This window comes from Corynebacterium sp. ACRPJ (assembly GCF_022347345.1).
GTDB classification, from domain to species: Bacteria; Actinomycetota; Actinomycetes; order Mycobacteriales; family Mycobacteriaceae; genus Corynebacterium; species Corynebacterium tuberculostearicum_D.
In genome coordinates, this window is record NZ_JAKRNC010000005.1 from 1 (window position 1) to 115,343 (window position 115,343).

General features: G+C 60.0%; 87 protein-coding genes, 1 tRNA gene and 1 pseudogene (1 of these 89 running past the window's edge). 43 read left to right on the top strand and 46 right to left on the bottom strand.

Features of this window, described 5'->3' with window-relative positions; all coding sequences use genetic code 11:
* Nucleotides 1-1,257, bottom strand: a pseudogene (locus tag MHY08_RS04775) (hypothetical protein); the annotation flags it as partial.
* Nucleotides 1,258-2,050: 793 nt separating this feature from the next.
* On the opposite strand from MHY08_RS04775, the gene MHY08_RS04780 reads away from it, so the two are divergent.
* Nucleotides 2,051-5,494 (top strand): bifunctional proline dehydrogenase/L-glutamate gamma-semialdehyde dehydrogenase, encoded by a 3,444-nt coding sequence (locus tag MHY08_RS04780; protein WP_239235592.1) that lies wholly within the window; start codon nucleotides 2,051-2,053, stop codon nucleotides 5,492-5,494.
* 119 nt (nucleotides 5,495-5,613) lie between these two features.
* The gene (locus MHY08_RS04785; RefSeq protein WP_239235595.1) at nucleotides 5,614-6,987 is read left to right on the top strand and encodes an AI-2E family transporter; all 1,374 of its coding nucleotides are present in this window, start codon (nucleotides 5,614-5,616) and stop codon (nucleotides 6,985-6,987) included.
* Nucleotides 6,988-7,039: 52 nt separating this feature from the next.
* On the opposite strand, the gene MHY08_RS04790 is transcribed toward MHY08_RS04785, so the two are convergent.
* Together MHY08_RS04790 and MHY08_RS04795 are read right to left on the bottom strand one after the other, a co-directional pair.
* Nucleotides 7,040-7,630: a nucleosidase gene (locus MHY08_RS04790; RefSeq protein WP_239235597.1), complete on the bottom strand. Its 591-nt coding sequence runs from the start codon at nucleotides 7,628-7,630 to the stop codon at nucleotides 7,040-7,042.
* 23 nt (nucleotides 7,631-7,653) lie between these two features.
* Nucleotides 7,654-8,637 (bottom strand): hypothetical protein, encoded by a 984-nt coding sequence (locus MHY08_RS04795; RefSeq protein ID WP_239235599.1) that lies wholly within the window; start codon nucleotides 8,635-8,637, stop codon nucleotides 7,654-7,656.
* 382 nt (nucleotides 8,638-9,019) lie between these two features.
* Between MHY08_RS04795 and MHY08_RS04800 the strand changes: the two genes are divergently transcribed.
* The 5 genes from MHY08_RS04800 (at nucleotide 9,020) to MHY08_RS04820 (ending at nucleotide 12,711) form a co-directional block, all read left to right on the top strand.
* The gene (locus MHY08_RS04800) at nucleotides 9,020-10,030 is read left to right on the top strand and encodes a hypothetical protein (protein ID WP_239235602.1); all 1,011 of its coding nucleotides are present in this window, start codon (nucleotides 9,020-9,022) and stop codon (nucleotides 10,028-10,030) included.
* Nucleotides 10,031-10,104: 74 nt separating this feature from the next.
* The gene (locus tag MHY08_RS04805) at nucleotides 10,105-10,863 is read left to right on the top strand and encodes a hypothetical protein (RefSeq protein WP_204610843.1); all 759 of its coding nucleotides are present in this window, start codon (nucleotides 10,105-10,107) and stop codon (nucleotides 10,861-10,863) included.
* Nucleotides 10,864-10,969: 106 nt separating this feature from the next.
* The gene (locus MHY08_RS04810) at nucleotides 10,970-11,515 is read left to right on the top strand and encodes an LppP/LprE family lipoprotein (protein ID WP_204610841.1); all 546 of its coding nucleotides are present in this window, start codon (nucleotides 10,970-10,972) and stop codon (nucleotides 11,513-11,515) included.
* Between the two features lie 102 nt (nucleotides 11,516-11,617).
* The gene (locus MHY08_RS04815; RefSeq protein ID WP_239191716.1) at nucleotides 11,618-12,319 is read left to right on the top strand and encodes an LppP/LprE family lipoprotein; all 702 of its coding nucleotides are present in this window, start codon (nucleotides 11,618-11,620) and stop codon (nucleotides 12,317-12,319) included.
* Nucleotides 12,320-12,522: 203 nt separating this feature from the next.
* Complete coding sequence (locus MHY08_RS04820; protein WP_239235603.1) at nucleotides 12,523-12,711, top strand: hypothetical protein; 189 nt, start codon at nucleotides 12,523-12,525, stop codon at nucleotides 12,709-12,711.
* Here MHY08_RS04820 and MHY08_RS04825 read toward each other — a convergent pair.
* From MHY08_RS04825 to MHY08_RS04835, 3 genes are read right to left on the bottom strand one after another with little or no spacing between them, the layout of a single operon-like run.
* The gene (locus MHY08_RS04825) at nucleotides 12,708-13,991 is read right to left on the bottom strand and encodes a sulfate adenylyltransferase subunit 1 (RefSeq protein ID WP_239235604.1); all 1,284 of its coding nucleotides are present in this window, start codon (nucleotides 13,989-13,991) and stop codon (nucleotides 12,708-12,710) included. The genes MHY08_RS04820 and MHY08_RS04825 overlap by 4 nt on opposite strands.
* Nucleotides 13,991-14,890: a sulfate adenylyltransferase subunit CysD gene (gene cysD / locus MHY08_RS04830; RefSeq protein WP_086588811.1), complete on the bottom strand. Its 900-nt coding sequence runs from the start codon at nucleotides 14,888-14,890 to the stop codon at nucleotides 13,991-13,993. The genes MHY08_RS04825 and cysD overlap by 1 nt, the downstream gene beginning before the upstream one ends.
* The gene (locus MHY08_RS04835) at nucleotides 14,890-15,675 is read right to left on the bottom strand and encodes a phosphoadenylyl-sulfate reductase (RefSeq protein ID WP_239235605.1); all 786 of its coding nucleotides are present in this window, start codon (nucleotides 15,673-15,675) and stop codon (nucleotides 14,890-14,892) included. The genes cysD and MHY08_RS04835 overlap by 1 nt, the downstream gene beginning before the upstream one ends.
* A gap of 172 nt (nucleotides 15,676-15,847) precedes the next feature.
* On the opposite strand from MHY08_RS04835, the gene MHY08_RS04840 reads away from it, so the two are divergent.
* The 3 genes from MHY08_RS04840 (at nucleotide 15,848) to MHY08_RS04850 (ending at nucleotide 20,032) form a co-directional block, all read left to right on the top strand.
* A complete protein-coding gene (locus MHY08_RS04840) occupies nucleotides 15,848-16,267 on the top strand; it encodes a methylenetetrahydrofolate--tRNA-(uracil-5-)-methyltransferase (protein ID WP_239235606.1) in 420 nt (139 codons plus the stop codon).
* A gap of 85 nt (nucleotides 16,268-16,352) precedes the next feature.
* Nucleotides 16,353-18,095 carry an ABC transporter ATP-binding protein gene (locus tag MHY08_RS04845; RefSeq protein WP_239235607.1) on the top strand — a complete coding sequence of 581 codons (1,743 nt, stop codon included), beginning with the start codon at nucleotides 16,353-16,355 and terminating at the stop codon, nucleotides 18,093-18,095.
* The gene (locus tag MHY08_RS04850; protein WP_301438114.1) at nucleotides 18,095-20,032 is read left to right on the top strand and encodes an ABC transporter ATP-binding protein; all 1,938 of its coding nucleotides are present in this window, start codon (nucleotides 18,095-18,097) and stop codon (nucleotides 20,030-20,032) included. Before MHY08_RS04845 ends, MHY08_RS04850 begins: the two co-directional genes overlap by 1 nt.
* Before the next feature lie 18 nt (nucleotides 20,033-20,050).
* On the opposite strand, the gene MHY08_RS04855 is transcribed toward MHY08_RS04850, so the two are convergent.
* From MHY08_RS04855 to MHY08_RS04865, 3 genes are read right to left on the bottom strand one after another with little or no spacing between them, the layout of a single operon-like run.
* Nucleotides 20,051-20,644 carry a hypothetical protein gene (locus MHY08_RS04855; protein WP_239235609.1) on the bottom strand — a complete coding sequence of 198 codons (594 nt, stop codon included), beginning with the start codon at nucleotides 20,642-20,644 and terminating at the stop codon, nucleotides 20,051-20,053.
* Entirely contained in the window at nucleotides 20,641-21,105 is a 465-nt protein-coding gene (locus MHY08_RS04860; protein ID WP_239235612.1) for a DUF6114 domain-containing protein, read from the bottom strand. The genes MHY08_RS04855 and MHY08_RS04860 overlap by 4 nt, the downstream gene beginning before the upstream one ends.
* Complete coding sequence (locus tag MHY08_RS04865; protein WP_239235614.1) at nucleotides 21,095-21,670, bottom strand: DUF6230 family protein; 576 nt, start codon at nucleotides 21,668-21,670, stop codon at nucleotides 21,095-21,097. Before MHY08_RS04865 ends, MHY08_RS04860 begins: the two co-directional genes overlap by 11 nt.
* A 250-nt stretch (nucleotides 21,671-21,920) precedes the next feature.
* Between MHY08_RS04865 and MHY08_RS04870 the strand changes: the two genes are divergently transcribed.
* The 5 genes from MHY08_RS04870 (at nucleotide 21,921) to MHY08_RS04890 (ending at nucleotide 29,328) form a co-directional block, all read left to right on the top strand.
* On the top strand, nucleotides 21,921-24,725 hold the full coding sequence (locus tag MHY08_RS04870; RefSeq protein WP_239235615.1) for a (Fe-S)-binding protein: 2,805 nt from the start codon (nucleotides 21,921-21,923) through the stop codon (nucleotides 24,723-24,725).
* 34 nt (nucleotides 24,726-24,759) lie between these two features.
* Nucleotides 24,760-26,037, top strand: coding sequence for a cation:proton antiporter (locus tag MHY08_RS04875; protein WP_239235616.1), 1,278 nt, complete (start codon nucleotides 24,760-24,762; stop codon nucleotides 26,035-26,037).
* 57 nt (nucleotides 26,038-26,094) lie between these two features.
* Nucleotides 26,095-26,736 carry a DUF1707 domain-containing protein gene (locus tag MHY08_RS04880; RefSeq protein WP_239228441.1) on the top strand — a complete coding sequence of 214 codons (642 nt, stop codon included), beginning with the start codon at nucleotides 26,095-26,097 and terminating at the stop codon, nucleotides 26,734-26,736.
* 54 nt (nucleotides 26,737-26,790) lie between these two features.
* Nucleotides 26,791-28,020, top strand: a complete 1,230-nt coding sequence (locus tag MHY08_RS04885) for a pyridoxal phosphate-dependent aminotransferase (protein ID WP_179387070.1) — start codon at nucleotides 26,791-26,793, stop codon at nucleotides 28,018-28,020.
* Between the two features lie 144 nt (nucleotides 28,021-28,164).
* Entirely contained in the window at nucleotides 28,165-29,328 is a 1,164-nt protein-coding gene (locus tag MHY08_RS04890) for a YibE/F family protein (RefSeq protein WP_239235617.1), read from the top strand.
* A gap of 71 nt (nucleotides 29,329-29,399) precedes the next feature.
* Here the strand turns inward: MHY08_RS04890 and MHY08_RS04895 are convergent, their stop codons facing one another.
* A complete protein-coding gene (locus MHY08_RS04895) occupies nucleotides 29,400-30,722 on the bottom strand; it encodes a UDP-glucose/GDP-mannose dehydrogenase family protein (protein ID WP_239235618.1) in 1,323 nt (440 codons plus the stop codon).
* Nucleotides 30,723-30,764: 42 nt separating this feature from the next.
* Nucleotides 30,765-31,328 (bottom strand): dCTP deaminase, encoded by a 564-nt coding sequence (dcd, locus tag MHY08_RS04900; protein ID WP_005329405.1) that lies wholly within the window; start codon nucleotides 31,326-31,328, stop codon nucleotides 30,765-30,767.
* 65 nt (nucleotides 31,329-31,393) lie between these two features.
* Between dcd and MHY08_RS04905 the strand changes: the two genes are divergently transcribed.
* From MHY08_RS04905 to MHY08_RS04915, 3 genes are all read left to right on the top strand, one after another.
* Nucleotides 31,394-31,467 (top strand) — tRNA-Gly (locus MHY08_RS04905).
* 47 nt (nucleotides 31,468-31,514) lie between these two features.
* The gene (locus MHY08_RS04910; protein ID WP_005325457.1) at nucleotides 31,515-31,703 is read left to right on the top strand and encodes a hypothetical protein; all 189 of its coding nucleotides are present in this window, start codon (nucleotides 31,515-31,517) and stop codon (nucleotides 31,701-31,703) included.
* 109 nt (nucleotides 31,704-31,812) lie between these two features.
* A complete protein-coding gene (locus MHY08_RS04915) occupies nucleotides 31,813-32,742 on the top strand; it encodes a class C sortase (RefSeq protein ID WP_049378965.1) in 930 nt (309 codons plus the stop codon).
* A 78-nt stretch (nucleotides 32,743-32,820) separates the two neighbouring features.
* Here the strand turns inward: MHY08_RS04915 and MHY08_RS04920 are convergent, their stop codons facing one another.
* From MHY08_RS04920 to MHY08_RS04950, 7 genes are all read right to left on the bottom strand, one after another.
* Nucleotides 32,821-36,324, bottom strand: coding sequence for a prealbumin-like fold domain-containing protein (locus MHY08_RS04920; protein WP_239235620.1), 3,504 nt, complete (start codon nucleotides 36,322-36,324; stop codon nucleotides 32,821-32,823).
* Nucleotides 36,324-37,166: a prealbumin-like fold domain-containing protein gene (locus MHY08_RS04925; protein WP_049378963.1), complete on the bottom strand. Its 843-nt coding sequence runs from the start codon at nucleotides 37,164-37,166 to the stop codon at nucleotides 36,324-36,326. Before MHY08_RS04925 ends, MHY08_RS04920 begins: the two co-directional genes overlap by 1 nt.
* Before the next feature lie 4 nt (nucleotides 37,167-37,170).
* Nucleotides 37,171-38,079, bottom strand: a complete 909-nt coding sequence (locus MHY08_RS04930) for a class C sortase (RefSeq protein WP_049378962.1) — start codon at nucleotides 38,077-38,079, stop codon at nucleotides 37,171-37,173.
* A 193-nt stretch (nucleotides 38,080-38,272) separates the two neighbouring features.
* The gene (locus MHY08_RS04935; RefSeq protein WP_239235623.1) at nucleotides 38,273-39,757 is read right to left on the bottom strand and encodes a SpaH/EbpB family LPXTG-anchored major pilin; all 1,485 of its coding nucleotides are present in this window, start codon (nucleotides 39,755-39,757) and stop codon (nucleotides 38,273-38,275) included.
* A 639-nt stretch (nucleotides 39,758-40,396) separates the two neighbouring features.
* A complete protein-coding gene (locus MHY08_RS04940) occupies nucleotides 40,397-42,178 on the bottom strand; it encodes an ABC transporter ATP-binding protein (protein ID WP_005325452.1) in 1,782 nt (593 codons plus the stop codon).
* A 3-nt stretch (nucleotides 42,179-42,181) separates the two neighbouring features.
* The gene (locus tag MHY08_RS04945) at nucleotides 42,182-43,867 is read right to left on the bottom strand and encodes a VanW family protein (RefSeq protein WP_239235625.1); all 1,686 of its coding nucleotides are present in this window, start codon (nucleotides 43,865-43,867) and stop codon (nucleotides 42,182-42,184) included.
* Nucleotides 43,868-43,901: 34 nt separating this feature from the next.
* Entirely contained in the window at nucleotides 43,902-45,062 is a 1,161-nt protein-coding gene (locus MHY08_RS04950) for a glycoside hydrolase family 3 N-terminal domain-containing protein (RefSeq protein WP_239235627.1), read from the bottom strand.
* 58 nt (nucleotides 45,063-45,120) lie between these two features.
* Here MHY08_RS04950 and MHY08_RS04955 point away from each other — a divergent pair, with 58 nt between their 5' ends.
* Genes MHY08_RS04955 through MHY08_RS04965 form a run of 3 tightly spaced genes read left to right on the top strand, consistent with a single transcriptional unit; the run spans nucleotide 45,121 to nucleotide 48,918 of the window.
* The gene (locus tag MHY08_RS04955; RefSeq protein WP_049359996.1) at nucleotides 45,121-45,627 is read left to right on the top strand and encodes a universal stress protein; all 507 of its coding nucleotides are present in this window, start codon (nucleotides 45,121-45,123) and stop codon (nucleotides 45,625-45,627) included.
* Between the two features lie 22 nt (nucleotides 45,628-45,649).
* Complete coding sequence (locus MHY08_RS04960; protein ID WP_005325448.1) at nucleotides 45,650-45,847, top strand: DUF2613 domain-containing protein; 198 nt, start codon at nucleotides 45,650-45,652, stop codon at nucleotides 45,845-45,847.
* A 2-nt stretch (nucleotides 45,848-45,849) separates the two neighbouring features.
* Nucleotides 45,850-48,918, top strand: coding sequence for an alpha-(1->3)-arabinofuranosyltransferase family protein (locus MHY08_RS04965; protein ID WP_239235630.1), 3,069 nt, complete (start codon nucleotides 45,850-45,852; stop codon nucleotides 48,916-48,918).
* On the opposite strand, the gene MHY08_RS04970 is transcribed toward MHY08_RS04965, so the two are convergent.
* On the bottom strand, nucleotides 48,839-49,999 hold the full coding sequence (locus MHY08_RS04970) for an acyltransferase (protein WP_239235632.1): 1,161 nt from the start codon (nucleotides 49,997-49,999) through the stop codon (nucleotides 48,839-48,841). The genes MHY08_RS04965 and MHY08_RS04970 overlap by 80 nt on opposite strands.
* Nucleotides 50,000-50,008: 9 nt before the next feature.
* On the opposite strand from MHY08_RS04970, the gene MHY08_RS04975 reads away from it, so the two are divergent.
* A complete protein-coding gene (locus MHY08_RS04975) occupies nucleotides 50,009-51,163 on the top strand; it encodes a DUF3068 domain-containing protein (protein WP_239235634.1) in 1,155 nt (384 codons plus the stop codon).
* Entirely contained in the window at nucleotides 51,153-52,571 is a 1,419-nt protein-coding gene (locus MHY08_RS04980) for a hypothetical protein (RefSeq protein ID WP_239235636.1), read from the top strand. The genes MHY08_RS04975 and MHY08_RS04980 overlap by 11 nt, the downstream gene beginning before the upstream one ends.
* Here MHY08_RS04980 and MHY08_RS04985 read toward each other — a convergent pair.
* Nucleotides 52,486-53,595, bottom strand: coding sequence for a glycosyltransferase family 4 protein (locus MHY08_RS04985; protein WP_239235638.1), 1,110 nt, complete (start codon nucleotides 53,593-53,595; stop codon nucleotides 52,486-52,488). The genes MHY08_RS04980 and MHY08_RS04985 overlap by 86 nt on opposite strands.
* Nucleotides 53,596-53,619: 24 nt before the next feature.
* Between MHY08_RS04985 and MHY08_RS04990 the strand changes: the two genes are divergently transcribed.
* A complete protein-coding gene (locus MHY08_RS04990; RefSeq protein WP_239191793.1) occupies nucleotides 53,620-54,363 on the top strand; it encodes a bifunctional 2-polyprenyl-6-hydroxyphenol methylase/3-demethylubiquinol 3-O-methyltransferase UbiG in 744 nt (247 codons plus the stop codon).
* A 44-nt stretch (nucleotides 54,364-54,407) separates the two neighbouring features.
* Here MHY08_RS04990 and MHY08_RS04995 read toward each other — a convergent pair whose 3' ends face one another.
* Nucleotides 54,408-56,231 carry a phosphoenolpyruvate carboxykinase (GTP) gene (locus MHY08_RS04995; protein ID WP_239191795.1) on the bottom strand — a complete coding sequence of 608 codons (1,824 nt, stop codon included), beginning with the start codon at nucleotides 56,229-56,231 and terminating at the stop codon, nucleotides 54,408-54,410.
* Nucleotides 56,232-56,580: 349 nt separating this feature from the next.
* On the opposite strand from MHY08_RS04995, the gene trmB reads away from it, so the two are divergent.
* Genes trmB through MHY08_RS05020 form a run of 5 tightly spaced genes read left to right on the top strand, consistent with a single transcriptional unit; the run spans nucleotide 56,581 to nucleotide 61,460 of the window.
* The gene (gene trmB / locus MHY08_RS05000) at nucleotides 56,581-57,357 is read left to right on the top strand and encodes a tRNA (guanosine(46)-N7)-methyltransferase TrmB (protein WP_239235640.1); all 777 of its coding nucleotides are present in this window, start codon (nucleotides 56,581-56,583) and stop codon (nucleotides 57,355-57,357) included.
* On the top strand, nucleotides 57,358-57,951 hold the full coding sequence (locus tag MHY08_RS05005; protein WP_005325427.1) for an NYN domain-containing protein: 594 nt from the start codon (nucleotides 57,358-57,360) through the stop codon (nucleotides 57,949-57,951). It begins immediately after the preceding gene.
* A 12-nt stretch (nucleotides 57,952-57,963) separates the two neighbouring features.
* On the top strand, nucleotides 57,964-60,117 hold the full coding sequence (locus tag MHY08_RS05010) for an MMPL family transporter (protein WP_239235641.1): 2,154 nt from the start codon (nucleotides 57,964-57,966) through the stop codon (nucleotides 60,115-60,117).
* On the top strand, nucleotides 60,118-61,134 hold the full coding sequence (locus MHY08_RS05015; protein ID WP_204610795.1) for a YbhN family protein: 1,017 nt from the start codon (nucleotides 60,118-60,120) through the stop codon (nucleotides 61,132-61,134).
* Nucleotides 61,131-61,460 carry a DUF3054 domain-containing protein gene (locus MHY08_RS05020; protein WP_204610794.1) on the top strand — a complete coding sequence of 110 codons (330 nt, stop codon included), beginning with the start codon at nucleotides 61,131-61,133 and terminating at the stop codon, nucleotides 61,458-61,460. The genes MHY08_RS05015 and MHY08_RS05020 overlap by 4 nt, the downstream gene beginning before the upstream one ends.
* Before the next feature lie 189 nt (nucleotides 61,461-61,649).
* On the opposite strand, the gene MHY08_RS05025 is transcribed toward MHY08_RS05020, so the two are convergent.
* The 13 genes from MHY08_RS05025 to MHY08_RS05085 form a co-directional block, all read right to left on the bottom strand.
* Nucleotides 61,650-63,206 carry an acyl-CoA carboxylase subunit beta gene (locus MHY08_RS05025; protein ID WP_239235642.1) on the bottom strand — a complete coding sequence of 519 codons (1,557 nt, stop codon included), beginning with the start codon at nucleotides 63,204-63,206 and terminating at the stop codon, nucleotides 61,650-61,652.
* The gene (locus MHY08_RS05030) at nucleotides 63,181-67,887 is read right to left on the bottom strand and encodes a type I polyketide synthase (protein ID WP_239235643.1); all 4,707 of its coding nucleotides are present in this window, start codon (nucleotides 67,885-67,887) and stop codon (nucleotides 63,181-63,183) included. Before MHY08_RS05030 ends, MHY08_RS05025 begins: the two co-directional genes overlap by 26 nt.
* 79 nt (nucleotides 67,888-67,966) lie before the next feature.
* Nucleotides 67,967-69,679, bottom strand: coding sequence for an AMP-binding protein (locus tag MHY08_RS05035; protein WP_239235644.1), 1,713 nt, complete (start codon nucleotides 69,677-69,679; stop codon nucleotides 67,967-67,969).
* A 59-nt stretch (nucleotides 69,680-69,738) separates the two neighbouring features.
* Nucleotides 69,739-70,653 carry a cutinase family protein gene (locus tag MHY08_RS05040; protein ID WP_204610790.1) on the bottom strand — a complete coding sequence of 305 codons (915 nt, stop codon included), beginning with the start codon at nucleotides 70,651-70,653 and terminating at the stop codon, nucleotides 69,739-69,741.
* 22 nt (nucleotides 70,654-70,675) lie between these two features.
* A complete protein-coding gene (locus MHY08_RS05045; RefSeq protein ID WP_204610789.1) occupies nucleotides 70,676-71,110 on the bottom strand; it encodes a hypothetical protein in 435 nt (144 codons plus the stop codon).
* 2 nt (nucleotides 71,111-71,112) lie between these two features.
* Complete coding sequence (locus MHY08_RS05050) at nucleotides 71,113-73,059, bottom strand: alpha/beta hydrolase-fold protein (RefSeq protein WP_239235647.1); 1,947 nt, start codon at nucleotides 73,057-73,059, stop codon at nucleotides 71,113-71,115.
* A gap of 137 nt (nucleotides 73,060-73,196) precedes the next feature.
* On the bottom strand, nucleotides 73,197-74,597 hold the full coding sequence (locus MHY08_RS05055) for an NAD-dependent succinate-semialdehyde dehydrogenase (protein WP_204610785.1): 1,401 nt from the start codon (nucleotides 74,595-74,597) through the stop codon (nucleotides 73,197-73,199).
* A gap of 21 nt (nucleotides 74,598-74,618) precedes the next feature.
* The gene (locus MHY08_RS05060) at nucleotides 74,619-75,764 is read right to left on the bottom strand and encodes an HNH endonuclease signature motif containing protein (RefSeq protein WP_239228421.1); all 1,146 of its coding nucleotides are present in this window, start codon (nucleotides 75,762-75,764) and stop codon (nucleotides 74,619-74,621) included.
* A 159-nt stretch (nucleotides 75,765-75,923) separates the two neighbouring features.
* A complete protein-coding gene (locus MHY08_RS05065) occupies nucleotides 75,924-76,937 on the bottom strand; it encodes an alpha/beta hydrolase family protein (protein WP_239235648.1) in 1,014 nt (337 codons plus the stop codon).
* A 137-nt stretch (nucleotides 76,938-77,074) separates the two neighbouring features.
* Nucleotides 77,075-78,769, bottom strand: coding sequence for a hypothetical protein (locus tag MHY08_RS05070; protein WP_239235649.1), 1,695 nt, complete (start codon nucleotides 78,767-78,769; stop codon nucleotides 77,075-77,077).
* A 53-nt stretch (nucleotides 78,770-78,822) separates the two neighbouring features.
* Nucleotides 78,823-79,803, bottom strand: coding sequence for a decaprenyl-phosphate phosphoribosyltransferase (locus MHY08_RS05075; protein WP_005327057.1), 981 nt, complete (start codon nucleotides 79,801-79,803; stop codon nucleotides 78,823-78,825).
* Nucleotides 79,796-80,311: a phosphatase PAP2 family protein gene (locus MHY08_RS05080; protein WP_239235650.1), complete on the bottom strand. Its 516-nt coding sequence runs from the start codon at nucleotides 80,309-80,311 to the stop codon at nucleotides 79,796-79,798. Before MHY08_RS05080 ends, MHY08_RS05075 begins: the two co-directional genes overlap by 8 nt.
* Nucleotides 80,301-82,253, bottom strand: a complete 1,953-nt coding sequence (locus MHY08_RS05085; protein WP_005327055.1) for a glycosyltransferase — start codon at nucleotides 82,251-82,253, stop codon at nucleotides 80,301-80,303. The genes MHY08_RS05080 and MHY08_RS05085 overlap by 11 nt, the downstream gene beginning before the upstream one ends.
* A gap of 106 nt (nucleotides 82,254-82,359) precedes the next feature.
* Between MHY08_RS05085 and MHY08_RS05090 the strand changes: the two genes are divergently transcribed.
* Together MHY08_RS05090 and MHY08_RS05095 are read left to right on the top strand one after the other, a co-directional pair.
* Nucleotides 82,360-82,722: a hypothetical protein gene (locus MHY08_RS05090; RefSeq protein WP_239235651.1), complete on the top strand. Its 363-nt coding sequence runs from the start codon at nucleotides 82,360-82,362 to the stop codon at nucleotides 82,720-82,722.
* A gap of 27 nt (nucleotides 82,723-82,749) precedes the next feature.
* The gene (locus MHY08_RS05095; RefSeq protein WP_239235652.1) at nucleotides 82,750-83,622 is read left to right on the top strand and encodes a hypothetical protein; all 873 of its coding nucleotides are present in this window, start codon (nucleotides 82,750-82,752) and stop codon (nucleotides 83,620-83,622) included.
* Here the strand turns inward: MHY08_RS05095 and MHY08_RS05100 are convergent.
* On the bottom strand, nucleotides 83,619-84,206 hold the full coding sequence (locus MHY08_RS05100; protein ID WP_239191834.1) for a three-helix bundle dimerization domain-containing protein: 588 nt from the start codon (nucleotides 84,204-84,206) through the stop codon (nucleotides 83,619-83,621). The two genes, MHY08_RS05095 and MHY08_RS05100, sit on opposite strands and share 4 nt — an antisense overlap.
* 65 nt (nucleotides 84,207-84,271) lie before the next feature.
* The gene (locus tag MHY08_RS05105; RefSeq protein WP_225746298.1) at nucleotides 84,272-84,472 is read right to left on the bottom strand and encodes a DEAD/DEAH box helicase; all 201 of its coding nucleotides are present in this window, start codon (nucleotides 84,470-84,472) and stop codon (nucleotides 84,272-84,274) included.
* A gap of 465 nt (nucleotides 84,473-84,937) precedes the next feature.
* Between MHY08_RS05105 and MHY08_RS05110 the strand changes: the two genes are divergently transcribed.
* Genes MHY08_RS05110 through MHY08_RS05125 form a run of 4 tightly spaced genes read left to right on the top strand, consistent with a single transcriptional unit; the run spans nucleotide 84,938 to nucleotide 92,980 of the window.
* The gene (locus MHY08_RS05110) at nucleotides 84,938-86,932 is read left to right on the top strand and encodes an AlpA family transcriptional regulator (protein ID WP_239235653.1); all 1,995 of its coding nucleotides are present in this window, start codon (nucleotides 84,938-84,940) and stop codon (nucleotides 86,930-86,932) included.
* Nucleotides 86,933-86,985: 53 nt separating this feature from the next.
* A complete protein-coding gene (locus tag MHY08_RS05115) occupies nucleotides 86,986-88,617 on the top strand; it encodes a class I SAM-dependent DNA methyltransferase (protein WP_239235654.1) in 1,632 nt (543 codons plus the stop codon).
* Nucleotides 88,617-89,726 carry a restriction endonuclease subunit S gene (locus tag MHY08_RS05120; protein ID WP_239235655.1) on the top strand — a complete coding sequence of 370 codons (1,110 nt, stop codon included), beginning with the start codon at nucleotides 88,617-88,619 and terminating at the stop codon, nucleotides 89,724-89,726. Before MHY08_RS05115 ends, MHY08_RS05120 begins: the two co-directional genes overlap by 1 nt.
* Nucleotides 89,727-89,761: 35 nt before the next feature.
* Nucleotides 89,762-92,980 (top strand): type I restriction endonuclease subunit R, encoded by a 3,219-nt coding sequence (locus MHY08_RS05125; RefSeq protein ID WP_239235656.1) that lies wholly within the window; start codon nucleotides 89,762-89,764, stop codon nucleotides 92,978-92,980.
* Here MHY08_RS05125 and MHY08_RS05130 read toward each other — a convergent pair.
* Together MHY08_RS05130 and glf are read right to left on the bottom strand one after the other, a co-directional pair.
* A complete protein-coding gene (locus MHY08_RS05130; protein WP_239235657.1) occupies nucleotides 92,977-94,473 on the bottom strand; it encodes an ATP-binding protein in 1,497 nt (498 codons plus the stop codon). The two genes, MHY08_RS05125 and MHY08_RS05130, sit on opposite strands and share 4 nt — an antisense overlap.
* A 261-nt stretch (nucleotides 94,474-94,734) precedes the next feature.
* Nucleotides 94,735-95,931 (bottom strand): UDP-galactopyranose mutase, encoded by a 1,197-nt coding sequence (gene glf, locus MHY08_RS05135; RefSeq protein WP_040425343.1) that lies wholly within the window; start codon nucleotides 95,929-95,931, stop codon nucleotides 94,735-94,737.
* 146 nt (nucleotides 95,932-96,077) lie between these two features.
* On the opposite strand from glf, the gene MHY08_RS05140 reads away from it, so the two are divergent.
* On the top strand, nucleotides 96,078-97,997 hold the full coding sequence (locus MHY08_RS05140; RefSeq protein WP_239235659.1) for an N-acetylmuramoyl-L-alanine amidase: 1,920 nt from the start codon (nucleotides 96,078-96,080) through the stop codon (nucleotides 97,995-97,997).
* Here MHY08_RS05140 and MHY08_RS05145 read toward each other — a convergent pair.
* The 6 genes from MHY08_RS05145 to serS all read right to left on the bottom strand — a co-directional run bounded on the left by MHY08_RS05145 (nucleotide 97,994) and on the right by serS (nucleotide 106,079).
* Nucleotides 97,994-98,824, bottom strand: coding sequence for a Cof-type HAD-IIB family hydrolase (locus tag MHY08_RS05145; protein WP_005327047.1), 831 nt, complete (start codon nucleotides 98,822-98,824; stop codon nucleotides 97,994-97,996). The genes MHY08_RS05140 and MHY08_RS05145 overlap by 4 nt on opposite strands.
* Nucleotides 98,825-98,846: 22 nt before the next feature.
* Nucleotides 98,847-100,394, bottom strand: coding sequence for a glycerol kinase GlpK (gene glpK / locus MHY08_RS05150; RefSeq protein ID WP_239228404.1), 1,548 nt, complete (start codon nucleotides 100,392-100,394; stop codon nucleotides 98,847-98,849).
* Between the two features lie 28 nt (nucleotides 100,395-100,422).
* A complete protein-coding gene (locus MHY08_RS05155) occupies nucleotides 100,423-101,160 on the bottom strand; it encodes an MIP/aquaporin family protein (protein WP_239228403.1) in 738 nt (245 codons plus the stop codon).
* 3 nt (nucleotides 101,161-101,163) lie between these two features.
* On the bottom strand, nucleotides 101,164-102,888 hold the full coding sequence (locus MHY08_RS05160; protein WP_239228402.1) for a glycerol-3-phosphate dehydrogenase/oxidase: 1,725 nt from the start codon (nucleotides 102,886-102,888) through the stop codon (nucleotides 101,164-101,166).
* 297 nt (nucleotides 102,889-103,185) lie between these two features.
* Nucleotides 103,186-104,799: a 1-acyl-sn-glycerol-3-phosphate acyltransferase gene (locus tag MHY08_RS05165; protein WP_239235661.1), complete on the bottom strand. Its 1,614-nt coding sequence runs from the start codon at nucleotides 104,797-104,799 to the stop codon at nucleotides 103,186-103,188.
* A gap of 23 nt (nucleotides 104,800-104,822) precedes the next feature.
* Nucleotides 104,823-106,079: a serine--tRNA ligase gene (serS, locus tag MHY08_RS05170; RefSeq protein ID WP_150850412.1), complete on the bottom strand. Its 1,257-nt coding sequence runs from the start codon at nucleotides 106,077-106,079 to the stop codon at nucleotides 104,823-104,825.
* A gap of 65 nt (nucleotides 106,080-106,144) precedes the next feature.
* Here serS and MHY08_RS05175 point away from each other — a divergent pair, with 65 nt between their 5' ends.
* The 3 genes from MHY08_RS05175 to MHY08_RS05185 are packed head-to-tail and all read left to right on the top strand — an operon-like array spanning nucleotide 106,145 to nucleotide 108,351.
* Nucleotides 106,145-106,894 carry a GntR family transcriptional regulator gene (locus MHY08_RS05175; RefSeq protein ID WP_005325388.1) on the top strand — a complete coding sequence of 250 codons (750 nt, stop codon included), beginning with the start codon at nucleotides 106,145-106,147 and terminating at the stop codon, nucleotides 106,892-106,894.
* 36 nt (nucleotides 106,895-106,930) lie between these two features.
* Nucleotides 106,931-108,004, top strand: a complete 1,074-nt coding sequence (locus MHY08_RS05180) for a septum formation family protein (protein ID WP_239228400.1) — start codon at nucleotides 106,931-106,933, stop codon at nucleotides 108,002-108,004.
* Nucleotides 108,004-108,351, top strand: a complete 348-nt coding sequence (locus MHY08_RS05185) for a metallopeptidase family protein (RefSeq protein ID WP_049377520.1) — start codon at nucleotides 108,004-108,006, stop codon at nucleotides 108,349-108,351. Before MHY08_RS05180 ends, MHY08_RS05185 begins: the two co-directional genes overlap by 1 nt.
* Here the strand turns inward: MHY08_RS05185 and MHY08_RS05190 are convergent.
* Both MHY08_RS05190 and pheA read right to left on the bottom strand, forming a co-directional pair.
* Nucleotides 108,348-109,001 carry a histidine phosphatase family protein gene (locus MHY08_RS05190; protein WP_239228399.1) on the bottom strand — a complete coding sequence of 218 codons (654 nt, stop codon included), beginning with the start codon at nucleotides 108,999-109,001 and terminating at the stop codon, nucleotides 108,348-108,350. The genes MHY08_RS05185 and MHY08_RS05190 overlap by 4 nt on opposite strands.
* A gap of 9 nt (nucleotides 109,002-109,010) precedes the next feature.
* Nucleotides 109,011-109,907 (bottom strand): prephenate dehydratase, encoded by an 897-nt coding sequence (gene pheA / locus MHY08_RS05195; RefSeq protein WP_239235663.1) that lies wholly within the window; start codon nucleotides 109,905-109,907, stop codon nucleotides 109,011-109,013.
* A 33-nt stretch (nucleotides 109,908-109,940) separates the two neighbouring features.
* Between pheA and MHY08_RS05200 the strand changes: the two genes are divergently transcribed.
* From MHY08_RS05200 to MHY08_RS05220, 4 genes are all read left to right on the top strand, one after another.
* On the top strand, nucleotides 109,941-111,077 hold the full coding sequence (locus MHY08_RS05200; protein WP_239228397.1) for an amidase: 1,137 nt from the start codon (nucleotides 109,941-109,943) through the stop codon (nucleotides 111,075-111,077).
* Complete coding sequence (locus tag MHY08_RS05205) at nucleotides 111,074-111,772, top strand: CPBP family intramembrane glutamic endopeptidase (protein ID WP_239235666.1); 699 nt, start codon at nucleotides 111,074-111,076, stop codon at nucleotides 111,770-111,772. The genes MHY08_RS05200 and MHY08_RS05205 overlap by 4 nt, the downstream gene beginning before the upstream one ends.
* 63 nt (nucleotides 111,773-111,835) lie before the next feature.
* Complete coding sequence (locus MHY08_RS05210) at nucleotides 111,836-113,080, top strand: LCP family protein (protein WP_239235668.1); 1,245 nt, start codon at nucleotides 111,836-111,838, stop codon at nucleotides 113,078-113,080.
* A gap of 1,041 nt (nucleotides 113,081-114,121) precedes the next feature.
* Nucleotides 114,122-115,343 carry the 5' portion of a hypothetical protein gene (locus tag MHY08_RS05220; protein ID WP_239235670.1) on the top strand. It continues 155 nt past the right edge of the window, so only the first 1,222 of its 1,377 coding nucleotides appear in the window; the start codon lies at nucleotides 114,122-114,124; its stop codon lies off the right edge, out of view.

Genomic DNA, 115,343 nt, shown 5'->3' on the forward strand with positions numbered 1-115,343 from the left:
CACCGTAACCACACCATCATCACCAGGAGTAGGCTCCACCGGCTCAGACGGCTGACCACCCTCAGACTCCGACGGCTTACACACCTTCTCCGTCTCCGTCACCGTAGACGAAGGAGAAGAAGACGAACCAGACGTCGTAGGCGACGGCTTCGACTCAGGCTCAGGATCCTTTTTGACAGTCAGCACTGCCTCATCGACATCTTGCCTATATAATGGGGCGTTTCGGCTTTCAACCTTGGCACCAAAGTCTTCTCGGTCCGGGTCAAAGGAACAACGAGAAGAGCGGACTAGCTGCTTCACGAAGATAGTCGAGCCCTCTGGGATCCACACATCGCCGGCCATGCCCTGTTCATTGATCTTCCATTCCGACTGGCTCAGCCAGCGGTAGTTAGAGAAGTCTTTACCATCAGCGCCTGTGAAAATTTTAGGCCTGTCGGTGGGGTTGTGCGTTACCTGCGGATAGGATGAATCTTGGAACACCTGATCGGTCATATCTTCACCGCCGGGACCGCGAACGGTGATCTCAGGCTGGCCCTCCAACTCGAAATACTCGGAATTAGTACCTAGCCAAAAATCAGCAAGCCAGGTTCCATATCGGCCTGGGTTATCAAAGGTCAGTTCACCAACCGCTTCACGCAGGCAGGGATCACCAGTGGATCTCATCTCCCAGTTGCTATAGGTCCAATCGAGGGTAGGTCGGAGATCAACCTCTGTAGCAACCTTCACTCCCAGTTCATCGCCGTCTTGTACATCGTCATTGACGGTCACGGGAATGTCGACAGTCATCTTCGGTTCTGGACCAAGAGGAACATCCGAGCTTGCAAATTCGAAGGCAATTACATTGTTTTCGGCGTCGGTTTGAACATTGAATGGTTTTCTCTCTTTGCCATCCGCCCACTTAAACTGCAGTTTGTCAACGTCATTTACAGTGAGCCGGGGATCGATCTGTAGTGAAAAGATGACCGCTGTAGCATCGGATTCGCCGTACCTCCATTGACCAACTTCTGGGAAGGGCACAGTGCCCTCAATTTCGACGTGCGCAGCTACGGTGTCGCCAGGCTTTACCTCTGTTTTATCGGTACCCAAAGTGATTTTCGCTTCTGGACCGGCGCCAAGATCATCCCCGTGCTGGGTAGTCAGGCTGTCATCTGGAATTGCAGCATCAGTAGGAGCAGGAATTATAATTCCCCCGACGGCGAGCAATGCGGCAGAGAGTAGCGCAATTGCTTTAGTCGAGGCGTTTCTGGAGAGCCTCATAAAAACCCCTGAAAATTAGATAGCTAAACACTGGAGAATCATTTAGATTCAACTGCAGACAGTAGCAGACCTTTGTCCACTAGACACGACTTCGCTCCTGCTCAGAGGCGTGAATTAGCCCATCCCGGTTCTTCAGCAACTATTTTTATTCAAAGGTGTCCGACTCTTCCAGCACAAACCAGCCGATGCCTATCAAGCACTTCGACTGTGGATTACTAAATACGATCACCCCCAAATGTGCCCCACCCCCTCTAAACCCCACATGCTGGGGTTTATTTTTTGTTTTTCTACCCCCGTCTGCCATTTACCGAAGGAGACTAGCATCACGTTTGGAGCTTCCCTATAATTACGACAACACAAAAGTTCATAATATTTCCTAGGCAACAATTGGAGCCTGAACCTGCAGGGTTGCCGCACGTCAGAGCGCTAAGCCGCTCACGTTTCTTCCTCTGCCCACCCATAGCCACGTCATAGAAAGCAGGTGAGAGTTGAACACCAACTTGGCGCGCGTTCGTCGCAGCAGCGATAGGCCTCCCGTCCGCATTCGGCCCGCATAATGGCCCGCTGACATCGCATTTCACCACGAATCTCTGCGACCCTCACTTTGCGTCGCGCGCACCCGCGTGTTCGCTCCTCACCCAGCTGCGCCCTGCAGCACCACATAGCTCACCGCTCATCATCCAGACGCCGTATCGGCCGGCAGTTTCAGACCGGCGCAGATATATCGCCCTTCACTCCCATGTGAAAAGTGGTTTCTAGGATGTGACCCGTTTGAAAAAGAGGTAGAACCCATATGACTTCTCCTGCCAATACCCGCTTGCCCATCTCTGATGATGTGGAAGCAGTCCTGCCTGCAGCTATCAGCCGCGCTGACGACTGGTTGAAATCCACTGCGGACGAAGAAGATAAGGCCACCGAACAACTCGCGGACCTGCTGCGCGATGAGGACGGAGTGAAGTTCACCATGGACTTCGTCGACCGCGTCATGCGCCCAGAAGATGACAAGGTTGCCGCACATGCGCTGAAGGATATTTCTTCTCACTATGACCCGTCGTTCCTCGGCAGCATCAATGGTGCGCTCGTTGGTGCCGGTGGCTTCTTCGGCCCAATCCTGCCCAACCTGGTCATGCCGGTTGCCCGCCTGTACATGCGCAAGATGGTTGGCCACCTCGTTCTCGACGCCGAGTCTGATGCTCTCAACAAGATCCTGGACAAGGCCGCCGAATCCGGCGAACAGCTCAACCTCAACCTGCTGGGTGAGGCCGTGCTCGGTGAGGAAGAGGCGAAGTCCCGCGCGGAGCGCACCCTCAAGCTCATCCGGAACCCACGCGTAACCTACGTTTCGGTCAAGGCTTCCTCCATGGTGGCCCAGCTTAACCACTGGGATATCGATGGCTCGGTAGAGCGCCTCAAGGAGCGCCTGCGCCCGCTGTACCAGGCTGCGGCGGACCGCACCGACAAGGTCTTTATCAACATGGACATGGAGGAGTACCACGACCTCCACCTGACCATCCGCCTGTTCAAGGAGCTGCTCAGCGAGCCGGAATTCCTCACTCTGGATGCCGGCATCGTGCTGCAGGCTTACCTGCCCGATACCTTTGATGCGCTCAAGGATATCGCTGACTTTGCTAAGGAGCGCGTGGCTAAGGGCGGCGGCAAGGTCAAGGTGCGCATCGTGAAGGGCGCGAACCTGTCCATGGAAAACGTGCAGAGCGAGGTCCACGATTGGCCGCTGGCTACCTACACCAACAAGCTCGACGTTGACGCCAACTACTACCGCCTGCTGGATTTCATCCTGCGCGAGGAGTACGCCGGCAGCATCCGCATCGGTGTAGCAACCCACAACCTATATACCGCCGCCATGGCCTACGAGCTGGGCAAGAAGCGCGGCGTGCTGCACATGATGGACTCGGAGATGCTGCAGGGCATGTCCCCAGCGCAACAAGCAGCGGTACGCAAGGTCTTTGAGGGCCGCCAGATCCTCTACACCCCGGTTGTCCACGCAGATGACTTCGACGTCGCCGTGTCCTACCTGGTGCGCCGCCTAGAGGAGAACTCCGCGCCACAGAACTTCCTCTACGCCCTCTTCGCCCCGGGTGAGGAGCCGTTGGCGGACCAGGAAGAGACGTTCCGTCGGGCCGTCGCCAAGCGCTGGGACACCTTCGCTGGTGCCCGTCGCACCCAGAACCGCCTTGAAGAAGACGGCCGCCAGGCACCGCGCACCGGCCGCTTTACCAACGAGGCAGATACTGACCCGGCGCTCGCGCCGAACCGCCAGTGGGCGCAGGAAGCGCTCAAGCACAATCCGGGCGAGCACGGCATCGCGGAGGTTACCGACCCTACCGCGGTCGAAGGCCACATCGCCCGCGCCAAGGAGCTGGGCACCGAGTGGGGCAAGCGCCCTGCCGCCGAGCGCGCCGCCGCATTGGAGGCCGTGGCGGATCAGATTGCCTCCCAGCGCGACAAGTTCATCTCCGTGGCTGCGTATGAGGCCAATAAGACTGTTACCCAGACCGACCCTGAGGTCTCTGAGGCGATTGACTTCTGCACCTACTACGGCCAGTCCGCGCGTCTACTGGAGGAGTCCTACTCCCAGTTCACCCCGCACACCGTCACCGTGGTGACCCCACCGTGGAACTTCCCCATTGCCATCCCGACTGGCGGCATTGCGGCATCCTTGGCGGCGGGTTCGGCGGTCATCGTCAAGCCTGCACCGCAGGTGGTTCACTGCGGCAAGCTCGTGGTGGAGGCCTTCCGCACCGCCCTCGAGGCACAGGGCCTAGATCCGGACCTGGTGCAGCTGGTGCTGACTGATGAAGCCGCGGCCGGAAAGGCACTGCTCTCCCACGATGACGTGGACAATGTCATCCTCACCGGCGCCTCCGATACCGGCGCGCTCTTCCGTTCCTGGAAGCCGAAGATGAACATTATGGCGGAGACGTCCGGCAAGAACGCGCTCATCATCACCCCTGCGGCCGACCCAGACCTGGCCATCGATGACCTCTACAACTCTGCCTTTGGCCACTCCGGCCAGAAGTGCTCGGCGGCATCCCTGGTTATCTTCGTCGGTGCGGCTGGTAAGTCCGAGCGCCTACGCACCCAGCTGCTAGATGCCGTCAAGACCCTTAAGCCAGGCCCGGGCTTCGATATCACCACCACCATGAACGGCCTAGCGGAAGAGCCGAGCGAGAAGCTCCTGCGCGGTTTGACCCAGCTCGAGCCGGGTGAGAAGTGGCTGCTCAAGCCGGAAAAGCTCAACCAGGAAGGCACCCTGTGGTCCCCGGGCATCCGCGATAATGTGCAGCCAGGCTCCTGGTACCACAAGAACGAGTGCTTCGGCCCCATCCTTGGCATCATGTACGCCGATACCTTGGAGGAGGCTATTGCCTGGCAGAACGACACCGGCTATGGCCTGACTGGCGGCATTCACTCGCTTGACGACGCCGAGATTGAGTACTGGATCGACAACGTTGAGGTGGGCAATGCCTACGTCAACCGCGGCATCACCGGTGCGATTGTCCAGCGCCAGTCCTTCGGCGGTTGGAAGAAGTCCGTCATGGGACCGGGCGCCAAGGCTGGCGGTCCGAACTACGTGGCACAGATGGGTGAGTGGGCCGATGGCGAGCTCAAGCCGCGCAACGTGGATATCGCCCCAGCAAGCCTCGCCGCGCTGCACCGCCTGCGTGATAACCTCTCTGGCAAGCTCACCGAGGAGGACATCACCTGGCTGTGGCGCGCCGCTGAGCTGGACCAGGTGGCTTGGCAAGAGGAGTTCGGCCGCAACCACGACCGCACCGGCCTGGTCTCTGAGGCCAATATCTTCCGCTACCGCCCGCTTCTGACCAAGCTGCGCGTGCGCGTGGGCGAAGGCTACGAACTGCGCGAGGTTGCTCGTCAGGTGCTGGCCGTCGCAATTACCGGCACCGCCACGGAAATCTCCGCCACCCCGGAGGTTGCCACCCAGCTGCAGGACCTCGACTTCGACGTCAAGGCCATCACCGACGAGGCTTTTGCTACCGACGTGGCCAATGACGCCTCCTCCCGCGTGCGCGCCCTGGGCACCGTGCCGGATTCCATCTACGAGGCCGCGGTACGCTCCAACTCCGTGGTGCTGGACCGGCCCGTGCTTGCCGACGGCCGCCGTGAGCTCATGCCTTACCTGCTTGAGCAGGCAGTTTCGGTTACCATGCACCGCTTCGGCATTATCCGCAACGTAGGTAACCTGCGTGACGAGTAACTCCCGGCCGCGTCAGCGGACGCGTTAAAGGTACTGAAGGGAGGTAGCGCCCCGCCCGTGGGCCGCTACCTCCTTTTTCGTATATGCGCTGCGAGTTTTATGTGGCATAGTGGTAGACAATGTCTACGTCACATAATTCGTCTTCCCGCGACGAGGCCAAGCACCCGTCTGCGCAGGAAAAAGGCAACGCAACACAGATCCAAAAGCCGGGCGAGGAAGATTCGCATACCCTCGTCGCTTATGATGATGCGCACCTTGGTGCAGAGGCTGCCAGCGAGCACCCTGCCGAGCGCGACGATAAATCCGCCGTCCTGGCCAAGGACTTCCGCACCATGGCCAAGGTCTCGGTGATCTTTATCCTTATCGTCGCCGGCCTAGCGCTGGCCGGCTACCTACTCAAGTTCATTTGGGTAGGCCTGCTGCCGGTCTTGCTCGCCGTCCTCGTCTCCACGGTGCTCTACCCCATCAGCGCGTGGCTGCGCAGTAAGGGATTCCTGCGCTCGCTCGCGGCGGTGAGCACCTTGCTCGGCCTCATCATTGTCTTCTGCGGCGTTTTTGCCGCCATGGCCCCGGTAGTCACCAGCCAGAGCCAAACGCTCATTAATCAGGCCGAAGACGGCATCAACCAAATTACCGAGATGGTGGAAAAGTCCCCCATCGATATCCAAAGCGACCAGCTACAGTCCGTGCTCGAAGACGTGGTTAAGTTTGCCAAGGGCCAAGCCTCTACCATCGCCACCGGCGTTATCTCTGGTTTCTCGATGGCCAGCTCCATCGTCGTGGCCGCGCTGATCATGCTCTTTGTCACCTTCTTCATCATTAAAGACGGCGACAAGTTCCTGCCGTGGCTGCGCAAGTACACCGGCAATTCCACCGGCTGGCACATCACCGAGCTGGGGGCGCGCATCTGGAAGACCTTGTCCGGCTTCATCCAGGCGCAGGCCGCCGTGGCCATGGTGGACGCAGTCCTCATTGGCCTTGGCCTGTGGGTTCTGCAAGTTCCGCTTGCGCTCGTCATCGCTGTGGTGACGTTCTTCGCCAGCTTCATCCCGATCATCGGTGCGGTCACCGCTGGCGCCCTCGCCGTCATCATCGCGCTGGTCTCCAATGGCCTGACCAACGCGCTGCTGGCGCTCGCACTTATCATCATCGTCCAGCAGGTGGAAGGCAATGTCCTCCAGCCGATGCTGCAGTCCAAGGCCATGGGCCTGCACGCGGCCGTTGTCCTGCTCTCCGTCACCGTCGGCTCTACCCTGGCCGGCATCGTCGGCGCCTTCCTCGCCGTCCCCGTGGCCGCAACCATCGCTGTTGTTGTGCGCTACCACGCCGAGATGGCCGCGCTGCGCTCCGGCGAAGTCGAGCCCTCCGATATAGACATCATCACCGGCTCCAAGGACGACCCCGAAGACTTCAGCGACGTCACCTACGAACACGATGAGACTCCGCGCGACAAGATAGAGCAGCTCTACCAGTCCATGAGTCCGCTGAGCTAAGACTCAGCCCCCACTAGCAGCGCGCCGGCCCTCTCCGGCGCGCTTTTAGTTTTTAGCGCAGGAAACCTAGGTCCGTAGCCGCCGAGGCGAGCTGGCGCGCACCGCGGTCCAGGACGTTGGCCCAGGTGCCCTTGGATTCCTCATTGGCGGAATCGGACACCTGCTTAAGCAGGGTGCAGGGCACATCGAAGCGCAGGCATACTGCGGCGATGGAATAGCCTTCCATGTCGCACAGCTGCGACTTCTTGGCCAGCTCGGTGCGCAGGGCGGTATCGGAGACAAACATGTCGCCCGTGGCCAGTCCGCGCACCGGAAGGCGGCCGGAGGTCTCGAGCTCGATGGCCTCTGGCAGCAGGTAGCGGTTGATATCGGTAAGCACTTCTAGCTTGAAGTCATGCTTGGTGACCTTATTGACTTCGAAGACGCCGGCCATGCCGTCGACAAGCGCGCCGGCCGTGCCAATGTTGACCACGCGATCGGGAAGGGCGCCGTTAGCGCGGGCGTCGGCAAGAGCTTCCGTCAGCGCAATGGCCGCCGGAACCGTACCGATTCCGGTAATGAGCAGGGGTTCGCCTTCCGGAATGTGGGCGGCTTCCGCATCCACGGCGGCGACGAAAAGGGTGCGTCCGTTGAGATTCTCCATGCCTGCGAGAATACCTGCCCGCCCTAGTCAAAGTTCAATGTGCGGTTCTTCTGGCGCAGGCGAATCGTAATATTTTTCTGTCCGGCGCCAAGGGCGATGATTTTCCCGCTCAGCACCCGGGCGACGGCCAGGTCTTCCTCCGTCGGTGCTTCGGCCGCGACCCGCGCCGTAGGCAGCCATGCATCGTGCGGGTCTGGCGCGCCGAGGTGAATGAGCCGTTCGCGCTCCACGTCGATCCAATAGCCTTCCGTGGCCATGAAGCGGTCGTGGCTTCCCTCGAAGGAATCGCGGCGCCACCCGCCCTCGGCCACGCGAAAGACAAAGGGGCAGTAGCCAAAACGCGAAGGCACGATATAGCGCGTCTGGGGGCTGACGCGCCAGTGGCCGCGCGCGGAACTCCAGACTTGGCGGTAGGTATCGGCCAGGCTCATGCCCAGACGCAGGCGCTGCTGCCTGTCTTCGTCCAACCCGGCACCTTCTACCTGAGTGTTTAGCTCGCCGAGCCGCGTGGCATCGGCCACGTACATGCCCAGCCATGCTTCCTCGGGCGTGGTGTACGGGCCGGTGATATCACGGTGGAAGGAATCCGGTACGGCCCGTTCCGCGTCCTTGGGAAGGCGCTGGCGGGCGGCAAAGGCCCACAGGCGCGGATGTCCCATGCGGTAGAGCATCACCGTAGCCCGCGGCAGGCGGTCGTGCACCTGCTGGCGCGTCAGATAATCACCCGCGCTGATGCGCCGCAGCAGCTGCTTAGCGATGTCCCCCTCTACCTGCTGTTCCATGCCCGGAGCGACCTCCATGTCCGGCAGCTGGCTCAGCAGCATCAAATCGATGATGTCTCCCAAATCAAAAACCTTGCTCAATTCCGTCTGCGCCTCTGGGCCAAAAGCCTCGATTGCGTGATATCCCAGCGCACCGCCCAAGCGGCGGATGAGATCCGGAGACACGCTCACTCGGTTGCGGGTCGCATGCAATTCCGCGGCGTTGAGATTGCGGTCCAGGCCCACGAGGGCTCCTTCCTCCCCCTCATCGGGGATTTAATTCTTGGTCATGCTTGGGATTAAGCCGGACATTGGTCTTTGCGTTGTAGAAGACCGACCTTTCCTGTGCGCCTTCTGAATGTTTCTTGACAACGTGATGAGGGCGTTTTCCAAACGGCAAAACCACTATTGTGCCCTCCATAGCTTATACGGATCCATGCAGAAATGTGCCCCTTAAGCCCTACGCATTACATTTCTCTCCTTTTGCATCCATTGAAACTACCCCTTCAGGGCATCATTCAGAAGAATTCATGCAACCCGTGCGTCTATAGTATGACGCGGATTGATTCTCAGCTTTCCGCTCTCGTTCGCATTCGTTTTCCACTCTGCGTGCATTGGAGTCCAAACCTTGACTAATAACAACGCTTGGGGTCAACCGGAGCCCTCCTCCCCAGACCCCGGCTCCTCGGGCAGCACCCAAACCTGGGGTGCGCCCTCCCCCGCATCCCCTACGCAGGAGCCAGATCCCAAATCCACTGGCAAGGGCAAACGCCTAGCCATAATTGTGGTAGCTGTCTTGGCGGCTCTCGCCCTTGTAGGCGCCGGCGCATGGGCGCTGCTAAATGAGCACGATTCCACAAACGACCCAGGCTCCACTCTTTCAGCCCCAGCTTCTACGCCTTCAGGTTCAGCGGCCTCCGAAGAGGCTTCTTCAACCGAGTCCGAAGAAGTTGCAGAAGAGAAATCAAAGAGTGAGGACAAGAACGCTGCCGCAGCGGATGCTCCTACCAAATACGAAAAGTGCAATGACTTCGCAGATAAGAAGCTCAGCTCGTTGACTAGACCAGTTAAGGAGTATTGCGATGACTCATGGCTTTTTGCCGCTGAAGACGGAACGTCACACTTCACGTTGTTCTATTGGACCGACAATGCGTGGCACAAATACAAAACGGATGGAACAGCTTGGCCTTCTGATATCGGATGCTATGACCAAGACAAGCTTGAAGAAGCAGGAGCACCGCTTCCCCTCCTTGACAAGGTCCTACTTTGCACCGATGAAGGCGACACTTCTACAGAAGCCGAAGAAGCCGAAGAAGACCCCGCAGCAGACGAGTTTGCGTGGGCCGGCGACTGGAACGGCAAATGCGATGGTCGCTATATCCTCATCGTTGAATCCGCACTGATCGATGGGCCAGAACCATATACTGAGACCTCTCGCGTCCAGGATAAATACCCCGGTTCCAAGATCCTTTACGGCGGGGCCTGCAGCTCTCTTCGCCAGACGGTAGACGGCAAATCCGTCTACGCCATTTACTATGACGCCGGCTACAGCGTAGACAAGGTCTGTTCCCTTAAGGCCCAATATGGCGGCAACGCTCGTTCGCTGAACAATGACGGAGATTTCTCCGATCCCTGTTAATCCCCCTATACCCCTCCCCTATCACTCTCCTTCCGGCATTTTCACGGCCTATTTACACCAGAAAGGACCCTGCTGTGGCTCACTACAATCTCTACAACTCCCTCTCCCTGGATCCTTCCGCTGAGTCTTCCCAGCTAGTCGCCGATGTCGAGGCCAAGCTAGCTCAGTTAAGTCCGGAAAACGCAGCAGCTCGAGACGAGCTCACCACTGCTCGTGAGATTTTCTCGGCTGAAAGTCGCCGCTCGCAATATGACAAAGAGCTGGCAGACCCGACCGGTCCAGAGGTAGATATCGCACGCATTCGCCAAATTGCAGCTTCCCCTGCTGGAACAGCTACAGGCATATCTACTCCCACGCATGAGGCCCCATCCCCTGAAGCCAATAGCGCATACACCCCTGCCCCCGGATATACCGCTGCACGTACGTCACAACACGGTTGGCCTACTCAAACCACTTCCCAGACCCCGGCTCCATCCAATAGCACCGGCTTCAGCAGCTCTAAAAAGCAGTTCACTGTTGACTTCAGCAATATGTCATTCCCGGTTGAACCTGCCCGCCAACGCTGCCAGTCCATAATGTGGTGCGTGGTGTGGGGAATCCTACTGTTGATGTGGCTCATCGCCGGTATCCGCGGGCTCTCCTTAGCCGGCACAGCCAACGATGCCACCGCAATGAGCCTGATTATGGGCTCTTCCGATCTCGAAGCAAAGACCGCAAACTTCACCGCCTCAATGATCAAGACTGTTATCGCTACCCCGCTTCTGCTTGTCCTGGCAGAGTTCATTTGGTCTATCCGCAAAACCCTCGGTCTAAAGGGCGCCAATAATGCATAGACTTCGCTTCACGGCAGGCATTGTGTTAGCGGGCTTAGTCGTGACCGCCTGCACTGAGAATTCCACGGACACCACAGGCCAAGAGCCTACGATTGAGACAGCGACTATGTCCGCTACAGAAGAAAACAGCGATGCCAAGCCGGAAGAATCGCCCACTGACTCTGCTGCGACGGAAGAAGAAACTACTCGGCCGGTGCCTCCGAACGTCGTGATGGATGACGAGCAGCCGAGTCCAGAAGCCGACACCACTTCGTCGTGTGGCGCAGCTGATGCCCAAACAGCATTCACCGAGGGAGTATCCCAAGTCGCTCCGTGGGGCACCATCGGATGGGAGCTCTTTGATTCCTCCGGCTATGACCCCTGCGCATCCCTATCGTGGGAAACCCTGATGATTGAGGGAGGAACTAGTTCTTCGCCTTTCCACATCATGCTGTTTAATCACGGCGAATACTTAGGCACCGCAACGGCAAAGCCCTATGGATTCGCCCCCACTATTGAGCGTGTGAGTGATTCCGAGATCGCGGTAACCTACCACTGGCCGCGCGAAGGTGAAGGCAATGCCAACCGCTCAGGCACAACCGACGCAGGCTTCCGGTGGGATGAAGGACAGCAAAAGGTCATCATGTCCGGCGACGTACCGCCAACGGGATAAGAAGTCTAGGATCGTCATTTCGGCTTGTCTTGGCCAGCGCTGTTGCTATTGTCGGGTTTGACTCGGCTTCCTGCTAATAGTCCCGCGAAAGGAAACTCGACCATGCTCAACAGCCTCGACCATTTCTTGCTTCAACTGCGTTCCGCAGCAGCAGTGGCTAGCGCCGGTGTTCTCTGCTTTTCCTTAACAGCCTGTGGAAGTGATTCTGCGGATCCAGAAGATTCGCCTTCTTTCTCTGCTGCAAAGGAAAGCGCTCCAGAAGCGAATCAAGCTCCCTCTTCCACCGACGGAAATACTGAAGAAAAGCCCGCGCAAAAGACCACTACCGTCGTCGAAACTCCTCCAGAGAAGAAGCAGGACGAGAGTGCACCTAGCCGGGGTCAAGACAATGGTGGCTCTTCTGAGTGCAGCTCCGACAATGACGAGAGTGCCTATGAAAAGGCAATCGCTCAGGTCGAACCATATCCAGGACTTAATAGGCCGTGGAGGCCTTTTGACTCCAATTTTGACCCGTGCGCAGATCTTTCGTGGATAACCGTCACGCTTGAAGGAGCGACCGCTTCCTCGCCATATCACATCCTGCTTTTCCACAATGGCGAATACCTAGGAACGGCCACTGCAAAGGCATACGGGTTTTCGCCAAAGGTCAGCCGAGTGGATGATTCCGAGATTGCAGTTACCTACCGCTGGCCAAAGGAGGGTGAGGGCAACGCTGAAGCATCGGGGACAACACAAGCCGGCTTCCGCTGGGATGAAGGTGCGCAAAAGGTAGTCATGTCCGGCGACGTTCCGCCTATGCAATAGTTCGATGTAAAACAAGCACGTTTCGCTAAAACTTCACCAGTTAGGCGGCGAAACGTGCTTGTTTTGTTTGCGGAGGCGGCCGCGGTGCGGCGGAGCGGCACCTAGAGGGGAGCGCAGAAGCCAAGAAATGGCCGCGTTCTAGGCTTTCGCGGGGAGCTAGGGGCGGTTATCGTGGCCGTAACGTAACCGAAGGAGAGATAGGAATGAGCGAGAAGACGTTTCAGCAGAAGTTCGGGGCTTTCGCGCTGGTGGCGGCGGTTGTCCTGCTGATCGTGAACTTGACCGTAGTAGGGCCTACGGTGTTCGGCATCTCCACGCCGCTGCTGCTCGGCATCACGGGCATCATAATGATGCACGGTGAGAGAAGCAGCAGCGGCGCACAGGATGATTAGCGCAGGCGGTGGCCTACGAAACCGGCGGCGAGGGTGTTGCCGGAAGACTGGTCGATGAGCAGGAAGTTGCCCACCGCGCCGCGGGCGGCATAGTCCTCGACGGGGAGCTCGGCTTGGGTCTGGATGGTGATGTGGGCGATGTCGTTCATGGCGACGGACTCGGGGTCCTCGACATCAGAAACGCCATCGAGATCCAGGGTGCGGGTGACGGCGGCGACGCGGGCCTTAACCAGGGAAGAGCCGTAGCGCAGCTTGAGCATCTGGCCGGGCTTAACGTCCTTTTCGGTCAGGCCGACAACGGTGGCGTCGAATTCGCGAGTGGCCGCGGGGCGCTGGGGGCCGGCGAGGAGATCGCCGCGGGCGAGATCGACGTCGTCGGCAAGCAGGAGCGTCACGGAGTCGCCGGTGGCGGCGGTGTCGGCCGGACCGTCAGCAGTGTCAATCTGGGTAATGGTGCTGGTACGGCCTTCAGGGAGGCGGACCTCGTCGCCCACGGAGATGGAACCCGCCTTCACACGGCCGGCGTAGCCGCGGTAATCGGAGGCGTGCTCGCGGATGACGTACTGGATGGGGAAACGGAAGTCCAGCTCATCGGCGCGGCCGGTGGCCACGGGGACGGTCTCGAGAACCTCGAGGACGGTCGGGCCGGTGTACCACGGCATAGTGGTGGAGCGCTCGACCACGTTATCGCCCTTGAGGGCGGAAATCGGCACCACGGTGGTATCGGTGATACCCAGGCGCGCGGCGATCTGGTTGAACTCGGACTCGATATCGCGGAAGACCTGCTCGTCGTAGTCCACTAGGTCGATCTTGTTCACCGCAAGGACCACGTGGCGCACGCCGAGGAGGGCGGCGACATTGAGGTGGCGGCGGGTTTGTTCGACAACGCCATGGCGGGCGTCGATAAGAAGCACCACCACCTGGGAGGTGGACATGCCAGTGACCGTATTGCGGGTGTACTGCACGTGGCCGGGGGTATCGGCGAGGATGAAGGTGCGCTTATCCGTAGCGAAGTAGCGGTAGGCCACGTCGATGGTGATGCCCTGCTCGCGCTCGGCACGCAGGCCGTCAACAAGCAGGGAAAGGTCCATGCCATCGAAGCCGCGGTCGGTGGAGGTGCGCTCCATGGACTCGACCTGGTCCGCGAGCACAGACTTAGTGTCATAGAGCAGGCGGCCGACGAAGGTGGACTTGCCGTCATCAACGGAGCCGGCGGTGCACAGGCGCAGGGTATCGCGCTGCTTGAGGGCGCCGACATTCGGCGTGAGTGTCGTGGTCATCAGAAGTAGCCTTCCTTCTTGCGGTCCTCCATGGCGGACTCGGAAAGTTTGTCATCGGCGCGGGTGGCGCCGCGCTCGGAAAGGGTGGAAATGGAGATCTCCGCGAGTACCTCGTCCGGGGTCGATGCGGTAGATTCCACGGCGCCGGTGCAGGACATATCACCCACGGTGCGGTAGCGCACGGTGCGGGTTTCCAGCTCCTCGCCTTCGGCCGGGCCGCCCCATTCGCCAGGAGCTAGCCACATGCCATTACGCTTGAATACCTCGCGCTCGTGGGAGTAGTAGATGGAGGGCAGCTCCAGTTCGCGGGCGCCGATGTATTCCCAAATATCGGACTCGGTCCAGTTGGAGATGGGGAAGACGCGGACGTTTTCGCCGGCCATCTTACCGCCGTTGTACAGGTCCCAGAGCTCAGGGCGCTGGCGGCGGGGATCCCACCCGCCGAAGGAATCGCGGATGGAGAAGATGCGCTCCTTGGCGCGGGCGCGCTCCTCATCGCGGCGAGCGCCACCGCATACGGCGTCATACTCGCGCTCGGCGATGGTCTCTACCAGCGGCACGGACTGCAGCGGGTTGCGGGTACCATCGGGACGCTCCTGGAGGTCGCCGCGGTCAATCCAGTCCTGGACGCGGGCGACGTGCAGGCGAGCACCGGATTCTTCCACGAGGCGGTCGCGGAAATCGATGACCTCGGGGAAGTTGTGGCCGGTATCGACGTGGAGCAGCTCAAACGGCACCGTGGCCGGGGCGAAGGCGCGGCGGGCTAGCTCGAAGACAACGACGGAGTCCTTGCCGCCGGAAAAGAGGATGCCTACCTTGTCGAACTGCCCGGCCACCTCGCGCAGGATGTGGATGGACTCGTTTTCTAGATCTTTTAAATGTGGAGAAAGTGTGCTCATTATTCGTGTAACCCGCATTCTGTCTTGCCGTCTGCAAATACGCGCCCGGACCGGGCATCTTCGCCTTCACCAACCGGAAAGGTCAGCGGGGCGCAGCCGATGGAGCGGTATCCCTGCAGGGTGAGTGGGTGGATGATGAGGTCGTTGTCCTCGATATAGCGGTCCGTATCGTCGAGATCCCAGGTAATGATGGGCGAGATCTTCAATCGGCCGGTGCGGTCGAGGCTCAGCGCCGGGGCGGTGGCGCGGTGCTCGGAATCGGCGCGGCGCAAGCCGGTAACCCAGCCGGCATAAGGGTCCATGGCCATGTTCAGCGGCTCGACCTTGCGCATGCGGTTATAGGCCGCGGTATCGCGGGCGTAGAGGCGCGGGCCGTACACCTCGTCTTGTTCCTCTGGGCTGAGCAGAGGCAGCACCCGCACTAGGGGCAGGTCCGGGTAGCGCTTTTCTACCTCGTCGGCTACCTGCAGTGTTTCCTGGAAGTGCCAGCCAGTATCGATGAACAGCAGGTCTGCATCGAGCCCGGCGCGGTGGGCGAGCTCGGCCAGGACCGTATTTTCCATGGACATGGTCACGGCCAGGCGGCCGGGTGCGTGCTCGGCGGCCCATTCGGTAATGGTTTCCGCTGAGGCGTCGTAAAGCTTATCCGCCCACTGGTCCACCAAGTGCTGGTTGCGCGCGGCTACCTCGGCGTCCAGCGGCGCGGTATCGCGCGTGCCTTCCGGGGAGATGCTGGGGTCGCGGTAGTTCTTGCCACCGTCCAGCAGGTTCGTCGTTGGGTTCATGCCGTCACACATTAGGCAAAACCCCGAGGCGGCGCAGCGGATTCTAGGCGAAAAGCCGCTGAGCTTGGCGGGAGGTGCGAATAAAAAGTTTCCAATCCGTACCAAGCGGACTAGATTTACAGACAAGACAGTCTATTGCGGGCGTCCGCGCCCAGCACAAGGAGGCACTTTCATGCAGCGTATAGCCATCATCGGGGAGGGCCCGGCAGCCCTATCCACCGCCGAGAAGCTTATCAGCGCTGGCATGTGTGTGGACCTCATTACCCAATGCACCGCACCATTCGGTCTACTTCGACGCTTTGCTGGCCTCGCAGGAGTGCTTTCCGACGCCGTCTCAGGATCCCACTGCGGCCCCGGCACCACTCCCCGCTTGCGCCTTATCGGCAACGTGCGGGTAGGCCCCGACGGCGATATCACGCATAACGAAATCCACCGCCTGGCCGACTCTGGCGACCGCGAGCTACTCGTATTGGAACTCAAGGCCCGCGGCGTGGCCGTCACCACGTGGGAAGGCCTATGCGCCCCACTGCAGGATTTTGAAGACTGGCGCAGCGTCATCACCCGCGCGCAGCTGGCTCACGTGGGGATTTAGCAGCAATTACCGACTAGCGCCCCACCCACCACCGGTATAAACTTGCACGGCTACCCAGCCACGGCAAGGAAAGGGGCGCGAGTCCATGGACCTGGTTCGCATTCTCGTTACACGGTCGGCGCCATATACGCCGTATTTCATCGCGGTACTCGTATTGCAGGCCTTATCTACGGCCGCCACGCTGTACCTTCCATCGCTTAATGCCAAGATCATCGATGAAGGTGTGTCTCAGGGCGATGTGGACTTCATCTGGCGCACCGGCGGCATCATGCTGGCCGTAGCCTTTGCCCAAGTCATCACCGCCATCGGCGCGGTATGGTGCGGCAGCCGCACCGCTATGGGCGTCGGCCGAGATCTACGCGGCGAGGTCTTCCGCCACGTTAATTCCCTGTCCACTGAGGACATGAGCCGTTTTGGCACACCTACGCTTATTACCCGCGGCACCAATGACGTCCAGCAGGTGCAAATGGTCTACATGATGATGCTGAACTTCATGGTGACCGCACCCATCATGTCCATCGGCGGCATCATCATGGCCGTGCGCGAAGACGCCGGAATGTCCTGGCTGGTGTGGGTATCTGTAGCGGTGTTGCTCGGCACCATCTCCATTATCATTTCCCGCCTCATGCCGCTCTTTCGATCCATGCAGGACAAGCTGGATTCCATCAATGGCACCCTGCGCGAGCAGATCACCGGCATCCGCGTGGTGCGTGCCTTCGTGCGCGAGGCCTATGAGTCCGAGCGCTTTACCGAGGAAAATAAAAACATCACCCGCCTGTCCTTGAACATCGGCCGGCTATTCGTGGTGATGTTCCCGCTCATTACGGTGATCCTCAACGTGGCCACCGGCGCGGTCCTGTGGTTCGGCGGCCACCGCGTAGATGAGGGCTTGGTCAACGTCGGCTCGCTCACCGCATTCCTGCAGTACCTGCTGCAGATTCTGGCGGCGGTCATGATGGGTACCTTCATGGCGATGATGCTGCCGCGCGCCATCATCTGTGCCCGCCGCATCACCGAGGTGCTCCAGCACGAGCCCTCCATTACCCCACCCAGCTCCACCACCTCTCCGGAGACCTGCGCGGGCACGGTGGAATTTCGCAACGTGGGCTTTTCTTATGCCGGTGCGGATGCGCCGGTGCTAGAAGACATTTCTTTTACCGCTCAGCCCGGCACCACCACCGCCATCATCGGTTCGACGGGCTCGGGCAAGACCACCCTGGTTTCCCTCATCCCACGCCTGTACGTGCCGACGGAAGGCCAGGTGCTTATCGACGCCACCCCTACCACCTCCCTGGCCCGCCAGGACATCGTCCAGCGCGTCTCCCTCGTCCCGCAGAAGGCTTACCTATTTAGCGGCACTGTGGCCTCCAACCTGCGCTTGGGCCGCCCCGAAGCCACCGATGACGAGCTCTGGGAGGCGCTGCGCGTGGCTCAGGCGGACTTCGTAGAAGACCTAGACATGCCCATCGCACAGGGCGGCACGAATGTCTCCGGTGGCCAGCGCCAGCGCCTGTCCATCGCGCGCATGCTTGTTGCCCGCCCGCTGATCTATCTCTTCGATGATTCCTTCTCCGCGCTGGACGTGGCCACCGATGCCAAGGTGCGCGCCGCAATGCACGCCTCCTTTGCCGAGCGCGAGCAGCCGGTGACCAGCATTATCGTCGCCCAGCGCGTGGCGTCAATCCGCGATGCCGACCAGATTCTGGTGCTGGATGCCGGCCGCATTGTTGACCGCGGCACGCACGAGGAGCTCCTTGGCCGCTGCGCGGTCTACCAAGAAATCGTTGATTCCCAAGAAACCGCCGGTGTTGCAGGAGGCGAAAACTAATGGCTGAAAACACCACCTCTACCACCGAGTCCACGGACGCCGGCCTTGATCCCATGGACGGCTCCGCACCCCGCCAAGCCAAGAATTTCTGGCCCTCCACCAAACGCCTTTTCTCCCTGCTTGCTCCCTTCAAGCGCAGTCTTTGGGCTGTCGCGGCGATGAATATCGTCTGCATCTTCTTAGCCGTGGTAGCCCCGAAGATCATGGGCAAAGCCATGGACGTCATCTTTGCCGGCGTCATTTCGCGCAACCTGCCCTCTAATATTTCCGCCGAGCAAGCCATTGCGGGCATGCGCGCTGGGGGCCAGGACCGCTTTGCGGATATGGCTTCCGCAATGGACTTCGTCCCCGGTGAAGGCATCGATTTTAACCACCTGGGCACGCTCATCATCACCGTAATCGCGATGTATATCGTCTCCTCAGGTTTCCAGTGGTGGCAGGGAGCCATCCTCAACAAGTTAAGCATGGATATCGTGTTTGACCTGCGCGAGCGTGTGCAGGCGAAGGTGAACTCGCTGCCGCTGAACTACTTTGATTCGCAGCAGCGCGGCGATATCCTCTCGCGCACCACCAATGACATCGACAACGTGCAACAGGCCCTGCAGCAGGCGCTATCGCAGCTGTTTTATGACGCGTTGCTGGTCATTGGCATCACCATCATGATGTTCAGCGTCTCCTGGCAACTCGCTCTCATCGCCCTGCTGTCCCTGCCGCTTACCGGTCTAGTTATCGGCGTCATCGGCACCCGCTCGCAGCGCCAATTCAAAACTCAATGGCGCTCCACCGGTCAGCTCAACGGCCAGGTAGAAGAATCCTTCTCCGGCCACGACCTAGCCATCGTCTTCGGCCGTACCGAGGCCATGACGGAGGAATTCGACAAGCGCAACGAGGAGCTCTACCGCTCCGCAGCTAAGGCTCAGTTCCTGTCCGGCATCATGATGCCCATCATGCAGTTCCTGTCCTACCTGTCTTATGTGGCCATTGCGGTCCTGGGTGGTCTGCGCGTGGCCAATGGCCACATGACTCTGGGCGCTGCCACTGCATTTATCCAGTACTCCCGCGAGTTCAACCAGCCGTTAGGCCAGCTCGGCGGCATGATGCAGCAGGTGCAATCCGGCGTGGCCTCGGCCGAGCGCGTCTTTGAGCTTCTCGACGCCGAAGAGCAAGCCCCCGACACCACCGACGAGGACCTTCCCGGCCGCGCCCAAGGACTCGTGGAGTTCCAGGACGTTGACTTCTCCTACGCGGAGGATAAGGAGCTCATCACCGGTCTCAACCTGCGCGTGGAGCCCGGCCAAACCGCGGCCATTGTCGGCCCCACCGGTGCCGGCAAGACCACCCTGGTCAACCTGCTCATGCGCTTCTATGAGCTCGATGGCGGTCAGATTCTCATTGATGGGCACGATATCGCCCGCATGCCGCGCCATACCCTGCGTTCCCAGGTGGGCATGGTGCTCCAGGACGCCGTGCTCTTTAAGGGCTCGATCATGGAGAATATCCGCTACGGCCGCTTGGACGCGACGGACGAAGAGGTCATCGCTGCGGCAAAGGCAACCTATGTGGACCGCTTCGTTCACGCGCTGCCCGATGGCTACGACACCATCATCGACCAAGACGGCGGCGCAATCTCCGCCGGCGAGCGCCAGCTCATCACCATCGCCCGCGCGTTCTTGGCCCAGCCCGCGTTGCTCATCCTCGATGAGGCCACCTCTTCGGTCGATACCCGTACCGAGGTCCTCGTCCAAGAGGCGATGAACGCGCTGCGCGCCGACCGCACCTCCTTCGTCATTGCCCACCGCTTGTCCACCATTCGCGATGCTGACCTCATCCTCGTCATGGAAAACGGCACCATCGTGGAACAAGGCTCGCACGACGATCTCCTTGCGGCCCAAGGCGCATACTGGCGCCTGCATCAATCCCAGTTCGCTCAAGGATAGGTCTTCGCCGGCAGTGAGCTAGTCCAGCCCTACCGTCACGGTCGGCGCGTTGAAGTGAGCACCCTTGAGGTTCACCAGCTCAAGGGTGACATCGCGCAGCTCGAGATGCTCCATGATTGCATCGGGCACCTCCGCATCGGGGACGGGGTGCGGCTCTGGAACACCAAGTTTATCCAACACGGCATTGATATCGTCGCGGCTTAAATCGATATCCGCCCGGGGAGCAGAAACCTGCCCCACCGCCGGGGTGGCTGTGAGCTCGGTAGCCATAATGGTCACCGGTCCGCCGCGTACCTCGGTGGTATCCCCTCCCGTAGTCAACATGCCATCGCCGTAGCGGCCAGGCAGCGTGATCCCAAGGTTTTCGATGTCGAGGTTGTCGCCTTTTAGCTCCAATACCCGCACATCGCCAGTGGCGGTGGGAAAGGTACCCAACGACACAGTGACATTCTTTCTCAACGTCACCGTATCCGCGAAGACGGTACTGAAGTACGGAGCCGCTGGAGCGTCTTGCGCATTAACCCGCTCTGAGCCGCTGGCACCAGCAACCACCAGCGCACAAGCCAGCACAATTAGGCAGCCGCGCGCCGCTCGAGGCAACGCCCTCATCATTGATCCGCTGCTTCCTTCGTACGGCGCTTCTTCTCCCCTGGCTGCCACGCAAAGGTAAAGGCCCCGCCAATAATGCCGAGCAGGGAGCCGATGACGAAGCCGCCCAAATTGGACGTCGGCAAGGCAATAATGGCCACGATGATGCCTAGCACACCGACATAATTCGAGGTTGCTGGCTGGAACCACGCGCCAAGGCCGAACATGGCTAGCAAGACTCCGATAAGCAGCGTAGATACGCCAGAGATGGTGGAAATCATGACCAAAAGGTCAGAGATGCGGATGGTGATATAGGCCGGCGCGGCGATAATAATTCCGGAAAGGATGAGCAACAACCCCGGAAAAAAGGGCCGGCCAGAACGCCAGCGGCGAAAGCGCTGCCACACGTCAGGCTTAGATTCTTCGCCCGATGCCTCTGCTGCTGGAAGGGACCGGGTTTCTTCCGCTGTAGGCTCAGCAGCCATTTTCGGAGCCCTTCCGCACCGTTACTCCCACATTCTTGGCGGAAAGGCGTTGCGCGCCCACGGAGGTGGCCTTCACATCATCCGCTTTGAGGGAGACCTGCTTCGAGTACAGGCCCCACGCACCGGGATCGGCGGTATCGCTCAGCTGGTTTGCATCAATGCCCACGTTGACGTCTTGCATTACTAACGAACCGTCCACGTCGGTAGTGCCTACCAGGAGGCTATCGGCTTCCGCACTGCCCTCGCCTTCCGCCTTGAGCGCGAGCGTCGCCTCACCCACGCCGGGAACCTTGGGGACGGTCACCGAAAGACAAAGGTCTGAGACCTTGGCATGGTCCAGTTTGATACGCGCGACGGGAAGGTGTTCATCGCCCTTTTGATCATCATCGACAAACAGCGAAAAGCCCTCGCCATCTAGATGCCCCATCGTGATTTTGAAGAAGCTACCCGAAAGCGCCAGGTTGGCAGTCAAGCCGCCTTGCGCCACGGCGAATCCGGTAACGCCAAAGGCGGCAAGGCCTGCGGTCAAGGCCACCGCGGCCTTGGTGATATTCGTTTTGCCCATGGCGGTTTGCCCTTTCTACGGCGGTTTAGGCTCTCTTCTTGCCAGGTTAGGCCACGCTGCAGGCACCGGCACTGGCTTTACTCTGCCGCCGTGTACAGCACGTTCAAAAGAATGTGACGGCCGAGTTTCTCATCTTGACAGTGTACAGTCCACCCCGCCGCGGCACCGCACTGAATGCAGACTCTGGGATTTTTGCCCCGAGGCTTTAAGGTAGATAACAACGTGGAGCATCAGTAATAAAGGAGCACGCATGACCACCGTGTTCGGTTGGATCGCTATAGCTGCATCGATTCCGGTGTGGCTGTACTTTTTCACCCGCGTATGGGCCCTCTTTAAGTTCATCCGCTCCGGCGGACCTAACCAGCTCAAGCGCACCGATAATATAGGCAAGCGTTTATGGCGCGTTATTGCAGAGGTCTTTGGCCACTCCCACTTCAAGGGTAAACCGCTGGTCAATGCCGCCCACTGGCTGGTAATGGTGGGCTTCCTCTTTGGCATTTTGGTGTGGTTTGAGGCCTATATCCAAACCTTCGCGCCGGATAAGGGCTGGCCGTGGCTCAGCCACTGGCCGGTTTACCACTTCGTCGAGGAAGTTTTGGGCATCGCGACGGTCCTAGGTATTGGCTTCCTTATCGGCGTGCGCTTCAAACTCGGCGATACTGAGCGGGGCAGCCGCTTCTTCAATTCTCAGACCGCCTCAGCACGCTGGGTAGAGTTCATTGTCTTTTCTGAGGGACTCGGCATGATCTTGGTGAAATCCACCAAGATCGCCACCTACGGCGGCGGTTCCGCCTGGGCGGATTTCTTGAGCATCCACTTGGCCAAGCTCTTCCCCGAATCCCCGGCATTGGTGAGCTTCTTCGCCTTGTTCAAGCTGCTGTCCGGCATGCTGTTTATCGTCTTCATTTCCCGCAATTTCCAATGGGGCGTGATGTGGCACCGCTTCACCAGCTTTTTCAATATCTTCTTCCAGCGCAACGCCACCGGTGAAAAGGCCCTACAATCCCTGCCCACCCCGGACTTGGAGGAAGACATCACCCCAGGTAGCTGGAAGATGCTGCTGGATTCCACCTCGTGTACCGAGTGCGGCCGCTGCCAAGAACTATGCCCGGCGTGGAATACCGAAAAGCCTCTGAGCCCCAAAAAGGTCATGATGGATCTGCGTCAGGGCGCACTGGATAATTACAACCCGCACGAAGGCCTGGATGTGCTGTCCATGGCCGGCGTCATCGACGATGACGTGCTGTGGTCTTGTACTAACTGCGGTGCCTGCGTGGATCAGTGCCCAACCGATATTGAACACATCGACCACATTGCGGACCTGCGCCGCTTCAAGGTGCTCGCAGAATCGGACTTCCCTTCCGAGCTCACCGGCTTGTTTAAGAATATGGAAAACAAGGGCAATCCATGGGGCCGGAATAATTCTGAGCGCCGCGCCTGGATCGATGAGGCCCGCGCCGATGGCATCGATGTCCCCATCATCGGTGAGGACGAGGCCGATTTCTCCGATATGGAATACCTGCTCTGGGTGGGCTGTGCTGGCGCTTATGATGACGATGGCCGCCGCACCACTCGTGCCGTAGTAGACCTGCTGCATACCGCAGGCGTAAAGTTTGGCGTGCTCTCCACGGGTGAGACCTGTACGGGTGATCCTGCCCGCCGCGCCGGCAACGAGTTCCTTTTCCAGATGATGGCGCAGCAAAACGTTGAAACCCTCAACAACGCCTTTGACGGCGTGCCGGAGGGCCAGCGCAAGATCATCACCACCTGCCCGCACTGCTTTAACACCATCCGCAATGAGTACCCGGACTTTGACGGGCACTTCGACGTCTTCCACCACACCCAGTTGCTCAACCGGCTGGTGCGCGAAGGCTTGCTCAAGCCAGTGCCACGCACGCCGGAAAACCGCAAGCCCATTACCTACCACGATCCTTGCTTCCTCGGCCGCCACAATAAGGTCTTCGATCCTCCACGCGAGCTGCTCGAGGCCACCGGCGTGGAGCTGCGCGAGATGGACAAGAACCGCGACGAGGCCTTCTGCTGTGGCGCCGGCGGCGCCCGCATGTTCATGGAGGAAAAGCTCGGCACCCGCATCAATGACTTCCGCACCGAGCAGGCTCTAGAGACCGGCGCGGAAGAAATCGCCACCGGCTGCCCCTTCTGCAATGTCATGATGACCGGCGGTGTGAAGTCCTTGGCTCAGGATTCCGCTCCCACCACGAAGGTCAATGACGTGGCAGTGATGCTGCGCAATTCCATTTCCCTCGACGAGTCCGGCACCCTGCCTGAGCCCCACCCCAAGGCGTTCCTTGCTACCCCGGTACGCAACCAGAAGTCCGCGGGCACCAATGACGCCCCGCTTGCCGACGCCCCCACTTCTACCACCCCAAACACCACCCACACCCCTGCCGCATCGGCACCAGCACCAGCCCCCTCCGCTCCTGCAGCGCCGGCCGCGCCCGCAGCACCGAGCGCTCCTACCCCGCCAAGTGCCCCAGCAGCACCTGCGCCCAAGGCACCAGCAGCTCCAACACCGCCTAGCGCACCTGCAACGCCTCCGGCACCGGCCGCACCAGCTGCGCCACAAGCTCCCCAAGCACCGGCAGCACCAGCTGCTCCAGCGGCACCGAGCGCACCTACCCCACCTAGTGCTCCAGCAGCACCTGCACCCAAGGCACCAGCAGCTCCAACACCGCCTAGCGCACCTGCAACGCCTCCGGCACCGGCCGCACCAGCTGCGCCACAAGCTCCCCAAGCACCAGCGGCACCAGCTGCTCCAGCGGCACCGAGCGCACCTACCCCACCTAGTGCTCCAGCAGCACCTGCACCCAAGGCACCAGCCGCGCCGACCCCGCCTAGCGCACCTGGAGCGCCAGCGGCGCCAGCAGCTCCGGCAGCGCCGACGCCGCCCGCAGCACCAAAACCGCCAGAGGCCCCTGCTGCGCCCACGCCGCCAAAGGCTGAGCCGCCAGCCGCACCGACCCCGCCAGCACCGCCGGCGGCTCCGGCACCACCGGCGTCGGAAAGCGTGCCCAAGCCACCTGAATCTGAGTAGGCACGCAGGGGCATTGGTGCGTACGCTGTAGTCCATGCATTTTAATGCGGGACTCGCCACCGATGCCCTGCTGCTGGCGGCAGGCGCAACTGAAAATACAAATTCCCTCGTCTCTTTCGCCTGGATTATGGCCGCGGCTCTACTCGCGCCGCTGGTCTCTTATATGTTGGGCTACCGCCTGCCGTCGGTGGCCCTCTTGCTGATTTTCGGCATGATTATTAGTCCTTCCGTACTCGACCTCGCGGCCGAGGACGAAGGCATCGCAATGCTCAAGGAGCTCGGCGTGGGCGCGCTGTTCCTCCTCGCGGGCTTTGAGATTCAAATCTCTACCCTCAAAACCAAAGAAGCCGGAACGGCACTATCTACCTGGATTATCTGTGCCCTCGCCTGTGGCGTGGGCGCCTACTTCTTGGTGGATAACGTGCCCGGTGCCATCGTCGTCGCCTTGGCGCTGACATCAACGGCGCTGGGCACGCTCACACCGATGTTGAAACAGGACCGCATTCTGGGCACGAAGGTGGGCAACTCCGTGATGATTCACGGTGCCATTGGTGAGGTGGCCCCCATTACCGCTATGGCGCTGTTGCTGGGTACTCGTTCCACGCTGACGACGATGATCATTTTGTTGTTCTTCATCACCATCGCTGTAGCCGTTGCCATCATGCCAGCGGCCATCGCCTCGACCATCCCCTGGGTGAAGACCGCCTTTATCTCCGGTGCGGGCTCCACCAACCAGACGATCTTGCGTCTTATCATCCTGATTCTGGCCATCCTCATGGCGGTTACGGCAGTCTTTGAACTCGATATCGTGCTCGGCGCCTTTGCCGCTGGCATTATTTTGAACCGCATCATCCCGGATGAATTCCACCGCCGCCTTGAACACCGCCTCGATGTGGTGTTTTATTCGATGCTTATCCCGGTCTTCTTTGTGGTCTCCGGCATGAGCATTAGCTGGGATACCATTGCCAATAATCCGTGGAAGGTGCTGGGCATTCCAGCCCTCATTCTGGTGACGCGTGGTCTACCGGTCTTCCTGCGCGAAAATGTAGCGCATACCGGATCCGATATTGAAACCATCCGCGAGCGCCTCCAAGTGGGCTTGTATTCCGCCACCGGTCTGCCGATCATCGTGGCGGTGACCACCTTGGCGGTGAACTCCAAGATTATGGAACCCGAAAATGCCTCCATTTTTGTCTCCGGCGGCGCACTTACTGTCGCCCTCTTCCCATTCCTCGCCAGCCTGGTGGGCGGCAAGAAGCAGCCCGAAAAGAAGGACGAGGCGAACTCTACCGCTGAGACCAAGGACCTATAGGCAGCGTTCGCTAAGAGCACGCCCCTAGCAGGGAGGAAATTTCCTAGACTGGGAAGCGTGAGTAATAGCTTTGGTTCTTCCCCTATCAATCGGACGATGCGCCTGTCCGATTCCGAGCGCAACGATGCCATCAATGACCTCGCCCGCGCCGTGGGTGAAGGCCGGTTAACCATGGAGGAGTTCGAAGACCGCTCGGACGACGTCATGCGCGCCCACACCCACCAAGACCTCGTGCCCGTCTTCCAAGACATTCCGGCGCGTGGTTCCCACGAGGTCAAGGTCTATTCCCGCGGTGAGGTCACGCGCGCCCATAATGCGGGCAAGAAGCCAAAGTTTGCGACCGCACTTTCCGGCTCGGTGGTGCTTGCCGTTGCCAGCCCAACGCTTATCGTGATGAGCGCGACCTTGAGCAGCCCATGGCTTTTGCTGGGAGGCGCGGTAGCAGCCGCGCTCATCCCTATCCTGTGGATTCTGCTCTACGTTGCCAAGGTGGGCCCTTCCTCGTGGCACGCCCCATCCGTGCGCCAAATTGAAAAAGAGCAATTGCGCGAGATTCGCGCGCTCACGGCGCATGAGCGCGCACAGCAAAAAATGATCGAAGAAAAGATGTGGGCCGATCGCCGCATGCAAGCCGGCGAAATTACCGGACAGGCTATGGATCTGGCCAAGCGCAAGTTCAGCGAGTGGAATAAAAAATAGTCATTGCCGCTGTTAAAGCGTTTTGTGTGGCTGTGATCGTGGCACAATATTCCCATGACTTCTCCGAAACACCGCATCTTTGACCAGTCCGACAAGCTCAAAGGCGTCGCGTATGACATTCGCGGCGAGGTCTCTGCGGAAGCGGAACGCATGGAGCTCGATGGGCACACCATCTTGAAACTCAACACCGGTAACCCAGCCGTCTTTGGCTTCGAGGCTCCCGATGTCATCATGCGCGATATGATCGCTGCCCTGCCTACTTCCCAGGGCTATTCCACCTCCAAAGGAATCATTTCTGCTCGTCGGTCCATTGTTACCCGCTACGAGCTTGAAGATTTCCCACCCTTTGATATCAACGATGTCTTCTTGGGCAATGGCGTCTCCGAGCTCATCAGCATGACCACCCAGGCGCTGCTCAATAATGGCGATGAGGTTCTCATCCCGGCGCCGGACTATCCACTGTGGACGGCAGCTACTTCCCTGGCAGGCGGCACCCCAGTGCACTACCTGTGCGATGAGGAGGACGACTGGAACCCATCGATCGAGGACATCGAGTCCAAGATCACGGATAAGACCAAGGCCATTGTGGTCATCAACCCGAATAACCCTACGGGTGCTGTCTACTCGCGCGAAGTTTTGCAGAAGATTGTCAACATCGCCCGCGAGCATAACCTGCTCATCTTGGCCGATGAGATCTATGACCGCATTCTTTACGACGGCGCGCAGCACATCTCCATTGCTTCGCTCGCCCCAGACCTGCTCACCATCACATTTAATGGCTTGTCCAAGGCCTACCGCGTGTGTGGCTACCGCGCTGGTTGGATGGTGCTCACCGGCCCTAAACACCACGCCCGTGGCTTCATCGAGGGATTGGAGCTTCTCGCCGGAACGCGCCTGTGCCCGAATGTGCCGGCGCAGCACGCTATCCAGGTGGCGCTAGGTGGCCGGCAGTCCATCTACGAGCTCACCGGTACCGGCGGGCGCCTTTTGCGCCAGCGCAATATTGCCTACGAAAAGCTCAACGAGATTCCGGGCGTTTCTGCGGTAAAGCCCATGGGCTCGCTCTACCTCTTCCCGCGCTTGGATCCGAACGTGTATGAGATTCATGATGATGCCAAGCTCATGCTGGATATTTTGAAGGCAGAAAAGATCCTCATGGTGCAAGGCACCGGCTTTAACTGGCCGAACCCGGATCACTTCCGCGTGGTGACGCTGCCGTGGGCATCCCAAATCGAAAACGCCATTGAGCGCCTAGGTAACTTCCTAGTGAGCTACAAGCAGTAGTTTCCCACCAGTTGCTAACGATAGTGATAATCCATAACAATATGGTGCATGGGAAGACATTCTGCGGGACCTAAATCTCAGCCGACCCCTAGTTCATGGCGTCGGCTCTCTGCTTCGATAACTCAGCATCCATGGCGATTAACTTTGCTCGGTGTGCTCGTCACAGCGCTTATTGCCACCATTGCGGGCATGGCATTGCTGTGGCCTCAGAGTCCAGCCTCCGAGCACACCTCCACCGATTTTCGGCAAACCTATGCCCTCAACCACCCACAGGTCGAGGGCACGGTCGATACGACAGACCACTCGGCTTGCCAATCGGAACTTACTGGGCAGGCCTTCGATACACCGCCACTTATTCCTGGGACTGAGGAAGTGCAGTGCGACCGTGCCCTGGTCAATATCACCTCCGGCGAGGACGAAGGTCGCATGACCCAATTGGTCACCTACGGCAATGCCGGCGATCCGCAGCTTAAACCGGGCGACAAAATTGTTCTTTCCAAAGCAGATGACCCTTCCGGCGCTGCGTCCTATGCTTTTGCTGATTATCAGCGCACCAGAAGCCTAGCTCTGTGGGCAGTTATCGTGGCCGTCGTCATTATCGCTTTTGCGGCCTGGCATGGCGTGCGCGCCCTTATCGGCTTGACGCTCAGCCTAGGCGTGATCTTTGCGTTCCTCGTCCCCGCTCTTATCGACGCCCATAACCCCCTCTGGTCCGCCCTTGTTGCCTGTTCCGCCATCATTCTGTTCGCCGTTCCTCTCGTCCATGGACTGAATTGGAAATCGGCATCGGCGGTGGGCGGCTCCCTTATCGCTCTCATTCTTGCAGCAGCGTTAGCGTGGGCCGCTATCGATAGTTCGCAGCTACAAGGCTATAGTTCCGAGGACAACCTGAAGCTACTTCTTTATATGCCCAACGTGTCCATCGTGGGCGTGCTCTTATGCGGTTTTGTGGTCGGTGCCTTGGGCAGCCTTGCCGACGCCGCCGTGGCCCAAGCATCCACCATTACCGAACTCCACGGAGCGGACCCTGATGCCCGCCCTGCACAGCTTTTCCTCTCCGCAATGAAGGTGGGCCGCGACCATATTGCCTCAATGGTTTATACGCTAATTCTGACCTATACCGGTGCGACCTTGCCACTGCTCATGCTGATCACCGCAGCGGAGCGCCCCGCAGGCCAGATTTTAAGCAGCGATCTCGTCGCAACGGAGCTGCTGCGTTCCGGAGTAGGTGCGATAGCATTGACCCTCGCGGTTCCCATCACTACAGCCATTGCAGCTTTCACAGTGCCACAGCGCGCACAAGCTTAGGGCCCTTATGCAGAAGGCTGAGCAGCGCAATAATCACGCTGCTCAGCCTTTGTATCTCAGATGTAGCGGACCTAGAGGGTGCGCCCCAAGGCTTCGACCTTCCAGCCCGCCTGTTGCCAGTCTGCAACAGGCAGCACATTGCGGCCATCGATAATGTGCTTATTGTCCACGAGCTGGCCCGCTTGCTGCGGATCCAATTCCTTGAACTGCTTCCACTCGGTTGCCAGAATAACTAGCTCAGCCTCACGCAGGGCATCGTCAGTGTCCGCGGCGTAATCCAAGGTGGGGAATACCTTCTTCGCGTTGTCCATGCCTTCTGGGTCATAGACGGTTACTGCCGCGCCAGCCAGCGACAGGGAACCGGCAACGGCAAGGGCAGGCGAATCGCGCACGTCATCGGAATTCGGCTTAAACGCACAGCCCAATACGGTCACGCGGTGGCCAAGCAGGGAGCCATTGAAGGCTTCCTTGGCAAGGTCCACCACGCGGTCACGGCGGCGCATATTGATAGCATCCACCTCACGCAGGAAGGTCAGCGCCTGGTCGGCGCCAAGCTCGCCAGCACGGGCCATGAAGGCGCGAATATCCTTGGGCAGGCAGCCGCCACCAAAGCCGAGGCCGGCGCCAAGGAACTTGCGGCCGATGCGCTCGTCGAGCCCAATGGCGTCGGCAAGAGCGGTAACGTCCGCGCCTGCAATCTCGCAGATCTCAGAAACGGCGTTGATAAAGGAAATCTTGGTGGCCAGGAACGCATTAGCGGAGACCTTGACCAGCTCGGCGGTCTGCCAATCCGTCACGATGAATGGGGTGTCCTGCGATAGCGGCTGAGCATAAACCTCGCGCGCTACCTCTTCGGCACGGCTTTCGCCCTCGCGCACACCGAGAACGATGCGGTCTGGGGTGATGGTGTCCTTGACGGCATACCCCTCACGCAGGAACTCCGGGTTCCATGCGATTTCCACGGTGGTGCCTTCTGGGGCAAGCTCATTGGCTAGCTCTTGGAGCTCCGCCGCGGTTCCTACCGGAACGGTGGACTTACCAAAGATGATGTGATCGCCCTTGAGCTTGGGCACCAGATCCGTGATCACGGCCTTCACGTAGGTCATATCGGCCGCATAGGAACCGCGGCGCTGCGGGGTACCTACGCCCAAAAAGTGCAGGTTGCCGAACGCGGCTGCTTCTTCATAGTCCGTGCTGAAGTCGAGGCGGCCGGCCTCGATATTGCGCTCGAGAACCTCCGGCAGGCCCGGTTCATAGAACGGAACCTTGCCCGATCTAAGAGCGGAAATTTTATTGTCATCTACGTCCACGCCTAGTACTTCATGGCCGAGCTCGGCCATGCAGGCAGCATGGGTTGCACCCAAGTATCCGGTGCCGATTACAGTCATACGCATAAAGCCCCATATTAGAGGCTCTATGTGAATGCCGGTTTAAGCCTATCGAAAATTCAGGTAAGACTTCGATGGCGTCGGGCCGCGCTGCCCCTGGTACTTCGAGCCCAGCGAGCCGGTGCCATATGGGCTTTCCGCTGGTGAAGTCATCTTGAAGATTGCCAGCTGACCCACCTTCATGCCCGGCCACAGGGCGATAGGCAGGTTGGCGGTATTAGAAAGCTCGAGCGTGATGTGGCCGGAAAAACCTGGATCAATAAAGCCCGCGGTGGAGTGGGTCAACAATCCCAGGCGGCCGAGGGACGACTTGCCCTCCAATCGACCGGCCAAGTCTGCCGGCAGGGTGAATTTTTCCAACGTAGCACCGAGCACGAACTCGCCTGGGTGGAGGATGAAGGACTGATCTTCTTCTACCTCCACCAAGGTGGTGAGGTCCGGCATTTCCTCTTTGGGGTCAATATGCGTGTACCGCGAGTTATTGAAGACTCGGAAATACTTATCCAGGCGCACATCTACGGACGAGGGCTGGATAAGTTCGCTGTCGAAGGGCTCGATGCCCAGTTCTTCGGCGTCAATGGCGGCACGGATATCACGATCTGAAAGAAGCACGGCCCCAATTCTACTCATGCCGAAGGCCGCGGTGTATAGTAGGCCGGAGCGTGCAAGCGCGCAGTGCCGACGTAGTTTAATGGTAGAACTGCAGCTTCCCAAGCTGCTGGCGCGGGTTCGATTCCCGTCGTCGGCTCCACTTGTTTTCCCATTTCATGGACTAATTTCATACCTACAGGATGGACCATGACAGCCCCTATCTTCACGCCTAAAACCACAGCGGATCTTCGCGCTGAGCGTGAGCATGTACTTCAAGATCTTGCGCCCCGCACAATCGATGAGCTCCACGAACAGCGCGCGGTTGATCAAATCTTGGTCATCGACGAGGCAACTCTGAATCGGTATGAAGCCCTGTGCTTTGTTATCGGCGACTAGACAGACACGTTTTCTCTCAGAGCTACATCTTCCCTAGCCTGAGATTCAAAAACTACCCCCACGCCAATACCAGGACGCACCGCAACAGACCCCACACAGGAAGGACACAATGGGCAAGCAGGAACCAGCGGAAAACACCGACGCAGCCAAGAAAAAAGGCACCAACCACAACGCCATCATCGCGTTGATCCTGATTCTCGTCGGCCTTGGCGTCCTGCTCTACCCCGTCGTAGCCACGCAATGGAATAACTACAACCAGTCCCGCGCCGCGGAAGAGTACGCAAAGCTCGAAAAACAAGCCCCGCCTGAGGTTCTGCACACCGCGTGGGAGGAAGCACAAGCCTACAACGCCGGGTTGGGCCAAATCAGCATTGGCGACGCGTGGACCACCACCGATAACGAAGACTCCCCCGAGTACCAGCGCTACCGCCAGTACCTGTCGGTATTGTCTGAGACCGATGCCATGGGTCGTATCGTCATCCCCTCTATCGATTCCGATCTGCCCATTTATCACGGCACTTCAGAAAAGGCGCTCTCCCGCGGCGCTGGCCACCTCTACGGCACGGACCTACCTGTCGGCGGCGTAGGTGATGGCGAGGGTCGGCACGCAGCACTTTCCGCCCACACAGGCCTACAAAATGCCACGCTGTGGGACAACCTCACCAAGGTCAAGAAGGGCGATGCTTTCTACATCGCCGCCGGCGGCGAGAAGCTCAAATACGAGGTACACGATATTCGGGTCGTCGAGCCTGCGGACACCAGCTTGCTCCACCGTGAGCCAGGCCAGGACCTCGTTACGCTCATTACCTGCACCCCCTACGGTGTAAATACCCACCGCTTGCTCGTCACCGGCCACCGAGTGCCAATGGATCCGGAAGACGAGGCCGCATTCAACAGCTCTGGTATTCACTGGCAGTGGTGGATGTGGGCCATCCTGGCTGCCACTGCCATCATCGTGCTTCTGCTCATCTACTGGTGGCGCAAATATGTCAGCAACGCCAAGGACACCGCGCTTGACGACGACCCGCAAGACTCCTAACCGCCAATGAACATGCAATAAGGCCCGCCCTTCCCTGGAAGAGCGGGCCTTTTCTAAAAGTAGCCGCAAGCGGTGGTTCTATACCCAGCGGCGTCGCAAAGCGAGGCACCCTGCCGCGACAATTGCGGCGCCAGCGAGAGCCCACAGGCCTACGCCCTCACCACCGGTCTTGGGCAGTGCACCCTTGGTGATGTCAGCGACCTGAAGGACGCCGATCTTCTTCACGCAATTAGCAGCGGTGTCAGACTCAGCGCACCTATTACTGGTGATCGCGGTCCCTCCGGAGAGCACCTTGATGACTGCATTGCCATTCTGATCCCACTCCGTCGAGAACTTGATCGGCGCGGGCAGCAGGTTATAGCCGTTCGGCGCCTTCGTCTCGATGAGGTAATAAACGCCAGGGGCATCCAAGCCTTCGAGCTTGACGCGGCCTGTGGTGGTGGTCGTGGACTGCTTCACCACGGGGTTAGCATCAACGTTGACGCTGCCATCCGCGTTTAGCTTCAGGTTGCCGTTAGCATCACTGCGGTGGACGGTGAACTGCGCGCCGCCAAGCAAACCGTCGGTTTGGATCTCGTCCGGGTTGTCCGGGTTATAGCTCGCCTTTTCGAGCAGGACGTCCATCGTTTCCTTGGTCCCCAGCGGGATACAGTCAGTATCCTTCCAGCCGCCCATTTCTGCCTCATTCATGAGGCCAAATTTAGGCTCGTACAGGCCACCCTTGGTGTAGCAGCGGGTGTTTCCTGAAGGTTGGCTCGGGTAGCCGGCGGGTACAGAGGTGCTGTCCAGTTTTGAACGATCCAGCTTGAAGCGCACCGTTACCTCGTAGACGTGCTGCCCAGTGCTTCCGTCAACACCCTTGGGTTTAATGATCTTCGGAGTGTCATTCTTGTTGAGCTCAAAGGGGCCGGCACCTTGGTACGCACGCGGCTGGCTGGTCTTGTTGAACTCGTCCTTGAAGATCACAGTGGCCCCAGTAACCGTGGCAGCACCAACAAACCTCGGGGTGTCCGTGAGCTTGCCGTAGATCACGTCGTTGGTGTCGAAGCCAGGTGCGTCCGGTGCCTCAACTACGACGTTGTACTTCGCGGTATATTCATTCGCTGCACCAGGAACAGGTTGCGGTGTGCTGTCGACGGCAACCTTATTGAAACAGGCTTCAGTAGCGACGTTGTCATCTTCAGCCGGGCTAGACTCCCCGTCCGTAGCCTGGAAAGCAACCTTGTTCGGACTACATACCGTCTTGAGGTTCCCGTATTCATCTGTTCGCACCGGCGCAGAGACGACATACTCTACCTTCGCATGCCCTGGAAGAGTACCAACATAGCCCATCATGTATCGGGACTCACCGTCCGCTCCGGATGGGACAATCATGCCTGCATAAATACCAGTTCCCGGCGCAATCTGATCAGGCCCGGGCTTTTGACCGTTGACCTCGGTAGATCCTGCTCCAAATCCCTCGAATTTCGCAGTGGGACCGGAAGCGTTCACTCCATAGTGAGTATCCGTTGGTAGGTATTCCCAGAATGTGCCGCCCGAACTGGTGTTATCCGTGGTGTTTTCCACGGAGATGGTCCAGAAAGTACGCACCTCGCCGTTTACCACCTTGGTCTCCGAGCGTTGCTTCTTCACCGCAATGTTTGATTGCAGCCCTGGCGGTGGCGGAACTAGGTCGGAGGCCGCGTCCGTGTTAAATGAAGCAGGCAGGTTGTTCATTATGTTGACCAGCTCGAACTTCGGGCTATCATCATCTGGGTTGGTGATCTTTAGCTCAAAGCCCAGCTGATTCGCATTCGCACTACCCGAGCCAAAGCCCAGGTTTCCATTGGAGTAGGTCCACGCCTTGCCCCAAGAAGCAGAGGGGTTCGAGATCGTGCGCCCATCGAAGGTCTTGATGCCGGTGAGATCCCAGGTCCTGATGTCGCCGGTCTGTGTGTCAATGCGTTCAAGGATAAGCTTGTCGCCTGCCTGAGCCTTACTCTGGAAACCCCACATATACTTCTGGGCCTGCGGGAGCACCGCCCAGTCCTCCGAGTAGGACTTCTGGCTTCCTAGCACGCGTTGAGCCGTGACTTTGTCGACGTCGACCTTATAAAGGTGATGGCTACCAGAAGTGGACGTGTTGGCCACAAAGAATCCCTCGCTGGTGTACACGCCAGCGTTGAGGACATCCCGGTCGCCGCTCGTTTCAAACGGGGTACCGGTACTTCCGGCCTTTAAAATAGGCCCAAGATTATATACTTCACCGGTTGCCGGATTGATCTGAAGGAGATTTCCTGCCGGGTAGCAAGGATCACCATTTCGGCCGCGACTCTGGCTCACCGCATAGAGCCAGTTATCACTCGAATCAAAGGCTAGAGCATTGTACACCCAGGGAGTGGACTCTCCCACCTGGCGAAAGTCTCGGCCTTGGTTGACTTGACGGCTCAGAATGGAAGTGTCTCGGCGAAGATCCTTAGGTTCACTGGTTACAACGTAGACAGGGCTACCGTCGGCAAATTCAGCTGGGGTGAGATCGCGCTTTGGCTGTCTGCTTGTAACCGGATCTTGGCACTCCTCTTTCGCAGGAACGGTGAAGGAAGCTGTAAACACTGTATTGGCTGGCCCGCGGTGAACACCCTTAAACTGAATCTGTGCGGTGCCACCAATAGTAATCTGCGGCAGGATGACTTGGTATTCCTTGGCGCTAATCCTTTTGTAGGTCACCTTCGCCTCATACCAACCTCCGTTGGCACCGGTGTAATAGATCGTCAGGTCATCAGGGTTAGTCGATAAATAACTGTTAACGCTGGATTTGAGGGTAACCACCGTGCCTTGCGGAATGGACAGCTGGCCGCCAAAAAGCTCACCGGCCGGAATCTTAAAGTTCGGGATATAGCGGCTTCCCTTGAGCACGTAACCATCGTTTTGCATCGTGATGGTTCGGTCGCCTGCAGCGTACGGGGTAATGTTCGGTGCTGCCATCAGGCGAGCTGGAGCCTCGTCAACGTCAGCAATTTCCAGCGGCTCAGTCACTTCCGAAGGAGCTTCTGGGGTTTCGCTGGATTCCGTTGAAGACGTGCTGGGCGTCTCCTCGGCTACTCCCCGCACATCGACGGACATCCCACTAAGTTCGGAATCCTCTGCGACCGCTGGGGTCTTCAATGAGAAAGCTGCTCCTGCTGGCACGTCAGTAGAAAGGCCAGTGATTCGGAAAGACACTGAAGAGCTGGTTGATTTTACAACGAGGTTGTCTCCTTCGCGGACGGGGATCTCTTCGCCGTCGATAGTCAGTGTGTAGGCCGAGCCTTCGAACTCCAGTCCTGCAGTCTCAACAGTGAACTCCAACTCCTCCACGGTTCCGGCGTCAACAAAGTGGCCTTCAAATGTTGCGGAGTCGCCAGCAGTCAGGCTCAGCTGGTCTGCAGAATCGAGCTCGGTGCGCAGAGCCGTGGTTTGTGCTTCGGCGACGGCACCAACGATTCCGGGCAGAGCAGCCGGTGCAGCAACACCAACAACGAGAGCCAGTGCAGCAATGAACGCCGCAAGAGCACGCCAGCGGTACACAACCGGCTCGACCGGATGAGAATCTGTCCAGGACATTAGCGTCCCTCGCTTTCTGAATTCTTCCTACGGCTAAAGGCAATCATCACGAAACCAGTGGCAATCAATGCCAACGCTGCGGCTACTACACCGATTACCTGTGCACCGGTCATCGCCAATGAGCCACCATTGCCCGACGACGTTACTGGGGTTGAGGTCTTACCGGCACTTGGAGTACCCGGCGGCGTTGTCTCGGGTTGGTGAGGTGGCTTCCCTGGTTTAGTCGGTGGATAGTTTGGAGTTGTTTGCGGCGTATTCGGATGCGACGGCGGAGTAGTCGGCGTCGTGGGCGGCGTTGGTGTTTCACCCGGTTTGTGAGTCTTGGCCACAATTACTCCTGGCACTGGTTTCGGATTGTCCGCCACAGTGTGGAATGGAACCGCTACCACAAATGGGTTGATCTCCCGGTAGGAGTTATCTGGCGCCGACGACGTCACTACGTAGAAGCCATCCGCTAGACCGTCAAAGGTCACTTCTCCATTGGCATCGGTGACCTGGTCCACGTGCACGTCGGTACGCCATTCACGAACCTCGGCCAGACCCGCGTCTTGCACGCGTGCTACATCGTCAGCGTTGTTTGGATCTAGGCCGGCGAGCCGGGCCAGATGTATCGTGACTCCCTGAATCTTTCCCGAAGGTGCCTGCCCATCGTCGTCGGGATTGCCCTGCGTAAGCCGAACAGTCACCGTATCCGTATCTACGGTGCGTTCCGCACCAGTAGTCTGTTGCCCGACAACCTGTACCGCACCCGCAGCAACGACGCCCGGCCCTGCGAACGCAACCGCACACGCTACTCCGACGGCAACCACTCGGGCCGACCATGCATTTGTCAACCTCTTCATCGCCTTACTCCCGCACGCTACTTTCCTTATTAATAACTTCTTGCACCCCGGTAGCCGCCTTCTGGCGACGCAGCCACCACACCAGCCAACACCCAATGACAATCACCGCAGCCAACAGCGCGTACATCCACCATTGCCAGCCCGGACCATGGGAATTTTCAAACACCGACTCCTCCCCAGGCTCCATAGGAACCTGATGGCCACGCACCAGCAAGCGATGCGTGTTGATCCCGTACGGGGTGCACGTAATCAGTGTGACGTAATCCTGATCAGCGACTGGCCGTAGGCCATCTACCTCGCTCGGCAGCACAACTTGAATGTCGTCTACGACGTACTTCAATTTGTGGCCAGCAACCTGGATATAGAACACATCTCCCTCGGTGGCAGAGTCGAGGTGATCAAACATCGTCGAATTTGCCAGACCCGTATGCCCCGTAATGACGGAATGGGTTCCTGATCCACCGACCGGCAGGTCAGAACCATACAAATGCCCCAAACCACGCTGCAGTGTCTTATCTGCGGTGCCATGAAACACCGGAAGATCAACGTCTACTGCTGGGAACACGAGGCGGGCCATCGCTTCGGTCTCACCCAACTGCTTCAAATAAGCCTCATAGTCGGGATTGTCTACCCCGATACGGTTCAGCCACGGATCCAAGATCGGACCCGACGTATGTTCTTCGTTGTATGCATGTGCAGCATCCCACACCGAATCCTGCACCTGCGCCGGTGTCTCTTTATCCAGTCGCGCATATTCCTGCGCCACTCTTGAGGCGTTCCAATTGTTCCATGCGGTCGAGACCACTGGGTACAGCATCACCAACAACCCAACGACAACGATTACCGCCGGAAGGACTAGGCCTCCACGGCGCCTGTGCCGTCGGCCTGCATTTTGGCCTACCACCGTAGTCAACGACCCGCACCACCCAAAACAATGCCCCACGCGCTAGCGCAGCGCGACCGGGATTACAACGAAAGAGAATGAAGGGGACTGAAGTCTATACCTAGCCCAGTCCCCTCACTGGGTCGAGCACCATATTTTGATTACCCGACCCGCAGCGCAGACCATCATGGACAGTCTGCGCCACCGGAACTACGCCCGGCTATTAGTTGCGCGCGGTACGACGAGCGAACCAAGCACCAGCAGCAACAATTGCTGCGCCAATAGCAGCCAGGATGCCCACACCGGCACCACCGGTCATCGGCAGGTTCGGGGTGTCGCGCTTGATGTTTTCAATTTCAGAAACAAGGGTGACGGCGTCGTCACCCTCGAGCTCACCAGTCTTCGCGATGTTCTCGCGGGTGAACTCAATTTCGGTAACAGGGTTTTCCGGCAGTGCGTAGCCCGCTGGAGCCTTGGTTTCCTTCAGACAGAACTTCTTGATGTCGGTGACCTGTGCGTTATCTGCGAAGTCGGTGACGTGCAGTCCGTCGATGGTGATGGTGCCGTCAGCACCGGTGGTCCACTTGTCCTGCTCCTTGACGGTCAACTTACCGCCCAGCTTATTTGCCGCGGTGCACTGGTATAGCTCGAACTCAGCACCTTCCAGGACCTTACCGTCCTCCTTGCCGTCCTTCTTCACAACCTTCAGCTTGCCGTGGTAGGTCACGACCTCATTGGTCTTGTTCTTGACCTCGTTGCCGGTGTTCGGGTTGTTGAAGATGACGTCAGCCTGGTTCTTCAGCTCAGTGGTGTCGCCCACTTCCTTGCGCTTGACCTCGAAGGTCAGAGACATCTTGTCACCGGACTTAACCTTGGCAAGGCCCTGGTCGGTCAGCTTAACGACGAGCTTGTTTCCGTTCTCAGCCGGATTGTTGACCTCGTAGTCACCGGCACCCAGAGCGGTCTCTCCAGCCTTGACCTCGGTGACCTTCTGGAAGTCCAAACGCTGGTCCAGCTGATCCTCGAAGCGGAAGGCGGTCAGGCTCTTACCCGCACCCCAGGTCGGAGCATCCGCGTTGATGGTGTAGGTGTACGCGTCCTGGATGTTCTGATCTGCATCCTTGACAGTCTTCTCGGTCTTGGTTTCCGTGTTCTTCGGGTACGCGATGACGTCGTAGTTCCAGGCATCCGATGCCTCGTTAACCATCGGCACCGACACGATGAACGGAGCACCGGCAACGATACCGTCCGGAGCGTTAGTTTCCTCTACCAAGTAGATGCCCAAAGGCAGATCAGTGAAAGCTGCCTTGCCATCAGTGCCGGTGGTTTCTTCCTTGGTTTCCGCAGTCTTCTTGTCGTCCTTGACGTCAGCAGCCGACTTCGGGAACGCCGCCCAATCATCCTTCTGCAGGTCGTAATCGAGCTTGGTGATCTTGTAGGTCACGCCAGACAGAGCCTCACCCGGAACGCCTGCCATTTCCTTACCGGTAGCCGCAGTACCAGACTCAGCACCCTTCTTCTTGAAGAGGGTGATAGAGCCCTTTTGGTTGAAATTGATGTTTGCCTTGTTCACGGCGCCCTGCTCAGCAGCAGGCTGTGCATCGACAGCACCGTCTTGCGCCAGGGCCCCCGGAGCGGAGATACCCATAGAGAGGCCAACGACGGCAGCGAAAGTAACCGAACGAGCGGTACGAGAGATCTTGTTCACGGAAACTGGTCCTTTACACGAGTTCTGAAATGAGGCACCGCGCCTCATTGGCTGTGTGCAATCCATTCCCCACGGTTCACGCACCATGACCTGACTCGTTGCTAAGAATCTTTCGCCTGCCGAGAGTAGTTTTCAGGTGGAAACGTCTACGCAGGCCCCAACCTTAACTAACGATAGCCTGTGGATTACATAACTAGATTCTACCCCAGCGTGTTGGGCAAAGTCCCCGACTAAAGCTCCTCCCCCGCAAAACCGGCTAAACTTCTCAAGAATCCGCACGGTCCACCCAAACGTGAAGACTCCTTCTGCAGTTCAACTAATGCTTTCGAGACGTCATCTAGTTTTGTGTGAAACTGAACACATTGCCCCTTTAAGGGGGTAAGCCTGCTCGATTTTACACCCGTTACATAGAATGCAAGCTTCACGCAGGAGAGTAGCTTCCCAGAGAGCACCTTCCAACGACGACGAAACGAACCATATATGCTGCCAATACCACCAGGTAGAACATCCCCTTTGATGACCCATAAAAGGAAGCGTCACCAAGAGCGCTCAAGGTACCCTGAACTCATTTAGATTCTCAGCCTTCAACAGCCCACGTACCAAAGAGTTAATAGCGTTAAGATTCCTGACAAGAGCTCTCTACGTACTCTGAGCCTCGTCGACAGCACGAAGAAGCGCCGCATAGGCACCGCCGCACGCAAGCAGCTCGGCGTGGGTGCCGCGCTCGACCACGCGGCCAGCGTCGAGGACGATGATCTGGTCGGCATCGCGGATAGTGGACAGGCGGTGGGCGATGACCAAGCGGGTAGCATCCGCGCCAAGCACTGCCTCCTGGATGGCGCGCTCCGTCTCGTTGTCGAGGGCGGAGGTGGCCTCATCCAAGATGAGCACCCGTGGTTGGCGCAGCAACGTGCGGGCAAGCGAAAGGCGCTGCTGCTCACCGCCGGAGAAGCGGTAGCCGCGCGAGCCCACCACTGTGTCCAGACCTTCCGGCAGCGCGGCGATGACCTCGTCCACGCGCGCGGCGTTAAGCGCCGCCCACATCTGTTCCTCACTCGCATTCGGCTGCGCGAAGAGGAGGTTCTCCCGCACCGTGCCGTGAATCAGGTAGGTCTCCTGGGAGACCACGCCAATGACCTCCGCGCGCTGCTCAGGTGGAATATCGCGCAGGTCGACCCCGCCCAGGTGCACGGTGCCTTCGGTCGGATCGGCAAGGCGCGCAAAAAGTGCGGCCACCGTGGACTTGCCGGACCCGGTATGCCCCACTAGCGCGGTGGTGGTGTGGGCGGGGATGGAAAGGGAGACGTCGGAAAGCGCGTCGGTGTCGGTGCCGGGGTAGCGGTAGGAGACGTGCTGGAGGGTGAGGGAGGCGTCGGCAAGCTGGGCGGGCTGGGTGGCCTCGGTGAGTTCGGGCTCCAGGTCCAGGTACTCGAAGATGCGGCTAAACAGCGCCATCGACGCCACCCACTGCGCGCCCACGTTGAGCAGGCCGGTAATGGGACGGAAGATCTGGGTCTGCAGGGTGGAAAAGGCGATGAGCGTGCCAATCGTAATGCCCGGGCGCAAGCCGGCCGCCAGGTAAATCAGGGCCGGCATCACGCCGAAGATGATTTGCGTCAGCGCCATGCGCCAGCGCCCGGCCAACTGCGATTCCAGCTCCAAACGGATGAGGGAGCGGGAGGTTTTCTCAAAGCCGTCATAGACGCGCTCCTGCGCACCCAGCGTGGCCGCCAGGCGCATGCCGGACACGGACAGGTTCTCCGAAATGGTCTGCTGCAGCGTCGCCTGCGCGCGGCTGTTTTTCTCCATGAGGCTGCGGCGCAGAACGGCGGCGCGGCGGGTCAGCCACACTGCAGGCGGCAGTACCACCAGGGACAAAAGCGAGAGGGTAGGCGAAAGCGCCACCATCGCCACCAACGTAGCCACAGTCATGGTGAGGTTGCTGGCCACGGATGTCGCGGTTGTGGTCACCATGCCGCGCATCGCCGCGATGTCATTGGTCAGGCGCGACTGAATCTCACCGCCGCGGTTATTGGTAAAGAACTGCAGCGACTGGCGCTGCAGGTTGGCAAAGACCTGCGTGCGCAGCTCGTGCATGATGGTGTGCCCCACCCGCGCCGACAGAAAGGACTGGATAACGCCGATGGCCTGGGAGACCACGGTGATGGCCAGCATGCCGCCGACGAGCCACAGCAGCAGCGCGGTGTCGTGTTCAGGAATGGCCTCATCCACGGTGCGGCGCACCAGGAAAGGCTGCACCACCGTCAGCCCGGAGGTGGCGATGATGAGTGCCACCACCAGCAACAGCGTGCCGCGGTGCGGGCGAAACAGGCCGGCGACGCGGCGGAAGGCAACCGGGTGCTGGGCCAGCTGATCGATGTCCGCCGGGTCCTTCACCGCGGTGTGCATCGGCCGGGTCATGGCTTAACCGCAGGTAACGATGGGCTGCGGGTCGTAGACCGTGGTGGTGGTCTCCCGGGAGATCTCCTTGCCGGAGAGGTCCTTGATCACGCGGGTATCCGAGGTGGTGAAGCCCGGCGCGCCAGACGACGGCGAGCAATCCTCGCTCACCGACTTGCGCTGCGGCTCCGTCTTGGCCCAGCGGCCGTTGTTCACAGACTCAACGTCGACGGTCTTAGTGCCCTTCAGGCGCACGGTGATCTTGCCGCCACCAAAGTCGGTCTCGATGCGGACCGGGGTATTGAAGGTATTAGTGAACTGCAGGTCGATGGCGCCCTCGTACACGGTGGCCTCGCGGCCGGCGGGGTAGCGGGAAATGTAGTACGAGTGCGGGGTGTGGGCAGTATCTTCCATGCCTGCAAAGTAGGCAGCGTTGTACAAGGTGGTGGCGAACTGGGAAATGCCGCCGCCCACGGCGGAGCCGGAGTGGCCATCAATAATGATGCCGGACTCAACGTAGCCTTGCGCCGTGCCGCGCGGGCCGGTGTGGCCGTTGAGGGAGAAGGTCTCGCCCGGGTTGACCACGGCGCCGTTGACCTGTTGGGCCACCAGCTCGATATTCTTGCCAGAGGCAGCGGAGTAGCCCTCGGTGGTGAACTCGCCCACGGTGTCGTTGAAGGTCGCCTTCTTAGCATCGTCGGTGGTGAACTCTGCCGGGTCCGGCTTGTAAGTAGCATCCCACTCGCGGTCATCGCCGGTCACGCGCTTGTCAAAGTCCTTCATGGTCGGCTCCCAGTCGATGATCTCGCCATCTTCGGACGGGGTGATCTGCTTGTCGTTACCGTTGAAGGAAATCTTGGCATTTACGCCCGGGACATCGGCGCCCTCGGAGCGCTCGGCCAGCAGCTCTTGCGCGCGGTTGGTATCCACGGCGAGCTTAAGCTTGCCGTCTTTCTTTTCAATGCTGGTGAACTGGGAGATTTCCGGCTTGTTCAGGGTAGCGCTGACATTATTCTTGGCCTTCAGGGTAATGGGATTATCCAGCGCCTTGGCGGCATCGCCGGTGCGCATGGCCTCGATAGCTTCATCATTGATGGCCGGCTCTACCTCTTCTGGGGCCACGTTTACGCCCTCGGAATCGAGCCAATTATCCGTAACCGCATTGTGCAGGGCGCCAGCATCCACGGTTTGGCCGAGCTTGGGGTCGGTGACCTTGAGCTCACCATTGTTGAGCTCCAGCATGCCATCGACTGGATCGGTGGAGAGTTCCTTCTTCACGCGGTCCAGAGCCGGTTGCAGCTGGGCCTCATCCACGTTGGTTTCTACCGGAATATCCCGGGTGGAGCGGAAGAAGCTATACAGGCGGGTAAAAGGATTGAGGGAAGGCTCCTCAATATTGTCCACGGCGCGCTGGTTATCCAGGGCGAGGCCCGACTCGGAGGGAACGAAATCGGTGTGCAGGTCGCCGGAGGTAACGTTCACGGGCTCGGTTTCTACGCCCGCAAGCTCGTCTTCGAGCTTCTCCACGGCGGCGGTGCGATCCATGGCGGAGATATCCACGCCGTTGACGGAAACGGCGCGCGGAATCTTGTCCTGGTTTGCTGCGACATCCCAGGCATAAGCAATGCCCGCGATTAGGACAAGGCCGACCAATACGCCGAGCGCGATGAGCCAGCCTTTAGCACCGTTTTTTCCTTCTGCCTTTTTCACGCCTTAAAGGTTAACGGTTTTAGTGGCATTTTTCCTAGTCCTGTGCGGGCTCGGGTGCAGCGCTGGCCGGGGGAGCGCTGACATGGCGGGCGGCATCTGCAAGGCGTTCGAGTGGCAGGCGGCCCTGGTCGACGGCGCCAACAACGGCGTCGATCACCGCATTAATGTCGCCTTCGGTGGACCACAGGGGCATGTCGGCACCGGCATTGAGGGAGGCCACGACGGCGTCGGCAAGCGGGTGCGAATCCGCAATCGCCTTCATGCCGCCGATGTCATCGGTATAGATAGCGCCTTCGTAGCGCAAAGCATCGCGGGCCAAGCCATAAGCCTCCGGCAGCATGGATGCAGGCGTCTGGCCATCGCCGAGGCCGGGTACGGCAAGGTGCCCCATCATGAGGGCGGCATTAGGCGCTTGGGGAAGAGCAGTCTTAAAGGGAATGAACTCGTGGCCTTCTAGTTCTTCTAGCGGCGGGGTAACGGCCTCGGCAAGGTGGGTATCGCCAGAAGCACGGCCGTGTCCCGGGAAATGCTTGAATACGGCCTTGACCCCGGCCGAATCCAACCCACGTGCAAAGGCCGCGCCATACTCGCCCGCTTGGGCCGGATCGGTGGAAAAAGAACGATCGCCCACAACTTCCAAGCCGTTGCCATCGACGTCGAGCACCGGCGCGAAGTCCACGTTAATGCCATGCGCCTTGAGGCTCGTGCCAATCTCGTGCGCGAGCTCCTCCACTTCTTGCGGAGAGCGCTCGGCCGCCATCTGTTGCGGCGCGGGGTACTCGCCCAGGATCTCCGAGAAACGTTGCACGCGCCCGCCCTCAAAATCGATGGAGACCTCAAAGTCGCGGCCCACCTCTTGGCGCAGGGCATTAATATCGCGGCCCTCTTCCTGCAGCAAGTTTGGATCCGCCCAGCTAGGGATAAAGATTCCGCCCACACCTGCCTCCAGCTTGGCCTTAGCATCGTCGTAGTTGGTGACCGGCGGCATCAGCACGGAAGCAGCCATGGCGCGGATGTCCTGCTGCGGGGCGGCCTCCTGCGAGATCTCTTCGAGCGTTTCGTGCGTCGCGGCAGGTGAGCTCGACCCAGCCGGGGTGGTGGAGCCCTGGCTCTCGTTGTCCTCCTGGGGGGAGGTAGAGCAGGCGCCCAAGGCCGTCACGAGGGCGAGGCTGGCAAGGATGCGCGGAGTTTTCATGCCTTCTAGTGTGCAATATTCCTCGCGTTCTGTCGCAAGCGGTGGGTAGACTAGTGACATGAGTAACGGCGAGACAATGCTAATTGCCTACGATGGCACCGAACGAGCCGGCCGCGCCCTCGAGTACGCGGCCCAGCTGCTGCGGCCCACCACGGTAGAAATCCTCACCGCCTGGGAGCCGGTAGCCCGGCAGACCGCCCGCGCCGTCAGCCGCACCGGAATGCACCAGTCCACCGTCTCCCCGGACGGCGTCGAAGAGGATCCGGCCTATGAAGAGGCGCTAAAGATTTGCCGCCAGGGCATCGAGCTGGCCGAAAGCCTGGGCCTAGCCGGCCGCGCCCACCTGGTGGAATCCGCCACCACCATCTCCTCCGCCATCATTGATGCAGCACACGAGCTGGACGTGGACGTCATCGTGACCGGCACCCGCGCCCTGACCGGCTTCCGCGCGTGGTGGACCAACTCCACCGCCGATCAGATTGTGCGCAACGCCGGCCTTCCCGTCTTCATCGTGCCGCAGGAAAACGAGGATGACGCGGACGATGATGAGGCAGAATACTTCTAAATAGCTGCTAGTATCTTTAGCCATGGCTCTGGAAACCGATTCTTTGAACAAGCGCACCCTTGGCCCTGCCATCGGTAGCGCTGTTGTGGGCATCGCGCTCGGCGTCATCACCATCATCGGCATCGCACAATTCTCCGGCACCGATACCGTGCCGGAAGGCAATGCGGTTTCTGCTTCCGATGCGGTTTTGGGCGGCCCTGAGTACGGATCCCGCAACTAGGTGTGCGTACCCTCCGCGGGCGGCTTGCCCGCCCCTACCCGCTGGGGATCCTTGCCCTAGCGCTCATCCTCCTCGTGCAGCCGTGGGGGCTGACGGCGGCCGATACCAAGCATGATCTGGCGGCCGATCCGCTGCACTTTCTCCGCGGGGCGCTCAGCGCCTATACGGATACCTTTACCCTGGGGCAGCTACAGAATCAGGCCTATGGCTATCTCTTTCCCCAGGGACCATTCTTCGTTTTAACCCAGCCCCTGCCCGATTGGGTGGCCCAGCGCCTCTGGTGGCTGCTGGTCTTAAGCGTCGGCTTCATCGGCTTCCATAAGCTCGGCCGCAAGGTGGGCCTGCGTGGCTGGTGGGTCTGGGTGGCGGCGATGCTCTACGCGCTCTCGCCGCGCACTCTTTCTACCCTGACCGCCATTTCTTCTGAGACCTGGCCGGTCATGCTCGCTCCCTGGGTTATCCTGCCCTTCCTCAATGCCAAGCTCACCTGGCGCGATGCCGCCGCGGCCACCATCCCGGTGGCGCTGATGGGTGCGGTCAATGCCACCGCGACCATCGCGGCGTGTATCCCGGCCGCTGTAATCCTGCTCTACCGCCGCGCCTTCAGACCCGGCGCGGCCTGGCTCTTAGGGTGCTTGGCGGTGTCGGCGTGGTGGATCGGCCCGCTCGTCGTGCTTGGCCGCTATGCCCCGCCGTTTACGGAATTCATCGAATCCGCCCGCGTAACCACTCGCTGGCTCAACTTGCCCGAGATCCTGCGCGGAACCACGAGCTGGACGCCGTTTGTCGATACCGAACGCGTAGCCGGCTATGAGCTAGCCACCGAGTCCTTCTTTGTGCTGGTCACCATGGGCATCGCGGCCGTGGGCATCTACGGGCTCACCAAGCTGCCGCGCGTGTGGTCCGTCATGCTGGTGGTGGGCATCGCGGTGCTGGGCTGCCAGGTGGCGTGGTACCTCGATGCGCTCGATGGACCGCTGGCCGCGCTGCGCAACCTGCATAAATTCGATCCGCTGGTGCGCATCCCGCTGCTTCTGGGCGTGGCGCGCGCCTGCGCCAATCTTCCACTTCCGAGGAGCTTGCGCCCCACCAAGAAACAGACGGTGGGTGCGCTGACGCTGCTATTGTGCATCGCGGTGGTCTCCCCGGCATGGTCGCAGCGCTTGCTGCCGCTGGGGGCATATAAGGAGGTTCCCTCCTACTGGCACGAGGCCACGGACTTTATCAATACCCATGCTGCCGATACCCGCACCCTTATCTACCCAGAGGCGTCCTTTGCCCGGCAGACCTGGGGATGGACGCGTGACGAGCCGGCCCAGCCGCTGCTCGATGTCCCCTGGGCCGTGCGCGATGCCATTCCGCTCGTGCCGCCAGAAGCCATCCGCGGGCTCGACGGCGTCATGGCCGCGCTCAAGGAGGACCCGGCCACGGGCGTGCGCTCCCTGCAGCGCCTGGGCATCGGCGCGGTCATGGTGCGCCATGATCTCTTCACCGGCGAGGACGAGGCCCTGGCTAGCAAGTTTGGCGGCGAGGTCCATCGCTTCGGTGAGGTCGATGTCATCCTGCTCAGCCACGCCGGCATGTCCTTAGGGCCGACAGAGCCAGTCCGCGTGGCCGGCGGCGGGGAAGCCTTGGCGCTTCTCGACGCCCACTCCACCCCCACCACCCGACAGCTCGTCGATCGCGACGCCGATATCGTCACCGATACCCCGACGCTCACGGACCGCAACTACGGCACCCTCGATGGCCCCATCTCCGCGCCCCTGGCCGCGGACGACCCCAGCCACGTGAATAACCGCCTGCGCGACTATCCCTCCGCTGGGCCGCTTACCCAGGTGGAAACCCACGGCGGTTCGGTAGCAGTCTCCTCCTCGGCCGCCGATGCCACGGCCTTTGGTGGCGCCCAGCCGAAGAAGTCCGCCACGGCCGCGGTGGATGGGGAAAACTCCACCGCCTGGTGGCCCGCGCCGGGCGATGATGCCGGGTGGATTGAGCTGCGCGGATCTTTCACCCAGCCGCGCCTCAAGCTCATGGCCACCAGCGCCACCACGGTAACCGTGCGCTCTGGCAGCGCGGCCGTAGACGTGGATTTGCAGCCCTTCCGCTCGCAGGAAGTCCGCGTTCCCGGCGGCGATACCGAGGCCATCCGCGTGGAGCTCTCCCACCGCACCGGCATCGCGGAGTTAGGAGTGGAAGGCCAGCCGGTCGAGCGCGTGGTGACCGTCCCGGATACCTCCCCTGACGTGCACCAATTCTTTTTCCAGCGCATGCTGCAGGATACCGGCGTGCTCATCCGCGATTTCACGGCACCGCGCTCCATGCGGGTGACGGTGGATTCCACCAAGCCCGTGCTTATCGACGCCCACCGCTACTCCCCCGGCGACTCCCTCACCCTCAGCCCTGGCACGCACCGCGTGCGCACCACGGGGCCGTGGGTGAGCCTGCGCGAGGAGGGCTGGCAACCAGCAGGCTCTTCCGAGCCCACCGGGTACTCGATTGCAGCCGCTGATGAGGATCGCCTCTTGGTCACCGGTCGTGCCTTCAATAAGGGCCTGCGCGGCTACCTAGGCGAGGAAGAGATCGCCCCGCGCGAGATCGATGCGGCCACCCAAGCTTTTGTCATTCCAGCCGGCCGTTCCGGTGACTTCCGCATGACCTTTAGCGCCCAACCGGTTTACCGCGCCACCCTCCTCTTCGGCGGCGCCTTGGGCTTGCTCACCCTCGGCCTGTGCATCTTGGCGGCCGCGCGGCGCTCGTCCCAGCCCACCTGGCGCGCGCCGCGCGGCGGTGCCGCCTCGGCCATCGTGGCGCTGGCCGCGCTGGCCCTGACCGGCTGGCCGGCCGCGGTGGCGGCCGTTGCCGCTTGGTTGGTGCTGCGCTGGACCACCATTCCGCGCGCCTACCTCGCGCCCGGTGTCGTAGCGGCGGCCGGGGCGATCCTCGCCCGCGCGCCGTGGACATCGGGATCCTATGCGGGCGATTCGCTCCTACTTAGCTGCTTGTGTGCCGCGGGCGTGGCCTGTCTTTTCGCCTCCGACCGAGGAGAAGATCCCGGCCGGGACGCTCGATGAGCGTATAGCTCGCGGCCGAGACCACCACGGTGGCCACCACCGTTACGGCCAGAATCACCCAAAAGTCCAGGGGTTTCCCGCTAAACAGCGGCACCCCGGTAAGCGGAAACGCCAGTCCCAGAATGGCCACATGCCATAAGAAGATGGAATAGGACCACGCGCCCAGTGCCTGCATGAGCGGAGTGGTCAGCCAGGACTTATCCCGTGGGGCGAGCGCTACCGGTACCACCACGACTGCGGCAAAGGCCGCTCCCGCAATGATCCGGCGGGAAAATTCACCTGGCTCTGGATGCACCAGTCCCTGCGGCCCGAACCACTCGCGGCTGGAAATCCACAGCACCACCGCTGCCACGAGCCACCATGCCCAGCGCGGCCGCAGCGCGCGTTGCACGCGCCGGCTAACACCAGCTTCTTCGCATTCCGCGGCCAGCATTCCCACGGCAAACCACGAAGCATATGCCGGCGGCCAAATCTGCGAATTGACCTGGTCCTTGGCGTAATCGGCCACAAAGGGAACGAAACCCCAAGCCCAACTGATCACAGCGCCCAGCGCGATGGCCGCTACCCGCCAGCGCCGCGGCAGCGCATCGAGGAGCCACACCAACAAAGGCAGGGCAAGGTAGAAGAAGAACTCCACGCATAGCGACCACAGGTGGGTAAGCCCCGGTGCTAGCCCGTCCACCACATAGATCTGGGTAGAGGTGAGGTTGCTCAGCAGTTGGGTGAGGGTGAGCGAGTGGGCGTCGGGAAGCAGGAGCATCACCGCCACCACGCAGGCATAATAGGCTGGCAATAGGCGGGCCACGCGCGAGCGCGCATAGCCGGATAAGGTGTGCAAGCCGCGGCGACGCCACAAGAGGAAGGCACTGAGCGCAAAGAAGACAGCGACGAAATAATCAAAGCGCCCGGCAAACCCCCACCCGGTTCCGGTCTGAAAAGACACGTGGGTGACAATGATTCCAAGGGAAGCGACCGCGCGTAAACCGTCTAGCTCCGGCAGATGCTGGGGTACGCTTTTCACAGATGCCTGCGGCTGCACGCTTGCTCCTAACCCCGGATCGACCTGAAACTGATTGGACATACTACTGCAATGAAACGCTACCTTTGGCCACGCTCGCCACTGGCGTGGGTTTTCATTGCCGCCGTCATTTTCTTGGTGCTGGGTACCGTGGTGCCGCCGCTGTATAACAATCAGACTCGGCCGCTGGCCTTCGACCAAAACATCAACACCGTCACCGCGCCGTCGGCCGGGGTGTGGATGGAAGCGCCCGAGTTCATCGCCGGGGCCAAAGCCTCTGGCGATAGCAAGGACCCACAGTGCCAAGAAAAGCAGGCACCCATGTGGTGCTACCTGCACCACGACCTGCTTACTATCGAGCGCAATACCACCACCTCTGAGGTGGCAGAAGATGATGCGCTCGCTAACTCCGATTCGCTCTCTCGCCTGCTCGCCGGCGATACTCCCCTTGCCCAAATCACCGAGCATTCCGTGTTGAACCGCGAGTCCACCTACCCAGTTGCTGCGCCAAAGGATAAATGGAAGTTTGTGCTACCGGCGCTGGATACCGGCATGGCCCGCACCGACTTCGAGCGCGATGGGATCAACTACTTCTTTCCCTCCGGTACCGAGCAGCGCTCCTATCCGTTTTTCGATCTAGCGACGCAATCCTCCACGGCGGTGGACTTCACCACGACGGAAAAGATCGACGGTATCCCCACCTATTCTTTCCACCACGATATCCAGCCCATTTCCTTGGCTGATATGCGCAAAAGCATTACCGCCGAGGTCGATACCGGCACCGGCGATAGGCAGCTAGCGGCCGAGGATTTCCGCATCTCCGGACCGGCGAAGCGGTTCTACGACGCCGAGTCGCGCGAGCTCCTCGGCCTGGATGCCACTGACCGGGTCACGGTGGAGCCCTTCTACACCATCGGCCGCGATATCTCCGTCGAACCCACCACCGGCACCATGGTGGACCTGCGCGAGAACATCAAGATCTTCTTCGCCGCGGACGAAAAGCAGGCCGGCACCATGGTGGCGAATGGCGATACGGAGGACCGCTCCATCTTTGCCGCCGATCTGCGCTGGTCCGATGAGACCCGCGCGGAGCGCCTTGATGAGGTGCGCCCGGTCATTCGCACCATTCGCGCCTTGATGGTGGTCGGCTGGGCCGGCAAGGCCATCGGCGTTGGTCTATTGCTCTGTGCCGCCTATATGTACATGCGCCGACACCGTGAAGGCTAAGCGTCTTTTACTTCTTAGCTGGGGCGCCCTCCTTGTGGCCGCGGTGTGCTGGCCCTTTGCCTTGCCCGGCGAGTTCTTGTGGCGCGATATGGCGTTGCTTGACCATCCGGCGCTTTCCCCTTCTGCCTTTGGTGACGGCAGTCTGCCCGCCCGCAATGCACCGCAGGACGGTTTCCTTGCTCTCGTGGGCGGCGCGTGGGCGGCACGGGTGCTCATTTTTGCCGCCGCCGCGTCCTCCGCGCTCACCGCGGCGCGCTGGGCACGCTCTACAGTCGCCGCGGTGAGCGCGATGGCGGTGGCGGTGGCCAATCCCTTCGTCATCGAGCGTCTCCTGCAGGGCCAGTGGTCGCTTGCAGTGGCTGCGTGGCTGTTGCCGGTCATCGCGTGGGCTGGAAGAAAGCACAGCTGGGTGGCGTGGCTGGCCATGTGGGGAGCATCGCTTACCCCTACGGGCGGGCTCTTTGCCGTGGTGACCGCGGCGGTGACCTGCCGCAAGCGGGTAGCGCTCGGCGGCGTGATTCTGTGCTTGCCGTGGGCCATTCCGGGCATGTTCAACCCCGCCGCGCCCGGCGATACCGCGGCGGCGGTGGCCGCGTTTGGCCCGCGGGCAGAAGACTACGTCGGCACCGCGGGCGCGCTGCTGCGGCTCGGCGGTATCTGGAATGCGGAGGCGGCCATCGGATTCGCCGTGTGCGGCGTCATCGTGGCGATCATCGCCCTGCTCGGGGCGTGGCGGGTTCCCGCACGGTTAAGCGTCCTCGCGGCGATGGGGCTCGGCGGAGCGATGTTCTTCTGGCTGGTTCCCGGTGCTCTGGTGTGGTCCATCGATCACGTACCGGGGGCGGCGCTGCTGCGCGATAGCGGGAAACTGACCATGTTGGCGTTGCCGCTCTATGTGGCCTCACTGGGGGCGCTGCCGAATCTTCCGGCGGCACTGGCCACCATGGCCGCGACCGTGCAGCTGCTGCCCGTTCCGGGACGCCTCGCTGTGCTCGCGCCGCGGGATACGGGGATAGATGAGGAGTTGGTGCGCGCGATTGACGGCCGCGTGGCCTTCTTCCCGGAGCGCGCCAACCTCGTGGAGGTACCCGGCGGCGTGGCCGTCGACCCCTACTCCAAGGCGGTGGCCATGGTGGAATCAGGAGAATTGAGCGTAGACGGGACCGTGGTGGACCAAGCCTCGCCGCACTACCGGGCGGCGCTGCACGCGTGGGAAGAGCACGATATGAACCGGCTGGCCGAGGTCGGCGTCGGTGTGGTCGTGGTGGACGGTGCCATAGCCGCGGAAACCAACGCGCCGCGGCCGCAGGTTCCGTGGGCGCTTACCGCTTTGTGGATGGCGTGTCCGCTACTAGCCCTTGCAGCAATTCCGCGAACTGCTCGCCGGTCTTCTTCCACGAGAAGCTAGCGGCAAAATCCCGCGCGTTGGAGCCGAGGGTGCGGCGAAGGGGGGCGTCGGCAAGCAGCTGCTTGGTGGCCGCCACGAAGTCCTCTTCGCGCTCTACTAGGATGCCGGTCTTGCCGTTGATAACGCTGTCACGCAGGCCAAACGTATAACCTACGGCGGGCACCCCATGTTGGGCCTCCTCCATTACTGCCAAACCCCACCCCTCTTTGCGCGAGGGCATAAGCAAGGCATCGGCGCGGGCGAGCAGGGCGTGCTTATAGTCCTCGGTCACCTGGCCGCGGAAGCGCACGCGATCGCTTACCCCATGCTCCTCGGCATAGGCGCGCAGGTTAGCCTCCCACCAGCCGGAGCCGATGACGTCCAGGACCGCGCCCGGGGTCTGCGCCACCGTATCCATGGCATGCTCGATCTGCTTATGCGGCACCAGACGCGAGAGCGTGACTAAGTGCACCTCGGCCTCTCGTTCCAGGGAAGGAACGTGATCCGGAACCGGGTCCAGGCCATTGGCGATGATGTGCGCGCCCTTAATGCCCAGCGCCTCTAAATCCTCGCGGGAGGCCTCAGACACGGTGACATAGGGAGCGCCGCGGTAGACGCGCGGGGCCACTCGGGACTCAAGGAACCAACCAAGCCGACCGAGGAGAGGGCCCGCCACCGGCCACTGTTCGCGGTGGCAATGGTGAGTAAGCAGCACCGTCGGTGCTCCAGAAACCAGGCGAGCGAAGAAGGGGATGCCGTTTTGGGTATCGATTACCGCATCCACTCCGCGCAGGTCTCCCAACCCCAGGCGGCCGGCCAACATCGCCGCCCAGGCACGCGGATACACGCCGAATTTGGCGCCACCGCGGCTATAGCGCACGCCGTCGCGCACCTCCCGGCGCGCGGCATTCATGTGCTTGGAGGTGCGAAAGACCACCTCGTGGCCCTGGGACGCCAGGTACTCGCCCACGCGCTCCAAGTAGCGCTCCGAACCACCGCCTTGTGGGTGGGTGGTATCGCGCCAGCATAGTAAAAGAATCTTCATCGTGAGGTATTAGCCTAGTGGGTTATGAGACATACCCGTGAGATGGCCACGCTCCGCCGCTCCATTCAGCTGCTGCGTTCCTTCCGCTTTGAGCAGACGCGCCCGGAGATTTTCTACGGCGGGCTCGCGGAGGATACGGCCGCGTTGGTGGATAACCTCGGCCGCGACTTGGGCGTGCAGCTTTTCGGAGCACGGGTGCTCGATGTCGGCGGCGGACCGGGCTATTTTGCGGACGCCTTTTCCCGGCGCGGCGCCCGCTATGTGGGATTGGAGCCAGATGCCGGCGAGATGTCTGCGGCCGGCATCCATTTAAGCAATTCCGTGCGTGGCGATGGCACCAACCTGCCCTTTGCCGATAATTCCTTTGACGTGGTCTATTCCTCCAACGTGGCCGAGCACATCCCCAATCCTTGGGATATGGGCGAGGAGATGCTGCGCGTGACCCGCCCCGGTGGACTTACCATCCTGAGCTACACGGTGTGGCTCGGCCCCTTTGGCGGCCACGAGACCGGCCTGTGGGAGCACTACATTGGGGGTGGCTTTGCCCGCGATCGCTATACCCGCCACCACGGCCATCCGCCCAAAAATGTCTTTGGCACTTCGCTTTTCGACGTCCCCTGCTCCGCCGGCCTTGCCTGGGCCCAGCGCACCGGCGCGCTCCAACTCGCCTTCCCCCGCTATCACCCCAGCTGGGCTTGGTGGCTCACCCGTGTGCCAGGGGTGCGGGAATTCGCGGTTTCTAACTTGACGCTAGTGCTGCAAAAATAGCACCCAACAACAGTGCTGTCGCTGGGTGCTATTGAGCTTAGAGCTTAAGAGGCGTTCTCTACACGCTCCTTCAGGGCGTGGAACTGGTCCCACACCTCGGACGGCACGCGGGAGCCCAAGAAGTTGAGGTAGCTGGCGTTATCCTGCATATCGCCTTCCCAATCCTTCGGGTTGACGGCGAGAGCGGCGCGAACATCCTCGATATCGAAGTCGATGCCCTCGAGGTCGATATCCTCGGCGCGGGCGGTGTGGCCCACGACGGTTTCCTCGGCCTCAACGTTGCCCTCAATGCGGTCAATGATCCACTTGAGCACGCGGGAGTTCTCGCCGAAGCCCGGCCACAGGAAGCGGCCGTCATCGCCACGGCGGAACCAGTTAACCAGGAAGATAGACGGCATGCGGTCGCCGCCCTTTTCACCCATATCGATCCAGTGCTGCAGGTAGTCACCGGCGTTGTAACCGATGAACGGCAGCATAGCCATCGGGTCGTGGCGCAGGGTGCCGACGCTACCTTCTGCGGCAGCGGTCTGGCCGGAAGCCAGCAGAGCGCCGATCATGGTGCCATGGTTCCAGTCAAAGGCCTGGGTTACCAGCGGGACGGTGGTCTTGCGGCGGCCGCCGAAGAGGATGGCGTCGATCTTCACGCCCTGCCAGTCGTCATACTCTGGTGCGGCGCTCGGGCACTGGGAAATCGGCACGCAGTAGCGGGAGTTCGGGTGCGCAGCCTTAGTGGAGGAGGACGGAGTCCAATCCTGGCCGGTCCAGTCAATGAGGTGCTCTGGTGCCTCCTTGGACATTTCCTCCCACCAGACATCGCCGTCGTCGGTCAGCGCAACGTTGGTGAAGATGGTGTTGCCCGGCTCCATGGTCCGCATGGCAATCGGGTTGGAATCGTAGTTGGTACCAGGAGCCACACCGAAGAATCCATTTTCCGGATTTACGGCGTAGAGGCCATCCTCACGCAGATGCAGCCAGGCAATATCGTCGCCGACAACTTCAGCCTTCCACCCCGGGATGGTTGGGGTAATCATGGCCAGGTTGGTCTTGCCACATGCCGAAGGGAAGGCAGCTGCAACGTGGTACTTCTTGCCTTCTGGGTTGGTGAGCTTCAAGATGAGCATGTGCTCGGCCATCCAGCCTTCTTCCTTGGCCATAACCGAAGCGATGCGCAGCGCATAGCACTTCTTAGCCAGGATGGCGTTGCCGCCGTAGCCAGAACCGTAGGACCAGATTTCCTTAGTTTCAGGGAACTGGGTGATGTACTTAGTGTCATTGCATGGCCACGCCACATCTTCCTGGCCTGGCTCTAGCGGGGCGCCCACGGAGTGCAGGGCGTGGACAAAGTTGCCGTCAGCGCCGATTTTCTCCAAGGCTTCCGCACCCATACGGGTCATGATGCGCATGGAGAGCACCACATAGGCGGAGTCAGTCAGCTGCACGCCCAGCTTTGGTTCCGGATCGCTAATAGGGCCCATGCAGAAGGGAACCACGTACATGGTGCGGCCCTTCATGGAACCACGGAATGCCTCCGTCATTTCTTCCTTCATCGCAGCTGGCGGGGCCCAGTTATTGGTCGGGCCGGCGCCATCTTCATTCTCTGTACAGATGAAGGTGCGGGATTCCACACGGGCGACGTCCGAAGGATTGGAGCGAGCCAGGTAGGAATTAGGGCGCTTTTCCTCATTCAGCTTGATAAGCGTGCCCTTTTCCACCAGCTCTGCGGCCAAACGGTCAGCCTCGTCCTGGGAGCCATCTACAAAGACCACCTGGTCCGGCTGGAAAAGCTCAACGTTCTCGCTGATCCAGCCGATAAGCTTTTCGTTTTTAGTCGGCAGCTCTCCGACGAGCCCTGGGATAGTGGCGGTCATTAGTAATTCTCCTGAGGGTGGGTGTGAAAATTGGGGAAATAAATCCCCAACTGTGCCTTCCACCTCAAGATTAACGTGCTTGTCCGAATAATTTGCGCAGATTTTGTCACACCGGTTATATCCACCGCGTTTACCAGAACTTCACCAAGCGCAACCACAGATACTGTGTTAAAAATCGCCTTTTCCCATCCCCCTGTCTGGGGGTCTATTCCCCTCCCTAGCGGCAACCAAAACGATAATCTTCCACCCCCAACCGGGCCCACTGGTTATACCAGGATTGGCTTCGCCACACGTGACCCCCGGCGCGGCGTATTGCTTGACAGGGCTAAGCAGGGAAAAATAGGCCGCAATGAATAACACAGATAACTCTCAAAACACCCGCGCTGGAGAAATGCCTCCAGGGCGCCCGCCACAGACCGACTTCAATGCGGTATTCGACAACGAGCTTGACTACCCACGCCTAGGCAACGTCACCTTCCGCCGCGGCACGCTGACCGAAAATCAGCATGAGCTTTTTGAAAAGCGCTGGCCAGAACTAGGCCGCACGCTGGAAGACGAGGTCATTGACCTCGATTCCTGGTTTGGCCGCAGCGGCGCCAAGACCATCGTGGAAATTGGATCCGGCACGGGTACCTCTACCGCCGCCATGGCGCCGAAGGAAGCCGATACCAATATCATCGCCGTCGAACTCTACAAGCCGGGCTTGGCCAAGCTACTGGGCCAGATCGAGCGCGAAGGCATCGACAATATCCGCATGATTCGCGGCGATGGCATCGAGGTCATGGTGCGCATGTTTGCTCCGGAATCCCTTGATGGCATCCGCGTCTTCTTCCCGGATCCCTGGCCAAAGGCCCGCCACCATAAGCGCCGCATCATCCAGTCGGGCACACTCAACCTTTTTGCTTCCCGCCTGAAGAAGGGCGGCGTGCTGCACGTTGCTACCGACCACGCCGGATACGCCGAGTGGATCGATGAGCTTGTGGACGTAGAGCCGAGCCTGGATTACAAGGGTTGGCCGTGGCCAGAGTGCCCGCAGTTGGTGGACCGTCAGGTCATCACCAAGTTTGAGGGCAAGGGTCTAGATAAAGAACACGTCATCACGGAGTATCTCTGGGAGAAGAAATAAATGAGCACCTACCTACTTGTCTGGGACGCGCCCAATATGGACATGGGCCTGGGCTCCCTGCTCGGCGGCCGCCCCACCGCCGCACACCGCCCGCGCTTCGACGCCATCGGCCGCTGGCTGGTACACCTTGCCCAGGACGTTGATGCGGAGCCGCGCGCCGATGTCTTTACTAATGTCACCCCGGGCGGCGCCGATGTCATCCGCCCATGGGTAGAAGCCATCCGCAACGTAGGCTTCGGCGTTTTTGCCAAGCCCAAGATCCACGAAGACGACGACGTGGATCCGGATATGCTCGACCACATCGAAAGCCTCCGTGAAGATCTAGCGGGCGTGATTGTTGCTTCCGCCGATGGCCAGAATTTCCAGGAACCTTTGGAAGAGCTCATCGCGGAAGGCCTTCCGGTGACGGTCCTCGGTTTCCATGAGCATGCTGCATGGGCCGTAGGCCACGCGGATATCAATTTTGTGGACCTGGAAGATATCGAGGGCGTATTCCGCGAGCCGCTACCGCGCGTGAACCTGGATAATCTGCCCGAGGGTGGTGCATGGCTGCAGCCATTCCGTCCCCTGGCTGCGCTGCTTAATAACCGCTAGGAGGCTGCCCCAATGTTTGAAAAATGGGGACGCTTTTCCTATGCGCACCGCCGGCTCATCCCCGCCGTCATCGTCGCCGCCATCCTTGCGCTCTTTATCGGCTTTGGCTTGCAGCTCGAAGACCGCATGAGCCAGGAGGGCTGGGAGGATCCCAATGCGGCGTCGACAAGCGCGGCCCAGATCGAACAGGAAGCATTCGGCCGCGATAACTCCGGCGATGTCATCTTGCTCTTCCACTCCCCCGATGAGAACTTCGACGCCGCCAAGCAGCACTTGGCGCAGTTGAAATCGGAGTATCCGGACCAGATTGACTCGGTGACCAGTTACTTCGACACGAAGAACCCGAACCTGGTCAATGCTGATCATTCGCTGGCCTTCGCCGCCATCGGGCTGAAAGGCGATGACGAGCAGACGCTGAAAGATTTCCGCGCCATCGAGGGCGCGCTTACGGACACCACCGCACCGGTGGAGATTGCGGGTGCCACCGCGGTTGCTGATGCCCTGGATGAGGGAATGTCCCACGATATCTCCCGCGCCGAAAAGGCCGCCCTTCCACTGGTAGGCATCCTCCTGCTGGTGGTCTTTGGTTCCGTCGTTGCGGCCTGCATGCCGCTGGTGGTCGGCGGCCTCTCCATCTTGGGCTCTTTGGGCATCCTGTCCATCCTGGCCGGGTTCTCGCAGGTCAATGTCTTTGCCCAGGCCGTCGTCACGCTGCTGGGCCTCGGCCTAGCCATCGATTATGGCCTCTTTATGGTTTCGCGCTTCCGCGAGGAGCTGGACAAGGGCCGCTCCACCGAGGAGGCCGTGGCCACCACCACCGCAACCGCCGGCCAAACCGTGGTTTTCTCCGCGGCCATGGTCGCCGTTGCGCTTTCCGGCCTCTTCCTCTTCCCCCAGGCCTTCCTGAAATCCGTGGCCTATGGATCCATTTCTGCTGTCGGCTTGGCCGCGCTCCTTTCGGTCACCGTGCTGCCGTCCATTTTTGGCATGCTCGGCCCCAAGATCGATACCTGGTCCGTGCGCCGCACCTCGCGGACGGCACGCACTATTCAGGACACCTGGTGGTATAAGCTCCCGCGCTGGGCCATGCGCCATGCCCGCGGGCTGACCATCGCGGTATGCGGCCTGCTCATTGCCCTGACCCTGCCCATTATGAGCATCACCTTTGGCGGCATCAACGAGTCCTACCTGCCGCCCGACCAGGACACCCGCGTGGCACAGGATAAATTCAACGAAGAGTTCCCGGCCTTCCGCACCGAGCCGGTCAAGCTCGTGGTAGAAAATGCCTCGAACCAGCAGCTTGTCGACGTCGTCATGCAGGTCCGCGGCCTCGACGGCCTCACCGAGCCCATGGCGCCGACGACCGCCACCAAAGACGGCACAACTGTCCTTTCCGCCGGCATTGAAGACCGCGATGATTACGCGAAGATCGTGCACGAACTGGAAAAGGTCAAGGCCCCTGAGGGCGTGAACCTCTACGTGGGCGGTACTCCCGCCATGGAGGTGGAGTCCCTCGATGCGCTCTTCCACACGCTGCCGTGGATGGCGCTCTACGTGGTGCTGGCTACATTCCTGCTCATGGCTCTGGTCTTCGGCTCCTTTGTACTGCCGCTCAAGGCCATTGTGATGACGTTGCTGACCTTGGGCGCAACGCTGGGCATCCTGACGCTGATGTTTGTTGCCGGCTTGGGCTCGGACATCCTCAACTTCACGCCCGGCCCGCTCATGAGCCCGATCTTGGTGCTCATCATCGCCATTGTCTACGGCCTGTCCACCGATTACGAGGTCTTTTTGGTCTCCCGCATGGTAGAGGCCCGCCGGCGCGGCGCATCTACCGACGAGTCTATTGCGGCCGGCACCGCGCATACCGGCGGCATTATTACCGCGGCGGCGCTTATTATGATCGTGGTCTCCGGCGCGTTCGGCTTCTCCGATATCGTGATGATGAAATACATTGCCTACGGCATGATTTTTGCCCTGCTTATCGACGCCACCATTGTCCGCATGCTCCTCGTCCCGGCCGTCATGCACTTGCTGCGCGAAGATAACTGGTGGGCCCCTAGCTGGCTGCGCCACGCCACCACCACTTTGACCGGCGGTGCGACCCACCGCGGCAAGACTGTTCCCTTCACTGAGCTCAAACAACGCCTCGAAGGGGGTAAGTAAGTGAAGAATTGGCTGCGCCTTATCGCCTCGTTCATCGTCCTGCTGGTCTTGGTTTATGTCTTCCGCGATGAGCTGGACTTCCTGCGCGAAGGCTTCTCGCGGCTTTCTCATTCCAACCCGGCCGCGATAGCACTCGTGGTCATCGCCTCCATTGTGGCGGTGCTCGCCATGGGCGAGGTCATGCGCCTGCTCATTCGCGCCGGCGGCGTCAAGGTGCCGGCCTCAGAAACCGCAGCACTGACGTTGGCCGCTAATGCCTGGTCCACCACTCTTCCGGCCGGCCCAGCCTTTTCCGCCATCCTCACCTTCTACGTGCAACGCACGTGGGGCGCGTCCGTCATGCTGTGTGGCTGGTTCTTCGTGCTGTCTTCTGCCATTTCCACGATGTGGCTCGTGCTCATCGGCTTGGGCGGCGTGCTCTTCCTCAACGCGGATATGGCGCTCTGGTCCCTCATTGGCACCCTAGTGCTCATGCTGGCGCTTTCTGGCGGCCTGTTCTGGCTGACCAATCATCCGGATACCATCATGCGCTGGCTCAACCGCCAACAGCTCATTAAGGGCTCCAAGCGCGAAGCCCTCTTGGACCAGGTCAAGAATCTGGAGGAAGTTCACCTTACCCGCCGCCAATTCGGTTGGGTGTCCTTCTACTCTTTGGCCAACCGCCTGATCGACATGGTCTCGCTATGGGGCTGCGTGTGGGCCGTTACCGGCCACCTGCCCGCCCTGCACGCTGGCGAGGACACCACGACGATGGCCGGCGTGGCGCTGGCCTATCTCACCGCTAAGCTTGCCGGCTCTGCTCAGGTCACGCCGGCCGGCCTCGGAACGGTGGAAGCCGCCATCATCGCCACTCTGGTGGCCACGGGCATGACCGCGGTGGACGCTACCGGCGCGGCCATCATCTACCGCCTCATCTCCTTTGCCTTGATCACCATCATTGGCTGGGTAATCTACTTCTGGCACTATGCCCGCAAGGGCATTACCTACGCCGCCTTGAACCGAAAGGAAAACGCATGAGAATCGCCCCCATTATCGATATCATCGCCCTGATGCTCTTCGCCGTGGCTGCCCGCCTCGCCCACGGCGGTTTGAGCTTTTCCACCTGGGTAGATGCCTTTTGGCCCTGGGCCGTAGGCGCGCTTATCGGCTGGGTCATCATCCTCGCTACCAAGGTCCAGGGCAAGTGGAAGGAGGGCGGCATCGTCTGGCTGAGCACCGTCGTGGGCGGCATGGCCCTGTGGATGCTCGTCAACGGCCGCCTGCCGCACTGGAGCTTCCTCATCGTAGCGACGGTGATGTCCGCACTATTTTTCTTTGGCTGGCGGCTTTTCGCCCGCAAATAAAAAAGAAGGAGGGTTTAACCCTCCTTCTTTTTTGCTCCTTTTACTTGGAACTTACCTGAATGCCTGCCTGATTCAGGATATCGACCACAAAGCCGATGATCTCGCTGACGATGTCCACGGCACTAGACAGAATCATAGATAACTCCTTCACTAGGATTAGCTCTTTATATGCTATCCAAGCACAAGGCATTACATCGGGGCAATAGTGTGCTTCTTCGGCAGATCGCTTTCCTGCTTGGTGGCCAGTTGGCGCAGTGCCTGACGGAGCGCCAAGCGGGACTGATTCGGCTGAATCATAGCGTCTAGATAGCCACGCTCGGCCGCGACATAAGGAGCGGTCATGGTCTCATCATAGAAGTCCATGAACATCTTCTTGGTCATTTCGCGCTGTTCCGGGGTCTCGGCGGCTTCGAGCTGCTTGCCGGCGATCATTACCACGGCAGCGGCCGCGCCCATCACGGCGATCTGCGCGGTCGGCCACGCCAGGTTGATATCGCCGGTCAGGTTCTTCGAGCCCATCACGGCATAGGCACCGCCGTAGGCCTTGCGCACGATGAGCGAGACCTTCGGCACGGTGGCTTCCACCACGGCGAAGGCGAACTTGGCGCCGCGGTGAATAAGACCCACCTTCTCCTGCTCCACGCCCGGCAGATAGCCCGGGGTATCCACTACGAAGACCAGCGGAATATTGTAGGCGTCGCAGATGCGGATAAAGCGCGCGCCCTTATCGGCGGCGTCGGCATCAATGCAGCCCGCAAGGTGCATGGGGTTATTGGCCACAAAGCCGACGGTCTTGCCATCGATGCGGCCGAAGGCGGTAATCATATTAGGCGCGAAGTTCTCTTGAATCTCAATGAGTTCCTCGTCATCGCCCAACTGGGTCAACAAGTCCATCATGTCGTAGCCAGCATTGGTGTCATCCGGCATGAAGGCATTGAGGTCTTCGTCTTCGGCCACTTCGGCGTCGGAAGGCGCAGCGAACTCCGGTGACTCATCAAAGCAGGTCAGCGGCAGGTGGTCGAGAAGATCGCGGACCATGTCAAAGGCGTCATCCTCGGAGGGGACGACTGCCGAGACGTTACCGTTGAGCTCTTGCTGGCGAGCGCCGCCCAGCTCGGCGGAGGTGATGTCCTCACCGGTAACCTCACGGATGACGTTCGGGCCGGTGACATACATTTCCGCTTCCTCGTCCACGGCAATGACAAAGTCCGTAGTCACGGGAGCATAGACGGCGCCACCGGCGGACTTGCCCATCATGATGGAAATCTGCGGGCTACGGCCGGACAGCGGAAGCTGGCGGCGGGCGATCTCGGAGTACATGGCCAGCGAGGTCACCGCATCTTGAATGCGGGCGCCGCCGGAATCCTGGATACCGATAACCGGGCAGCCAATCTTGATGGCCATGTCCATGACCTCGGTGACCTTCTTGCCAAAGGTCACGCCGACAGAGCCGCCGTAGACGGTCTTATCGTGGGCGTAGATACACACTGGGCGGCCAGAGATGCGGCCATAACCGGTGACCACGCCATCGGAATAAATGGCGTCAGGGTCACCCGGGGTCTTACCCAAGGAACCGGTCTCGACGAAGGAACCCTCATCTAGCAATTCATCGATGCGTTGACGAGGCGTGGTGCGCCCAGCCTCGTCGCGGCGCTTGCGGGAGCGCTCACTGCCTGGATCCTGCGCCTTATCAAGACGCTCGCGCAGGTCAGCGAGTTTCTCAGCGGTTGTCTGCTTGGCCGCCACGTATCTTCTCCTCGATCCATTCGTCCATATGCTTGCCCACGATGCCGATGGCCGGCTCGTCGGGCACTGCAAGGTGATCGCCTTGCAGCTGCACAATTTCTAGATCCTTAACGATAACTCCCCAACCGCCGTCGGGGTCAATCTCAGCGTAGCGCGGCTCCAGCTCAATCGCACCGTCGTGCATGCGCTCGGAACGGAAAAGCAGCACCGGCACGGTGACATCGGCCCAGCGATGGAAGTCGATCTTGGCCAGAATCTGGTTATCCACAAAGGAAGCGCGCTGGTGCTCCAGTACGCCGGCGGCCAGGCCGTGCTCAGAGGCGTCGGTAGTAGCGAGGAACTCCGCCAGCATGGTCATGAGCGCATCCTCGCCCATGGTCTCAAGCATCTCGTACGGCGGCTCGAAGTCCAGGCCATAGGTCTTCTTGGCAAAGGTCGCGTAGCGCTCCCACCGGGCGCGGGTTTCTTCCGGGGTATCCGGCGCTGGGTTCGACGGCTGGGTGGTATCCAGCAACGCGATGAACGCCACGTCCGCCGAATCCTGGCCGCGCTGGGTGCGCTGATGCAGCTGGTAGGCCACCTCGTAGGCCAGCGCGCCACCGAAGGACCATCCGCCGAGCACGACCTTGCGGCCGCGAGCGTAGTGCAGGATGTCCTCGATATAAGCCTCGGCGCGCTCCTCCAGCGAGCCCTCAATGCGCTCTACGCCGTAGACCGCCACGTCCTCGGGCAGGCGGCGGGTTAGTGGCTGGTAGACCACAGTGGTGCCGCCGGCTGGGTGGAACATGAAAACGGCAGGACCATCAGCCTCGCGCAGGACGCGGATATTGCCTTCTACCTCGGTCTCCAGTCCTTCGCGGACGAGGTCGGCCAATGTCTCTAGCGCCTCGGCCTCGTGGACCTGCTGGGCGGTGACCTCGATGCCGGCACGTTCGGTGAGGCGCTCGGCAATCTGGGCGGCGACCTCATCGCTCACCTCAGGAAGCGCCGAGGTAACGCCCGCCGCGGCCTTGCCGGTGAAGGTGGCCCAGGTACCAAAGACCATGCGCTCCGAGGCATCACGCGGGGCAACGCCGACGCCCTGGCCGGGTTCGTCTTCTTCTGGTGCAGGCGTATCCGCAGTAGCAATCTCGTTGGTATCCACGCTGCCGCCGGCCACGGCCTCTTCCACCATGGCAATGACGTCGGCCAAAGAGGCATCGCGTAGCGCCTGCACCTGCAGCGGCGGAATTTGGAAGTCATTTTCCACGCGGTTCTTAATGCGCATGCCCATCAGGGAATCCAAGCCCAAGTCAATGAGCGGCAACTCGCGCGGCAGGTCAGAGACGTCGTAGCCCATGGATTCCGACACGATGAGTGCGAGGCGGTCTTCCACGGTTTCCTCCGCGGGATCCCAGCGTACGGCATCAACTTCTGCGGTTGCTGCAGGCTCGCTTTCAGGCACATCGGCTACGCCCGGGATAGGCGCCGCGCCCAAGTCCAAGGCGGAGGCAAAGCCTTCCGCTAGGAGCTCCGTCTGTGCGCCTCGGACGGCGTAGACGGCTACGGACATACCACCGATGGACTGGCTTACCACCGTGGTGACCTCACCGCGCGGTGGCAGGTCGGCGTGCTCCTCGGTGGCGATGATGCGCGCCCCAGGCTTGACCGCCTCGGCCGCGGCCTCCACGATGGCCAGCGCGGATGGCGCCTGATCCGCATTGGTAGAGAAGGCCACCTTGCCCTCTGGCAGGTTGACGCGTGCGCCCGGCAGGCCGGAAACGCCGGCCGACGGACGGGCGTTGGTCCAGAAGCGCTGGCGGTTGAACTGGGTATAGGGTGCCTCCACGCGCGCACCAGAGCCAAAGACCGCGCCAAAATCTACCGGCATGCCGGCGACATAGAGCTTGCTGAGCAGGTCCAACAACGACTCGGTGGGATCTACCTTGCGCTTCAACGCATACAGCAGCTGGGCATCCGCCTTGCCCACGGCGAAGGCGGTGGACATGAGGCCCATCAGCGCCACCGGGTTCGGCGAGATTTCAACCAGCTGGGTGTGGCCGGCGTTGAAGGCCGCCTCGGTGGCATCCTGCAGGTAGACCGAGTGGCGGGTCATGCGCAGCCAATAGTCCTCATCGTGCACGGTGGTACCAGGGCGATAAACCTCACCCTTATCCACGGAGGAAAACAGCGGGGTGTGCAGCGGCTTGGCCTCCATGCCAGCAATGGCTGCATGCAGCTCACCCAGGATGGGATCCACGGCCGAGGTATGCCCGGCGGCCTTCACATTGAGCGCACGGGCGAACTTGCCCTCACCATCGAGCTTTTCCACCAGGTCCAGCACCTCTTGGCGGGGGCCGCCCACGGTGGTCATACCGGGTCCGGTATACACGGCGGGTTCGATATTGCCGTCGAGCGCGGCAATATCCTCGGCCGAGAGCTCTACGACGGCCATGGCTCCTTGCTCGGCATCGCTTAGCGACGCCTCCCCCTCACCCATCAACCGCGCACGGTGGCAGGCAATGACCATGGCGTCCTCTGCGGAGATGCCGCCTGCGGCATAAGCCGCGGCAATCTCGCCCATGGACATGCCCATCACGCCGGCCGGGCGCACGCCAAAGGAAGCGAGCAAGTCCGTCAATGCAATCTGAATGGCGGTAATGGCCACCTGGGCGGTCTCGGTGTCATAGGTTTGGGCATCGTCGTTGACGATATCCAAGATGGACCAGCCGGACTCAAAGTCCACGATGGCATCCAGCTCTTCCAAGCGGGCCTTGAACTGCGGCGAGAGCGCAATCATGTCCTTCGCCATCTTGCGGTGCTGGGATCCGAAACCGGAGTAAACAAATACGGGCCCCGGGACCTGCGGGGAATCCGCAGCGGCGATGCCAACGGAAACCTTGCCCTCAGCTACCTGGCGCAGGCGCTTGACCGCTTCCTCGGTGGAGCTAGCCATCACGACGGCGCGGGAACGGGAGTGGTTGCGGCGGGCGACGGTGCGGGCGACGTCGACAAGCGCGGGCTTTTCCGCCTCAATGAAGTCTGCCAGCAAGGCCGCAGCGCGTGCCCGGCGCGAAGGCAAGAGGCCAGAGACCGGCAACGCCACCGTTTCGGTGGAAAGCTGGGGCGCGCGTTTGGCCGGGGCGCCGCGATAATCGGTGAGCACGACGTGCGCATTGGTGCCACCGAAACCAAAGCCAGACACACCAGCGACCTTGCGCCCGGAGTATTCGGGCCACTCGCGCGGATCCTCCACTACCTCAAGGTGCTCGGCCTCGAAATCGATATAGCGATTCGGCGCCGAGTAATTGATATTCGCCGGAATCACGTCATTGCGCATGGCCTGGATGACCTTGATGAGGCCGACCACGCCCGCGGCGGATTCAGAGTGGCCGATATTGGTCTTGGCAGAGCCGAGCAAAATAGGAGTTTCGACCCCGCGGCCCGCACCGAGCACGCGGCCCAGGGCAGAGGCCTCGATCGGATCGCCCAAAATGGTGCCGGTGCCGTGGGCTTCGATATAGTCCACGTCCTGCGGATTTACGCCCGCATCAGCATAGGCGCGACGCAGCACATCCTCCTGTGCCTCCGGGTTCGGGGCGGTCAGGCCATTAGAGTGGCCATCGGAGTTGACGGCCGAGCCCTTGATGACGGCCAGGATATCGTCGCCGTCCGCTTCCGCGTCCTCCAAGCGCTTGAGCACGAGGACGCCGGCGGCGTCGGCACGCACGATGCCATCGGCGTCGTCAGAAAAGGCGTGAATGGCGCTCGTGGGAGAGGTAACGCCCAACTCCGAGAACGCCGTGGACGCATGCGGGGCGGCCAGAATATTCACGCCGCCTGCCAGCGCCACGTCCGCGCTCCCCGTGCGCAAATCCTTCATCGCCTGGTTCACCGCCACGAGGGAGGAGGAGCAAGCCGTATCCACGTTGATGGAAGGGCCGCGGAAATCCAGGGCGTAGGAAATGCGATTAGCCACCACGGCGGAAGAAATGCCGGTCAGCGCATACGGGTGCATCTCGGCGGAATCGGCACCGATGAGCATGCCGTAGTCATTATTGGTCGATCCCATATACACGCCGGTCTGCGTGCCACGCAGCTCATTGGCGGGAACACCAGCGTTTTCTAGCGCTTCCCACACCAGCTCCAACAGGATGCGCTGCTGGGGATCCATGTTGGCGGCCTCTAGCGGGGACAGGCCAAAAAATTCCGCATCAAAGGACGCGATGTCTTCGATATAGCCGCCGTCGGTATTTTGCTGGGCGATCTTCTCGCTCATGACCGGATCAGCGGAGTACTCGGACCACCGGCCTACTGGCAACGGGCCGGTGCCTGCGCGGGATTCCGCCAACATAGACCAGAACTCTTGGGCATTCTTAGCACCCGGGAAGCGGCCGGAAAGACCAATGACCGCAACGTCAGATCCCTGCGCGATCCGCGGCGCGTGCTCTTCCGGCTGGGGCGCCGCCGGTGCGTTCAGCAGGCGGTCCGCCAGCAGCTCGATGGTGGGATACTCATATGCCACGGTGGCATCGAGGCGGGTGCCTAGAAGGTTTTCCAGCTCGCCGGATAGCACTACAGCATCCCGCGAGGAGAGGCCATAATTTTCCAAAGGCTTGGAATCTAGGATCTCTTCGGCGGAAACACCGGTGGCCTGGGCGACCCAGTCACGCAGCCATGCTCGCAGTTGCTCGATGGTCATAAAAAGGTCTTTCGTTACGGAAAAATACTAAATGGCGTAGGGGTATATCGCTATATTTTGTCACTTTGTTAGCGATATATCAGAATCCCACATAATTCTTCTTGGCTACGCGGCGCGCAATCTTGCCGGAGGACGTGCGGTTGATTTCGCCAGGTGCCTTCCACACGATGTCATCCGGAGTAATGCCATGGTGGGCAGTGACCGCGGTGCGAATGGCCTCGGTTGCCTCGGCATCGCCGGACGGCTGCGCATCATCGGCGCGCTCCACCAGCAGGACGAGGGACTCAGAATCATTGCCTTCCACGGAAAAGGCTGCAACGGAATCCGGGCGAACCTGTGCGGAAGCTGCTTGCACCGTGCCCTCAATATCCTGCGGATAATGGTTGCGCCCAGCAATGACGATGAGATCCTTCAGGCGGCCCGTAATGTACAGCTCACCATCCACGATGGTTGCCAAGTCTCCGGTGGCCATCCAGTAATCGTCTTCCGGCAGGCCATCCTGCAGGCGCTCACCCAGCGTATTGCGGAAGGTCGCAGCAGTTTCCTCTGGGCGGTTGAGGTAGCCGGTGGCCATATTGGGACCGTGGACCCAGATTTCTCCGATAACGCCGTCCTCCACCTCGGCGCGAGTTTCCGGATCCACAATGGCGAGGTGCTGATGCGGCACGCACTGTCCATTGGAGGCGTAAGCAACGGTGTCTTCGGATTTTTCCTCGATGACGGCGCGACCTGCGGCTAGCTCCGCGCGGTTAAAGTGCGCGATGACCGGGCGCTTGTCAGTTTGCGGGGTAGACACAATAAGTGCTGCCTCTGCCAGACCGTAGGCCGGGCGCAGTACGGAACGGTCCACGCTGAAGGCATCGAGGAAGGAGTCCACGGCCGATTCCGTCACCGGCTCGGAACCAATAATGATGCCGTCCACGTGGGAGAAATCCGCGTCCTTGGCGTGGCGCGCGGCAAGTTCCAAGGCAAAGTTCGGGATAGCGGTATAGGTGGCCTGTTTGCCGGCTGTCACGCGCCGGACCCAGCGATCCGGGTGCTGGATGAAATCGCGCGGGGTCATCACCTCGAAGTCGAGGCCCAAGATGGTGACAAATACGGCCAAGATGATGCCCATATCGTGGTGCATCGGCAGCCAAGAAACGATGCGGGCCGGCATCTGCAGCTGCAGGGCCTGGAAAATCTGCGCCACGTTGGTGATAATCGCGCGATTGGTGAGCTCCACGCCGGCCGGGGTACGGGTGGAACCGGAGGTGTACTGCAGGAACGCAGTATCCTCTGCGGTTCCCTCCACGGGAGTCCAGGAGGAAGCCAAAGAATCCGGCAGGACATCAAGGGAAATGATGCGCGGGCGCTCACGTTGAGCGGAAAAGTACGTGCGCACGGCCGCCGCCGATACGCGGTTAGTTACCACGATGGACGGGTCACAGTCACCAAATACGGCCTTGAGGTGGTCCGAGTGCCCCGGTTCGTTGGGGTCATACAGCGGAATCGGCACCATGCCCGCATAAAGAGCACCCAAGAAGCCGAAGACGTATTCCGGCGAATTACCAGCCAAGATGGCCACGCGGGTACCGGGCTCTGCCATCTGCTGCAGGCGCGCCGCCACCACCTTGATGCGGTTATTGACCTGTGCGCGGGTAAGCTCCCGGCAGGTTTCTTCCTCACCGTAGATCCACTGGCGCATGACCACGCGGTCTGGGTCGGTTTCCGCTTGGAAGAGCTTCTCTGCCAACTGGGCCAAGGTGAACTCGGGTGCTAAGAACTGCCCCATCTGCGCTTTTAGATCCATCGATTCTCCTTAGGTAAATGGTTTCGTTAATAAAACTATCGGAGTTGGGGGAATGGTTGTTACGCGGCGTCGATAAGCTGGCGGGCCCAGCCCACTACCCACTGGTTGGCAGTCGTGCCATCGATAACGCCACTATTGGAGGCGTACTGCGCATGCACGCCATTCGCGGCAATCAAACCCTGCGCGCGCTCTAGTGCATTGGTCACGTTAGGCGGGGCATCACACACCGAATCATTGGGCGCGCAAATTTGGAAGGTGCGATCCGCGAGGCTACCGAACCCATTCTGGCGCGCACCACGCATGGAAGCACCCGGCACGATGGGCTGCACCAATCCGGATACGGGCTGAAGGGCAATTTCTGCACCGACGCCACCCACCTTGCGGCCTGGGTTTTGCCCGACGCCATTTTGGCGGCGGCCGTCTGCGATAAGGGCCACGCCTGCGATGTTTTCCGCCGGAACCACGCCCTGGCCGCCACCAATCTCATCGGCAACGTCGCCAGCAATCACCGCGCCCTGAGAAAAGCCGCTCAGAATGAACTTGGTAGCCGGGCAGCTTTGATGAACGCTACGCAGCTCGTCATTCATCTTGGCGGTTCCCTCAGTGCGGGAATCGTCGTAGCTCATCTCATGTTGCGCATTAATATTTTTGAATTGCGCGGTATAGGGAAGGGTCCAGACCTTCACATCGTCCCCGTAGGCCTCCTGCAACGGCTTCGTAATAGACAGCATGAACGAGCGCGGGTTGGCAGAAGGATTGATGGGGTCGTCGTCAGCCGCGGACTCCCAAGTACCCGGGGCAGAAATGAACTCCACACGGGGGCACCAGTCAGGCTGCTGCGGTTGCGGCGGCGCGGCCTGCTCCGAGGTATGCGGAGCCGGGGAATCAGTGCCTTGGTTGAAGTAACGCGACGCGCCCACGCCAATGACAGCTAATACGACGAGGGCCGCGACAACGGTAATAGTTTTTCGCATGGATTAGTTGTACCAGGTAAACCTAGCAAATCCCTGAACGTGCAGAATCCTTGATGAGCTGGGAAAGCTCCTCAAAACTCTGCGTGGTGCGCTGCTGCTCGATGAGCTGGCCGGCAACTGCAGAAATGGTGACCTCATTCTCGTCACAGGCCGCTTTACCGGCTCCAAGGAGCTGATCCTCTACGCCATCGACGTTAACGCCGGCGTCCTTGAGCTTGTCCAAGTACTTGGCCTCTGGTTCCGGCACCTCAGCGGAGGGGATTTCAGAGATCTCGCGCGCACCGCGGTCCTCTTGCGACTTAGAGGTGGCACTCTCCGAAGAAGAGGAAGGGGCCTCGGACTCCCGCTCGAGGGGCGCGACCTCGGTCTCTTGCGGCGGTTCGCTATCCACCGTGGCGGAATCGCAGCCCGCAAGACCCAAGCACAGCGCCGCGCCCACAACTACTAGCTTGCGCATAGCTACTTCTTCTCGGTCCGAACCTGGCCGAGGACCTCGCTGATCTTGCCGTGCTGGAATTCCTGGCTCAGGCCGCCAGCGGCAATCTCGGAGTAGTCAGAAGTAGGCCAGCCGAACTCGCCCTGCTCCCAGCCAGCCTGGCCCCAGCGGTCCATGATCTTGCTCTTCAGAATGTAGTGCGCACCAGTCTTCGGGGACCAGTAGATGCTGCCCTTTTCAAAGGTCTGGAAGAAGCCGCCGTTGACGGCGTTCTCACCGGACGTCGGGAAGCCGAGCGCAGATTCAGCGCCGCCCATGTCCTTGTACTTGGCGCCGATAGCACCGTGGACTACCTGGTTGGAGCCATCCGGGTTACGGGTCAGGACGCCATCCTGGAATTCCTGCATGTAGCCCTCGCCGACCTTCTTAACCGAGCCGGTCGGGTACTTCAGGTCGCCCTTTTCGTAGCCGTTCTTGCCCCAGGCCTGGAACATATCGCCGGTAATCTCCCAAGCACCGGTCTCCGGGGACCAGTAGATGGAGCCGTGCTCGAAGTGCACGAAGCGACCCTTGCCGTCCGGGGTCTTAGACTCGCCGGTCTTAGGGAAGCCCAGCCAGGAGGTAGGTCCACCGATCTCGGCGTAGCGAGCACCAATACGGCCGAAGAGGGCGTGCGCACCGGTATCCGGGGACCAGTAAACGGTACCAGACTCGAAGTCCTGGGCCTTGCCCTTCTTAGCGACGTCGTACTCGTTATTCAAGCAAGAGCCAATGACGCCGCTCTTGGTCTCCTTGGCGATGGCGCCGATGGCCTCACAGTCCGCACCGCGATCAGCCTTGTCCATCTCGAGGGCATCTGCGATGTAGGGCCATGCCTGCTGCATCTCAAACTGCCAGTATTCCCAGCTGTGCACGCCGGATGGGCGGAACTTAATCACTGGGTTAATCTTGGCGCGCTTTGCGTAGTCCACATAGGTCTGGGTGGACATGCGGGAAATGACCTCCAAGCCCATACCGGCAAGGTTGGCCTGACCCTTGGCTACGGAGTTGGCGTTACCAAAGTCATCCTTGCCCGAACCTGCAGAGACATAGACCTTCATGTCCTTCAGGTTTTCAATGCCCAGCTTCGGATCGTGGTCGATCCAGTTTTGAGAACCTGGCTCGCCCCACATCTTGCGGGAATCATAGCCGCCGGCATCGCGCTGCGCAGCCATGATGGCTTCCGGCATGCCGCGCGTAGTGGTGTCCAGGTAACCGGAGAAGGAACCCACGAAGTTGAACAGGTGCGGGTTGCGCTCAGCCAAGTTCATCGCGGCCGTGCCGCCCATGGACAGGCCGGTGACCGCACGCTTGTGGTTCGAGCGGTACTCATTATCCAAGATGGGGATCAATTCCTTGGTGAGGAAGGTCTCCCACATGTAGCGCTTACCGCGGTCTGCCTGCTCCCAGTCCGAGTAGAAGGAAGATTCGCCGCCTACCGGCATAACTAGGTTGACGTTACGGTCAGCGTACTGGTTCAGAATATTGGTCTCGATGGTCCAGCCGGACTCATCGTCACGTGCACGCAGGCCGTCGAGCGCCCATACCTCTGGGAACTTCTTTTCCGGGTGGGAGTACCAGTCACGAGCCAGCTGGATCTGCACCTTCTGCTCTTTGTCCGGCATAGCCGCGGACTTGATGTAGACCATCAGGTGGCGGTTGGTCAGGTACTCCACGCGGTTGATCTTCACGCCCTCCGGCAGGCCCTTAACATCCGGGTATTCGGTGTTCAGCGGGGTGCGGGCGGGCGGATCCTTCGGTGCGAAGTGATCGGACAGGCTGGAATCGCCGCCGATTGCGGAAGAGAGATCGCCTACGGAAGATTGTGCGGTGGCGTTTGGCAGCAGAGCCAAACCCACGGCAATAGCGGTAGGTACTGCGGCCACTGCAAGGCCCTTGCGAGCTTTACTCGGGGAAGTGCTTTTGCGCATAGGTAAACGTCCTTGAAGATTTGCCGCGGTACCTTTCCGAGGGTTCCCCTCCCCCGGACCGATGCCTGCGGCGTGAGCTGTCTATCGTGTGCTCAAGTTTAAGTTGAACTTGAGACTTACGCTAGACTGACACGCCGCTACATGGCCGGGGAGTTGCCCGGGTTATCCTGTCCGCTCACGCGGTACAGGTGCTCGTTGACAAACTCGCCTACACCCCAGCGTGCCAGCTCGCGGCCGTAGCCGGAGCGGTTCACGCCACCGAATGGCAGGCCTGCTGCGGTTACCGACGCCTCGTTGACAAACGTCATGCCATCGTTGAGCTGGTTTGCCACCTCGAACGCGGCATCCAGGTCGGTGCCCCAGACGGAGCTGGACAGACCATACTCCGAGTTATTGGCAATCTCGATAGCCTCTTCAACATCCTTGGCCTTGTAAACAATAGCCACAGGGCCGAAGATCTCGTTGCAGCCTACGTCGGTGGATGGGTCGACGTCGGTAAGCAGCGCAGGCTCCATGTAGGCGCCCTCGCGGTCAATCTTCTTGCCGCCTACGCGAATCTTGGCGTCACCATTGGCCGCGGCCTTTTCCAGGCGCTCCACAATCTCATCGCGAGCACCGATGGAGGACAGCGGACCAATGTCGGCATTCTCGTCGTCATAAGTGCCGACCTTCATGTCCCCAATCTTCTTTTCCAGGTACTCCACGGTGCGGTCGTAGAAGTCCTCCAGAACGATGAGGCGCTTTGGTGCGTTGCAGGCCTGGCCGGTGTTGTACATGCGGATCAGGTTGTACTGATCCAGGACCCACTCCAGGTTCTCATCATCAATAACCAGGAACGGGTCGTTGCCGCCTAGCTCCAGCACGGACTTCTTGTAATTTTCACCGGCGGTCTTGGCCACGGCAGCACCTGCGCCCTCCGAGCCGGTCAGGGAAACACCCTTGATACGCTTATCCGCTACAAAGGCATCCATCTGGGAACCGGAAGCGTAGATGTTGATGTACGCGTCCTTCGGCAGACCAGCCTCTTCCAGGATGTCCTGGCATGCCTGGGAAGACAGCGGGCAGATGGAAGCGTGCTTGAGCACAATGGTGTTACCCAGCAGCAGGTTAGGCGCCGCGAAGCGGGCTACCTGGTAGTACGGGAAGTTCCACGGCATGATGCCCAGCAGTGGACCGATCGGCTCCTTGCGCACTACGGTCTTGTCGGCATTCTGTGCCGGCAGGTACTCGTCGGCAAGCAGCTCGTGCGCGTGCTCGGAGTAGTAGCGGTAAATATCGGCAACAATCTGTACCTCGGCCTTGGCCCAACGGGTCAGCTTGCCCATCTCGCGGCCGATGTGATCTGCTAACTCATCAATGCGCTCTTCATAAAGGTCAGCTGCGCGGGACAAAACCGCAGCACGCTCCTCGATGCGAGTGCTACGCCATGCCTCGTAGGCCGCGGTGGAGCGGTCTAGGATGTCATCGCGCTGCGAATCATCGATACGTTCAAACTGGTCTTCACTCTTGCCTGTGTTTGGATTCTCAATAGCGAACATGCGCCCCTGTATAGTCCCAACTCACATACCTTGCAATGAACCCCTCCTGAGCTTGAGGAATCGCTCCCACGTCAGTTTCCAATGAATACTCCGGGGCGCCAATGGACCTGCCGCTCGATCCACCTCATAAGTGCCATCCTCAAACATCCAGACAATATCTCCGGTAAACGGGTCCATGATGTATCGCACCCGACCATCCGTCTTCACGTTATGGTGATGCTGACACAAGCTCACCAGATTTCCCACACTGGTAGGTCCTTTGTCGCCGTACTCCACGCGATGATCCAATTGACAATAGTGTGCTGGCATCGAGCACCCTGGCCACCGGCAGGTCGCGTCCCGCCCCTGCACCCAGGCGCGGATTTCTTCTGAGGGAACATACTTTTCGACGTCCTCGGCGGTAAGAGTTCGCACCGCAGAGTCATGGGCCAGGTCCTCCCCCAGATCGCACCATCCTGCGCTAGGAATGAAGACGCGGGAAGGATCCTCCCCGGTGCGATAGGTGTTAATCACCACCTTGGTACTAGTGCGGTTGAAGATCAGACTTTCCAGCGCCTCCGCCGTTGAAACCCCCTCTTGTGCTGCCGCTTTATCAATATGTCTAGAAATTGCCGCCGCAGTGGCCTTATCTGTCTTCAACACAATCGTGGCCTGTCCACCCGAATAGGACACCGACACTGCGCGCTCGATCTGCGCCGATAAATCTGGCTTCAGCAGCCCATCAATGAATCCACGCAGGAAATTTCGGATTTCCGGTTCCGTCGGCACGTGCTGTCCCGGGTCTTTGGGCGTGAGGAAATCTGCCAAGGCCGCATCAACTAGTTGGATCTGCGCTTCGTCCTCGCCGAGGGGACGCAATTCCACGTCAATAACTTGGAGTCGCGGAAGGTCCAAAATCCAGTGTTCCGTTTGCACTGCGGTAGTAAGCGGCAGTTCGCGCATCCGAAAGTGGGCTTGGATTGCACTTGATACCCGCCATCGCGAAAGACCGAGTCTCTTGGACAAAACGGCCAGTGTGCAATCAACGTCGTCTTCTAACTGTGGCAGCACTGCCTGGAACAGTTGCCATGATTGAATTCTTTGCACCATGGCCATGACACACACGGTGTCTTCCATGTCATTGGTAGAAAAATACGCCTGTTTTGGTGGTGCGGTAGCAGTAGTCACGAAAGCTCCCCCTCTAAATAATTTCGCACACCCAATCGAACTGACATCCATAGATTAGCGCACCGCCGAGACACCCGCAATAGATAGACGCATATTTGTTCGATACCCGCTGCAAAAGAAAATCCCCTTTCCTTAAGAAAGGGGATTCCGCCGCAAGAATTACCAAGCGTTCATGACGTTAAGCACCTGTGGCTTAGAGCGGTTGAGCTGGTAGCCGAACTGCTCCCAGTTGTGCAGACCCTGTGCTGGGTAGTCCACGGTCGGATTCAGGCCCTGCAGACGAGCGGCACCCTCCCACACGCGGGTGGTGATATTGGAGCCGAACTCGAGTGCAGCACCGGCAGCCTGGTGCTCCGGCAGGTAGTGGCTATCGCCGGCGCCTGGGACGCCAGAGGCAGCAGAGATATACAGGTTGGTATTGCGCAACTGCGGAATAAGCAGCAGCGGATCGTTCTGGAAACGCTTCGGGTTAAACAGGGAACCGTACATAGCGTTGATATTGAATCCGCCCGCATCCAGCATGGCAAAGCGCATCATGGTCTGAGCGCCCGGAACCGTGGTGGTCAGGAAGCCGGAGTAGGACAGCGCTTGACGAAACTGGTTCGGGTGCTTTGCAGCTAGGGTCAGGGCAGCACCGGCACCCATGGACAAGCCAGCAATGGAGTTGTTGTTGCGGGCAACACCGAAGTTGCGCTCCAAGTAGCCAGGAAGCTCGCTGGTCAGGAAGGTCTCCCACTTGTAGTTGACCGGATTTTCCAGGTCGTAGGTAGCAGGACCCTGCCAGTCAGCGTAGAAGGAAGCGGCACCACCGACGGGCATAGCGAGGGTGATGTTGTGCGGCTCGTACGTCTTGGCAGCATTAACGTCATTTACCCATGCGTTAGTGCGCTCGGTGGCACGCAGGCCATCCAGCAGGTAGAGGGCGGCATTGCCGCCACGCTTTGCCGGCTGAACCTGCACCGGAATGGTGCGGCCCATTGCCTGGGACCATACGTCGCAACGCTGGACCCACCAGCCGACCTTGTCCCACTCACACGTACCAGTGGCGTCACGGCGCAGCCAGTCGCGGTTGGCTGCCTCTGCCGGCTGGGAACCTGCCACGACGGCCAGGCCCAAAGCTACGGCAACTGCCATGATGACTGAAAGGACGCGACCCTTGATGGATGCAGTCATCTTTCTCCTTCAAACTACTCGGTGATTGTCACTAAGTTCTATCGTCCGGAACCTGTATACCGTTAACGTCACGGATCGATAACAATGTCACAGAATAGTGTAACTTAGGTTCCCCCTAAAGTCTGCATCTAAAGGAATTAGCGCAGGTAGTCAGAGGGATCAGAAGAAAAAGTGAGGGTCCGACCATCGGTCAGAGAGAATTTAATATTTTTCCAGAAACGGCCCCAAGTTAGGGGTTCCCTGTATGTGGCGAAGAGTTTCTGAAAATCGGCGTCGGCAAGCGCGGCGCGAGCCTTGGCCGCCTCGTACTTATCAATCCACGCCGGGATCTCGTCGATATCGGCGGCGGAATCTGCCACCTGCCACGACATATCCAAGCTCTTGTCGTGCCCAATGCGCCCGCCCTCGATGCGCGGCTGGCGCGCCGCCAAAGGGTTGCTGAGGCCGATATTGTCCAGCACGCGAATATCCAGCGGCGCATTCATGGAAGACAGGCCCAAATTGAGCAGGTAAACGGTCGGCGGATCGGTGCGCGAAGGGTCCGCAGGCGTGGCCGTCCACGAGAACCTATCTTCGCCCTTGATATAGCGGAAGGTCATGGCGTCGCCGGCCTCTAGCTCGTCGATGCCCTCCTGGTAGTCCTCCATAAACTTGGCGCCGAGGAACTCTTCGGCCCGCATAGGAGGATCCTGGCGCTGGGTGGCATAGGTCCAAAAATCGCGCTCGTCCACGATGGAAATTTCATCCGCATAGATGCTGCGATCCACCGGATGCCCGCGCAGAACGATAACCAGCGCCCACACCGCACAGAGGACGGAAACGATCCACATGCGTACGCTAACGACAAAGATCGGAAGCAGAATCGCAAAAAGTGGCAGCAGCAGCATGCGGCCGTGCATAAAGTCTCCACCCACGCGCAAGACGTAGAGCGTATGGATGAGCGCCGCACCTACAAAAAGATACGTGGCAGTGGCGGTGGATCGGAGAGCCGTGGGGCGCAGGTCCGCCTTCCACAGACCCGCAATGGCTAGCACGATGAGCGGTAGGAAGAGCCAGTACGGTCCGGCAAAGTCCGCCAGGTAGGTAAAGCCCTTGCCCCATTCGGAACCGGCCGCGGACTTGGCCACGGCCGTGTGCGGGGTCAGCAGGCCGTAGTACCCCATGCGGAAAATCTCATAGGCCAACGGCAACGGCACTGCGACGGCAAGAATCTTCCACCAGCGGTGGGATACGAGCAGCACGATTCCCACCAGGCCGCCGTACAGAGCGAGCTCTGGGCGCACCAGCCAGGACAGCCCAGCCCAGAAGGCGAGCCAATAGGCGTCGCTATTGCTCCCGGAGTGGCGGCGCGGGCGCGCCCACCGCAGCAACAGCCACCACAGCACCGCAAGGTAGAAGATGCACAGACCCCATTCCAAGCCGGAAGTGAAAAAGTCGCGGGCCGGCGGCAGGGCCAAATACACAAGTGCGCCTGCCGGAAGGACGGCGCCAGAGCGCATGCTTGCCGACGCCCCCGTGCCGACAACCATCGCCGCTACCGCCAAGAAGAGGCCCAGGTAAATGGCGATGCCTTCCAGGTTTGCGTGGGTTACCCAGCGCACAAGGAAGATGAGGTACTGCCACAGCGTGGAGGTATTGGCCTCCACGCGCTCGCCCATATTGAACACGGGCCCGTTTCCAGCTTCGAGATTGCGCACGGTACGCAGGACGATGAGGCCGTCATCGGAAATCCAGCGGCGAGCGAAGCCGCCCCAGAAAGATAAAACACCGATCACAAGAATGACCGCTGGGGTACTCCAGCGGGCGATACTCTTGTGGTCGGTGTTAAGCACGGGGAGAAAGTTTATCAGCCCCGCAGAAAATTTCTATATCGATTCCGCTGTGTCTAGAACAACGGCATGATATAAACCGCCATGGCAATGCAGGCGAGCCAGGCCAAGGCGAGAACCTGCAAAGTGCGGTCCTCCAGTGCAATCTCATCCGGTGCGCCGCCCTGGCCGCGGTCCACATCGGCCGCATAGCGGAGGATGGCGATGGTAAACGGCACCATGGAAATCTGGTACCACACGCCACCGGTCTGGGCGTCGTTAGCGAGCTCGAAGCCCCACAGGGTGTAGCAGATGACCACCGCGGTGGCGGCTAGGGTCCACACGAAGCGCAGGTAGGTGGGCGTATACCCTTCCAGGGATTTGCGGATTTTCGCGCCGGTTTGTTCTACCAACAGGATCTCCGAATAGCGCTTGCCGGAGGCCATAAACAGCGAGCCGAAGGCCGCCACCAGCAGGAACCACTGGGAAAGCTCGATGCCTGCGGCTACGCCACCGGCCATGGTGCGCAGCATGAAGCCGGAGGACACCAGCGCAATATCGATCACCGGCATATGCTTCCAGCCAAAGCAATAGCCCAACTGCAGTGCGATATAAATCGCCATCACGATAGCCAGCTGCGGCCCGGCCGTAGCGAGGAAAGACAAGCCGATGGACAGGCAGATGAGCACCACGGCCATGACATAGGCGAGCTTGATCGGTAGCACACCCGAGGCAATCGGGCGGAAGCGCTTGGTCGGATGCTCTTGGTCCTCTCGCCAATCCTTCGCATCGTTAATCAGGTAAATGGAGGAAGCACCGAGGCAGAAGACGACGAAGGCCAAGAGGACGTCGAGAAGCACGCGGCCATGGAACAGCGCATCGGCGCCGGCCGCGGCGGGGGCGGCCAGCACCAGGACGTTTTTGACCCACTGCTTGGGGCGCAGGGCCTTAATCATGCCATCGACAAGATTCTTCGGCGGCTTGCGCTTGCGGCCGGTATCTACGCCGGAGGTGTGCGGTTCCGAATGGAAAAAGTGCTGGTTTCCATCATCACTCATGCTTCATTCCTTTCATCACGACCTCCGCGGTAGCAGCGCCGATGGCCGCACCCACGGCCGTATCTGTTGGGTAGTGCACTCCGAGCACCATACGCGATGCCATCATTACCGGCACGCCGAGAAGGGGCGCCTTGCGGCCGGTAAGGCGGCTTACCGCCACCAGGAATGCGGTGGTCGAAGTAGCGTGCGAGCTGGGAAAGGAGAGCTTGGAGGGCGTTTTTACCCCCACGCGTACGTAGGGATAATCCGGGCGCTTGCGGCGCACGATGCGCTTGAGCACCACGCTGGCGGCGTGCGCGAGGAAGGTGGCGGCCCCAACACGGATCCAGCCTTCGCGGCGGCGCTTGTCGACGCCCGCCCCTACCGCAGCGCTGCCCATCCAGCCCAAGGCATGCTCGCCCCAGTGGCTAAGCCCGCGGGCGGTGGGAAGCACACCGGGCACGTCGAAGGCCGCACCCTGGATGGACTCGAGGACGCACGATTCGGCTACGGAAAGCTTATTGGGCATCGAAGACCTTCTTCCAGGACTCGCGCGAGGTCAGCTCCGGCTGTGCCGCGCGGTATTCGGCGCGCAGGTCGTCGAAGTTCTCCTCGATTTCCTTCAGCAGCTCGCGGGTCTGGGTCACGAGGTCCTTGGCTAGGTCGCGATCACGCTTGCGGAAGGCGACGCCGGTGCCACCCGCGGTGGAGACGGTGGCCGAATCTACGCGGGACAAGGTGAACCAGCGGGCCTCGTCCGGGGTGAGGTTTAGCTGCGGCGCCTCATGGTGCGCAGCGTCTTCCTTACTGACGAGGTGCTTGAGGCCCTTGATGGCCCACGGGATCTTCTTAATCTTGGCCAGGCGGCCGCCGATATTACGGGTGGGCACGCCCGGCGCGCCGGTGGGAGCTGGGAGCTCATCGGCGGATTCCAGGATGACGGCATCGGAGTAGTTCTTGCGGATCTGCGCGATGCGCGGCAGCGAAGACTCCAGGATGTCGAAGAGATGGTCCGGTCCGGCCAGGAAGTCTCGCATGGCCTCAATCTGGATGGCCATGGTGGAATATTCCATGCACATGGTGTGCTTGAGGGTGGACTTAAAGATGGACTTGGTAATGCCCTTGGCCGGTCCCTCGTGGTACATCGCGGCAACGATGAGGCGGTTGCGCAGGTGGAAGTAGGCCTGCCAGTCAATGGCATCGTCCTTATCCGCCCAAGCCATGTGCCAGATAGCGGCACCCGGCCAGGTCACCGTGGGGAATCCGTTGCGCGCTGCGCGCAGGGAGTACTCGGTATCGTCCCACTTGATAAACAGCGGCAGCGGCTGGCCGTTGGTTTCTGCCACGATGCGTGGGAAGAGGCACATCCACCAGCCGTTGTATTCCACGTCAACGCGGCGGTGCAGCGCGCGGGAATCGTACTTCTTGGGATCCAGGTGAGTCTCGCGGGTGCCGATGGCGCGCAGCGGGTACTTGGCAAAGTCGTGGTCGTAGACGGCGTGCGGCGCCGCGCCCCACATGAAATCGGCACGGTTGACCTGCTCGCCGGTGGTGCGCAGCTGGGAGCGCTCCTGCAGATTGAGCATCTGGCCGCCGACGATGATGGGCTTAGCCGCGTAGCGGGCCGCTTGAACCGCGCGCAGCACGGAGTCCGGCTCGATGGCGATATCATCGTCCATGTACAGGATGAAGGGCGATTCGGTATTCTCCAGCGCCTCGTACATGATGCGGGAGTAGCCGCCGGAGCCGCCCAGGTTGCCTTGGCGGAATTCGCGGAAACGCTCGCCAAAGTGGGCCACCGCCTCGTCGTACCCCGGCTCATCGGCCGGGTGCTGGTTGCCTTGATCCGGCATGAGGACGAAGTCGATGATCTCGTCTACTACTGGGTCCTCGGCCAATGCCTTGAGTGCTGCCACGGCATCGGTCGGGCGGTTAAAGGTGGGGATGCCAACCGCCACGCGCTTGTCCTGCGCCGGCTGCTCGGTGCCGTCCGGCAGCAGCTGTGGGCCGGGGGCGTGGGGGGAGCACCAGGCGGCGTCAGCAAGCGTGGTTTCCTGCTCGGCGGTGATATCGAACCACAGCCAACCGCCATCCTCGAAGTTTTTAAGCGGCAGCTCAAACTCGTGGTGGCCGGTGCCTACCAGGTGGTTGGCCACGGAAATGCGCTGGCCATCCTGCTTGGAGCGGTAGAGAGAAATATTTGCTTGACCCTCAATGTCCAGGCTGAGGATTACGGAGCGCAGCTGGGACCAGCGGCGCCAGTAGGAGGCTGGGAAGGCGTTGAAGTAGGTTTCAAACGAGGCTTCCTCGCCGGCCGGGATGGTGACGGAAGTGCGGTTAAACCAGCTGAGGCGTTCGCGGTTTTGCTCGGCCTCGATGAGGTAGAGCATCCGCACATCAAAGGGCTCGCCACGCTTAGGCAGCAGGATGCGCTGCAGGGGCTCATGGGCCTGGGTGTTGTTGGCAGTCACGATAGCTTCGATTCTCCAAACGGTATAAACAGTAGTCAGCGATTTAGCGTAGTTGCTTTTGCATAAGTACTACGGTTTACACGCGGAGCCCGTAATATGGAACATCATGAGATGGGTTCCTTGCGCGGCAGCAGTAGGTCTTCTCGCTGTAGCCAGCGCGCCCGCCGCTATCGCAGAGGAAAAGCCCGCGGTGGAGTTTCTGGACCACGCCCAGATCCTCAGCAATTCGGACGAAGAGGCCATCAAATCGCAAGCACAGTCCATGCATTTGCCGGATTCTGTGCACGAGGTCCTCTACGCTACGTACCCGAAATCGGGCGAGGAATTTTCCCGGACTCTATTCCATGACTTGGAACGCGAGCATCCACATTTCATCAATGGAAGTGGGCTACAGAAAAATGTGCTCGTCATCGCGGTAGGTTTCGAGCCCAATAGCATGGCCGTGCACTGCGGCACAGAGGTGTGCTAGGACATCAAGATTTATGATGAGGGCCGCGTGGACGGCATCTTGGACCAGATGCGGCCGGCGCTGGCGGACGATGACTATACCGTCGGCATGATCCTGGCTACGCGCGCCGCCGCGGATACTACCGTGCGCCGGCAATCTATGCAGGATGTGCCCACGTGGTCCGTGTTCATCGCAGCGACTATGGTGCTCGTGGTTCTGGGCGCGGTTGGCCTCATTACCTACCTGTTCATCCGCCGCGCCCGGGTGCGCAAGCGCTTCGATTATATTAAGGGCGCTCGCGACGGGGCTGAGGAACTCATCAAGCGCACGGAGGCACGGATTGACGCCCTGCATTCCCCCTTAGCGGGCGACTACCTGAAGGTACAGTGGCGCTCTCTGGTCAATCAGTACACCGATGCGCGGCCGACGCTCAAGGCGCTGGAGAACATCCAGGACTATTCCCTGCACGCTGCCTCCATCAAGGAGGCATACAAAGCGCTCAAGCAGATCAATACGGCCGCGGCGCAGATAGATTCCCTGGAAAATTTCTGCGCCGGTGATACTGCGGTGCGCGCGGACGAGGTGCAATGGCTGCTTGGCGACGCCCAAGCGGCCCTCTCCCGCCAGCCCGACAACGCCAGCTTGCGCCAGATAACGCAGCGCATCAATGACCTGTCCCAGGAACTGTCGCGGGAAGACTTCGACTCCGCCTTCGCTCGCGTCCTCGAGGACTACCACCCCATGGTGGGCGCGCTGCCAGAACGGCTATATCCGCAGCGCGACCGCAAAACTCCCCCACTGTTGGGCACGCCGGAATGGCGCCCCGGTATGGGCACGCACTACATGCCCTATAGGTTTGCGGGCTTCTGGGTGGCTAATAATAACGTCTCCTCCCAGCTGCCCAACCCGTATCGCTTCTAGGCGTTGACCGGCTCGGTCACCGGATCGATACCTAGCTTGTTGAGCATGTAGAGCACGCGAGCTTCGAGGTCATCAGCCAATTCGCGCGCCTCCTCCACGGTATCCGCAGCAGGAATATCCCAAATCTTGATGTCCTTGCCCGCCTCATCGCGCTCTACCTCGCGGCCCAAGAACACGATGTAATCCGGCATCGCTACCGTGCGCACCTCGTCGAGGTACTTATTCGGGGCCTCACCCATGCCGCGCTCGTTCATGACGTGGGCAAGGTGGCCTTCCGCTTCGTTTTCTGGGTGAGCAACGGCGGTATCTACAAAGAGGGCATCGCCGGCGTGCTTGCGGGTCAGTTCCGCTGCAGCTTGGGCCAGCGCATTATTGGTACCGGCAGCAAAGCGAACGTGCAGGCGGTGAGCACCGAAGTAGTCGCGCACCTCACGCTCCACCAAAAGCGGCACGAATTCATCGAGCTCCGCCTTCTTGGTGTGCTTGGCAATAACCTCATCGAGCTTGGCATCGATTTCCGCGGCCGTGTACTCGTGGCCGTAGTTCTCGTGCAGATCCTGGCGCAGGGTTTCAAACTGGTTCATTGTTATCCCCTTTCTCGGATTATTGTCCCGTTTGCTAAGTGTTAACCTGACGTTAACTTTACCGGTTAACGGTGGGTTAAGTCAAACGGTTGGGAATAACCCAATAGTTTTCTGCACCAAGAAAGCGGAAAGGCCCGCCGGGTGTTCCGGCAGGCCTTCTTGGACTGTTCCTTCTTTTTATCGGGAATGCGCGATGCGCGGCTACGCAATTTCAGGTGCTCCTGCAGCCGCTCCGGCGACATTTTCCACATGCGGCGGTCAGCCATGCCGTCACCTCCTTTCCTCAGAGGTGATCAAGCATAGCGCTTAGTGGCCTCGCTCCCGCTCAAGGGCCTTGCCCTCGTTCCAGAACGGAGCCAGCTTGTTGTCGAACATACTCAGCGCGGAGACGATAACCATGCACATATCGACGTCGACAGACAGCCCGAGCCAACACGTTCACCAGCAGGAAATCGGCCACAAAGTGCACATCAATCCCCCGCTTTAGCACCGAACCTGACCGAACACGTCAGCAAGTCATGCGCTTTTGAAGCCCGATCCCCACGAAAACCAAACCACTCTTGGGCGACACTCTTGTAGTTTGAATTACCCAGCCTTAAGCCCCCTTCAGGACGATTAACAGACTAAAAGCTGGGCACTCCACTCGAGTTCGTTTAACGTATTGGGCAGAGCAATCAGCAATGACCGCTCACCCTTATTCCCCATCACTACCCTATGAAAGGAGGCCTCAAGTGACCGCAACACTGACACTCGCCGATGTCGCCCGGCTGACCGGCGTTACGCGCCCCTCGGTCAACGAGTGGATTCAGCGCTTTAACTCAGAATCCATCACGCCCTTCCCCTCCCCTTACGGAGAACATGATGGCCACCCCTACTACGCCATCACCGAAATTCAAGACTGGCTGCGAGCAACTAAGCTCGGCCGCCGCGACACAGCCGTTGAAGATGCCCTCTTCTATTCTTCGCTCTACCGAATGCTGCTCCACAATCCGGCACGCGCGGCCTTGGGCCTTTTAAACTGCAACACGGCTCTCTCCCCTCAGGATTTTTCGCCCTCTGCTGCAGTAATCGACTCTCTTACCGCGGCGTACCAGCGCGCAGCAGACAACATTCCTTCTGATGACCCTGAAGCTGACATCGCACAAGCCGCAGAGCAGGTAGCCGAGGCAGCTTTCGGGCCCGCGACCGCGCTCGCCCGTCTTGCAGATGACCTCAGTGCTCAGCGTCAAATAACACTCTCTTCCCGGTTTACTTCCCGCGCTATGCAAGCAGTATCGGAAGCCCTCACGCTAGAGGACCCAACTCCACCTATCATCCCTACTGATGAATACAGCCTAGGTTTCGTCACTGGACTCGCCCGGGAACTCGAGGAAACGCTAGCGCTCAACATCGGATATCGAAAGGACTGCGCACCAGACTCTCTTTATTGGGCCGAACTAGCGTGCCGAAACGTGGAATTCATCGACGCTAGCGAGGAGATCCCAGCGAATTCTCTCATCGTCCACGCTGCTCCTTCCCCTCTCAAGAATGCACCCGAATACTTCGAGCACCTCCAGGACTTGCTCGACAACCTGAACGAGCGCGGCGCAATGTTCTGCATTTCCACCGCAGACATGCTTATCGAGGACTCTTTAGCGCAGGTCGTCCGACGGAGCTTCCTCGCACCGACTGAAACCGGTGCAATTGCACCGCTGCGTTACAGCGCACGGCTGCCCCGAGGCATTTTTCCGGACCGCGGACAGCAGCAGGGCGCACTATGGATTCTCAAGCGCCCTAATCGCAAGGCCATAGGCAACCCTGCCGATGCTGCTGCCGTTATCGCTGACGTGCCGGACCTTAAGACACCCGGTCTCGTCTCAGACTGGGCAACCATGCTCACCACACCGGATGAAGCGCGCAAGCACACCTTTGTCCGTGGTCGTATTCTTCGCGCCGCTGATGCCTGGCGCAGTCGTACTCATTCTCTCGATGACTCGGTCTTTTCTTCTACGTCGACGTCCTCCGCCGCCGATCTCATGCACACCGCACATCAAGCAGGATTAGACATCAGTCCAGTAGGGTTGGAGGACGCGCAGCCAAAGATTGGTATGCGCGCTGAATCGGGGGCAACGCGCCTTGAGTACCTACCGTGGAAGGCCGCGACCAACGCTCGCACTGGGGTACTGCAGAAACTCAGCGGCTCCCGCATTGCCGAACGTGATCTCGCCCCTGAAGCAGTAGCAAAACTGGAACTCATCGGTGAACCCGAAATTCTGGGGAGCATTCCACAGGGCGCACGGTGCATCGATCGTCTCCGGTTGGAAGACATTGCACCGCGCGGCACCCTCACAGAGCCAGGGGACGTGGTCTTCATCAAGAGCCCAAGACCACGCGCGCTCATCGATGAAGAAGGTGGCAAGCTCGTCACGGCTCCTGCCCAAGCGTTGCGGTGCCGCACCTTCCGCGGGCGCAGCAAGACTCCCCTTGAGAAGGTTTGCATCCCGTACCTCGTGGCGAAAGCCATCAACGAGGCCACATCCTCGGAGCTGAGCTCGCTGTACTTCCCCGTCTTTCCACGTGGGAATGCGAAGCACCTCGGCTCGGTGGAACACCAGCTCCGCGCACGACGCCAGCAGCTCTTAGAACAGTTACATAGCCTCGATGAACTTGAGCACGGCCTCGTCATGTCGATAGGTACCGGTGCTGTCACCATCGCTGAATCTCGTGGACAATCCCCGCCAGGCTAATAACAGAGTTCAACATTCAAACGAACAAAACCCCGTTATATGTAAGGAGAAAAATGACTAACACAGTCAAGGATGAGCAGAACGTAGAGTCTGCCTCCGCCACCACCCTCAAAGAGCTCAAGGACACTTTATGGAAGGCAGCAGACAAGCTGCGCGGTTCCATGGATGCATCCCAGTACAAGGACATCGTCCTAGGACTGGTGTTCCTCAAGTACGTCACTGACGCCTTCGATGCCCGGCGCGCGGAGCTGCGTGCCGAAGGCGAGGAGCGCGGCGATAGCGAAGAGTACATCCAGGAAGACCTGGAGGATATCGACGCTTACCGTGAGAAGAACGTTTTCTGGGTCGACCCCATCGCTCGCTGGACCTTCCTGCGTGACAACTCGAAGGGCAAGACGAGCGACGCCGGCCAGGAGTACCAGTCCATTGGCAAGCTCATCGATAACGCGATGAAGCAGCTCATGCTGGACAATGAGTCGCTGTTAGGTACCCTGCCCACGAACTTCGCCTCGGATAGCGTTGACCAGCGTCGTTTGGGCGAACTCATCGACTTGTTCAGCACCACGCGTTTCACCGCGGAGGGTCCCGAGCGTGCTCGCGATTTGCTGGGTGAGGTCTATGAATACTTCCTGGAGAAGTTCGCCCGTGCTGAGGGTAAGCGTGGCGGTGAGTTCTACACCCCGCGCCCCGTCGTCCGCACTCTCGTAGAAATCCTGGAGCCGACCCAGGGCCGTGTCTATGACCCTTGCTGTGGCTCAGGCGGCATGTTCGTTCAGGCAGAGAAGTTCCTCGAAACCGCAGAGAAGGACCGCACTGCTCTGGCCATCTACGGTCAGGAGCTCAATGAGCGCACCTGGCGCATGGCCAAGATGAACCTGGCCATCCACGCCATTAGCTCTGCCGGCCTCGGCGAGCGCTGGGCCGACACCTTCGCCCGCGACATTCATCCGGATAAAAAGATGGACTATGTCATGGCCAACCCGCCTTTCAACATCAAGGATTGGTCACGCAACGAGGAGGACTCCCGCTGGAAGTACGGCGTCCCGCCCAAGCGCAATGCAAACTTCGCGTGGATGCAGCACATTATCTCCAAGCTCACTTCTCAAGGCGAGGCCGGTGTTGTCATGGCCAACGGCACGATGACGTCGAACTCCTCCGGTGAAGGCGACATCCGCAAGACCATGGTGGAAGACGACATCGTCTCCTGCGTCATCGCACTTCCTGCACAGCTCTTCCGTGGCACGCAGATTCCGGTCTGCGTCTGGTTCTTCGCCAAGGACAAGAAGGCCGGTAACAAAGGCTCCATCGACCGCACCAATCAGGTCCTCTTCATCGATGCCCGCGAGCTCGGCCACATGATTGACCGCACAGAGCGCACCTTCAGCGACGACGACATCCAAAAGATTGCGAACACCTACCGCCTGTGGCGCGGCCGCACCTCCGCACCGAAGGACGAGGCCTACGAGGACATCGCCGGCTTCTGCAAGTCCGCCTCCCTCGATGACATCCGCGACGCCGACTTCGCGATGACTCCTGGCCGCTACGTCGGCTTCGCCGAGGCCGAAGAAGACGACGAGCCCATCGACGAGAAGATTGCCCGACTCACCGGCGAACTCACCGCCGCGCTTGACGACGCCGCCCGCCTGGACAAGGTTGTGCGCGAACAGCTGGGGAGGTTGAAGTAATGCCAAGAAATTGGATTCCTACCCCTCTAGGCAAAGTGGTTTCTCTTCAACGCGGTTTTGACCTCGCAAAAGAAGCACGAATTCCAGGTCCCTTCCGCATCCTTTCAGCTGGCAAAAGCGGCGAAACTCATAATGAGGCCAAAGTAAAGGGGCCCGGGTTTGCAATCGGACGTGCTACAAATCTCGGTAAACCTCAGTGGTCCGACGAAGATTTCTGGCCGCTAAACACGACGTTATTCGCCACAGATTTTCACGGAAACGACCCACGGTGGCTTTTTTACTGGTTTGAGAATGCCGACTTAACTGGGTTTGATTCCGGCTCAGTTCAACCAATGCTGAACCGAAATTATATCGCCGGCATCAGCATAAACCTGCCTCCAATTGAAGAGCAGACCGCGATAGCAACCATGCTCCGATCTCTCGACGATAAAATCGCCGCAAACAATCGAGCTAAGGGCATCGCACTCGATTTAATTAAAGCCCTTGGTGGAAAACCAACGAACACCGTTAAGCTTTCTGTTCTGTGCGAACGAAGTACACACTCAATTAAGCCAGAAACCATTGAAGCCAAAACAGTCTTGCACTACAGCCTCCCGGCGTTCGATCTCGGTGCTCCTGCACAGGAAGATCCAGCAACTATTAAGAGCAACAAATTCTCACTTGAACATCCCTGTGTTCTGCTGTCGAAGTTGAATCCACATACGCCCCGAATCTGGAGTGTCCCCGTCATCAACGAAGACGTTCCAATGATCGCGTCTTCGGAATTTGTTGTGCTTCAACCAACAACCTGTAGACAAGCACAGCTTTTTGCAGCCACAGCACAACCTGAGCTTTTCCATCACCTGGAGTCACTGACGGGAGGAACTTCAAAAAGTCACCAACGCGTACGTCCTGCCGACATTTTGACTAGCGAAGTTCCTGACACACGAACGCTTTCTGCTGAAGAATCACAAATGCTTGAGTCGCTAACACTCCGATTCGAAAGTTTGGTGGTGGAAAACCAAGCCCTCGTCCGCACCCGCGACGAACTCCTTCCCCTCCTCATGAGCGGCCGCATTACGGTCGGTGAGGCGGAGGACGCGGCGGATGAGGCGGCATCGGAAAGCTAAGCACCCCTACCCCTACAACCCCCAAGGAGAAGCTCATGCTGAGCGAAGAATCCCTCGAACTCATTGTTCAGGACCACCTGGCGGAACTGGAATGGCAGGCCGGCCACGGCCCGGACTTTGCGCCGGGCTCCGGCGAGCGCGACACCTGGAATGACATCGTGCTGCGCGGGCGACTGCGCAATGCCGTGCGCAACCTCAACCCAGATGTGCCGGAGGAGTACCTTGACCAGGCCATCGGTGAGGTCATCACGCCGAAGTCGCAATCCGCGATTGCGGAGAACCGGCGCATTCACCAGATTCTTGTGGAAGGCTACCGCGGTATCGAGTACATCGACCACGAGGGCAACGTCCAGAACCCGACCATCTACTTCCTGTCCTCGCAGCCGCACAAGAATGACTACTTGTCGCTCAACCAGGTCACCGTTGCGAACCTCGATGGGGAACGTCGCTTCGATGTGGTCTGCTACGTCAACGGCATGCCGCTGGCATTCATTGAGCTGAAGAAGACGGGCGCGAATACCTCCGTCGAGGGCGCCCACAACCAGCTGCAGACGTACGTCAAGGAATTCGGCATGGCCTTCCGCTTCGCCAATATTGTGATTCCTTCGGATGACCTCAGCGCGAAGTACGGTACGCCGTTTACTCCGTGGAACCACTTTGCGCCATGGAACGTGGATGAGGACGGCAGCCCGGTCGACCCCAACAACATGGTTGTGGCCGGCGAGCCGGTCACGCAGCTGGACCTGTTGCTTGATGGTCTGTTTAATGTGGAGCGTTTTGGGCAGCTCTACAGCGACTTCACGGCGTTCGATGACACGGCCGAGGGGCTAGTCATGCGCATCGCGAAGCCGCACCAGTACTTCGCGGTGACCAAGGCTGTGGGTTCCACGATCACGGCGGCGCGCGGCGACAAGCGCGCTGGCGTCATCTGGCATACAACGGGTGCCGGCAAGTCCATGGAGATGGAACTCTACACCGCCAAGATTATGCGTCGGCCGGAGATGCTCAGCCCGACTGTCATCGTGCTCAATGACCGTACGGAGCTAGATGAGCAGCTCTTCGAGACCTTCAACCGGTCCACCATCCTTCCGGAGGCACCGCGCAATATCGAGTCGCGTGCTGAATTACGTGAGCTGCTGTCGCAGAAGACTTCCGGCGGCATCTACTTCTCGACGCTCCAGAAGTTTGGCTTGAACGGCCAGGGTGAGTTGCGTGAGACCGAGCACCCGTTGCTCTCTGACCGGAGCAACATCGTGGTCATCGTCGACGAGGCACACCGTTCCCACTATGGCTTTGGCGATACCGCGGCTGACGGTTACGCACAGCACCTACGCAATGCGCTGCCGAATGCCTCCATGCTGGCGTTTACCGGTACCCCGCTCAAGGAGTGGGACCGCGATACGCGCAAGGTCTTCGGTGACGACGTAGATGTCTACGACATGAACCGCGCCGTCGAGGACGGTGCCGTCGTTCCCGTGTATTTCGAGCCACGCCTCATCCCGCTCAAGCGCATTGCTGGAATTACCGATGACGAGATTGATGACACCGCTGAGGAAGTACTTACGGGTCTCGACGAGGTAGAGCGCGAACGGATTCAGCGCTCCGTCGCCGCGTTGGAAATCATTTACGGTTCCGACGACCGCTTAGATGCGCTCGCTGAGGACTTTGTACGCCACTGGGAAGACCGCCGCGAGAACATGCGGGAATTCATCGGCGCACCGGGCAAAGCCATGATTGTCACCGCCACGCGTTCCATTGCAGCACGCCTCTACTCCAAGATCGTGGCGCTGCGCCCTGAGTGGCACTCGGATGCCGATGACAAGGGAAAAATCAAGGTCACCTACTCTGCCGCGCCGTCCGATCCGGATGAGCTCAAGGTCCATATGCGCCGCCCGAGCGCGCTCAAGGCCGTGAAGAACCGCATCAAGGACGTCGACGACGAGCTGGAAATCGCCATCGTTCAGTCCATGATGCTCACCGGCTTCGACGCACCGCCGCTACACACGCTCTACATTGACCGTTCACTCAAGAGTGCACTGCTCATGCAGACCCTCGCCCGCGTCAACCGCACGTTCCGCGACAAGCAGGATGGCCTCCTTGTCGCCTATGCTCCGCTGGTCGAGCACCTGGAGAAGGCTCTGGCTGAGTTCACGCTCAACCCCTCCGACGACGGCACGAAGGTCACGGGACAGGACGTCGAAGAATCGCTCAATCTGGCGAAGGGATTCCTGGCTCGTCTCGACGACATTGTGGGAATCGAATGGAAGAACACCGCTTTCATCGATGACGCCAACCTTCGCCGTGCCTTGCTCGATGTCACTGGTTTCCTTCGCAATCCAAGAACCGAAGGCAACTACGACCCCGAGAAGCCAAACGCGCGTCCCGTCGCTGATGAGTTCAAGCGTCAGGCTGGAAGGCTCGCGCGTGCCTGGGCACTAGCTTCGGGCAGCCCCGACGCCGAGGAATACCGCGACAGCGTGCGGTTCTACTCCGAGGTCAAGAACTGGCTCATCAAGCTCGATGCGGGCGACCGCGTGGCCAATGGCGAGCCAATTAGCGACTCCATCCGCAACGCCCTAGGCAAGCTGGTCGTTGATTCGGCTGAGGCCACCGGTGTCATCGACATCTACCGCCAGGCCGGGATTGAGATTCCGAACTTGCAGGATCTCACCGTCGACCTGTTCAAGGACAAACAATCGCCCTCGGAGGTCTCGTTGCTCATTGATGCGTTGCGCCGCCAGCTCCAGCAGGAAGCCCGCACCGCCACAGGAAACAACGAGCTGCGCTCCAAGCAGTTCTCCGAGCGGATCACTGAGCTGATGAATCGGTACACCAATCAGCAGCTCACGGCCGCTGAAATCATCGCCGAACTCATCCGCCTGTCCAAGGAGATCGTCAAGGAAAGCAAACGCGGTGAACAATTCACCCCGCCACTAGGCAATGACGAGCTCACCTTCTTCGACGCGGTGTCGACAAACGAATCCGCAACCGAGCTCATGGACGACGAAGTTCTTGCTGAAATCGCACGCCAGCTCGTTTCCATGCTGCGGCGCGATGCAAAGACCGACTGGACAGTACGCGACGACGTACGTGCGAAACTACGCCGCTCGGTCCGCAGGTTGCTACGCGACTACAAGTATCCACCGGACAAGGCGCCGGAGGCCATCAAGCTCGTGCTTGAACAGATGGAGAAATTCGCGCCACGGTATTCAGCGGCGGCGCGCGAACAAGGTGACGTTGAACACCGTGGTTAGCCCTGCAGCCGATAGCGCTGCTTCGGGCTCTTCAGCGGCTCAGTGCGCACGATGACGCCTTCCTCAACAAGTTCGTTGATGGTCCTGCGCACGCCGTTGAGGGACAGCCCCGCAGCCCCTGCCAATTCGCGACTGGACGCTGTCCTGTGTTCGCGAAGATAGTCGAGCACGCGCTCGCGGGTTCCGCCACCCAACGCCGCGGTGCGCTCCGGGGTAGTCGGATTTCGCCGCACAAAGGTGAGTTCAAATTCGGTCAATGAATCCCGTGGTACCGGCGGCGGCAGCAGCTGCTGCTCCAATTGGTCGAGAATCTCGATATATCCGGTACCACGATTTTCCGCAACGTACCCATCCCCGTCACCGGCAGGAGTCACCTCCAGCAACGCAGACAAATGCTGATTGCGCGCGCTAGACATACCCGCAGTGCCCAATCGATCAACGGTGACCGTTCCATAAAGACCACCGGGGTTGAGGATCTCCAGCCGGTCGACATACAGGTTCACTTGTACCTGCGTGCCCCGCGCCTGCGGCGAATAGTCACGGTGCATAAGCGCATTAGCGACTGCCTCACGCACGGCCTCCGGAGGATAGTCCGGCAAGTCCTTACGGAAGACTCCCTCGATTACGCCTCCGACGCGCATATTGCGTCGGACTGCCCGCACGGCATCCGCGACCAGCACCGGAATGGGCCCCACCAGACTTTCGTTGTCGAGGAAGCGCTGCTTGCCCATCCCGGCCGCTTTATCAGTGCCGGGATATGCTGCAAAGGTCACGTTGAGCCGCGGGAAAAACTGTTGCGGGTAAGTGCCCGCTGCCATAAGCCCGCCCAAAGTTGGCACTAGTTTTCCGTTGTCGTTCCGGGTAATCAAGTGGAGCGCTAACATCGCCTCTTCATCGCTCAACCGTCCAAAAATGCGTTCATGGATGGAGCGCTCGCGGGCCAAGATCTCGGCCACAATGTCAGGATCCAGATCGTCGATGTCAGCATCCGCAACCGGCTCCAGATCCCATTCCGGCTGGGTCTTGTTTTCCTCCAGCCGGTCAATCTCGTATGGCTTTAGTACGCGGTCCCCATCATGGACCCGGATATAGCTGCCGTGATACTTCGACTGGGAAACGACCCAGCAAGGCTTTTCAAAAGGAGCACATTCGGGAATGGTGCCAACGACAATGCTCGCGCCCTCCCACTCAACAATGTCGATCTGGGCGCGAACCGACGGGGTCACGTGGTCTGCGCATGCGCCAGCCAGGGCATCCGCCATGGCAGTAGCATCAAAGCCTGGTACCGTAACGAACCCGTTGTCTTCATCCAGCCCCAAGATGATGATTCCACCGGTCCCGTTAGCAAAGGCAGAGATAGAGCGAACGAGCTTCTTGGGAAAACCTCCCGCAGCTGCCTTGACCTCGACAGCGCGCGTATCGGTGTCCTGAGATCGCAGGCTTCCAATGATCTCGGCGATCTCCGCCTGGTCATCATCCCAGACCACAATCACTCACCCCTATCAGCGCTCAACGCTCCTGAACGCCCTCAAACACTACACACAACACTACACACACTGTGGTGTGTTGTGTAGTGTTCGCACGTGTTCCTCATCCGAAATTCTCACAGCTCAGGATGTTTTCGCAGTTCAATCATAATTTTCTCGGTCTGCGCAACACTACACAACACTACATACAACACACCACCCAACACTCCATAGTGTGGTGTGTTGGGTGGTGTATGAGTGTTAAGTGTTCTGTTGACGAAGTTCGGCTTAGTGGCCACGCTCCTGTTCGATAGCCTTGCCCTCGTTCCAAAATGGTGCGAGCTTATTATCAAACATGGACAGCGCGGAACCGATAGCCATGTGCATATCCAGGTACTGGTAGGTGCCCAAGCGGCCACCAAAGAGAACCTTATTATCCTTCGACTCCTGAGCGGCGAGCTTACGGTAAGCCTCCAGCTTGGTGCGGTCCTCTGGGGTATTGATGGGGTAGTACGGCTCATCGCCCTTGTCGGCGAAGCGCGAATACTCCTTCATGATGACCGTCTTATCCTTCGGGTACTTATCCTTGCGCTCCGGGTGGAAGTGGCGGAACTCATGGATGCGGGTGTAATCCACGTCCGCATCGTTGTAGTTCATCACCGGGGTGCCCTGGAAGTCGCCGGTATCCAGCACCTCCAAGTCAAAGTCTAGGGTGCGCCACCCCAGCTCGCCCTCGGCAAAATCAAAGTAGCGATCCAGTGGGCCGGTGTAGACCACGGGCGCATCTGGGGACTCGGCGCGCAGCTCTTCGCGCACCTCGAACCAATCGGTATCCAGGCGGACCTCAATATTGTCGTGGTCAGCCATGTTTTCTAGCCATGCCGCGTAGCCGTCGACCGGCAGGCCCTCATAGGTGTCGTTGAAGTAGCGGTTATTGAAGGTATAGCGCACCGGCAGGCGGGTGATATTCGCGGCTGGCAGCTCCTTCGGATCTGTCTGCCACTGCTTTGCGGTGTAATCGCGGATGAAGGCCTCATACAGTGGGCGACCGATGAGCGAGATGGCCTTTTCCTCCAGGTTTTGTGCCTCTTCCGGGGAGAATTCGCCGGCCTGGTCCTTAATGAGCTGGCGGGCCTCATCCGGTGAGTAGTAGCGGCCAAAGAACTGGTTGATAAGACCCAGGCCCATTGGGAATTGGTAGGCGGTGCCATCGTGCATGGCAAACACGCGGTGCTGGTAGTCGGTGAAATCGGTGAACTTATTGCAGTAGTCCCACACGCGCTTATTAGAGGTATGGAAGAGGTGCGCACCGTACTTGTGCACCTCGATTCCGGTGGTGGGTTCGGCCTCGGAATAGGCATTGCCGCCGAGGTGATTGCGGCGCTCCACAATGAGCACCTTCTTATCCAGCTGGCTAGCGGCGCGCTCGGCAACCGTTAGACCAAAAAATCCAGAGCCAACAACGATGAGGTCATAAGAAGTCATGGCCTCCACTTTATTGCACTACGGCAGCTGACACGGCGCATCGGCGTGTCGCAACAGATTTCACAGAAGTCACAAACGTACCATCACTATCAACTCTTAACTTTTGGCAACCGTTTTTACAGCTGCACAACCCCAGGGAGATAACAGTGCAACAACGACGTCGACTAGTACCCACCAGGTCAAAGTGGTCCACCCCCGTCATCGCGGCGGTCACCTCCATCGCGCTCGCCGTTACGGCCGCATTCGGCGGACAGCAAGTTCTCAAGACTCAAGACTCCGGCAACGGTGGTCCCATTGAGGTCAAAAATTCCTCCTCTAGCTTCAGTGACGGCGAATCCATCGTCGTCGATGACCCAGCCGTAGCCGCACAGGGCGACGGCGAAAGCCGCCGCGCGGTCAAGCAGTTCCACCGCGACGAAACCTTCAACATGTTCGCCGTCACCTGGGAGGGCAAGCGAGATATCAACTCCTTCGTCCGTTCCAAGCAGCAGGACGGTTCCTGGAGCGAATGGCTGCCCATGGACGCAATGAACTACACCGAGGGCAAGAACGGCACCGAGCTCATCTTCGTGGGCGATACCAACGATGTGCAGGTCTCTATGGCCAACGTTGACCTCGTGACCGGTTCCAACCTCGACAAGAAGGAAGACTCCCTCCTGGACAAGGCCGCCAAGGGCGCTGATGCCAACCGCCCCGCGCCGCTTGCGTACAACGTCGGCGATATCTCCCCCGTGGCCGATGAGCGCACCCAGGTTGCGGATCTCGACGCCGTGTTTATCGACGGCAACGCCCAGGAAGGCGAAGCCATCGAGCCCACCGCAGAAACCGCGGGCATGCCCAAGGTGGTCACCCGCGCCGGCTGGGGCGCAGACGAATCTAAGCGCTGCCAGCAGCCAACCTACGACGATGGCATCAAGGCCATGACCCTGCACCACACCGCGGGTACCAATAACTACACCCGCGCACAGGCAGCGGCACAGGTACGCGGCGCCTACGAGTATCATGCGCAGAACCTGGGCTGGTGCGATATCGGATACAACGTGCTGGTGGATAAGTTCGGCACCATCTACGAAGGCCGCTACGGCGGCTTGGACAAGGCCGTACAAGGCGCCCACGTGGGCGGCTTCAACTCCAATAACTGGGGCATTTCCATGATTGGCAACTACGAGACAGCGGAGCCGTCTCGTGAGATGCTCAACTCCGTCGCCGAGATTGCAGGCTGGAAGGCTGCTACCTCCGGCATCGACCCGATGGGCACGGCCAGCTTGTACTCCGGCGGCTTCTACGGCTCCAAGTTCCCTGCCGGAACCACGGCCACCGTGCCGGCCTTCGCAGGCCACAATGATTTCCACAACACCGCCTGCCCAGGTCAGTACACCATGCGCCACTGGGACGAGATTCGAAAGAATACCAAGCGCAAGGCGGATGCCATCAAGTCCGGCAAGAACAGCACGGACCTGAACTGGCAAGAGTCTCCACAGTCCAATACCCCCAAGACCCCGCAGGATATCCCCAAGACCCCGCAGCAGGTGGGCGAAGAAATCACGTCCTCGCTGGGCGACGTCGAGGTCCCAGTCTCGACCATCTCCGCCCTTGCCGGCATCGCTGCTGCCGTCTTCGGCGTGCTCATCGCCAGCGACCGCGTACAAAAGCCAGACACCGATCAGCAGGTGGCGGGCAACCTGACCACCGGCGATATCCCGGAGATTGTCAATAAGGTTGTCCAGGTCTCCAGCAACGAAGGCCTGAAGGAATCTTGGACCTCCGTCCTCAACGCTTTCGGTCCAGTCCTAGGCCTGGCAGTCGGCGGCCCGGACACCACCGATGGCGGCAAGATCCTTTACCAGCTCTTCCAAAATGGCGTGGTGCTCTCCTCCAAGGAGTCCGGCACCAAGGCCCTGACGGGTGAGATTGCCAAGAAGTGGTCCGAGGGCGATAATGCCTCCAAGCTCGGCCTGCCTACCTCCAACGAGGAAAAGAATGGCAAGGAAATCCGCGTGAAGTTCCAGGGTGGCGAGATTGTCTACAACACCGAAACGGAAAAGGTAGACATCTTCACCGACTAGAACCAGCGCTCTAGCACCTTAGCGACGCCCGCCTGGTGGTTAGCCACGGTGACCGCATCCGCGGCCGCCTTAACCTCCGGGTGGGCGTTTTCCATGGCCACACCACAGCCGGCCCACGTCAGCATCTCTATATCGTTGGGCATATCCCCAAAGGCAATAGTCTCCTGCTGGGCGACGCCGGTGTGCTCCGCCAGCCATTCCACCCCGCGGCGCTTAGTCACATTGGGCGCGGCAACCTCCAAGATTCCTTCCTGCATGGAATAGGTCAGGTGCGCAAGCTCCGGATCGATGTGCGGCGCAATGAGCTCATAGAGCTCTGGGGCGGAGTAGTCCGTGTTGCGGATGAGGAACTTTACCGCCGGCTGCCCCACTAGCTCGCCCATGCTGACCACGCCGAAGCCCTCAAACAGGGCGTTTTCGGAATAGTGGCGCTCGACTACGAAGAGGTCCTCGACGGCGTCGGCAAGCGAGCCCCCTGCCCGCTCCGCGCCAAAGCCTACGGTGCCCAGTACCGTCTGGGCCACGTCCACCACTTCCGCCAACGCGGCGGGCGAAAGCTCATGGGCAGACATCACCCGATCCTCCGCGGAGTCATACAACACAGCACCGTTCGAGGTTACGCATACCGGCCGCACGGGCAGCTGCTCCAGCACCGGGGCAATCCAGCGGAACGGACGACCGGTAGAAAGCGCAAAATAGGCACCCTGTTGGACTGCCCGCGCCACGGCGTCACGATTGCGACGCGGGACGCGATGGTTGCGGTCCAGCAGGGTGCCGTCAATATCGCTCGCGATGAGGCGAGGCGCGCGGGCTGGGAAATTCTCCATACCCGCGAGTTTACGTCAGGACTTAGATGTTCAGGTCCTCGTCCTCGTTATCCTCCCATTCCAGGGAGCGCTTAATAGCGCGCTTCCAGTCGCGGTAGAGCCCTTCTACCTCTTCCTTTTCGCGCTTCGGCTTGAATACCTTCATGTCTCCGGTCTGGCTGCCCAAGACGCTGAGGTCATCCCAGAAGCCGTGGTCCAGGCCTGCCGCGAAGGCAGCACCGGTGGCGGTGGTCTCGATATTCTTCGGGCGGTGTACTTCCACGCCGAGGATATCGGACTGGAACTGCATCAACAGTTCATTCATGGTCATGCCACCATCCACGCGCAGCTCGGTAATCTCCACGCCGGAGTCCGCCACCATAGCGTCGGCAACATCGCGCGTCTGATACGCGGTGGATTCGAGCACGGCGCGAGCCAAGTGCTTGCGGTTAGCAAAGCGGGTCAGGCCCACGATGACGCCGCGGGCATCCGGGCGCCAGTACGGAGCGAAGAGTCCGGAGAAGGCCGGCACGATATAAACGCCGCCGTTGTCCTTAACCTCGCGCGCCAGGTTTTCGATGGACGCAGCGTTGGGAATGATCTGCAGGTTATCGCGCAGCCACTGCACCAGGGAACCGCCCATGGATACAGATCCCTCAAGCGCGTACACGGGGCGCTCGCCCTCGCGCTGGAAGCAGACGGTGGTCAGCAGGCCGTTCTCGGAGAACTTCGGGGTGGTACCCGTATTCAGCAGGAGGAACAGGCCGGTTCCGTAGGTATTCTTTGCGGAACCTGCGCGGAAGCAACCCTGGCCGAACATCGCGGACTGCTGGTCACCCAGGATGGCGCGGATAGGCACGCCGGAAAGCGAGCCGCGCTCACGCACGGTACGGAAATCACCCAGGGACGGGCGAATCTCCGGCAGCATGGACATCGGGATGCCCATTTCCTTACACAATTCCTCATCCCACTCCAGCTTTTCGATGTCCATAAGCAAAGTGCGGGAGGCATTGGTGACGTCGGTGGCGTGCAGCGCTTCGCGGCCGGCATCGCCCTCCGCGCCGCCAGTGAGGTTCCACAGCAGCCAGCTATCAATGGTGCCGAAGAGCAGATCGCCTGCCTCGGCACGCTCGCGGGCACCTTCGACGTTATCGAGGATCCACTTCACCTTCGGTCCCGCCGGGTAGGAGTTGATAATCAGACCGGTGCGGCGGCGCCACTTTTCTGGCCCTTCCTCACCCGAGAGTTCCTTACAGATAGCGGTGGTTCGGGTATCTTGCCAGACAATGGCGTTGTAGACCGGCTTACCGGTGTGCTTATCCCACACCACGGTGGTCTCACGCTGGTTGGTGATACCTACCGAGTCAATGTCTTCGACGGTGATATCGCCATTGGCAAGAGCCTCACCGACGGCGCGACGGGTATTGCTCCAGATTTCTTCTGGGTCATGTTCTACCCAGCCTTTTTCGGGGAAGATCTGCTCGTGCTCGAGCTGGCCAACGGCAGCCTGCTCGCCGTTGTGGTCAAAGATGATGCAGCGCGTCGACGTGGTTCCCTGGTCGATAGCAGCGACGTATTTCTTGTTAGTCATGTGTCTAGTCTCCTATACGAAGATGGAATTAGAGCGCAACGGACAACAGGCCAACGGCTACGGCCGCGACCAACGGGGCCACGATGGGGACCCAAGCATAGCCCCAGTTCGCGCTGCCTTTGTCCTGGATGGGCAAGATGAATGCATAAGCAATTCGCGGGCCCAGGTCACGGACCGGATTGATGGCATAACCCGTAGGGGTACCAAGGGACAGGCCGACCGCCACCACAACGAAAGCAACAGCGAAGTAGCTCATTGGGCCAAGCTCGCCGCCGGTGGGACCGAAGGCGATGAACATCAACAGCACGCAGGTGGCGATGAACTCCGTCACCGCATTCCAGCCGTTCTTAGGATGTGCCGGCTTGGTAAAGAAGATACCGTTGGTGTCCTTATTGGCGCCGGTGACGTTTCCGGCGTCGTCGTAATTATTGGCGTCGAAAAGCTGCTTGAAGGCAGCCCACGCCAGGATGGCACCGAGGATAGCGCCGAGGATCTGGCCCAGTAAGTAGTACGGAACCAGGGACCACTCGAGCGAGCCATTGACGGCCAACATTACGGTGACGGCGGGGTTAAGGTGCCCGCCCGTGGGATCGGCCACGCTCGCGCCGACGAAGACCGCCATGCCCCACCCCAGGGCGATAACGATCCAATCGGAGCCGCGTGCGCCAGAGGTGCGCAGGTTTACCAGCGCACATACGCCGTTGCCTAGAAGGAGCAGCAACGCAGTGCCGATAAACTCCCACAGGAATGCATCAAATCCGGTCATAACTTATACCTCGTTTTGGGTGGGTCGGGCGGATCCTGCGCGCACCAAAATGTCATTGGCCTCACGGTCAGTTACCGCAGCTTCTGCTTCAAGTTCGGCCTGCGTGTGGGCCTTGAATTGGGATACCTCGCGCTCCTTGTCGGCGTCGCTCCAGCCCAGCAGCGGTGCTACAAAATCAGCAACGGCCGGGGCGGCATTCACACCGCGGTCGCCGTACTCGATGGCGATGCGCAGGCGGCGGGACAAGATGTCTTCCAAGTGCAATGCACCCTCGTGGGTGACGGCGTAGCGGACCTCGGCCCACAGGTAGGACTCGGCACCCGGAACTGGCTCGAGCAGGGAGGCATCCTCTGCTGCCGGTGCCAAAACCTCACCCAGCAGGGAGCCATAGCGGCCGAGCAGGTGCTCAATGAACTTCTCGCTCAGGTTATAGCGACGAGCCAAGGATGGGACCTGGTTGGCCAAGGCGTGATAGCCGGCGGCGCCCAGGATCGGGGTTTGCTCGGTGATGGACTCTGGGACCTTGGTATCCAGCTCCTCCACTGCCAGGTCCACGGCATCCTTACCGATGACGCGGTACGTGGTGTACTTACCGCCGGCGACAGAGACCATACCTGGGGCCACGCGCGCAACCGCGTGGTTGCGGGAAAGGTTGGTGGTGGAATCGGACTTGCCGGACAGCAGCGGGCGCAGGCCGGAGTAGACGCCCACGATGTCATCGCGAGTGATCTTGCGGCGAACGCGCTGGTTAACCTGGTCCAAGATGTAGTCGATATCGGACTTGGTTGGTGCCGGATCTGGCAAAGATAGGCCCTTTTCCCAATCGGTATCGGTGGTACCGATAATCCAGTACTCGCCCCACGGGATAACGAAGAGGACGGACTTTTCGGTGACGAAGCACAGGGCTGCGTCTGCATCGAGCGCATCCTTCGGCACGACGATGTGCACGCCCTTGGAGGCGTGAACGGTGAACTTGCCCTCCACGCCGGCCATCTCTTGAATCTTGTCATTCCACACACCGGTGGCGTTGATAAAGACCTTGCCGCGCACGGTGGTCTCGCGGCCGGTGGCGGTATCGCGCACCTTGGCGCCTACGATGCGGCCGCCGCGGTCCTTGTCAAAGCCAATGACCTCGGTATTGGTACGCACGTCGGCACCGTACTCGGCGGCGGTACGCAGCACGGTCATGGTGTGGCGGGCGTCATCAACCAAGGTGTCGTAGTAGCGCACGCCGCCCACAATGGCATCGTCCTTCAGACCCGGGGTCACCTTCAGCACGCCCTTGCGGGTGAGGTGCTTTTGCATTGGCACGCTCTTCGAGCCACCCATGAGGTCATAAAGAGTAAAGCCACCGAACATCATCACGCGCTCCCATACGTGGTGGGTCAGCGGGAAGATAAACTTCAGCGGCTTCACCAGGTGGGGTGCCAGGGTGGACATGTTCAGCTCGCGCTCCTTGAGGGACTCCGCCACCAGGCGGAAGTCAAACATGGCCAGGTAGCGCAGGCCACCGTGGAACATCTTGGAGGAGCGAGAAGAGGTACCTGCGGCGAAGTCGCGCGCCTCAATGACGGCGGTCTTGAGGCCGCGGGTAGCGGCGTCCGCTGCCGCACCAGCGCCTACGGAACCGCCACCGATGATGACTACGTCGTAGTCCTCATCCGCGTACCCATTCCATAGATTTTCAAAGTATTCGGGGTTAAAGGATTGGTTGCTTTGCTGGGTCATTACTGACCGCATCTCCTTCCTTGGTGCTTGCATGTGCCTGCGCCATAAATCCATGAATGAGATGGCAAAAGCACAGCCAAAAGCAGTGAATTGTGGTTTCGGTGGAAAGTATCACACCGCGGCTGCAGAGACTTTATCTCCTGAAATCTATGTTAGGAGTCACGGACGCGAGTTACACATGTGGTTACTCACACGTAAGTTTCAGGCCCGTAAGCAGTCAGTTTTCTTAAAATACTTAGACATTCAAAAAGAAAAACCACCCCCTCGCGGGGGTGCAAAGCGGACGAAAATCCTTCGCTATTTCTGCGCTAACCGCGCCATTGCTTCAAGCACTTCGGACATTCCGGCTTTCTCGGCAGAATAAGTGACCGCCTGAGCGCCTTTGACCACCTCAATAGGGGCAGTTTCCAACGCCACCACCGGCATCCGGTCTAGGAAATCCTCATCTCCTGGCTCGTTAGCAAAAACCAGGGCCTCCTCCGGCTTAGCTTTCAGATCCTCGAGGATGCGCTCCACGCCTTGTACCGCAGTCGCGGCAGTGACGGACAGTGCATCGGTATCGAGTCGCGGCTGCACAGCGTCCTCATCAACGACAACGCTCCACACGGCTTGCGGAACTTCCACTTCACCGGCGGGTGATATCACGATCAGGACTTCGGCCGCCGGGTAGATATCTGCCAAAGCCTTGTGCAATCGCGGAGTTAGCGCGCCATCTTCCCAATTCAGCGCGCTGCTCTGCGCCACTACCACGCGGGGGATGGAAGAAAATTGCGCCTTCATGCGGTGTGGCAAGCGCGAAACGATAAGCCGGGATTGGGTGGCTGCCGCCAACAGGCCCTGCTCCGCTACGGAACCAGCCCATATCTCCTTACTGCTGGCCGTGATGGACGCTTGGGTTTGCGCCACATCCGACTTCAGCTGCGCCATGATATCCGCGACCTTATCGCGACCTTCATCCAAGCCGCGGGTTGCCTCTTCTACCACGGCGTTGAGGTTGTTCTTGATCCACTCCAGGGTCTCCGGGGCGGTCCGCGCCTTATTCTTTGGCTCCTCCCCGTCCGCTCCCTTGGCGGCGGCCATGTGGTTGCGCACCAAGTCAACCGTAGTAACCGAGACGCGTTCTTTGAGGCCCACTAGATCGTCGCGCAACCGGCGTACGCGGTGGCGCTCGGTTTCTACTTCAGCATCTCGAGCTTCTGCCTCTTCAAGGGTAGGAGCCCCTCCACCTTTACGGGCGGGCACCCAGTATTCACCGGCAGGCATGGGTCCAAATTCGGCTTCGTACTGTTCCCATAGCCCTTCCAATGCCTCTTGCATGCGGCGTCGAATCTCCGCGGTATCAGCCTCCGCATCGCCGGTGGGATAGTACGGTTCGAGGGCGGTAATAAAGACAGGGGTCTTGGTCCGTCCCAGGTTCTTTTTGTGTCCCTTGGTCCACAGGCGCTGCGAACCAAAAATGACCTGTGGGACTACCGGCACCCCCGCCTCATAGGCAATGCGGGAGGCGCCACTTTTCATGCTGCGGATTTCAAAGCTGCGGGAAATTGTGCCTTCAGAAAACACGCCCACGAGTTCGCCGTCCTTGGCCAGCTGTACCGCTTGGCGGAAGGAGGCGCTGCCATCTATACGGTCAACTGGCACGTGATGCATGGCCTTCAACAACGGACCCGCCACCGGTGCTTTGAAGATTCCAGCCTTAGCCAAGAAGCGCACCAGACGCTTCTTGCGATAGGCCAAAAAGGCGCCGAAGAGGAAATCCATGTAGCCGGTGTGGTTGCAGACCAACACCGCGCCGCCCTTATCGGGGATATTTTCTTCCCCCGAAAGGCGCATTTTTAATCCCTGTGCCAGAGTCACCCCCCTGCCAATGTGGGCGATCTGGCGGTACAGGAAATTCGTCGCAGCGTTCATAACTCTCCAGGACGACGGCGGACTTACTGCGGGGTCAGGACATCCTTGCCCACGAACGGGCGCAGGGCCTCAGGGACAACGACGGAGCCGTCGGCCTGCTGGTGGTTTTCCAAAATGGCAACGAGCCAGCGGGTAGTCGCCAGCGTGCCGTTCAGGGTAGCTGCGGTCTGGGTCTTGCCGTTCTCGTCGCGGTAGCGGGTGGACAGGCGGCGAGCCTGGAAGGTGGTGCAGTTCGAGGTGGAGGTCAGCTCACGGTAGGTGCCTTGGGTAGGAACCCAAGCCTCATTGTCGAACTTGCGGGCCGCCGAAGAACCGAGGTCGCCACCGGCAATGTCGATGGTGCGGTAAGGCAGTTCCATGGCTGCAAGCATGTCCTTTTCCATGGACAGAAGGCGCTGGTGCATTTCTTCCGCGTCCTCCGGCTTGCAGTAGACAAACATCTCCAGCTTGTCGAATTGGTGGACGCGCAGGATGCCGCGAGTGTCCTTACCGTGGGAGCCAGCCTCACGGCGGAAGCAGGAGGACCAGCCGGCATACTGCAGCGGGCCATTGGAGAGGTCGATGATCTCATCCTTGTGGTAACCAGCAAGGGCCACCTCAGAGGTACCGACCAGGTACATATCGTCGGCCGGCAGGTAGTAAATCTCATCGGAGTGCTGGCCCAAGAAACCGGTGCCGGACATAATGTCTGGGCGAACCAGAACTGGAGGGATCATCAGCTTGAAGCCAGCTTCGCGCGCCTTCTGCGCCGCGAGCATCAGCATTCCCAGCTGCAGGAAGGCGCCATCGCCAGTGAGGTAGTAGAAACGAGCGCCGCCTACCTTGGCGCCACGCTTGACGTCGATAAGGCCGAGGGACTCACCCAACTCAAGGTGATCCTTTGGCTCGAAGTCGAACTCAGGAATCTGGCCGACTTCTTCGACCACTACGAAGTCATCTTCACCGCCGGCCGGGGCACCTTCGACCACGTTATCGAGCTTGTACTGCAGCTCTTCCACCTTGGCTTCAGCGGCAGACTGTGCCTCTTCCGCCTCCTTGACCTTGGCCTTCAGCTCATTAGAGCCCTCCAGCAGTGCCGGACGCTCCTCCGGGGAGGCTTGGCCAATCTTCTTGCCAAAAGCCTTCTGCTCGGAGCGCAGTTCGTCGGCCTTTTGGATAGCAGCGCGGCGCTGCTCATCAGCTTCCAAAAGCTGGTCTACGAGGGAGGGATCCTCACCTCGGTTCACCTGGGAAGCACGGACAACGTCGGGGTTTTCGCGGAGTAGCTTGAGATCAATCACGAATGTAAGTTTAGCGTATTGGCAACACCTTGCGGTGGTAATAACCAGCGAATTATGATGGCTTTATGTCCGCCGTTCAGCTCCCCGCCCGCACAATTACGGACGGTCCCGTTCCAAAACACACCCAATTGCACGATATCCTCGAAGAATTGTGCCGCACGACCCTCAAACCCGGCGATATCCTGCCCGGCGAGAGGCTTCTTGAAGAAACCTATGGCGTGTCACGAATCACGGTCCGCCGCGCCATCGGGGATCTTGTCGCGGCCGGAAAATTGCGCCGCGTCCGCGGTAAGGGCACCTTCGTAGCGCCCAATCCCCTTGTCTCCCGGCTCCACCTGGCCTCATTCTCGGACGAGATGGGCGCACAAGACGTCACCGCCTCCTCCAAAATCCTTACCAGCGGACGCAGCAGCGCCCCGGAGGATGCCGCCCTCTTTTTTGATACTCCTGCCCAAACCGAACATATTCACCTGCGCCGCCTGCGCTTGGGCGATGGCGAGCCCTACTCCATTGATGACGGCTGGTATAACTCCACGTATGCGCCCAGCCTGCTAGAAAATGACACCTACAATTCGGTCTACGCCATCCTCGACTCCGTCTTTAACGTCCCCATTACCGATGCGGATCAAACGGTCTCGGCGATTTCCGCCGATGCGGACACTGCCCCGCTTCTCGACGTCCCCGTGGGCACCCCACTGCTACACATCGTGCGCTACTCCCGCTCGGGCGATAGGCCGGTGGAGTGGTGTTCCTCGGTCTACCGCACCGACCGCTACCGGCTGACTACCCGGGTGGCTAGGGAGAACAGTATCTAGCCAGCACCCTGCTTAAAAGGTAAGATTAAAGGCCTTATGAAGAAATCACCTGCGTGGCGTTCCGCTGTGGCCGTCCAGATTGTCTTGATTGCGGCAATCGCGGCGGCCGTTTTCATGGGCATCTATGGCGTTATCAGCTCCCACAAATCGGGCGGCGAAGACACTACCGCTGCCCAGCAGCACAATAGCGGGGATACTTCAGAAACCGCCGCTCCTAAACCGGAGCCCTTCACCGCTGCGGCCGCCGGCGCTTGCTTGACGTGGGACATCGCCCAGGATGGCTCCGCCACCGGGTTCAAGGAAGTACCGTGCTCCGATCAGCACCGCTTCGAGGTTTCCAAGACCGAAGACCTCAGCGTCTACCCCACCAGCGAATTCGGCCCTGATGCCAACCGCCCAGCGCTTACTCGCCAACACCAATTGCGCGATGAGCTGTGCGAATCCGCCACTGTGGGCTATCTGCACGGTAAGTGGGATCCGAATGGCAAGTACGACGTAGCGTCCATTCTGCCGCCGCAGTCCGCCTGGGATCGCGGCGACCGCACCTTGCTGTGCGGCCTGCAAACCACCGATGATCACGGCGTACCGCAGCTTACTGGCGGCAACGTCGAGGCCTCCGAGCAGGCTAACCTCGCCAAGCCGGGCGAATGCTTGGCCATCGATGACAAGCAGGTTCCGCACGTCGTCGACTGCGCCAAGCCCCACCAAATGGAGACCGTTTCCGTCATCGATGTGGGCAAGCAGTTCCCTGACGGTTACCCGGACGGCAAGGATATGGACAAGTTCCTATCCGATACGTGTACCGCCGCCACCGAGGACTACCTTGGCGGCGAGGAACAGCTCTACCAGTCCACGCTGCAACCATTCTGGGGCTCTATCACCGAGGCCTCGTGGAACGGCGGCACCAAGTCCGTCAATTGCTCCCTTGTGCACGCCCGCGAAGGCGGCGGTTTCTCTGCCATCACCGGTTCCGCTACCGGTGGCCGCCAGGCGCTGACTATCGACGGCCAACCGCCGGAGGAACGCCCTGAGCGCAATCCACTGCGTGAGAGCAAGGACAATAATCCGGCACCCGAGTCCGCCGCCCCCGCACCGGCCCCAGCGCCCTAATGGTGGAGGTATCGGAAGAGCGCTTCGATGAGATGGTCAACGAGGCGCTCGATCAAGTCCCCGAGGAATTCGTGCGCCGCATGCGCAACCTCGTCATCTTGGTCGAAGATGAAAATCCCGATAACCCTATGTTGCTAGGACTCTACGAGGGTGTGGCACTGCCTCACCGCACCTTCGATCACACCGGTTTCCTGCCCGATGCGATCTTCATTTACCGCAACACGCTGCAGCGCTGGTCCGGCAGCGAGGAAGAATTAGCAGAGCAGGTCAAGGTCACCGTATTCCACGAACTCGGCCATTACTTTGGCCTCGAGGAAGAGGAACTGCACCGCTTGGGCTGGGGCTAGAGCTCCGTATCCGCCCACCGGGTTAACGTCCACTCACCAAAGTCCTTGCCGCGCGGTTCCATCACCATAAAGCGGCAATTGGCCAGGTAGCCGGTATAGGCAAAGTCGGAGTCAACGCCCGTGGCATGTTTGGTGACCACGCGGATGGCGGCGCCGTGGCTGACAAGGATGACATCCTGGTCGTCGGCAAGCTGCTCCGCAATGCCCTCCAGCACCGGCTGGTAGCGCGCCAGCACATCATCCAAGGTCTCGCCGCCTTCCATCCCGGCGCCGCGCTCGCCATCGCACCAGCCACGCATGGCCACCATGTGCGACCTATGGGCATCCTCGCTACCGTCCATCTCCCAGTCACCGGCGAAAATTTCGTGCACGCCGGCAACTACGTCAACGCGCTGGGAAAATTCCGGCATGCCGCGCTCCTGCTCAAAGGCGCGTGCCGCCAGCATCGCGGTCTGCTGAGCGCGCAGCGCAATGGAGCATTTAAATTCCACTTCGCGCTCGCCCACCAACTGCGCTAGCTCCTGGCCTACCTCCGTGGCTTGGTCGCGCCCGCGCTCGGTAAGTTCTGCCCCGGGCGGACGGGTATCGAGGAAGCGGGAAATATTGGAATAGGTCTGGCCGTGGCGCAGCAGGATAATTCTTCCGGGCATGCTTCTAGATTATTGGCCCCTGCGTGCCCGCGCTACCCAATCATCCGCCGCTGCCAGATCGCGCGGTGGCTTTCCCGCGGGCGTTGCCGCCGGCCAGGAGCCGAGGAAAAGCAAGTCCTCTGCCCGCAACCACAAGGCCCGCAGCGCCTCTGCCACCGGTTGATCGTCAATGTGCCCGATGAGGTCCACGTAGAAGCGGTACGTACCAAAGGCCTCCCGCGTCGGCCGCGACTCAATCCGGGACAGGTCCACCCCACGGTGCGCAAAGTCCTGCAACGCCCCCACCAGGCTGCCCGGTTCATTTGGCAAGGTGAAGATGACGCTGGTGCGGTCCTGGCCAGTTCTTGCCGTGGGTTTTCCCGGACGTCCCACCAGGACGAAGCGCGTTGCGGCGCCCTCAACATCTGCCACGTCCTGGGCGATGGTCTCCAGCCCAAAGATCTCGGCGGCCCGCGCCGGCGCTGCGGCCGCATCCGCTTCCCCACGGGCTACAGCCTCGGCCGCGGCGGCATTGGAACTGGCCGGCACGAACTCTACCTCCGGCAAATTGTCCTTCACCCAGCCGCGGATTTGCTGGAATGCCACCGGGTGGGTGCTCAGCCGCGCAATGTCGCCCGCGCCTTGCCGGGTCATGATGCTAAAGGCCACGGGGATATCCACCTCGCGGTAAATCTGCACGGGTTCGGCTTCAACCAGCGCATCAAAGGTGGTGGTCACAGCGCCATCGACGGAATTTTCAATGGCTACGCAGGCGTACTCGGCGTGCCCGGCGCGCACGGCGGCCACGGCCTCCGAAGGCGAGCTAACCGGCATGGTCTCTGCCTGCGGCAGGTGCGCGGCAAACTTATGCACGGCCGCTTCCGTAAAGGTTCCGGCTGGCCCCAGGAAGGCGATGGTGGTAGTCATGCACGTCACCTTAGCCCACTAGACTGGTGCCCCATGGACTTTTCCGTAGAACAACTCCGCGCGGATCTGCACGGCCTTACCCCCGAGGAGCACGGTTTCACCTACCTGGATGTGGACCGCGAGCCCTCCGGCCGAGGCCGGCTGAGCGGCTGGGTTCTTTCCGCCAAGGATCTCTGCGATGTCCGCGGCATGCCTACTACCTTGGGAAATGTCGATCGCACTTACTACCCCGAGCGCAGCGATGCCTTTATCGAGGCCTTGGAGAAGCAAGGTGCGCGCATCATCGGCAAATCCTCCACCCCGGAGTTGGGTCTGCGCGTAGATACGGAACCAGTAGGCCTGCCCCATCCCGATAATCCCCTCTATCCCGGCTGCACCCCGGGTGGTTCCTCGGGCGGTGCGGCGGTACAGGTCGCGCGGGGGTTGCTGCGCGCGGCGCACGCCAGCGATGGCGGCGGCTCCATCCGAGTGCCGGCCGCGGCCTGCGGCGTGGTGGGCTTCAAACCGGCAGGTGATGAAATGGGTGTGCAAGGCTTTATTACCCGTACAGTGGCCGATAATGCCTTTCTGCATGGCCACCGCATGATCACCCCGCGCGCCCGCATCGGCCTGCTGGTGGAGCCGCTGTTTTGCGATGCCAACGTCGATGCCCACCACCTGCGCGCCGCCCGCGAGGCCGCCCAACGCCTACAGGCTGCCGGCTTCACCGTGGTGCCTATTTCCCCGTATCCGCAGGCCCGGGCCACCTTTGCGCATTTCCGCACGACCTTTACCTCCCGTTTGGCGGGGCTCAACCCGGCGGCAGGCTACGCCGAGTGGATTGCTCAGCAGGGCCGGCGCGTAAGCTCCGCTGAGCTGGCCGCGGCGCGGGCCCATGTCCGGCAGCTGCCCGACTTGCTGGCCCAAGAATGGGGCGTCGATGCCATCCTCACCCCAATGCTGACCACAGACCCGCCGCGTATTGGTTCTTTCCTGTCCCTGCCCCATGCGGAGAATTTCGCGGCCCAGACCCGGTGGTCTCCGTGGGGTTCCCTCTTCAACATGGCCCGCCTGCCAGCCATTTCCGTGCCATGGGCCGTTCCCAATCACCCGCCGGTGGGCGTGCACCTGGGAGGCATTACGCTTTCCGACGCCGCCCTGCTCGGCCTCGCCCACATCCTCCACCCATGACCAAGTCCCTACGCGCCGAGCTGCTCATCGTCCTCACCCTCACCTTTGGCATTTCCGGGGTGCGGGCGGTGTTAAACCTCATCAATTCCCTGGCCGCGCCGCAGCGGCTCGACGAGCAATCGGTCACCCTCAATTCCAGCCAATCCTCCCTTGCTTGGGTGGATATGGGACTGCAGCTGTGCTCGGCCGCCGTGCTCTTTTCCTATGGAGCCTTAGCGCTTTTCCTGCTGGCCAAGGACCGCTTTGTGCCCCGTGCCCACCGCGCCCGCGACTGGCTCGAAGGCGGAGGGCTTGCCGCCCTCATTGGCATCCCGGGGCTCACCCTGTATGTCGCGGCGGTGCACTTGGGGTGGAGCAAGGAGGTCATCCCCGGCGACTTCGCCAATGCTTGGGTGGAAATCCCCGTTTCCCTCCTCAAGGCCGGCGCCAACGCCTTCGCGGAGGAAACCGTGGTGGTGATGTGGCTGATGACGCGTTTGCGCCAGGCCCGCTGGTCGCTGCCAGCCACGCTGGCCGCAAGCTCCATCCTGCGCGGTTCTTATCACCTCTACCAGGGAGTTTCCGCTGGCTTTGGCAATATCATCATGGGTTTATTCTACGGCTACTACTACCACCGCACGGGGCGGGTATGGCCTTTGGTCATAGCGCACTTTCTTATCGACGCCGTCGCTTTCGTGGGTTATTCCTTCCTGTGAAAATGCCCTTAGGGGGACGTCGCGAAGCAGGCGTTGCTCCCTGCTCCTTGTAAGGTATAGCGCATGACTGAATCAGGACGAGATCCGCATAGGGAGGCCCGCCGCGCCGGCGACGATGCCTCCACTGAATTCGTCCTTGGGGCCGATGGACGTCCCCTCAAGGATCGATACGGCCGCCCCATTCGACGCCGTTCCTCCGCCCGCCCGGCGCCGCGGCGCGTGGAATCCGAGCAACAATCCTTCCGCGCTCCGCAACCACAGCGGCAGCAACAGCCCCCGCGTCGCACTCCGCCGCCAACACCGAGCCGCTACCCCAGCCAGTACCGCGCACAGCAGCGCCCGCCTCGTCGCACCGAACCGCGCCCGGCGCCCCGGCAGCGCCCGCATAGCCGGCGCAAAAAGGTCAATCCGGCCAAGCGTGCCCTCGGCTGCGTTGGCTTGGCGCTCGTTGTCCTGCTGGTATTCAACCTCGTCTTCATGTTCTGGACCGATGCCCGCCTCACCCGCGTGGAGGCGCTGCCAGAAGAACAAGTGTCTAATACCGCCGGCACCAATTGGTTGCTCGTCGGTTCTGACTCCCGCCAAGGCCTCAGCGAGGAACAGCAGGCTGAACTGGGCACCGGTGGTGATGTGGGCGAGGGCCGCACCGATACCATCATGCTGCTGCACATCCCACGCACCGGCAAGGCGAAGCTCGTTTCCATCCCACGCGATAGCTACGTGGAAGTCCCCGGTTTTGGCATGGACAAGATCAATGCTGCCTTTACCTACGGTGGACCGCAGCTCCTTTCCCAAACCGTCGAGGGCACGACCGGTCTGCGCATCGACCACTACGCCGAGATCGGCATGGGCGGCCTAGCCAATGTGGTCGACTCCGTCGGCGGCGTAGACGTATGCGTGAAGGAACCCATCAATGACCCGCTGGCCGGCATTGATCTCCAAGGTGGCTGCCAGAAGCTCAAGGGCCGCGACGCCCTCGGGTACGTGCGCACCCGCGCCACCGCCATGGGTGACCTTGACCGCGTGCAGCGACAGCGCGAATTCTTCTCCGCATTGCTGGATAAGGTTGCTTCCCCGGCCACCCTGATTAACCCATTCCGTGCCTTCTCCTTGGTCAACCACACCGCCTCCTCGTTCATCGTGGACGAGGGCGACCATGTCTGGCACCTCGCCCGCGTGGCACTAGCCATGGGCTCCGGTGTAGACACTGAAACCGTCCCCATCGGCGGTTTCCAAGACACCGAGGTAGGAAACGTCGTCCTCTGGGACGATGAAGCAGCCGCCGGGTTGTGGGATTCTCTCAAATAGGGATTAACACATGGCCCGGGCCCGGCCCAACGATCCGTGGGAGTAAACGTCGGTGACAAACGCGGCGTACACAAAGCCTTTCTTCGTGCACACGTACTTAATGTCGGCCACCCACAGCTTGTTCGGGCTCTGAGCTTTGAATTCACGCTCGACTAAGTCCGGGCGCAGATCAGGTATGTTAGCTTTTCGGGTTGTGATAGGTGATCCGCCTTTGCCTGTGCCAGAAACACCGGCCAGGCGCATCAGCCGGGTGGATTGTTCACGTCCGATATCAATGCAATTCCGTCACGGCGGAGAGTATGCTTTTCCACGCACCGTAGACACCGCAATTATCCCGATGAACAGCACTAATGCGTTGAACCAGAACAGCATCACGAAGGCGACGAGCACTTAATCCACGGGCCTTGGACTGGCCATAACCACGCGAGGTGATAAACCCACCAGCCCGGTTATTCTTAAACGTCTTACACATGAACTCGGGCAGTGAAACGATTCCGGTATTCATCGATGAACCGGATCATTTCTTAACGTTTTGGGCCTGGTTCCGACGTGAAAAAGCCGAGGCAGCCTTCAACAGCTCATTAGTGTCGCGTAGCTCTTGAATTTTACGGCGTAGCCGCGCGTCTTCGGCGGCCAAATCTTCAGGCACAGGTTCTGGGGTTTTCCCGCACGGCGGGTCTGCCAAAGTCCATTGACAAGCCATGTGCCATGAAACCCCGGCTATCGGGGTACAGCCTGGCACGCGGGGTGCATCGACATTTTTCCGCCACGATGCGATCTTCCCCGAGACGGACCACACGGTCCTTGGTATCTTGGTCAAATTTGCTCGTCATTTTCCGGATTTTCCCATCTGCTCAGACGGAACAAATCCTGGGACATTTCAGTTAATTCCCTTTCAGGCTTGACTACACGTCTAGAATGAATCAGGCGTGCTTACGACAGGTGTGTGGTAATTCATTGCGTCGAGTGCGTATGCGAGCTGCCCAAAAGGAATGGAAACACATGGTAACAAGAAGTCAGATGTCGCGTCGGTATAGCGACATGACGACAAGCGTTAATCAACTCAAGAACACTGCGGAGAAACAACTTCGTGCAACACGTGTCGGAAATGCTATTTCGGCATCCGCCGCTGCACTGAACCACCGTGACCAGCAGACTACGCACAGTCTGCTGGAGGAGTCTATTGAGGTCCAGCGAGAGCAGACTCGGCGGATTGTGGGTGAACTGCGGACGATTGATGAGTCAATCAATTCTTTCGCACAAAAAACTGAGGAGCAACTTGAAGATCTCAAACATATTAACTTTGCTCAATGGCGCGATGGTGTGGGTCGGGAATATTACTACAACTATAGGCCGCAAGCAAAGAAGTATATTGAAAAATTCGAGAACCTATCCAATGCATGGCTACGCGTAGTGTCGGCAAGAATGGTAGATGTTGTCCGGGAATTTCCGCAATGGAAGGAGCAGCATTGGCGGTCTGATGCCCTTAAAACAGGTGTGTTCATTGATCCCCCTGAGCTGGAGGAGCCACCGGTAGACAAGGAGTTGCCACGGCAAAGGATCCCAGATGGGTTCGCAGGATACGTTATGATTCTCGGCCCGTCTGTGGTGATCATGATCTTGGCTACAATTCTTCTCCCAGTTATCATCGGAATTGGTGGAACCGTTGCACAGGTTGGGCTCGAGGGCGATATGAAGAGTCGATTTGATGCACTAGCCGAAGAATATCCCGAGTTTGTGGAGAATCAGGAAAATCTAATTCCTGATTTTTATGATGCAGCTGAAGCTCAAATGCTGCTAGATGAGGGCTGTACGGCCGAGACCATGCAAGAAGACTTAGACCGAGCTTCCTCAAAGGGAGTCGAACTTGATCTGGCAGCATTCCCTCAAGACGCCGCCGGTGTGGAGCGATACTGCTCGACAAGAACGAGCGTGCTGCAAGCCGCCCGCGACATGGAAAACCAATCCGACCAATCTGTGAATAACGGCACCAACGTTATAATGAAGGTCCTCGGTTTGGCGTTTCTCGTCGCTATTATTCTCCCCTTTATCATCGCATTTCTTAGGCGTAAAATGCGGCAGGATCGACGTGAAGTCGAGCAGCAGAACCAGGCCGCGATTGAGGCTTGGCAGCAGCGTGCAGAACAACGCAAGGTGGAATTCCAGCAGCGAAACGACCAAGCACGCGAAGAAGCATTTGAAAAATTCCAACGAGTTTTGGGTGTGCCGATCAACAAGAACCTCGGCACCCTTTGGGCAGATA

Excerpts from the sequence above, each read along its gene's own strand:
- MHY08_RS04780 (WP_239235592.1), top strand. The coding sequence starts at position 2,051 with ATGACTTCTCCTGCCAATACCCGCTTGCCCATCTCTGATGATGTGGAA.
- MHY08_RS04785 (WP_239235595.1), top strand. The coding sequence starts at position 5,614 with ATGTCTACGTCACATAATTCGTCTTCCCGCGACGAGGCCAAGCACCCG.
- MHY08_RS04790 (WP_239235597.1), bottom strand. The coding sequence starts at position 7,630 with ATGGAGAATCTCAACGGACGCACCCTTTTCGTCGCCGCCGTGGATGCG.
- MHY08_RS04810 (WP_204610841.1), top strand. The coding sequence starts at position 10,970 with ATGTCCGCTACAGAAGAAAACAGCGATGCCAAGCCGGAAGAATCGCCC.
- MHY08_RS04815 (WP_239191716.1), top strand. The coding sequence starts at position 11,618 with ATGCTCAACAGCCTCGACCATTTCTTGCTTCAACTGCGTTCCGCAGCA.
- MHY08_RS04820 (WP_239235603.1), top strand. The coding sequence starts at position 12,523 with ATGAGCGAGAAGACGTTTCAGCAGAAGTTCGGGGCTTTCGCGCTGGTG.
- MHY08_RS04825 (WP_239235604.1), bottom strand. The coding sequence starts at position 13,991 with ATGACCACGACACTCACGCCGAATGTCGGCGCCCTCAAGCAGCGCGAT.
- cysD (WP_086588811.1), bottom strand. The coding sequence starts at position 14,890 with ATGAGCACACTTTCTCCACATTTAAAAGATCTAGAAAACGAGTCCATC.
- MHY08_RS04835 (WP_239235605.1), bottom strand. The coding sequence starts at position 15,675 with ATGAACCCAACGACGAACCTGCTGGACGGTGGCAAGAACTACCGCGAC.
- MHY08_RS04840 (WP_239235606.1), top strand. The coding sequence starts at position 15,848 with ATGCAGCGTATAGCCATCATCGGGGAGGGCCCGGCAGCCCTATCCACC.
- MHY08_RS04845 (WP_239235607.1), top strand. The coding sequence starts at position 16,353 with ATGGACCTGGTTCGCATTCTCGTTACACGGTCGGCGCCATATACGCCG.
- MHY08_RS04850 (WP_301438114.1), top strand. The coding sequence starts at position 18,095 with ATGGCTGAAAACACCACCTCTACCACCGAGTCCACGGACGCCGGCCTT.
- MHY08_RS04855 (WP_239235609.1), bottom strand. The coding sequence starts at position 20,644 with ATGATGAGGGCGTTGCCTCGAGCGGCGCGCGGCTGCCTAATTGTGCTG.
- MHY08_RS04860 (WP_239235612.1), bottom strand. The coding sequence starts at position 21,105 with ATGGCTGCTGAGCCTACAGCGGAAGAAACCCGGTCCCTTCCAGCAGCA.
- MHY08_RS04865 (WP_239235614.1), bottom strand. The coding sequence starts at position 21,670 with ATGGGCAAAACGAATATCACCAAGGCCGCGGTGGCCTTGACCGCAGGC.
- MHY08_RS04870 (WP_239235615.1), top strand. The coding sequence starts at position 21,921 with ATGACCACCGTGTTCGGTTGGATCGCTATAGCTGCATCGATTCCGGTG.
- MHY08_RS04875 (WP_239235616.1), top strand. The coding sequence starts at position 24,760 with ATGCATTTTAATGCGGGACTCGCCACCGATGCCCTGCTGCTGGCGGCA.
- MHY08_RS04885 (WP_179387070.1), top strand. The coding sequence starts at position 26,791 with ATGACTTCTCCGAAACACCGCATCTTTGACCAGTCCGACAAGCTCAAA.
- MHY08_RS04895 (WP_239235618.1), bottom strand. The coding sequence starts at position 30,722 with ATGCGTATGACTGTAATCGGCACCGGATACTTGGGTGCAACCCATGCT.
- MHY08_RS04910 (WP_005325457.1), top strand. The coding sequence starts at position 31,515 with ATGACAGCCCCTATCTTCACGCCTAAAACCACAGCGGATCTTCGCGCT.
- MHY08_RS04915 (WP_049378965.1), top strand. The coding sequence starts at position 31,813 with ATGGGCAAGCAGGAACCAGCGGAAAACACCGACGCAGCCAAGAAAAAA.
- MHY08_RS04920 (WP_239235620.1), bottom strand. The coding sequence starts at position 36,324 with ATGTCCTGGACAGATTCTCATCCGGTCGAGCCGGTTGTGTACCGCTGG.
- MHY08_RS04925 (WP_049378963.1), bottom strand. The coding sequence starts at position 37,166 with ATGAAGAGGTTGACAAATGCATGGTCGGCCCGAGTGGTTGCCGTCGGA.
- MHY08_RS04940 (WP_005325452.1), bottom strand. The coding sequence starts at position 42,178 with ATGACCCGGCCGATGCACACCGCGGTGAAGGACCCGGCGGACATCGAT.
- MHY08_RS04950 (WP_239235627.1), bottom strand. The coding sequence starts at position 45,062 with ATGAAAACTCCGCGCATCCTTGCCAGCCTCGCCCTCGTGACGGCCTTG.
- MHY08_RS04955 (WP_049359996.1), top strand. The coding sequence starts at position 45,121 with ATGAGTAACGGCGAGACAATGCTAATTGCCTACGATGGCACCGAACGA.
- MHY08_RS04960 (WP_005325448.1), top strand. The coding sequence starts at position 45,650 with ATGGCTCTGGAAACCGATTCTTTGAACAAGCGCACCCTTGGCCCTGCC.
- MHY08_RS04970 (WP_239235632.1), bottom strand. The coding sequence starts at position 49,999 with ATGTCCAATCAGTTTCAGGTCGATCCGGGGTTAGGAGCAAGCGTGCAG.
- MHY08_RS04975 (WP_239235634.1), top strand. The coding sequence starts at position 50,009 with ATGAAACGCTACCTTTGGCCACGCTCGCCACTGGCGTGGGTTTTCATT.
- MHY08_RS04985 (WP_239235638.1), bottom strand. The coding sequence starts at position 53,595 with ATGAAGATTCTTTTACTATGCTGGCGCGATACCACCCACCCACAAGGC.
- MHY08_RS04990 (WP_239191793.1), top strand. The coding sequence starts at position 53,620 with ATGAGACATACCCGTGAGATGGCCACGCTCCGCCGCTCCATTCAGCTG.
- MHY08_RS04995 (WP_239191795.1), bottom strand. The coding sequence starts at position 56,231 with ATGACCGCCACTATCCCAGGGCTCGTCGGAGAGCTGCCGACTAAAAAC.
- trmB (WP_239235640.1), top strand. The coding sequence starts at position 56,581 with ATGAATAACACAGATAACTCTCAAAACACCCGCGCTGGAGAAATGCCT.
- MHY08_RS05005 (WP_005325427.1), top strand. The coding sequence starts at position 57,358 with ATGAGCACCTACCTACTTGTCTGGGACGCGCCCAATATGGACATGGGC.
- MHY08_RS05010 (WP_239235641.1), top strand. The coding sequence starts at position 57,964 with ATGTTTGAAAAATGGGGACGCTTTTCCTATGCGCACCGCCGGCTCATC.
- MHY08_RS05020 (WP_204610794.1), top strand. The coding sequence starts at position 61,131 with ATGAGAATCGCCCCCATTATCGATATCATCGCCCTGATGCTCTTCGCC.
- MHY08_RS05030 (WP_239235643.1), bottom strand. The coding sequence starts at position 67,887 with ATGACCATCGAGCAACTGCGAGCATGGCTGCGTGACTGGGTCGCCCAG.
- MHY08_RS05035 (WP_239235644.1), bottom strand. The coding sequence starts at position 69,679 with ATGGATCTAAAAGCGCAGATGGGGCAGTTCTTAGCACCCGAGTTCACC.
- MHY08_RS05040 (WP_204610790.1), bottom strand. The coding sequence starts at position 70,653 with ATGCGAAAAACTATTACCGTTGTCGCGGCCCTCGTCGTATTAGCTGTC.
- MHY08_RS05045 (WP_204610789.1), bottom strand. The coding sequence starts at position 71,110 with ATGCGCAAGCTAGTAGTTGTGGGCGCGGCGCTGTGCTTGGGTCTTGCG.
- MHY08_RS05050 (WP_239235647.1), bottom strand. The coding sequence starts at position 73,059 with ATGCGCAAAAGCACTTCCCCGAGTAAAGCTCGCAAGGGCCTTGCAGTG.
- MHY08_RS05055 (WP_204610785.1), bottom strand. The coding sequence starts at position 74,597 with ATGTTCGCTATTGAGAATCCAAACACAGGCAAGAGTGAAGACCAGTTT.
- MHY08_RS05065 (WP_239235648.1), bottom strand. The coding sequence starts at position 76,937 with ATGACTGCATCCATCAAGGGTCGCGTCCTTTCAGTCATCATGGCAGTT.
- MHY08_RS05075 (WP_005327057.1), bottom strand. The coding sequence starts at position 79,803 with ATGAGTGATGATGGAAACCAGCACTTTTTCCATTCGGAACCGCACACC.
- MHY08_RS05080 (WP_239235650.1), bottom strand. The coding sequence starts at position 80,311 with ATGCCCAATAAGCTTTCCGTAGCCGAATCGTGCGTCCTCGAGTCCATC.
- MHY08_RS05090 (WP_239235651.1), top strand. The coding sequence starts at position 82,360 with ATGAGATGGGTTCCTTGCGCGGCAGCAGTAGGTCTTCTCGCTGTAGCC.
- MHY08_RS05100 (WP_239191834.1), bottom strand. The coding sequence starts at position 84,206 with ATGAACCAGTTTGAAACCCTGCGCCAGGATCTGCACGAGAACTACGGC.
- MHY08_RS05105 (WP_225746298.1), bottom strand. The coding sequence starts at position 84,472 with ATGGCTGACCGCCGCATGTGGAAAATGTCGCCGGAGCGGCTGCAGGAG.
- MHY08_RS05115 (WP_239235654.1), top strand. The coding sequence starts at position 86,986 with ATGACTAACACAGTCAAGGATGAGCAGAACGTAGAGTCTGCCTCCGCC.
- MHY08_RS05120 (WP_239235655.1), top strand. The coding sequence starts at position 88,617 with ATGCCAAGAAATTGGATTCCTACCCCTCTAGGCAAAGTGGTTTCTCTT.
- MHY08_RS05125 (WP_239235656.1), top strand. The coding sequence starts at position 89,762 with ATGCTGAGCGAAGAATCCCTCGAACTCATTGTTCAGGACCACCTGGCG.
- glf (WP_040425343.1), bottom strand. The coding sequence starts at position 95,931 with ATGACTTCTTATGACCTCATCGTTGTTGGCTCTGGATTTTTTGGTCTA.
- MHY08_RS05145 (WP_005327047.1), bottom strand. The coding sequence starts at position 98,824 with ATGGAGAATTTCCCAGCCCGCGCGCCTCGCCTCATCGCGAGCGATATT.
- glpK (WP_239228404.1), bottom strand. The coding sequence starts at position 100,394 with ATGACTAACAAGAAATACGTCGCTGCTATCGACCAGGGAACCACGTCG.
- MHY08_RS05155 (WP_239228403.1), bottom strand. The coding sequence starts at position 101,160 with ATGACCGGATTTGATGCATTCCTGTGGGAGTTTATCGGCACTGCGTTG.
- MHY08_RS05160 (WP_239228402.1), bottom strand. The coding sequence starts at position 102,888 with ATGACCCAGCAAAGCAACCAATCCTTTAACCCCGAATACTTTGAAAAT.
- MHY08_RS05165 (WP_239235661.1), bottom strand. The coding sequence starts at position 104,799 with ATGAACGCTGCGACGAATTTCCTGTACCGCCAGATCGCCCACATTGGC.
- MHY08_RS05175 (WP_005325388.1), top strand. The coding sequence starts at position 106,145 with ATGTCCGCCGTTCAGCTCCCCGCCCGCACAATTACGGACGGTCCCGTT.
- MHY08_RS05180 (WP_239228400.1), top strand. The coding sequence starts at position 106,931 with ATGAAGAAATCACCTGCGTGGCGTTCCGCTGTGGCCGTCCAGATTGTC.
- MHY08_RS05185 (WP_049377520.1), top strand. The coding sequence starts at position 108,004 with ATGGTGGAGGTATCGGAAGAGCGCTTCGATGAGATGGTCAACGAGGCG.
- MHY08_RS05190 (WP_239228399.1), bottom strand. The coding sequence starts at position 109,001 with ATGCCCGGAAGAATTATCCTGCTGCGCCACGGCCAGACCTATTCCAAT.
- pheA (WP_239235663.1), bottom strand. The coding sequence starts at position 109,907 with ATGACTACCACCATCGCCTTCCTGGGGCCAGCCGGAACCTTTACGGAA.
- MHY08_RS05200 (WP_239228397.1), top strand. The coding sequence starts at position 109,941 with ATGGACTTTTCCGTAGAACAACTCCGCGCGGATCTGCACGGCCTTACC.
- MHY08_RS05205 (WP_239235666.1), top strand. The coding sequence starts at position 111,074 with ATGACCAAGTCCCTACGCGCCGAGCTGCTCATCGTCCTCACCCTCACC.
- MHY08_RS05210 (WP_239235668.1), top strand. The coding sequence starts at position 111,836 with ATGACTGAATCAGGACGAGATCCGCATAGGGAGGCCCGCCGCGCCGGC.